Origin of the sequence: Streptococcus sp. HMSC076C09 (genome assembly GCF_001837905.1) — a bacterium.
GTDB lineage: Bacteria > Bacillota > Bacilli > Lactobacillales > Streptococcaceae > Streptococcus > Streptococcus parasanguinis_I.
In genome coordinates, this window is the sequence record NZ_KV834646.1 from 71,087 (window position 1) to 186,429 (window position 115,343).

Annotated in this window: 106 protein-coding genes and 1 tRNA gene (1 of these 107 cut by a window edge); 83 read left to right on the forward strand and 24 right to left on the reverse strand. The window is 42.4% G+C overall.

Features of this window, described 5'->3' with window-relative positions; all coding sequences use genetic code 11:
• Nucleotides 1–201: 201 nt before the first annotated feature.
• Nucleotides 202–1,047, reverse strand: a complete 846-nt coding sequence (locus HMPREF2704_RS05985) for a peptidylprolyl isomerase (protein ID WP_070845965.1) — start codon at nucleotides 1,045–1,047, stop codon at nucleotides 202–204.
• Between the two features lie 239 nt (nucleotides 1,048–1,286).
• Here HMPREF2704_RS05985 and HMPREF2704_RS05990 point away from each other — a divergent pair, with 239 nt between their 5' ends.
• From HMPREF2704_RS05990 to HMPREF2704_RS06020, 7 genes are all read left to right on the forward strand, one after another.
• Complete coding sequence (locus HMPREF2704_RS05990; protein WP_049522642.1) at nucleotides 1,287–2,051, forward strand: hypothetical protein; 765 nt, start codon at nucleotides 1,287–1,289, stop codon at nucleotides 2,049–2,051.
• A 68-nt stretch (nucleotides 2,052–2,119) separates the two neighbouring features.
• Entirely contained in the window at nucleotides 2,120–2,998 is an 879-nt protein-coding gene (locus HMPREF2704_RS05995; protein WP_049522641.1) for a hypothetical protein, read from the forward strand.
• Nucleotides 2,979–3,854, forward strand: coding sequence for a hypothetical protein (locus HMPREF2704_RS06000; protein ID WP_049522640.1), 876 nt, complete (start codon nucleotides 2,979–2,981; stop codon nucleotides 3,852–3,854). The genes HMPREF2704_RS05995 and HMPREF2704_RS06000 overlap by 20 nt, the downstream gene beginning before the upstream one ends.
• The gene (locus tag HMPREF2704_RS06005; protein WP_070845967.1) at nucleotides 3,847–4,350 is read left to right on the forward strand and encodes a hypothetical protein; all 504 of its coding nucleotides are present in this window, start codon (nucleotides 3,847–3,849) and stop codon (nucleotides 4,348–4,350) included. The genes HMPREF2704_RS06000 and HMPREF2704_RS06005 overlap by 8 nt, the downstream gene beginning before the upstream one ends.
• Before the next feature lie 152 nt (nucleotides 4,351–4,502).
• Nucleotides 4,503–6,863 carry a DNA translocase FtsK gene (locus tag HMPREF2704_RS06010; RefSeq protein WP_070845969.1) on the forward strand — a complete coding sequence of 787 codons (2,361 nt, stop codon included), beginning with the start codon at nucleotides 4,503–4,505 and terminating at the stop codon, nucleotides 6,861–6,863.
• Between the two features lie 66 nt (nucleotides 6,864–6,929).
• The gene (locus tag HMPREF2704_RS06015) at nucleotides 6,930–7,316 is read left to right on the forward strand and encodes an SMU1112c/YaeR family gloxylase I-like metalloprotein (protein ID WP_049522638.1); all 387 of its coding nucleotides are present in this window, start codon (nucleotides 6,930–6,932) and stop codon (nucleotides 7,314–7,316) included.
• An 8-nt stretch (nucleotides 7,317–7,324) separates the two neighbouring features.
• Entirely contained in the window at nucleotides 7,325–9,643 is a 2,319-nt protein-coding gene (locus HMPREF2704_RS06020; protein ID WP_049522637.1) for an HAD-IC family P-type ATPase, read from the forward strand.
• 186 nt (nucleotides 9,644–9,829) lie between these two features.
• Here the strand turns inward: HMPREF2704_RS06020 and HMPREF2704_RS06025 are convergent, their stop codons facing one another.
• Nucleotides 9,830–10,174, reverse strand: coding sequence for a DUF3397 family protein (locus HMPREF2704_RS06025; protein WP_024056054.1), 345 nt, complete (start codon nucleotides 10,172–10,174; stop codon nucleotides 9,830–9,832).
• Nucleotides 10,175–10,334: 160 nt separating this feature from the next.
• Between HMPREF2704_RS06025 and rplK the strand changes: the two genes are divergently transcribed.
• The 7 genes from rplK to HMPREF2704_RS06060 all read left to right on the forward strand — a co-directional run bounded on the left by rplK (nucleotide 10,335) and on the right by HMPREF2704_RS06060 (nucleotide 15,277).
• Nucleotides 10,335–10,760: a 50S ribosomal protein L11 gene (rplK, locus tag HMPREF2704_RS06030; protein ID WP_003005369.1), complete on the forward strand. Its 426-nt coding sequence runs from the start codon at nucleotides 10,335–10,337 to the stop codon at nucleotides 10,758–10,760.
• Between the two features lie 97 nt (nucleotides 10,761–10,857).
• The gene (rplA, locus tag HMPREF2704_RS06035; RefSeq protein ID WP_003005355.1) at nucleotides 10,858–11,547 is read left to right on the forward strand and encodes a 50S ribosomal protein L1; all 690 of its coding nucleotides are present in this window, start codon (nucleotides 10,858–10,860) and stop codon (nucleotides 11,545–11,547) included.
• A gap of 163 nt (nucleotides 11,548–11,710) precedes the next feature.
• Nucleotides 11,711–12,442 carry a UMP kinase gene (pyrH, locus tag HMPREF2704_RS06040; protein WP_003005706.1) on the forward strand — a complete coding sequence of 244 codons (732 nt, stop codon included), beginning with the start codon at nucleotides 11,711–11,713 and terminating at the stop codon, nucleotides 12,440–12,442.
• A 19-nt stretch (nucleotides 12,443–12,461) separates the two neighbouring features.
• Nucleotides 12,462–13,019, forward strand: a complete 558-nt coding sequence (gene frr / locus HMPREF2704_RS06045; protein WP_003005165.1) for a ribosome recycling factor — start codon at nucleotides 12,462–12,464, stop codon at nucleotides 13,017–13,019.
• 99 nt (nucleotides 13,020–13,118) lie between these two features.
• Entirely contained in the window at nucleotides 13,119–13,973 is an 855-nt protein-coding gene (cvfB, locus tag HMPREF2704_RS06050; RefSeq protein WP_003005366.1) for an RNA-binding virulence regulatory protein CvfB, read from the forward strand.
• Nucleotides 13,974–13,983: 10 nt separating this feature from the next.
• Entirely contained in the window at nucleotides 13,984–14,199 is a 216-nt protein-coding gene (locus HMPREF2704_RS06055) for a YozE family protein (protein WP_070845971.1), read from the forward strand.
• Between the two features lie 79 nt (nucleotides 14,200–14,278).
• Nucleotides 14,279–15,277: a PhoH family protein gene (locus HMPREF2704_RS06060; RefSeq protein ID WP_049496004.1), complete on the forward strand. Its 999-nt coding sequence runs from the start codon at nucleotides 14,279–14,281 to the stop codon at nucleotides 15,275–15,277.
• Nucleotides 15,278–15,558: 281 nt separating this feature from the next.
• On the opposite strand, the gene ald is transcribed toward HMPREF2704_RS06060, so the two are convergent.
• Nucleotides 15,559–16,671: an alanine dehydrogenase gene (gene ald, locus HMPREF2704_RS06065; protein ID WP_041826407.1), complete on the reverse strand. Its 1,113-nt coding sequence runs from the start codon at nucleotides 16,669–16,671 to the stop codon at nucleotides 15,559–15,561.
• Nucleotides 16,672–16,871: 200 nt separating this feature from the next.
• On the opposite strand from ald, the gene HMPREF2704_RS06070 reads away from it, so the two are divergent.
• The 15 genes from HMPREF2704_RS06070 (at nucleotide 16,872) to tehB (ending at nucleotide 30,316) form a co-directional block, all read left to right on the forward strand.
• On the forward strand, nucleotides 16,872–17,441 hold the full coding sequence (locus tag HMPREF2704_RS06070) for a GNAT family N-acetyltransferase (RefSeq protein ID WP_070845973.1): 570 nt from the start codon (nucleotides 16,872–16,874) through the stop codon (nucleotides 17,439–17,441).
• A 50-nt stretch (nucleotides 17,442–17,491) separates the two neighbouring features.
• Nucleotides 17,492–17,564: transfer RNA gene (locus HMPREF2704_RS06075), tRNA-Thr, on the forward strand.
• 392 nt (nucleotides 17,565–17,956) lie between these two features.
• The gene (tetA(46), locus tag HMPREF2704_RS06080; RefSeq protein WP_070845975.1) at nucleotides 17,957–19,681 is read left to right on the forward strand and encodes a tetracycline efflux ABC transporter Tet(46) subunit A; all 1,725 of its coding nucleotides are present in this window, start codon (nucleotides 17,957–17,959) and stop codon (nucleotides 19,679–19,681) included.
• 1 nt (nucleotide 19,682) lies between these two features.
• The gene (tetB(46), locus tag HMPREF2704_RS06085) at nucleotides 19,683–21,419 is read left to right on the forward strand and encodes a tetracycline efflux ABC transporter Tet(46) subunit B (RefSeq protein ID WP_070845977.1); all 1,737 of its coding nucleotides are present in this window, start codon (nucleotides 19,683–19,685) and stop codon (nucleotides 21,417–21,419) included.
• A gap of 96 nt (nucleotides 21,420–21,515) precedes the next feature.
• Complete coding sequence (ybeY, locus tag HMPREF2704_RS06090) at nucleotides 21,516–22,013, forward strand: rRNA maturation RNase YbeY (protein ID WP_003005431.1); 498 nt, start codon at nucleotides 21,516–21,518, stop codon at nucleotides 22,011–22,013.
• Nucleotides 21,994–22,392: a diacylglycerol kinase family protein gene (locus HMPREF2704_RS06095; protein WP_003008202.1), complete on the forward strand. Its 399-nt coding sequence runs from the start codon at nucleotides 21,994–21,996 to the stop codon at nucleotides 22,390–22,392. Before ybeY ends, HMPREF2704_RS06095 begins: the two co-directional genes overlap by 20 nt.
• Before the next feature lie 29 nt (nucleotides 22,393–22,421).
• Nucleotides 22,422–23,321 (forward strand): GTPase Era, encoded by a 900-nt coding sequence (gene era, locus HMPREF2704_RS06100; RefSeq protein ID WP_003004993.1) that lies wholly within the window; start codon nucleotides 22,422–22,424, stop codon nucleotides 23,319–23,321.
• 45 nt (nucleotides 23,322–23,366) lie between these two features.
• The gene (mutM, locus tag HMPREF2704_RS06105; RefSeq protein ID WP_070845979.1) at nucleotides 23,367–24,191 is read left to right on the forward strand and encodes a DNA-formamidopyrimidine glycosylase; all 825 of its coding nucleotides are present in this window, start codon (nucleotides 23,367–23,369) and stop codon (nucleotides 24,189–24,191) included.
• A complete protein-coding gene (coaE, locus tag HMPREF2704_RS06110; RefSeq protein ID WP_070845981.1) occupies nucleotides 24,192–24,788 on the forward strand; it encodes a dephospho-CoA kinase in 597 nt (198 codons plus the stop codon).
• A gap of 16 nt (nucleotides 24,789–24,804) precedes the next feature.
• Nucleotides 24,805–26,004 (forward strand): multidrug efflux MFS transporter, encoded by a 1,200-nt coding sequence (locus HMPREF2704_RS06115; RefSeq protein ID WP_305367076.1) that lies wholly within the window; start codon nucleotides 24,805–24,807, stop codon nucleotides 26,002–26,004.
• Nucleotides 25,994–26,143: a 50S ribosomal protein L33 gene (rpmG, locus tag HMPREF2704_RS10850; protein WP_003005699.1), complete on the forward strand. Its 150-nt coding sequence runs from the start codon at nucleotides 25,994–25,996 to the stop codon at nucleotides 26,141–26,143. Before HMPREF2704_RS06115 ends, rpmG begins: the two co-directional genes overlap by 11 nt.
• Nucleotides 26,144–26,184: 41 nt before the next feature.
• Nucleotides 26,185–26,418, forward strand: coding sequence for a preprotein translocase subunit SecG (gene secG / locus HMPREF2704_RS06120; RefSeq protein ID WP_003008189.1), 234 nt, complete (start codon nucleotides 26,185–26,187; stop codon nucleotides 26,416–26,418).
• Nucleotides 26,419–26,516: 98 nt separating this feature from the next.
• Complete coding sequence (gene rnr, locus HMPREF2704_RS06125) at nucleotides 26,517–28,877, forward strand: ribonuclease R (RefSeq protein WP_070845984.1); 2,361 nt, start codon at nucleotides 26,517–26,519, stop codon at nucleotides 28,875–28,877.
• Nucleotides 28,840–29,307 carry an SsrA-binding protein SmpB gene (smpB, locus tag HMPREF2704_RS06130; RefSeq protein ID WP_003005443.1) on the forward strand — a complete coding sequence of 156 codons (468 nt, stop codon included), beginning with the start codon at nucleotides 28,840–28,842 and terminating at the stop codon, nucleotides 29,305–29,307. Before rnr ends, smpB begins: the two co-directional genes overlap by 38 nt.
• Before the next feature lie 130 nt (nucleotides 29,308–29,437).
• Nucleotides 29,438–30,316: an SAM-dependent methyltransferase TehB gene (tehB, locus tag HMPREF2704_RS06135; RefSeq protein ID WP_070845986.1), complete on the forward strand. Its 879-nt coding sequence runs from the start codon at nucleotides 29,438–29,440 to the stop codon at nucleotides 30,314–30,316.
• A 421-nt stretch (nucleotides 30,317–30,737) separates the two neighbouring features.
• Here the strand turns inward: tehB and HMPREF2704_RS06140 are convergent, their stop codons facing one another.
• Both HMPREF2704_RS06140 and HMPREF2704_RS06145 read right to left on the reverse strand, forming a co-directional pair.
• Nucleotides 30,738–31,280, reverse strand: a complete 543-nt coding sequence (locus HMPREF2704_RS06140) for a TetR/AcrR family transcriptional regulator (protein ID WP_070845988.1) — start codon at nucleotides 31,278–31,280, stop codon at nucleotides 30,738–30,740.
• A 493-nt stretch (nucleotides 31,281–31,773) separates the two neighbouring features.
• Nucleotides 31,774–33,120, reverse strand: a complete 1,347-nt coding sequence (locus tag HMPREF2704_RS06145; RefSeq protein WP_003013089.1) for an Nramp family divalent metal transporter — start codon at nucleotides 33,118–33,120, stop codon at nucleotides 31,774–31,776.
• A gap of 208 nt (nucleotides 33,121–33,328) precedes the next feature.
• Here HMPREF2704_RS06145 and HMPREF2704_RS06150 point away from each other — a divergent pair, with 208 nt between their 5' ends.
• On the forward strand, nucleotides 33,329–34,171 hold the full coding sequence (locus tag HMPREF2704_RS06150) for a metallophosphoesterase family protein (protein ID WP_049474334.1): 843 nt from the start codon (nucleotides 33,329–33,331) through the stop codon (nucleotides 34,169–34,171).
• 111 nt (nucleotides 34,172–34,282) lie between these two features.
• Nucleotides 34,283–34,732 (forward strand): Rrf2 family transcriptional regulator, encoded by a 450-nt coding sequence (locus tag HMPREF2704_RS06155; RefSeq protein WP_045759708.1) that lies wholly within the window; start codon nucleotides 34,283–34,285, stop codon nucleotides 34,730–34,732.
• A 239-nt stretch (nucleotides 34,733–34,971) separates the two neighbouring features.
• Here the strand turns inward: HMPREF2704_RS06155 and HMPREF2704_RS06160 are convergent, their stop codons facing one another.
• Nucleotides 34,972–36,054, reverse strand: coding sequence for a M24 family metallopeptidase (locus tag HMPREF2704_RS06160; RefSeq protein ID WP_049483716.1), 1,083 nt, complete (start codon nucleotides 36,052–36,054; stop codon nucleotides 34,972–34,974).
• A gap of 160 nt (nucleotides 36,055–36,214) precedes the next feature.
• Here HMPREF2704_RS06160 and ccpA point away from each other — a divergent pair, with 160 nt between their 5' ends.
• The 4 genes from ccpA (at nucleotide 36,215) to thrS (ending at nucleotide 41,980) form a co-directional block, all read left to right on the forward strand.
• Nucleotides 36,215–37,219, forward strand: coding sequence for a catabolite control protein A (ccpA, locus tag HMPREF2704_RS06165; RefSeq protein ID WP_070845990.1), 1,005 nt, complete (start codon nucleotides 36,215–36,217; stop codon nucleotides 37,217–37,219).
• A 141-nt stretch (nucleotides 37,220–37,360) separates the two neighbouring features.
• Nucleotides 37,361–38,359 carry an LTA glycolipid anchor biosynthesis glycosyltransferase, IagA/BgsA family gene (locus HMPREF2704_RS06170; protein ID WP_003008161.1) on the forward strand — a complete coding sequence of 333 codons (999 nt, stop codon included), beginning with the start codon at nucleotides 37,361–37,363 and terminating at the stop codon, nucleotides 38,357–38,359.
• A gap of 1 nt (nucleotide 38,360) precedes the next feature.
• A complete protein-coding gene (locus HMPREF2704_RS06175) occupies nucleotides 38,361–39,683 on the forward strand; it encodes a glycosyltransferase family 4 protein (RefSeq protein ID WP_049485662.1) in 1,323 nt (440 codons plus the stop codon).
• A 353-nt stretch (nucleotides 39,684–40,036) separates the two neighbouring features.
• Nucleotides 40,037–41,980 (forward strand): threonine--tRNA ligase, encoded by a 1,944-nt coding sequence (gene thrS / locus HMPREF2704_RS06180; RefSeq protein WP_070845992.1) that lies wholly within the window; start codon nucleotides 40,037–40,039, stop codon nucleotides 41,978–41,980.
• A gap of 210 nt (nucleotides 41,981–42,190) precedes the next feature.
• Here the strand turns inward: thrS and HMPREF2704_RS06185 are convergent, their stop codons facing one another.
• A complete protein-coding gene (locus tag HMPREF2704_RS06185) occupies nucleotides 42,191–43,240 on the reverse strand; it encodes a DUF389 domain-containing protein (RefSeq protein ID WP_070845994.1) in 1,050 nt (349 codons plus the stop codon).
• Between the two features lie 884 nt (nucleotides 43,241–44,124).
• Between HMPREF2704_RS06185 and yycF the strand changes: the two genes are divergently transcribed.
• The 12 genes from yycF (at nucleotide 44,125) to ftsY (ending at nucleotide 57,431) form a co-directional block, all read left to right on the forward strand.
• Entirely contained in the window at nucleotides 44,125–44,826 is a 702-nt protein-coding gene (yycF, locus tag HMPREF2704_RS06190) for a response regulator YycF (RefSeq protein ID WP_003008151.1), read from the forward strand.
• A complete protein-coding gene (gene vicK, locus HMPREF2704_RS06195) occupies nucleotides 44,819–46,171 on the forward strand; it encodes a cell wall metabolism sensor histidine kinase VicK (protein WP_049475138.1) in 1,353 nt (450 codons plus the stop codon). The genes yycF and vicK overlap by 8 nt, the downstream gene beginning before the upstream one ends.
• Before the next feature lie 7 nt (nucleotides 46,172–46,178).
• Nucleotides 46,179–46,988 (forward strand): MBL fold metallo-hydrolase, encoded by an 810-nt coding sequence (locus tag HMPREF2704_RS06200; protein WP_049475139.1) that lies wholly within the window; start codon nucleotides 46,179–46,181, stop codon nucleotides 46,986–46,988.
• A gap of 132 nt (nucleotides 46,989–47,120) precedes the next feature.
• On the forward strand, nucleotides 47,121–47,657 hold the full coding sequence (locus HMPREF2704_RS06205) for a hypothetical protein (RefSeq protein ID WP_049475140.1): 537 nt from the start codon (nucleotides 47,121–47,123) through the stop codon (nucleotides 47,655–47,657).
• A 203-nt stretch (nucleotides 47,658–47,860) separates the two neighbouring features.
• The gene (locus HMPREF2704_RS06210; protein ID WP_256318017.1) at nucleotides 47,861–48,910 is read left to right on the forward strand and encodes a hypothetical protein; all 1,050 of its coding nucleotides are present in this window, start codon (nucleotides 47,861–47,863) and stop codon (nucleotides 48,908–48,910) included.
• On the forward strand, nucleotides 48,911–49,450 hold the full coding sequence (locus HMPREF2704_RS06215; RefSeq protein ID WP_049475141.1) for a hypothetical protein: 540 nt from the start codon (nucleotides 48,911–48,913) through the stop codon (nucleotides 49,448–49,450).
• Nucleotides 49,451–49,524: 74 nt separating this feature from the next.
• Nucleotides 49,525–49,911 (forward strand): YbaN family protein, encoded by a 387-nt coding sequence (locus tag HMPREF2704_RS06220; protein WP_049475142.1) that lies wholly within the window; start codon nucleotides 49,525–49,527, stop codon nucleotides 49,909–49,911.
• 99 nt (nucleotides 49,912–50,010) lie between these two features.
• Entirely contained in the window at nucleotides 50,011–50,712 is a 702-nt protein-coding gene (gene rnc, locus HMPREF2704_RS06225) for a ribonuclease III (RefSeq protein ID WP_049475143.1), read from the forward strand.
• Nucleotides 50,703–54,239, forward strand: a complete 3,537-nt coding sequence (smc, locus tag HMPREF2704_RS06230; RefSeq protein ID WP_070845996.1) for a chromosome segregation protein SMC — start codon at nucleotides 50,703–50,705, stop codon at nucleotides 54,237–54,239. Before rnc ends, smc begins: the two co-directional genes overlap by 10 nt.
• Entirely contained in the window at nucleotides 54,229–55,035 is an 807-nt protein-coding gene (locus HMPREF2704_RS06235) for a Cof-type HAD-IIB family hydrolase (RefSeq protein WP_070845998.1), read from the forward strand. Before smc ends, HMPREF2704_RS06235 begins: the two co-directional genes overlap by 11 nt.
• A complete protein-coding gene (locus tag HMPREF2704_RS06240; protein ID WP_070846000.1) occupies nucleotides 55,032–55,853 on the forward strand; it encodes a Cof-type HAD-IIB family hydrolase in 822 nt (273 codons plus the stop codon). Before HMPREF2704_RS06235 ends, HMPREF2704_RS06240 begins: the two co-directional genes overlap by 4 nt.
• Nucleotides 55,854–57,431: a signal recognition particle-docking protein FtsY gene (gene ftsY, locus HMPREF2704_RS06245; RefSeq protein WP_070846002.1), complete on the forward strand. Its 1,578-nt coding sequence runs from the start codon at nucleotides 55,854–55,856 to the stop codon at nucleotides 57,429–57,431.
• A gap of 89 nt (nucleotides 57,432–57,520) precedes the next feature.
• Here the strand turns inward: ftsY and zwf are convergent, their stop codons facing one another.
• From zwf to HMPREF2704_RS11405, 4 genes are all read right to left on the reverse strand, one after another.
• Complete coding sequence (gene zwf, locus HMPREF2704_RS06250) at nucleotides 57,521–58,987, reverse strand: glucose-6-phosphate dehydrogenase (protein WP_070846004.1); 1,467 nt, start codon at nucleotides 58,985–58,987, stop codon at nucleotides 57,521–57,523.
• A 193-nt stretch (nucleotides 58,988–59,180) separates the two neighbouring features.
• Complete coding sequence (locus tag HMPREF2704_RS06255) at nucleotides 59,181–59,996, reverse strand: TIGR03943 family putative permease subunit (protein ID WP_070466311.1); 816 nt, start codon at nucleotides 59,994–59,996, stop codon at nucleotides 59,181–59,183.
• Nucleotides 59,993–60,898 (reverse strand): permease, encoded by a 906-nt coding sequence (locus HMPREF2704_RS06260; protein WP_070846006.1) that lies wholly within the window; start codon nucleotides 60,896–60,898, stop codon nucleotides 59,993–59,995. The genes HMPREF2704_RS06255 and HMPREF2704_RS06260 overlap by 4 nt, the downstream gene beginning before the upstream one ends.
• Nucleotides 60,898–61,047 carry an SPJ_0845 family protein gene (locus HMPREF2704_RS11405; RefSeq protein ID WP_173018898.1) on the reverse strand — a complete coding sequence of 50 codons (150 nt, stop codon included), beginning with the start codon at nucleotides 61,045–61,047 and terminating at the stop codon, nucleotides 60,898–60,900. Before HMPREF2704_RS11405 ends, HMPREF2704_RS06260 begins: the two co-directional genes overlap by 1 nt.
• Nucleotides 61,048–61,194: 147 nt before the next feature.
• On the opposite strand from HMPREF2704_RS11405, the gene HMPREF2704_RS06265 reads away from it, so the two are divergent.
• The 7 genes from HMPREF2704_RS06265 to HMPREF2704_RS06305 all read left to right on the forward strand — a co-directional run bounded on the left by HMPREF2704_RS06265 (nucleotide 61,195) and on the right by HMPREF2704_RS06305 (nucleotide 67,280).
• Complete coding sequence (locus HMPREF2704_RS06265) at nucleotides 61,195–63,351, forward strand: Tex family protein (protein WP_371106651.1); 2,157 nt, start codon at nucleotides 61,195–61,197, stop codon at nucleotides 63,349–63,351.
• A complete protein-coding gene (locus HMPREF2704_RS06270) occupies nucleotides 63,338–63,793 on the forward strand; it encodes a SprT family protein (RefSeq protein WP_070846010.1) in 456 nt (151 codons plus the stop codon). The genes HMPREF2704_RS06265 and HMPREF2704_RS06270 overlap by 14 nt, the downstream gene beginning before the upstream one ends.
• Nucleotides 63,794–63,867: 74 nt before the next feature.
• Entirely contained in the window at nucleotides 63,868–64,149 is a 282-nt protein-coding gene (locus HMPREF2704_RS06275; protein ID WP_070466307.1) for a PspC domain-containing protein, read from the forward strand.
• A gap of 559 nt (nucleotides 64,150–64,708) precedes the next feature.
• Nucleotides 64,709–65,641, forward strand: a complete 933-nt coding sequence (gene hprK / locus HMPREF2704_RS06290; RefSeq protein WP_049497393.1) for an HPr(Ser) kinase/phosphatase — start codon at nucleotides 64,709–64,711, stop codon at nucleotides 65,639–65,641.
• Nucleotides 65,638–66,420: a prolipoprotein diacylglyceryl transferase gene (gene lgt, locus HMPREF2704_RS06295; protein ID WP_070506652.1), complete on the forward strand. Its 783-nt coding sequence runs from the start codon at nucleotides 65,638–65,640 to the stop codon at nucleotides 66,418–66,420. The genes hprK and lgt overlap by 4 nt, the downstream gene beginning before the upstream one ends.
• Before the next feature lie 3 nt (nucleotides 66,421–66,423).
• Nucleotides 66,424–66,807 (forward strand): DUF948 domain-containing protein, encoded by a 384-nt coding sequence (locus HMPREF2704_RS06300; RefSeq protein WP_003008109.1) that lies wholly within the window; start codon nucleotides 66,424–66,426, stop codon nucleotides 66,805–66,807.
• 14 nt (nucleotides 66,808–66,821) lie between these two features.
• On the forward strand, nucleotides 66,822–67,280 hold the full coding sequence (locus HMPREF2704_RS06305; protein WP_070846012.1) for a YtxH domain-containing protein: 459 nt from the start codon (nucleotides 66,822–66,824) through the stop codon (nucleotides 67,278–67,280).
• Between the two features lie 130 nt (nucleotides 67,281–67,410).
• On the opposite strand, the gene HMPREF2704_RS06310 is transcribed toward HMPREF2704_RS06305, so the two are convergent.
• Nucleotides 67,411–67,704 (reverse strand): DUF3270 family protein, encoded by a 294-nt coding sequence (locus tag HMPREF2704_RS06310; RefSeq protein WP_003015629.1) that lies wholly within the window; start codon nucleotides 67,702–67,704, stop codon nucleotides 67,411–67,413.
• A gap of 129 nt (nucleotides 67,705–67,833) precedes the next feature.
• On the opposite strand from HMPREF2704_RS06310, the gene HMPREF2704_RS06315 reads away from it, so the two are divergent.
• Nucleotides 67,834–68,763 (forward strand): peptidase U32 family protein, encoded by a 930-nt coding sequence (locus tag HMPREF2704_RS06315; RefSeq protein WP_045759685.1) that lies wholly within the window; start codon nucleotides 67,834–67,836, stop codon nucleotides 68,761–68,763.
• A 95-nt stretch (nucleotides 68,764–68,858) separates the two neighbouring features.
• Nucleotides 68,859–70,145 carry a peptidase U32 family protein gene (locus HMPREF2704_RS06320; RefSeq protein ID WP_003002878.1) on the forward strand — a complete coding sequence of 429 codons (1,287 nt, stop codon included), beginning with the start codon at nucleotides 68,859–68,861 and terminating at the stop codon, nucleotides 70,143–70,145.
• A gap of 15 nt (nucleotides 70,146–70,160) precedes the next feature.
• On the opposite strand, the gene HMPREF2704_RS06325 is transcribed toward HMPREF2704_RS06320, so the two are convergent.
• A complete protein-coding gene (locus HMPREF2704_RS06325) occupies nucleotides 70,161–70,493 on the reverse strand; it encodes a hypothetical protein (protein WP_070588806.1) in 333 nt (110 codons plus the stop codon).
• Nucleotides 70,494–70,583: 90 nt separating this feature from the next.
• Between HMPREF2704_RS06325 and HMPREF2704_RS06330 the strand changes: the two genes are divergently transcribed.
• The 3 genes from HMPREF2704_RS06330 (at nucleotide 70,584) to HMPREF2704_RS06340 (ending at nucleotide 72,844) form a co-directional block, all read left to right on the forward strand.
• Nucleotides 70,584–70,796: a YdbC family protein gene (locus tag HMPREF2704_RS06330; protein WP_049515359.1), complete on the forward strand. Its 213-nt coding sequence runs from the start codon at nucleotides 70,584–70,586 to the stop codon at nucleotides 70,794–70,796.
• A 161-nt stretch (nucleotides 70,797–70,957) separates the two neighbouring features.
• Complete coding sequence (locus HMPREF2704_RS06335) at nucleotides 70,958–72,100, forward strand: 5-methyltetrahydropteroyltriglutamate--homocysteine S-methyltransferase (RefSeq protein ID WP_070846014.1); 1,143 nt, start codon at nucleotides 70,958–70,960, stop codon at nucleotides 72,098–72,100.
• A 12-nt stretch (nucleotides 72,101–72,112) separates the two neighbouring features.
• On the forward strand, nucleotides 72,113–72,844 hold the full coding sequence (locus tag HMPREF2704_RS06340; protein WP_003008090.1) for a cyclase family protein: 732 nt from the start codon (nucleotides 72,113–72,115) through the stop codon (nucleotides 72,842–72,844).
• A gap of 193 nt (nucleotides 72,845–73,037) precedes the next feature.
• Here the strand turns inward: HMPREF2704_RS06340 and gorA are convergent, their stop codons facing one another.
• Complete coding sequence (gorA, locus tag HMPREF2704_RS06345) at nucleotides 73,038–74,387, reverse strand: glutathione-disulfide reductase (protein ID WP_070466298.1); 1,350 nt, start codon at nucleotides 74,385–74,387, stop codon at nucleotides 73,038–73,040.
• Between the two features lie 179 nt (nucleotides 74,388–74,566).
• Between gorA and HMPREF2704_RS06350 the strand changes: the two genes are divergently transcribed.
• The 4 genes from HMPREF2704_RS06350 (at nucleotide 74,567) to lysS (ending at nucleotide 79,496) form a co-directional block, all read left to right on the forward strand.
• Nucleotides 74,567–75,724, forward strand: a complete 1,158-nt coding sequence (locus tag HMPREF2704_RS06350) for an efflux RND transporter periplasmic adaptor subunit (protein ID WP_070466297.1) — start codon at nucleotides 74,567–74,569, stop codon at nucleotides 75,722–75,724.
• Nucleotides 75,708–76,403 (forward strand): ABC transporter ATP-binding protein, encoded by a 696-nt coding sequence (locus tag HMPREF2704_RS06355; protein ID WP_070466295.1) that lies wholly within the window; start codon nucleotides 75,708–75,710, stop codon nucleotides 76,401–76,403. The genes HMPREF2704_RS06350 and HMPREF2704_RS06355 overlap by 17 nt, the downstream gene beginning before the upstream one ends.
• Entirely contained in the window at nucleotides 76,403–77,746 is a 1,344-nt protein-coding gene (locus HMPREF2704_RS06360) for an ABC transporter permease (protein WP_070846016.1), read from the forward strand. Before HMPREF2704_RS06355 ends, HMPREF2704_RS06360 begins: the two co-directional genes overlap by 1 nt.
• A gap of 259 nt (nucleotides 77,747–78,005) precedes the next feature.
• Complete coding sequence (gene lysS, locus HMPREF2704_RS06365; RefSeq protein WP_070846018.1) at nucleotides 78,006–79,496, forward strand: lysine--tRNA ligase; 1,491 nt, start codon at nucleotides 78,006–78,008, stop codon at nucleotides 79,494–79,496.
• Nucleotides 79,497–79,532: 36 nt separating this feature from the next.
• On the opposite strand, the gene HMPREF2704_RS06370 is transcribed toward lysS, so the two are convergent.
• The 3 genes from HMPREF2704_RS06370 to HMPREF2704_RS06380 all read right to left on the reverse strand — a co-directional run bounded on the left by HMPREF2704_RS06370 (nucleotide 79,533) and on the right by HMPREF2704_RS06380 (nucleotide 81,668).
• Complete coding sequence (locus tag HMPREF2704_RS06370; protein ID WP_031574000.1) at nucleotides 79,533–80,156, reverse strand: histidine phosphatase family protein; 624 nt, start codon at nucleotides 80,154–80,156, stop codon at nucleotides 79,533–79,535.
• Nucleotides 80,157–80,178: 22 nt separating this feature from the next.
• Nucleotides 80,179–80,652: an aminoacyl-tRNA deacylase gene (locus HMPREF2704_RS06375; RefSeq protein ID WP_024055351.1), complete on the reverse strand. Its 474-nt coding sequence runs from the start codon at nucleotides 80,650–80,652 to the stop codon at nucleotides 80,179–80,181.
• 140 nt (nucleotides 80,653–80,792) lie between these two features.
• Nucleotides 80,793–81,668 carry a GH25 family lysozyme gene (locus HMPREF2704_RS06380; protein WP_049472442.1) on the reverse strand — a complete coding sequence of 292 codons (876 nt, stop codon included), beginning with the start codon at nucleotides 81,666–81,668 and terminating at the stop codon, nucleotides 80,793–80,795.
• Between the two features lie 248 nt (nucleotides 81,669–81,916).
• On the opposite strand from HMPREF2704_RS06380, the gene ftsW reads away from it, so the two are divergent.
• The 4 genes from ftsW (at nucleotide 81,917) to tpiA (ending at nucleotide 88,421) form a co-directional block, all read left to right on the forward strand.
• The gene (ftsW, locus tag HMPREF2704_RS06385) at nucleotides 81,917–83,158 is read left to right on the forward strand and encodes a cell division peptidoglycan polymerase FtsW (protein ID WP_070466291.1); all 1,242 of its coding nucleotides are present in this window, start codon (nucleotides 81,917–81,919) and stop codon (nucleotides 83,156–83,158) included.
• Nucleotides 83,159–83,196: 38 nt separating this feature from the next.
• Complete coding sequence (ppc, locus tag HMPREF2704_RS06390) at nucleotides 83,197–86,022, forward strand: phosphoenolpyruvate carboxylase (RefSeq protein WP_070466713.1); 2,826 nt, start codon at nucleotides 83,197–83,199, stop codon at nucleotides 86,020–86,022.
• A gap of 279 nt (nucleotides 86,023–86,301) precedes the next feature.
• Nucleotides 86,302–87,498: an elongation factor Tu gene (gene tuf / locus HMPREF2704_RS06395; protein ID WP_003008055.1), complete on the forward strand. Its 1,197-nt coding sequence runs from the start codon at nucleotides 86,302–86,304 to the stop codon at nucleotides 87,496–87,498.
• Nucleotides 87,499–87,662: 164 nt separating this feature from the next.
• The gene (gene tpiA / locus HMPREF2704_RS06400; RefSeq protein ID WP_070466289.1) at nucleotides 87,663–88,421 is read left to right on the forward strand and encodes a triose-phosphate isomerase; all 759 of its coding nucleotides are present in this window, start codon (nucleotides 87,663–87,665) and stop codon (nucleotides 88,419–88,421) included.
• Nucleotides 88,422–88,643: 222 nt separating this feature from the next.
• Here tpiA and HMPREF2704_RS11540 read toward each other — a convergent pair whose 3' ends face one another.
• The 4 genes from HMPREF2704_RS11540 to HMPREF2704_RS06420 are packed head-to-tail and all read right to left on the reverse strand — an operon-like array spanning nucleotide 88,644 to nucleotide 93,207.
• Nucleotides 88,644–89,879 carry an aminoacyltransferase gene (locus HMPREF2704_RS11540; RefSeq protein ID WP_070466287.1) on the reverse strand — a complete coding sequence of 412 codons (1,236 nt, stop codon included), beginning with the start codon at nucleotides 89,877–89,879 and terminating at the stop codon, nucleotides 88,644–88,646.
• Between the two features lie 6 nt (nucleotides 89,880–89,885).
• On the reverse strand, nucleotides 89,886–91,097 hold the full coding sequence (locus tag HMPREF2704_RS11545) for an aminoacyltransferase (RefSeq protein ID WP_031574026.1): 1,212 nt from the start codon (nucleotides 91,095–91,097) through the stop codon (nucleotides 89,886–89,888).
• A gap of 3 nt (nucleotides 91,098–91,100) precedes the next feature.
• Entirely contained in the window at nucleotides 91,101–91,907 is an 807-nt protein-coding gene (gene yidA / locus HMPREF2704_RS06415) for a sugar-phosphatase (RefSeq protein ID WP_049507679.1), read from the reverse strand.
• Complete coding sequence (locus tag HMPREF2704_RS06420; RefSeq protein WP_013903868.1) at nucleotides 91,897–93,207, reverse strand: HD domain-containing protein; 1,311 nt, start codon at nucleotides 93,205–93,207, stop codon at nucleotides 91,897–91,899. Before HMPREF2704_RS06420 ends, yidA begins: the two co-directional genes overlap by 11 nt.
• A 115-nt stretch (nucleotides 93,208–93,322) precedes the next feature.
• Here HMPREF2704_RS06420 and HMPREF2704_RS06425 point away from each other — a divergent pair, with 115 nt between their 5' ends.
• The 3 genes from HMPREF2704_RS06425 (at nucleotide 93,323) to HMPREF2704_RS06435 (ending at nucleotide 97,384) form a co-directional block, all read left to right on the forward strand.
• The gene (locus tag HMPREF2704_RS06425; protein WP_049475354.1) at nucleotides 93,323–93,706 is read left to right on the forward strand and encodes a YwiB family protein; all 384 of its coding nucleotides are present in this window, start codon (nucleotides 93,323–93,325) and stop codon (nucleotides 93,704–93,706) included.
• Between the two features lie 203 nt (nucleotides 93,707–93,909).
• Nucleotides 93,910–96,594 carry a cation-translocating P-type ATPase gene (locus HMPREF2704_RS06430; protein WP_070466285.1) on the forward strand — a complete coding sequence of 895 codons (2,685 nt, stop codon included), beginning with the start codon at nucleotides 93,910–93,912 and terminating at the stop codon, nucleotides 96,592–96,594.
• A 121-nt stretch (nucleotides 96,595–96,715) separates the two neighbouring features.
• On the forward strand, nucleotides 96,716–97,384 hold the full coding sequence (locus HMPREF2704_RS06435; RefSeq protein ID WP_049514648.1) for an MIP/aquaporin family protein: 669 nt from the start codon (nucleotides 96,716–96,718) through the stop codon (nucleotides 97,382–97,384).
• A gap of 28 nt (nucleotides 97,385–97,412) precedes the next feature.
• On the opposite strand, the gene HMPREF2704_RS06440 is transcribed toward HMPREF2704_RS06435, so the two are convergent.
• The gene (locus HMPREF2704_RS06440) at nucleotides 97,413–98,270 is read right to left on the reverse strand and encodes a metallophosphoesterase (protein WP_070846020.1); all 858 of its coding nucleotides are present in this window, start codon (nucleotides 98,268–98,270) and stop codon (nucleotides 97,413–97,415) included.
• 174 nt (nucleotides 98,271–98,444) lie between these two features.
• Between HMPREF2704_RS06440 and prfB the strand changes: the two genes are divergently transcribed.
• The 3 genes from prfB to ftsX all read left to right on the forward strand — a co-directional run bounded on the left by prfB (nucleotide 98,445) and on the right by ftsX (nucleotide 101,196).
• Nucleotides 98,445–99,540, forward strand: a protein-coding gene (gene prfB / locus HMPREF2704_RS06445; protein ID WP_100209015.1) for a peptide chain release factor 2 whose coding sequence is annotated in 2 segments (ribosomal slippage) — nucleotides 98,445–98,516 and nucleotides 98,518–99,540 — 1,095 coding nt in all. Because the reading frame shifts where the segments join, the coding sequence is not laid out codon by codon here.
• A gap of 44 nt (nucleotides 99,541–99,584) precedes the next feature.
• Complete coding sequence (ftsE, locus tag HMPREF2704_RS06450) at nucleotides 99,585–100,277, forward strand: cell division ATP-binding protein FtsE (protein ID WP_003008021.1); 693 nt, start codon at nucleotides 99,585–99,587, stop codon at nucleotides 100,275–100,277.
• The gene (gene ftsX, locus HMPREF2704_RS06455; RefSeq protein ID WP_042759907.1) at nucleotides 100,270–101,196 is read left to right on the forward strand and encodes a permease-like cell division protein FtsX; all 927 of its coding nucleotides are present in this window, start codon (nucleotides 100,270–100,272) and stop codon (nucleotides 101,194–101,196) included. Before ftsE ends, ftsX begins: the two co-directional genes overlap by 8 nt.
• 75 nt (nucleotides 101,197–101,271) lie before the next feature.
• On the opposite strand, the gene HMPREF2704_RS06460 is transcribed toward ftsX, so the two are convergent.
• The gene (locus tag HMPREF2704_RS06460; protein ID WP_070466280.1) at nucleotides 101,272–101,907 is read right to left on the reverse strand and encodes an MBL fold metallo-hydrolase; all 636 of its coding nucleotides are present in this window, start codon (nucleotides 101,905–101,907) and stop codon (nucleotides 101,272–101,274) included.
• A gap of 118 nt (nucleotides 101,908–102,025) precedes the next feature.
• Here HMPREF2704_RS06460 and HMPREF2704_RS06465 point away from each other — a divergent pair, with 118 nt between their 5' ends.
• The 9 genes from HMPREF2704_RS06465 (at nucleotide 102,026) to HMPREF2704_RS06505 (ending at nucleotide 113,681) form a co-directional block, all read left to right on the forward strand.
• Entirely contained in the window at nucleotides 102,026–104,479 is a 2,454-nt protein-coding gene (locus tag HMPREF2704_RS06465; RefSeq protein WP_070466712.1) for a bifunctional DnaQ family exonuclease/ATP-dependent helicase, read from the forward strand.
• A 4-nt stretch (nucleotides 104,480–104,483) separates the two neighbouring features.
• Nucleotides 104,484–105,464, forward strand: a complete 981-nt coding sequence (locus HMPREF2704_RS06470) for a YeiH family protein (RefSeq protein ID WP_070466278.1) — start codon at nucleotides 104,484–104,486, stop codon at nucleotides 105,462–105,464.
• Between the two features lie 33 nt (nucleotides 105,465–105,497).
• A complete protein-coding gene (locus HMPREF2704_RS06475; protein WP_070466276.1) occupies nucleotides 105,498–106,727 on the forward strand; it encodes an FtsW/RodA/SpoVE family cell cycle protein in 1,230 nt (409 codons plus the stop codon).
• A gap of 19 nt (nucleotides 106,728–106,746) precedes the next feature.
• Nucleotides 106,747–107,298, forward strand: a complete 552-nt coding sequence (locus HMPREF2704_RS06480) for a DJ-1 family glyoxalase III (RefSeq protein ID WP_024055774.1) — start codon at nucleotides 106,747–106,749, stop codon at nucleotides 107,296–107,298.
• Between the two features lie 165 nt (nucleotides 107,299–107,463).
• Nucleotides 107,464–108,027 carry an HAD-IA family hydrolase gene (locus tag HMPREF2704_RS06485; protein ID WP_049491087.1) on the forward strand — a complete coding sequence of 188 codons (564 nt, stop codon included), beginning with the start codon at nucleotides 107,464–107,466 and terminating at the stop codon, nucleotides 108,025–108,027.
• 12 nt (nucleotides 108,028–108,039) lie between these two features.
• Nucleotides 108,040–109,989, forward strand: a complete 1,950-nt coding sequence (gene gyrB, locus HMPREF2704_RS06490; protein ID WP_070466275.1) for a DNA topoisomerase (ATP-hydrolyzing) subunit B — start codon at nucleotides 108,040–108,042, stop codon at nucleotides 109,987–109,989.
• 86 nt (nucleotides 109,990–110,075) lie between these two features.
• Complete coding sequence (gene ezrA / locus HMPREF2704_RS06495) at nucleotides 110,076–111,800, forward strand: septation ring formation regulator EzrA (RefSeq protein WP_070466273.1); 1,725 nt, start codon at nucleotides 110,076–110,078, stop codon at nucleotides 111,798–111,800.
• Nucleotides 111,801–111,912: 112 nt separating this feature from the next.
• Entirely contained in the window at nucleotides 111,913–112,581 is a 669-nt protein-coding gene (gene serB, locus HMPREF2704_RS06500; protein ID WP_070466271.1) for a phosphoserine phosphatase SerB, read from the forward strand.
• Nucleotides 112,566–113,681 (forward strand): glycerate kinase, encoded by a 1,116-nt coding sequence (locus HMPREF2704_RS06505; protein ID WP_049475343.1) that lies wholly within the window; start codon nucleotides 112,566–112,568, stop codon nucleotides 113,679–113,681. The genes serB and HMPREF2704_RS06505 overlap by 16 nt, the downstream gene beginning before the upstream one ends.
• Nucleotides 113,682–113,724: 43 nt before the next feature.
• Here HMPREF2704_RS06505 and HMPREF2704_RS06510 read toward each other — a convergent pair whose 3' ends face one another.
• Entirely contained in the window at nucleotides 113,725–114,177 is a 453-nt protein-coding gene (locus HMPREF2704_RS06510; RefSeq protein ID WP_045759659.1) for a DUF1694 domain-containing protein, read from the reverse strand.
• Between the two features lie 211 nt (nucleotides 114,178–114,388).
• Between HMPREF2704_RS06510 and eno the strand changes: the two genes are divergently transcribed.
• On the forward strand, nucleotides 114,389–115,343 hold the 5' portion of the coding sequence (eno, locus tag HMPREF2704_RS06515) for a surface-displayed alpha-enolase (RefSeq protein WP_049475342.1). Its footprint extends 350 nt past the window's final position; the window shows 955 of its 1,305 coding nt (coding positions 1–955); it begins with the start codon at nucleotides 114,389–114,391; its stop codon lies beyond the right edge, outside the window.

A 115,343-nucleotide genomic window follows, 5' to 3' on the forward strand; every position in this document is an offset into this window, starting at 1 on the left:
CTGCGTCTTGCTCGACAATCCAAAAATAATTGAGGGGCTAGGACTTTTGTCCCAGCCTCACTTTTCTCACAGCGGAAAGTTCCAGTAGATGAATGTCTTAAATAATTAGAATTCATTTTTTTTACCAATGAATCTACTAGCTAATTTTATGTAAATTGTTTATCAATATCTTAAAAAGAGAACCTCTCGGTTCTCTTTTCATTATTTCTTGAAATCATAGTCTTTTAAGATTTCAATTTTTTCAATTTTGATATCTGTTTTTGGTTTGTCCTTATCATCAGTTTCGGCAGAGGCGATTTTATCGACCACATCCATGCCATCGATCACTTGGCCAAAGACAGTGTAGTTACCACCATCGAGGGTTGGATTTCCACCATTTTTATAAGCATCGATGATCTTAGCTGGGAAGCGGTCAGTTGGGAGTTTACTTGAAATATCATCCTTATTTTGGTTGATATAGAATTGACTACCATTGGTATTTGGACCAGAATTGGCCATGGCAAGGGCTCCACGAAGGTTGTAAAGGTATGGAGAATACTCATTTTCAAAACCAGTACCTGAATCTTTGGATTTGTCTTTGCCCTTCCAGATGGATTCGCCACCAGTACCATCTCCCTTAGGATCCCCAGTTTGGATCATAAAGTTGTTAATAACACGGTGGAAAAGCAAGCCATTGTAGTAGCCTTCTTTTGCGTGGGTCAAGAAGTTTTCAACTGCAAGGGGCGCATATTTAGGGAAGAGCTTCACAGTGATGTCGCCTTCAGTTGTTGTGATTTTAACTTCTGCTTCGTCTTCAGCCACTTCATTTGAGAGCTGTGGAAAAACTGCATTTTCATTGGTCATGGCATCGTTAAAATCTTTGCGCAGTTGTTCTAGTTTCTTTTGTTCTTCTTCAATTTTCTTTTGATCTTTTTCACTAGAGCTAGAAGTTGCTGTCTGCTCTGTCTTTTCTTTGCTTGAACTTGAAGAGTTAGCATCAGTCTTATTAGACGAACAAGCTGTCAAAGCCAAGCCGGAAAATAATAGTAGTGCGATTAATTTTTTCATATTCTTCCTTTCCAACATAGTTGTCTTTCTCTATTGTACCTTAATTTTGCGATACTTTCAAATCTGGACGGGATTCTCTATTTTCTGAAGTTGTTTCAAGATTGATAACATTTGATAAATCACTAATTAAGAAGGAAGTTGCATATAGATAGATAATTCGGTATGATGGAAGATAAGTTGATTTGGTGGAAAATGAACGAATTCCCTCAAAAACCGTATCATGAATAGGAGGCTACAAATTGGATTATAAAACTCTACGCAAAAACTATAGACTCTATATTAGATCTGCAGGCTTGTTAGCAATGCTTCTGATCTTTTGCATTGGATTAGTGGTCAGGGATAATCTTCTTCAGACTGCTGGCGTTTTATTGGTTATTGCATGCTTGATTTTATTCATCCAATTGCTCAAGAAAAGCTACACCAACAAGTGCAACACCTTGCTCCATGTAGACTTAGATTTAGCTTTTTGGCAGCAATACCTTCAGTTGAACAAGAATGTGAAAAAAGCTATTTCACAGATAGATATTAAGCTGACATCGGTTGCCTATTCTTTTATGATGGGAGATTTCGATACTGTCATAAAAGAAGCTAGGGAAGCACTTAGTCAGACGGATTATCCGCAGAAATATAAAAACTTTTTTGAAAGTTATCTCATGCGATCAACTGTCCTGACAGATCCTGATTTGTCTAGAGGAGAACTGGAGGGTCGGTTGAATGAATTGACTATCACAGACCCGACACTGGCTGAGAAAACAAGAAAGGTCTGTCTTGCCCTTTATGATTTAACCATTGCGCATCAAAGCAATGACTATTTCGAAGATTTAAGCAATGATTTCAAGTACCAGCAGTTGGAAATTATCTACTACCAAGCCTTGAATGCCACTCTTAAAGGTGATCAGCACAGAGCCAATGATCTCTTTCACAAGTTAGTTTCAGAAGATGAATCACTTTATATTGTTCGAAAGGCTAAACAATACTTGAAGGATGAAGGCAATCATCTGTAAATTCTCCAATCGAAATAGAGATTAAATGAAAGAACCTGAAAAACATAAGGAGTTGTTGGAAGATAAAAATGAAGAAATCAATCTTTAATGCCAATTTTTATGAGAGCCGTCGTTTGCGTCATGATGGCTTTATCGATTATATGGTCAAGGACACAAATAGTCGAAAAATCTACACAAAGCCATTTAGTATTGCGAGAAAACTATTCTCATTTATGGGGATTTTGTTCCTGTTTGGACTATCAGCAATAACCGATTCAAATATTGCCCATCCACAGAATGGCATGACTGTGAAAACTTGGGGCATCAATTTTTTGCCATTCTGGTTATTTTTCTTGTGCGGTTTTTTGTGGTATGCCATAAGTAAAGTCAATTGTAGAAAACAATACATTGCAAAAGTTCCATATGTTAGCATTCTAAATGGAAACTTGTATATAATATGGATGATATTGTTTGTTAATTTATTCTTTATTAGTGGTTTTGGGAGAACTTTAACCATTCCTGGTTTACTTGTAATTTATTCTCTAATTGGAATCATTGATGGGATGATTATTCGAAAAAGAATATCTTCAATTCGAACTCGATTATATGAAAAACAAACTGATAATGGTTCTCAATCTAAACAAATTCAATTAGTTACAGGATTTGCTGGAGGAATTGTTGCAATTTGGATGGTTTTAAAATTCTTTTTTCCACAAATCGGAGAAGTTAGAACCGATATTATAGGTGTAGTATCAGTGATTGGTATGATATTTCTAATGAATGTGATATTTTTGGGTATGTATTTTATATTACTTTTGCCCCATTCACTATATGGTTACTATCGAAATAAATATTCAGAAGAATATCGAGAGTTCGAAGGAAAATCACTGGAAGAGTGGTATGGTAAGAAGTACCTGAAAAAACACAAGGAGTTGTTGGAAGATAAGAATGAAGAAATCGATCTTTAAAGCCAGTTTTGAAGAAAGTCTCAATCTCGAAGACGATGGGTTTGTAAAGTTACAGCAAGAGCAACATGATAAGACAGCGAAATTTTTTAAGAATGGGCATGCTTCTCTTTGGTTTCGAATTCGAAGTTTTATTTTATCCCTTATTTTTCCTGTCGGTTTTAACTTCTTTCTGTTGATTGTATCAATGGAATTTCATGAAAGCAAGACGTTAACTCTTCCAATAGCTAAGCATGAATCCTTAACAGTAAATGTATTTTTAATCTTGGTTCTCATTTGGCTTTCTTTCGTTGTGATTGGAAAGTGGGTGAAACGAGCTTACCTGTTACCATATCGCTATCAGTTTCACGTTTTTACATTTTTGGTTTGGTTCATATTGGAAATAGATCTAGTTGTTTTTGACATTTTATTGGCCAATCTATCCACTGCAGAAATCATTGCCATTTATGGAATCATGATGATAGCAACTTACATGCTGTTTACAATTGCGTTAGCAGGATTAAGAAAACTTATGTATGCAGAGGCTTCGGAAGATACTTTCCTTAATAAGATCGCAAAAATGATTTCTCTTTATGGGATGGCTATTTTAGGAATAGGGATCATTATCAAGCATATTTTGGGAATCTTTTCATTAGATGTTTCAACTTCCATCAAGGCATTTGGCTTTTTATTGCTGTGGATCTTTTGTAATATAGTAGTGCTTGCTGTCAGTGCTTTTATAGGCTTACCATACTTCCTTCAAGCATATTACAAATGGAAATTTCCTGAAGAATACCGTGAATGGGAAGGCAAGTCTGTAGAAGAATGGTATGGGAAACAATACCTGAAAAAACACAAGGAGTTATTGGAGAATGAATAAGAATTTTAACCAGATGTCATTTGATGAATTGAAATGCTACCGTAGGGAAGGTCTATGGAGATCTTTGGGCTTATTACTGGTCATTACTTTAGTGATTACGGGAATGGTCTTGATGGAAGTGAACCATGTTTCTCCGTCCAATCAGAATCGTTTTCGGGTGATTGGGTTGACAACGGTCATTACGCTCTTTGGCTACCTGAAGCCTCTGATGGCGGTAAATCGTGTCATGCGAGACCATCCGGATTGGATTAAGAAATCAGGTTTCGGAGCAAAAATTCCCTTGCCTATGGCTTGGCATGTCAAAAGACTTTGCGTCCTTGGAGCGAGTCTACTGGTGATTGGAGTAGGATTTACCTCACTATATAAACCACAAGTCCAACAAACAAATGTACAAGATCAAATCGATATCATTCAAATGGATCATGACTTGGAAAGAGAGCAAAAATTCAACCAAGTTCTAGATACCATCACACCGGAGGATAAAAAATCTGAGTAAGAACCATTTTGGAATTTGAACATCATTGAATATCGTTCTAAACAGCTCTAAAGAACAGTACCCAATCGGTGCTGTTTTTTTACTTTATTTTGAAAAATTGAGGAAATGATTTTACTAGAGAACTGGCTTGGAAATGTGATATAATAAAGGTTATGGCAAACAATAATCAATCAAAAAAAACACGGTCGACGAGACGACTGTCCAAAGCAGAATTAGAAAGAAAAAAAGCGATTCATCGCATGATTGCGACCATTCTGATTAGTCTGGTTTTAGTTTTTGCGACCTTGAAATTGGGAGCAGTAGGTGTCTTGGCCTACAACTTGATCCGACTGTTTGTTGGGAGTTTGGCTTACTTGGCTATTTTAGCGACCTTTTTCTACCTCTATGCCTTTAAATGGCTGGACAAACACGAAGGGGTGATTTCAGGATTCCTAAGCTTCTTTGCTGGGCTTCTCTTGATGTTTCAGGCCTTCTTTGTATCCTCCCTTCATTTAGACAATAATGGGATCAAGGTCACCTTTTCAAGAATCATGGCAGACTTGATTCATCTGCGAGTGGAGAGCTTTGCCGGTGGTGGTATGATAGGTGCCCTTCTTTATGCTCCTATTTCCTTCCTCTTTTCAAATATTGGCTCTTATTTTATCGGCCTTCTCTTTATTGGATTGGGGATTCTCTTGATGAGTCCTTACTCCATCTATGATTTGTTTGAAAAGGGCTCGGAAGCCTTCCATTCTTCTATGGAAAAACGTAAAGAGCGTCGCGAGCAGAAATTCCTTGAAAAGGAAGCGAGAGCTGCTGAGGAAGCCGCGGCAGCTGAAAGAGAGCAAGAAGAAGCAAGTGCAGTTCTTCCAACTCCCCTTTCAATGGAAGGGCATCCTGTAGACCCTGAAACGGGAGAGGTGTTGGCGGAGGAGCCGTTCACAGAGTCCTTCCCAGAAGCCGAAATTGTCGCACCAACCACACCAGAGATCTACCTGCCAGATGAAGAATGGCCTGAAGAGCCTGAAGCATACGAAGAGTTTCCGGAAGCCGAAGAATTCGAGGACGATGGGGAAGAAGTTCAAGTAGATTTCACACCTAAGGAACTCCTTCAGTACAAGCTTCCAACGATTGATCTCTTCGCACCTGACAAGCCGAAAAATCAATCCAAAGAGAAAAACATCGTTCGTCAGAATATCCGCATTTTGGAAGAGACCTTTGCAAGCTTCAATATCAAGGCGACAGTGGAGCGGGCGGAAATCGGTCCTTCTGTTACCAAGTATGAGGTTAAGCCAGCTGTCGGTGTGCGGGTCAACCGCATCTCTAACCTAGCAGATGATTTGGCCTTGGCCCTAGCTGCCAAGGATGTGCGGATTGAAGCACCGATTCCAGGGAAGTCTCTGGTCGGGATTGAAGTGCCCAACTCAGAGATAGCGACCGTTTCCTTCCGTGAATTGTGGGAGCAGTCCAAAACAGATCCGGCTAAACTCCTTGAGATTCCTCTTGGGAAGGCTGTAGATGGCTCGGCTCGGACCTTTGATTTGGCCCGGATGCCCCACCTTTTGGTCGCGGGGTCTACCGGATCTGGTAAGTCAGTAGCGGTCAATGGGATTATTTCGAGTATCTTGATGAAGGCTCGTCCGGACGAAGTCAAGTTTATGATGGTCGATCCAAAGATGGTGGAGCTTTCTGTCTACAATGATATTCCTCACCTTTTGATTCCAGTGGTGACCAATCCACGCAAGGCTAGTCGGGCCCTGCAGAAGGTCGTTGATGAGATGGAAAATCGTTATGAACTCTTCTCGAAAGTGGGCGCTCGGAATATTGCTGGCTTTAATGCCAAGGTTGCGGAGTACAATGCCCAGTCTGAGATGAAGCAAGTGCCCCTTCCATTGATCGTGGTCATTGTCGATGAGTTGGCAGACTTGATGATGGTCGCAAGTAAAGAAGTGGAAGATGCCATTATTCGTCTTGGACAAAAGGCGCGTGCAGCAGGGATCCACATGATCCTTGCGACCCAACGGCCATCGGTTGACGTTATCTCAGGTTTGATCAAGGCCAATGTGCCTTCCCGTGTCGCTTTTGCGGTATCATCTGGGACCGACTCACGGACCATCTTGGATGAAAATGGAGCAGAGAAATTGCTCGGTCGCGGAGACATGCTCTTTAAACCGATTGATGAAAATCATCCGATTCGTCTACAGGGATCCTTTATCTCAGATGACGATGTCGAGCGGATTGTCAACTTTGTCAAAGAGCAGGCAGAAGCTGATTATGATGATGCCTTTGATCCAGGAGAAGTATCGGAGTCAGACTTTGATGGAGGTATGGGTGGCTCAGACGAGGGTGATCCTCTCTTTGAAGAGGCCAAAGCACTCGTCATCGAGACCCAAAAAGCCAGTGCTTCGATGATCCAGCGCCGCTTATCGGTTGGTTTTAACCGGGCGACTCGCCTCATGGAAGAGTTGGAAGCAGCGGGTGTGATTGGACCAGCTGAAGGGACCAAGCCTCGAAAAGTATTGCAACAATCATAAGGATAGGGAAAAAGGGCATATGCCCCACTCCCTTTTCTTTTTATAGAAAATAGAAAGTAGGACCAGATGAAGTTAGACACGATTCATCATATTGCCATCATTGGACGGGATCGCGACGCTATGTTGCATTTTTATGTGGACCAGTTGGGCTTTGCGATTGTCAGTGAGTATGACCGTCCCGAACGCGGAGATATCTTGATCAATCTCCGTCAGGGGCAGCTGACTTTAGAACTCTTTATCAAACCGACAGCCCCAGAACGGCCTAAGCTCCCCTTGCCCGAGCATGCGGGACTGCGTCATCTGGCCTTTCAAGTGGATGATGTAGAGGCCTATCTAGCTAGATTGGATCAGCTAGGTATTGAGAATACAGGCCTTCGCTATGATGATTTTGATGGCAAGAAGATGGCATTTTTCTTTGATCCAGAAGGATTGCCCTTGGAAATACATGAGTGAGGAAAGCAATGGTTAGATTAGAAGGACTCAGTCAGGAAGAAGTAGCCAAAAAGATCCAAGAGGGCAAGCAAAATAGGGTCACGATTAAGACAGAAAAAAGTATTGGGCAGATCATTCGAGACAATGTCTTTACTTACTTTAATCTGATTTTCCTGGTCTTAGCGGTCTTGCTGGTAGCAGTGAAGTCTTGGAACAATCTCTTGTTTGTCCCGGTCGTCGTGGTCAACTCCTTGGTAGGAATTGTGCAGGAAGTCCGCTCTCGACGGATCTTGCGTCAGATGCAATTTCTGCATATGAGTGAGGCGATCGTTCTTCGCGAAGGAAAAGAAGTCGCTCTACCGATCGATCAGCTGGTAGAGGGCGATCTGGTTCGTTTTCAAGCTGGAGATCAGATCTATGCGGATGGGGTCTTGCTGGAGGGCGAGCTAAAAGTCGATGAGTCGCAATTGACAGGTGAAGCCGATGAGGTCAAAAAAGGAGCGCAAGATGCGCTCATGTCAGGTAGCTTTGTGATTGCTGGTCAAGGACTGGCACGATTGGATAAAGTTGGGAACGACTCCTACATCAACCAATTGAGCCTGGAAGCCAAGCAGGTCAAGTCTCATGAGGAGTCCGATATGGTCCATGCGGTCAATCGCATTGTGGGGATCATTGGTCTCCTTATCATTCCGCTAGGTTCGCTCCTTTTTCTTCGCAGCTATATCAGCCTAGGCGATAGTCTCAAGCTCAGTGTGACTTCAACAGTCGGGGCCTTGATCGGGATGATTCCAGAAGGCTTGTATCTCTTGATGACCTTGGCACTGGCTCTGGGTGCTGTCAGATTAGCCAAGGAAAAGGTCCTGCTCAATAGCATGAAGGGGATTGAGACCTTATCGCGCGTGGATATCCTTTGTGTCGATAAGACAGGGACCATTACAGAGCCGGGTATGGAAGTAACAGAGATTCGTCCAGTTAAAGACGCTCAAGACTTGGAAGCTCTAGCTCAGTATGTAGAAGCTAGTATGGATCAAAACGATACCATGGATGCCATCCGTAAATTCCACAAGACACAAGTCAGCCAGCCTTGGGAGGCTCTCGACATTCAGCCCTTTACGTCTAAGAAAAAGTATGGGGCCATTGCCTTTGAATCTGGGATCTATGTATTGGGGGCTCCAGAATTTGTCTTACGAGAGGGCTTCTCTGAGCTTGAACAAGAGATAGCTCCTGCTACTCAGGCAGGGAATCGGGTCTTGGCCTTTGGGAAATATAAGGGAGAACACCTGGGAGAGACTTTAGAGGCTCCTGTAGACTTGGTAGCCTGGATTATTCTCTCCAATCCTTTGAGAAAAAATGCCAAAGAAACCTTCGCCTACTTCAAACAACAAGGAGTGACCATTAAGGTCATTTCAGGGGACAACCCAGCTACAGTTTCTGCCATCGCGCAAAAAGCAGGCATTAAAGGAGCAGAAGATCTAATCGATGCCAGAACCTTGCTGACGGAAGAAGACTTGCACCAAGCGGCGAGCCAGTATACAGTCTTTGGTCGAGTGACACCAGAGCAAAAGAAAAGCCTTGTAGAAGGCTTGCAGGCAAAGGGGCATAAAGTCGCCATGACTGGAGATGGCGTCAACGATATTCTGGCCCTCAAAACAGCGGATTGTAGTATTGCGATGGAATCTGGAAATGATGCGACCAAAAAGATGGCGCAAGTGGTTTTACTGGATTCCGACTTTGGAAAGATGCCGTCCATCGTGGCAGAAGGTCGGCGGGTGGTCAATAATATTCAACGATCAGCCAGTCTCTTTTTGATCAAGAATATCTTTTCCATTTTGTTGGCCATCTCAGTGACGCTTTTAGCCTTTACCTATCCCATTATGCCGTCACAGATGTCTTTGATCAGTGGTTTTACGATTGGGATTCCAGGATTCTTTCTAGCGCTTGAGCCCAATAGCGAGCGCATCAAAGGGCGCTTTATCGAAACGGTCTTTAAAAATGCGCTACCTGCTGCCTTGACGGATTTTATACTGATCTTTAGTTTGGTATTGCTCTCTTCAACATTTGGCATGAGGTCGGAAGAACTCTCAAGTGCAGCCATCTGCTTGATGGCCTTCGTTGGCTTTACCATTATCTATCAAGAATCCCAGCCTCTCAATCACTACAAGAGACTGGTTCTTCTAGGAAATATCCTAGCCTTCCTGGTTTCAAGTAGTATCTTAGGGAGATTCTTTAACATGAGCCCCTTGAGGCTTCAAACGCTGCTTATCTGCGCTATCATGGCAGTTCTTGCTCTCTTCTTGATTCAAGTATTCAAGAAACTAGTGGGCTGGTTCTTTCATCGAAAGAAATAAAAAAGAGAGTGGGACAGAAATCGGTAATTCGTTAGAATTCGATTTCGTCGTCCCACCTCCGCACAGTTGAGTAGGGCTGTAAAAGCTGATGAAATCAGCGTAGTAGAGCCCACTCAACCACTGCGTCTTGCTCGACAATCCAAAGAAAATTGAGAGGCTAGGATTTTTGTCCCAGCCTCTTTGCCATTAGATAAACAAACTAGCGGTTAAGATCAGATAGAGCAAGAAGGTAACTAGAAATCCAGCGCGCCAGAAGTATTTGATAAATTTCGGATAATAAAAACACTTTTTCTTTTTTAAGAAATAAATCGTTAGCCCCAAGGCCAAAAGCGAAAGGCTCAAGGCTAGCAGTGGTAAGAGGCTGTGGTAAAAGGCACTGTCTGAGATCAGGTAGTATTCCAAGGCAAATAAAGGAAAGGCAATATCGGTAGATCGCCATCCTCTTTTTTGGAGTTTAAAGAGGTGAACAATGATGCCACTCAGAATCAGCGTTAAAAAAATAAATAATACAGAAGCAACTTTGATTAACATAGCTTCATTCTATCATAAAACGAAAAAAAAGTTTACTATATTTTAATTTTTTCTTGCAAAAAAAGAGAAATCGTGTATAATAGAAAGGTATGCACAAAGCATACTTGTGGGAGGTAAAAATCTGTAATTACCGCCAAAACCACAAAGGAGGATTTAAGAAATGGCTAAAAAAGTCGAAAAACTTGTAAAATTGCAAATCCCTGCTGGTAAAGCTACTCCAGCTCCACCGGTTGGTCCAGCGCTTGGTCAAGCAGGTATCAACATCATGGGATTCACTAAAGAGTTTAACGCTCGTACAGCTGATCAAGCTGGTATGATCATCCCAGTTGTTATCACTGTTTATGAAGACAAATCATTCGATTTCGTTACAAAAACACCACCAGCTGCTGTTCTTTTGAAAAAAGCTGCAGGTGTTGAAAAAGGTTCAGGTACACCAAACAAAACGAAAGTTGCAACTGTAACTCGTGCACAAGTACAACAAATCGCTGAAACTAAGATGCCAGATTTGAACGCTGCAAACATTGAGTCTGCAATGCGTATGATCGAAGGTACTGCTCGTTCTATGGGATTCACTGTTACTGACTAATTGTAACAATCCTATTTGCCCGCAATACACTTGATCAAATGACGAGTGACGTGGGAGATGAAAATCGATATGACCACATTACAAGGAGAAAGATAAAATGGCTAAAAAAAGCAAACAACTTCGTGCTGCTCTTGAAAAAATCGACAGCACAAAAGTCTACAGCGTAGAAGAAGCTGTAGCTCTTGCAAAAGAAACTAACTTTGCAAAATTTGACGCAACTGTAGAAGTTGCATACAACTTGAACATCGACGTGAAAAAAGCTGACCAACAAATCCGTGGTGCAATGGTATTGCCAAACGGAACTGGTAAAACAGCTCGCGTACTTGTATTTGCACGTGGTGCAAAAGCTGAAGAAGCAAAAGCTGCTGGTGCAGACTTCGTAGGTGAAGATGACCTTGTTGCGAAAATCAACGATGGTTGGTTGGACTTCGACGTTGTTATCGCTACACCTGATATGATGGCTCTTGTTGGACGTCTTGGACGTGTCCTTGGACCACGTAACTTGATGCCAAACCCTAAAACTGGTACAGTAACAATGGATGTTGCGAAAGCAGTTGAAGAGTCTAAAGGTGGTAAAATCACTTACCGTGCTGATAAAGCAGGTATCGTTCAAGCGATCATCGGTAAAGTTTCATTCGATGATACTAAATTGGTTGAAAACTTTAAAGCTTTCAACGACACAATCCAAAAAGCAAAACCAGCTACAGCTAAAGGTACTTACGTAACTAGCTTGACTTTGACTACAACTCAAGGTCCTGGTATCAAAGTGGATGTTAACTCACTTTAATTGAAATGAAAAGCTGCCTTCGGGTAGCTTTTTTTGTACGCCATTTTTATTTGCTACAGTTGGTAAAACTAATCGGATGGAAAAAAGAAAATTTTGATGGATATGACTATATAAAAAACGTAATTTATGGTAAAATAATACAGATCAAAAAAGGAGAGAGAAAATGGTAGAACCTAAGTATAAACGTATCTTAATCAAGCTATCTGGTGAGGCTCTTGCTGGCGAACGTGGTGTCGGAATCGATATCAAAACTGTCCAAAATATGGCTCAAGAAATCAAGGAAGTTCACGAACTTGGAATTGAAATTGCCTTGGTGATTGGAGGGGGAAACCTTTGGCGCGGAGAACCTGCTGCAGAAGCAGGGATGGATCGTGTCCAAGCAGACTACACAGGGATGCTTGGGACTGTCATGAACGCCCTTGTGATGGCTGATTCGCTTCAACAAGTTGGCGTGGATACCCGTGTTCAAACTGCGATTGCTATGCAACAAGTTGCAGAACCATATATCCGTGGTCGTGCCCTTCGTCACCTTGAAAAAGATCGGATCGTGATCTTTGGTGCAGGGATCGGTTCTCCTTACTTCTCAACAGATACGACCGCAGCCCTTCGTGCAGCTGAGATTGAAGCAGATGCCATTCTCATGGCCAAAAATGGGGTCGATGGTGTTTATAATGCCGATCCGAAAAAAGATGCTTCAGCTGTGAAATTTGAGGAATTGACTCACCGCGATGTGATCAACAAAGGTCTTCGCATCATGGACTCAACAGCCTCTACTCTCTCCATGGACAACGACATTGACTTGGTTGTCTTTAATATGAATGAACCAGGCAATATCAAACGCGTTGTCTTTGGTGAAAATATCGGTACAACCGTATCGAATAACGTAGAAAAATAATAGAAAATAGAGGAAGATTATGGCAAACCCAATCGTAGAAAAAGCAAAAGAAAGAATGACCCAGTCTCACCAAAGTTTGGGACGTGAATTTGGTAGCATCCGTGCTGGACGTGCAAACGCAAGTCTTTTGGATCGTATTTTCGTAGAATACTACGGAGTAGAGACTCCTTTGAACCAATTGGCATCTATCACGATTCCAGAAGCACGTGTCTTGTTGATCACACCATTTGATAAATCATCTTTGAAAGACATCGAGCACAGCATCAATGCTTCTGACCTTGGTATCACTCCAGCCAACGATGGATCTGTTATCCGCTTGGTTATCCCAGCTTTGACAGAAGAAACTCGTCGCGACTTGGCAAAAGAAGTGAAAAAAGTGGGTGAAAATGCTAAAGTAGCGATCCGTAACATCCGTCGTGATGCTATGGATGAAGCGAAGAAACAAGAAAAAGCAAAAGAAATCACAGAAGATGAATTGAAAGGTCTTGAAAAAGAGATTCAAAAAGTTACGGATGACGCTGTTAAGCATGTGGATGAAATGACAGCGCACAAAGAAAAAGAATTGATGGAAGTTTAATCCATCCCAACCATTACAGGAAAGAAAGACTCAGTTGGCACTGCTGGCTGGGTTTTATTTCCATTATTCTTGTGAAGAGGCAAGAGGAAAGAAGGAAACATGAATACGAATCTAGCAAGCTACATCATGGGAATGGTCATCGATGAAAATGATCACTTCTATTTTGTTCAAAAAGATGGCCAGACCTACGCGCTTGATAAAGCAGAAGGCCCCCATCAAGTCGGAGAAAGTGTCAAGGGCTTTGCCTATACGGATATGAAGCAAAAGCTCCGACTCACGACACTTGAAGTCACAGCAACTCAAGAAAGCTTTGGCTGGGGAACGGTCACGGAAGTGCGCAAGGATTTGGGAGTCTTCGTGGATACAGGGCTTCCAGATAAGCAGATTGTTGTCTCACTAGATATCCTACCGGAGATCAAAGATCTATGGCCTAAAAAGGGCGATCGTCTCTATATTCGATTAGAAGTTGATAAGAAAGATCGGATTTGGGGGATCTTAGCCTACCAGGAAGATTTCCAGCGTTTGGCTCGTCCAGCCTACAACAATATGCAAAACCAAAACTGGCCAGCCATTGTCTACCGCTTGAAATTGTCTGGAACCTTTGTTTACCTTCCAGAGAATAATATGCTGGGCTTTATCCACCCAAGTGAGCGATATGCAGAACCACGTTTGGGAGAGGTCTTAAATGCCCGCGTCATTGGATTTCGTGAAGTGGATCGGACCTTGAACCTATCTTTGAAGCCACGTTCCTTTGAAATGTTGGAAAACGATGCCCAAATGATTTTGACCTATTTGGAAGCCAATGGAGGCTTTATGACCTTGAATGATAAGTCGTCTCCAGAAGAAATCAAAGCAACTTTTGGGATTTCAAAAGGTCAGTTCAAAAAGGCTTTGGGTGGTTTGATGAAGGCCAAAAAAATCAAGCAAGACCAGTTTGGAACAGAGTTAATCTAAGAGGAGGCTTATGCGAAAATCATTTTATACTTGGCTGATGACGGAGCGCAATCCTAAAAGCAATGCTCCTAAGGCCATTCTAGCAGATCTTGCATTTCACGAGTCTGCTTCTCCCAAGCATACAGATGACTTCGATGAGGTCAGTCGCTATCTAGAAGAGCATGCCAGCTTTTCCTTTAATCTTGGCGATTTTGATGCGATTTGGGAAGAATACCAAGCCCACTAGAGAAGGATAGGTCGAGGATGGTTTTTTCTCGGCCTCTTTGTTATAATAATAGAAAAACACAGGTAGAGAGGTTCTTTATTTGCAAGAACATTCAGTTGAAATTACATTAACGCATCCAGACGATCTCTTTCATTTGTTTGGATCTAACGAACGCCATCTCCGTTTGATGGAGCAAGAATTTGGGGTGACTATTCATGCCCGGACAGAAATCGTCCAAATCATTGGGGAAGAAGAAACCTGCGAGCAGGTTCGTCAAGTCATCCAGGCTCTTTTGGTCCTCGTCAACCGTGGCATGACCATTGGGACGCCGGATGTGGTGACCGCCATTACCATGGTGAGAAATGGTGAATTGGATAAGTTCATCGCTCTCTATGAAGAAGAGATTATCAAGGACAGTTACGGCAAGCCCATTCGGGTTAAAACGCTTGGACAAAAGATCTATGTGGATAGTGTCAAGAACCATGATGTCACTTTTGGGATTGGACCAGCGGGAACTGGGAAAACCTTCCTAGCAGTGACTTTGGCCGTGACCGCCCTCAAGCGTGGTCAGGTCAAGCGGATCATTTTGACGCGTCCTGCTGTAGAAGCTGGAGAGAGCCTTGGTTTCCTACCAGGGGATCTTAAAGAAAAAGTAGACCCTTATCTACGACCGGTCTATGATGCTCTTTACCAGATTTTAGGGAAAGACCAAACAACTCGGATGATGGAGCGGGAGATTATCGAGATTGCGCCTTTGGCTTATATGCGGGGACGGACCTTGGACGATGCCTTTGTCATCCTCGATGAAGCGCAAAATACCACCATCATGCAGATGAAGATGTTTTTGACCCGTCTTGGTTTTAACTCTAAGATGATTGTCAATGGAGATACTAGCCAGATTGACCTTCCGCGAAATGTTAAATCCGGCTTGATTGATGCTCAGGAGAAATTGAAGAACATTTCTCAAATTGACTTTGTGCATTTCTCTGCCAAGGATGTCGTTCGTCATCCAGTAGTAGCAGAGATTATCCGGGCCTACGAGCCAATCCCAAATCCAGTGCTCAAAGAAAAACCGGATGTGGAAGAAGAAGCAGAATAAAAAGGCAAAGATCTTCGGATCTTTGCCTTAAATTGACGATAAAATCATCTCCTGGCCTTTCCTTAGGTGAGAACGGAGGTTAGGTGAAATTATCCAGTGGATGATTTCAGCAATCCAAGAAGTTCCATGACTAATAATTGAGCCTAAGGTCTCAATTATTCCGAGTGCTCGAAACTAAATTGTTTCAAGCACTTTTCTCACGGCGGAAAGTCTCTAAAGATGATTTAAAAAACTCAAAATAACTTGTTTTTTCGATGGTAATTCTTTAAATATATGATAGTTTAAACCAATTCATCAATTGGTGTGAAGTCACGCTCTAAACCAGTAGCAACGGGTTGGCTAGTGATGTGACCTTGGTAAGTGGTGACCCCTTGGCGCAGGCCTTCGTCGAGGGAAATTGCCTTGTGGAAGCCATTGTCAGCTAGGGATTCGACATAAGGAAGTGTAACATTGGTAAGGGCGATAGTAGAGGTACGAGCGACAGCCCCTGGGATATTGGCAACGGCATAGTGGAGTACGCCATGTTTTTCGTAAACTGGCTCCGTATGCGTTGTGACACGGTCTGCTGTTTCGATAACACCACCTTGATCAACGGCCACATCGACGATAACTGAACCGGGACGCATTTGTTTAACCATATCGTCTGTCACTAATTTAGGAGCTTTAGCACCAGGAATCAAGACAGCACCGATGACAACATCGGCATCACGGACGCTGGCTTCAATGTTAAATGGATTGGACATAAGGGTTTGGATTTGGTGACCAAAGACATCTTCCAGAACTGCCAAACGCTTAGCACTGATATCTAAGATGGTCACTTGGGCACCAAGTCCAAGGGCGATACGAGCCGCGTGGGTTCCAACGACCCCGCCACCGATGATGGTGACTTTTCCTTTGGGAACACCTGGCACCCCACCTAGGAGGACTCCTGATCCACCTTCTTGTTTGGTCAGGAAGTGAGCACCGATTTGCACGGCCATCCGTCCAGCAACCTCACTCATTGGCACCAAGAGAGGCAATTGTCCATCAAGGTCACGCACCGTTTCGTAGGCCACCCCAGTTGTTTTAGCTGCGACCATAGCATCTGCTAATTCAGGTGCGGCAGCCATATGCAAGTAGGTGAAGAGCAAGAGGTCTTCGCGAAGGAAGCCATATTCTTCAGCGAGGGGTTCTTTGACTTTGACCACCATCTCAGCTGCCCAAGCTTCTGCAGCAGTTGCAACGATGGTTGCCCCTTGCTTCGTGTAATCTTCATCCGCAAAGCCAGAACCAAGTCCAGCATTTGTTTCTACCAAAACGTGATGACCTTTCTTCACCAAGCTTTGTACACCTGCAGGTGTCAAACCGACCCGATTTTCGTTGTTTTTAATTTCTTTAGGAATTCCAATGAGCATTTTTGCCTCCTTGCTCAGATTTAGGTGTAAAAAGGCCATTGGTGTGAGATTGCTCTCTTGACTCAATGACCTTTTCACTCCTTATCTGATTGTTTTGATTGATTTTATTGTATAGAAAAGTGGGTTAAAAAGCAAGAAAAATTTGAGCTTGCCTTCCTTTAGGTTATTTGCTAAACTAATCCCTAAAGAAGGAGTGTCAAATGGAAAATTTATATGTGAAGTTAGCGGCTTATCGTGAAGTGGAGACAGAGCGTTTGCACTTGCGTCCGGTCACTCTTGAAGACGCACCGGCTATGTTTGAGTATGCTTCTGATGAGACAGTTACGCGCTATACCTTTGCAACCAATCAAAGTCTAGAAGAGACGCGTAATAATATTGCCCTCTTTTACCTAGCGAGCCCACTTGGAAGATGGGGGATCGAGCTCAAAGAAAATGGAAAATTTATCGGGACGATTGATTTACTGGATTTGGATCTTTGTCTGAAGAAGGGGAGTATCGGCTATGTTCTGAATAAAGACTATTGGAACCAAGGTCTTGCGACAGAGGCTACTAAGGCAGTCATTGCCTTGGCTTTTGAACAGTTAGGGATGAACAAGCTCATTGCTGTTCATGATCAGGACAACCCAGCTTCTGGACGGGTGATGGCCAAATCAGGGATGCGGTTTTCTCACGAAGAACCCTATGCGATGCTAGACCTGCATGAAGAAGGACGAATGGTGACGAGAGTTCATTATGTCCTCACGAAGGAAGAATATTTGGCAGAAAAATGAGTCAGGATATTGACAAAAGACCTATCTCCATGATATAGTAGATAGGTACTGCTGGTTTAGCTCAGTCGGTAGAGCGCATCCATGGTAAGGATGAGGTCGCCGGTTCAATCCCGGCAACTAGCATAGCAGAAGAGAGAAGCTTAGAGAGGATCTAGGCTTCTTTTTTTGCGAGTCCATCTTCAAAAGTCCGCTTTTTTCAACAATTTTCAAAAAAACGTTGACAAGCAAGGAAATACGTGGTAAAGTTAGAACAACAAAGAGAAAGGAGAAAACCATCATGAACAAAGTAGATGTTTTGATGACACAATTGAATACACACCTTCTCCAATCTCAGTTGAGTTCGATGTAAACTATAAATGGAACCCAAGATGGAGGAGTTTGTCTTGGGTTTTTTGTATGCATTTTTACCTGCCTTAACTGAATTGGTGATAGGCATCAGAAGGCCCAAGTGTGGACTGAGACTGCTCTCAGCTCCTTGCTTGGGTTTTTCTGTGCCATTTTGAAAAGGAGAATATATGATCAGAGCTATTTGGGAGTATATCAGGGAGCGCAAGTGGCGATATGTGAAGATCGCTATGGTCCTGATTCTTTATGATTACACCTTATTGATCCCGACGCAAGTCATCCAGCGTTTAGTGGATCATTTGAGTCAGCAGACGCTGACACAGTCCAATTTTGTATGGGATATGGTCCTCTTGGTAGGATCAGCCATCCTCAATTACCTGACGGCTTTTTATTGGCAGTTGCGACTTTTTCAGTCGTCAGTCCATTTCAAGGCGACCCTTCAGGGACAAGCGTTTCGTAAGTTAGTAGCTATGCGGCGTCCCTTTTTTGAGAAATTCCGTTCAGGAGATCTCTTGACGCGCTTTACGACAGATGTGGATGGGATGGCCGATATGGCTGGTTACGGGATGATGGTGCTCCTGTTTGGCGGTGGCTTGTTTGCCTTTATTATTCCGACCATGTTTTTCATTTCTTGGCAATTAACCTTGATTTCCTTTATTCCCATGATCTTCCTCGTCGTCTCTACCTATTTTTTGAGTAGAAAGCAGGAGGAGTATGTTGAGCAAAACCGGGAAGCGGTCGCTCAGTTGAATGATGAAGTCTTGGAGTCCATCGAAGGAATTCGGGTCATGCGGGCCTATAGTAGACGGGACCAGCAGGTCAAACAGTTTCAGAAAAAAACGGCCAGTCTATCCAAAACGGGGGATAAAATTGCCTCTATCCAGTATTCTTTTGGACCTTTAGCCCTGTTGTTTATTGGATTCTCGACGGTCTTGCTCCTACTATTTGGAGGCCAGTCCCTGGCAAGCGGGCAGTTGAGCCTTGGTAAGTTATTGGCTTTACAGCTGTATTTGGTCTTTTTAATTGAGCCTATGTGGATGATGGCGGACCTGATCTTGGTCTACCAGACAGGTCAAATGTCCTATAAAAAATTAAAAGAAGTGATTGATGAGACAGATGATCTGGAGCCAGATGGTCCTCACTACTTAGAGCAGATTGATTTGGTGCAGTTTAAGGACTATTCTTTCAGCTATCCTGGTGCTGAGCGAAAGAGCCTGTCAGGCATTGATTGGACCATTCAGAAAGGACAGACGGTTGGAATTGTTGGTCGTACCGGTGCAGGAAAGACTACCCTGGTTCGACAATTCTTGCGGCAGTACCCAGTTGGTGAGGGAGAATTCTTGGTCAACCAGCAACCGATCGTGGATTACAACCGACACTCCATCGAAGAAAAAATTGGCTATGTTTCCCAAGAACATATTTTATTCTCCAAGTCTATCCGTGAGAATATAGCGCTTGGTAAAAAAGGAGCCAGCCAAGAAGACTTGGTGGAAGCAGTAGCCCAAGCTGCTTTTGCGGATGATCTCGAACGGATGTCTCAGGGAATGGACACCCTGATCGGTGAGAAAGGGGTCTCTGTATCAGGTGGTCAAAAACAACGGATCTCCCTGGCGCGTGCATTCTTAAGAGATGCTGAGCTCTTGCTGTTAGATGATTCCCTTTCGGCAGTAGATGCTAAGACTGAACAGGCCATTATTGACACGATTCAAAAGGAACGAAAAGACAAGACGACCATCATTGTTTCTCATCGCTTGTCTGCTGTTCATCAGGCGGATTGGATCATCGTCTTGGATCAAGGTCGTATTGTAGAAGAAGGTAGGGCTAGTGATTTATTAGCTCAAGAGGGCTGGTATTATGAACAATACCAACGGCAACAAAAACAGGAAGGAGAATAAGATGAAAGTATTGAAACGATTATTATCGAGGATCACGCTTTATCCAACTGTCTTTCTTGCTGGCTTTATTTGCCTCTTACTAGCCACCATTTTTTCTGAATTGTCACCCTTTCTTCTCCAAAAGATGATCGATGGGCCTTTGACCGCACTGACCCACGGTGGCGGACAAGGGGACTTGCTTCAGATGGGAAGATTCTATCTCTTGGTCTTGAGCCTGGGGCAGCTGATTAGCTACATGGGCAATCGGATCTTACTGCATGGAAGTAATCAAGTAACCGCTAGTCTGAGAGACCAAGCCTTTCAAGTCATGCAAGGACTGCCTATTTCTTATTTTGATGATAAGCCGGCTGGGAAGATCGCGACAAGAATTGTCAATGATACAGAGACCTTGCGGACCCAGTTTTATAACTCTTGTATGATTTTAGTCATCTATTTGGTACGCTTTCTCTTTATTCTAGGGATTCTCTTTTACCTGAGTCCTATGATGGGACTTCTCTTGTGTTTGGTCTTTCCGATTTTCTACGGGATCCAGTATCTCTACAAGGTCATGACGGATCAGCCTATGAAGGATTTCTTTGATGCGCGAAGCGAGGTCAATACCCAGGTCAATGAACTCTTGCATGGTGCCAGTATGATTCAACTATATCATCAAGAGCCTGGTGTGGTGGAGGAGTTTGAAGCTACTACTCAGAAAATGTTAGGAGCCAATGATCGAATCCTCTTAGCCGATTCCATTGCTTCTTGGACCTTGACGGAATTGCTCAAGTTTTTAGTGATTGCGGGCATTTTGACCATTGCTGGGATTTCTTTCCTAGAGGGCAATATTGGTGTGACGGCTGGTTTCTTATTTATCAATATTAACTATGTGATTAATCTATTTGATCTCATGGCCAATCTCAGTCGTCAATTCCCAAATATTCGGCGATCCTTAGAAACGGGGAGCCGCGTCCTTGCTTTCTTGGACCAACCCTTAGAAGATGATGGTGCATCGGAACTGAAGATAGAAAAGGCTCAAGTCGTGTTTGACGACGTTCAATTTGCCTATGAAGAAGGTAAGCCAGTTCTGCGTGATATTGCCTTTCAGGCTAGTCCAGGGCAAACCATCGCTCTTGTGGGTCATACTGGATCGGGTAAGTCTTCGATTATGAACCTGCTCTATCGTTTTTATGATCCTCAAGTAGGAGTGATTTTGATCGATGGTCAAGATATTCGCCAAGTCTCTCGCGAGAGCCTACGAAGCCACATGGGGATTGTTCTGCAGGATCCTTATCTATTTACAGGGACCATTGCTAGTAATGTGGCCATGAGTCAGGATCACATTGATCGGGATGCGGTCCAAGATGCCTTGAAAAAAGTCGGGGCTTGGCCCTTTGTAGAGCGCCTTGAAAAGGGAATCGACCATCCAGTCGTAGAAAAAGGATCCGCCTTTTCAAGTGGCGAACGCCAATTGATTTCCTTTGCGCGAACGCTCTATATGAATCCGCAAATTCTGATTTTGGATGAGGCAACTTCTCACATTGATACGGAAACAGAAGAAATCATCCAGAAGGCTATGGCAGTCCTGCAAAAGGGCCGGACCACCTTTATCATTGCCCATCGCTTGTCCACTATTCAAGATGCGGATCAGATCTTAGTCTTATCCGAAGGACGCATTGTGGAGCGTGGTAGACACGAGGAACTGGTTGCACAAGGCGGGATCTATGCCCAGATGAATGCCATTCAGCAAACAGTGGTGTAAGATTGTCCTGTAAAGAAAAAGTTTGAAAACCAGCCTGTATCTAGTATATAGGCTGGTTTTATGCTATAATGAAGTGATAATAGTGAGGTGATCCAGATGTATATTGAAATGGTAGATGAGACTGGTCAAGTCTCTGACGAAATCTTAAAACAAACGCAAGAAATTTTAGAATTTGCTGCTCAAAAAATTGGGAAAGAAGACAAGGAAATGGCTGTGACTTTTGTAACCAATGAACGCAGTCATGAACTAAATCTTGAATACCGTGATACGGATCGTCCGACGGATGTCATCAGTTTAGAATACAAGCCAGAGATGGAGATTTCTTTTGACGAGGAAGACCTTGCAGAAAATCCAGAATTGGCAGAGATGATGGCGGAATTCGATACCTATATTGGGGAGCTCTTTATTTCAATTGACAAGGCGCGTGAGCAAGCCGAAGAATATGGCCACAGCTTTGAGCGCGAAATGGGATTTTTAGCAGTGCATGGTTTTCTTCACATCAATGGCTATGATCACTATACGCCGGAAGAAGAAAAGGAAATGTTTGGCTTACAGGAAGAGATTTTGACAGCCTATGGACTCACAAGACAATAAGCGAAAATGGAAAAATCGAGACTTCACTTCAAGCCTGGAGTTTGCGATAACAGGAATTTTCACTGCAATCAAAGAAGAGCGCAATATGCGCAAGCATGCCTTATCAGCCCTTGTAGCAATTCTTGCTGGTTTGGTATTTAGGATTTCTGCGACAGAATGGCTCTTTTTATTGCTCAGCATCACCTTGGTGATTGCGTTTGAAATTATGAATTCAGCCATTGAAAATGTGGTGGATTTAGCTAGTAACTACCATTTCTCCATGTTGGCAAAGAATGCCAAAGACATGGCAGCTGGAGCAGTCCTCGTCGTTTCAGGCTTTGCATTACTAACAGGACTGGTGATTTTTGTGCCCAAATTCTGGGCCTTGGTATTTGGATAAGAGGGAGACTTCCCTCGTGAAAGGATAATATGACATTTAAATCAGGTTTTGTAGCCATTTTAGGACGTCCCAATGTTGGGAAGTCAACGTTTTTGAACCACGTCATGGGGCAAAAAATTGCCATCATGAGTGACAAGGCGCAGACAACGCGCAATAAGATTATGGGGATTTATACGACGGATAAGGAACAGATCGTCTTTATCGATACCCCAGGGATTCACAAACCCAAGACAGCCCTTGGAGACTTCATGGTGGAGTCGGCCTATAGCACTCTTCGAGAAGTGGATACCGTTCTCTTTATGGTCCCAGCAGATGAACCGCGTGGGAAGGGCGATGACATGATTATCGAACGCCTCAAGGCTGCTAAGGTGCCGGTTATTCTTGTGGTCAATAAGATCGACAAGGTGCACCCTGACCAACTTTTGGCGCAAATCGATGACTTCCGTAGTCAGATGGATTTCAAGGAAATCGTGCCGATTTCAGCCCTCCAAGGAAACAATGTTTCGCGTTTGATTGATATTTTGAGCGAAAACTTAGAAGAAGGTTTCCAATATTTCCCTGCTGACCAAATTACTGACCACCCAGAGCGTTTCTTGGTCTCTGAAATGATCCGTGAAAAGGTCTTGCACTTGACGCGGGAAGAAATTCCCCACTCTGTTGCCGTGGTCGTGGATTCCATGAAGCGGGATGAAGAAACCGATAAGGTTCATATCCGTGCAACCATCATGGTCGAGCGCGATAGCCAAAAAGGGATTGTCATCGGAAAAGGTGGCGCCATGCTCAAGAAGATCGGGACCCTTGCGCGTAAGGATATCGAGCTCATGCTAGGGGACAAGGTCTTCCTAGAAACCTGGGTGAAAGTCAAGAAAAATTGGCGGGATAAGAAATTGGATCTTGCCGATTTCGGATACAACGAAAAAGAATATTAAGAAGAGGTGGGCAGAAGCCTGCTTCTTGTTTTTGAAAGGAGTTCTATGCCTGAATTACCAGAAGTAGAGACGGTTCGACGCGGTCTTGAGAAATTAATTCTTGGAAAAACCATTCAGTCAGTGGAAGTAAGGTATCCTAAGATGATTCAGACGGATCTAGATGCTTTTTGTCAAGATCTTCCAGGTCAAGAAATTCGGGCCATGGGGCGCCGTGGGAAATACCTTTTATTTTATCTGACGGATCTGGTCCTCATCTCGCATTTGCGGATGGAAGGCAAGTATTTCTTTTATCCAGACGAGGTTCCTCTTCGCAAGCATGCCCATGTCTTCTTTCATTTCACAGATGGTGGTACTCTGGTCTATGAAGATGTCCGCAAGTTTGGGACCATGGAAGTCCTAGTACCTGAGCTTGACGACAGCTATTTTTTGGCGAAAAAAATTGGTCCAGAGCCGACGGAAGCGGATTTTAAAGAACCAGCCTTCCAAGCAGCTCTTAAAAAATCAAAGAAACCCATTAAATCAGCTCTTTTAGACCAAAAATTAGTGGCCGGTCTGGGCAATATCTATGTGGATGAGGTCCTTTATCGAGCCAAGGTTCATCCAGCTCGTTTGGGTCAAAGCTTGACTGCTAGAGAAGCCAAAGCCGTTCGCAAAGAAACGATTGCTGTGCTTGCTCAAGCTGTTGAAAAGGGTGGCTCCACCATTCGCTCCTACAGCAATGCTTTTGGAGAAGACGGCACCATGCAGGAAGAACACCAGGTCTATGGAAAAACAGGCCAGCCGTGTTTGCGCTGCGGGACGCCGATTGAGAAAATTCAGCTGGGGGGACGTGGAACCCATTTTTGCCCTCACTGCCAAAAGGAGAACTAGATGGCGAGAATCATTGGATTAACAGGAGGGATTGCTTCAGGAAAGTCCACTGTCACCTCCTATTTGAGAGAAAAAGGCTATCCGGTTATTGATGCTGATCGAGTGGTCCATGACTTGCAAGCACCAGGAGGAGCCCTCTACCGTGTCTTAGTAGATCATTTTGGGAGAGAGATCCTTACCAAAGAAGGAGAGCTGGACCGCGTCGCTTTGGGTCAGCGGATCTTTTCAAATCCTAGTGAAAGAAACTGGTCCAATCGCGTCCAAGGCAGGCTTATTCGTGAGGCTCTAGCTGAGGTAAGAGATAGACAAGCTGCACAATCCGGTCTCTTTTTTATGGATATTCCTCTCTTAATCGAGCAAGGCTATGAAGAGTGGTTTGAATCTGTCTGGTTGGTAGCTGTGTCAAAAGAAACCCAGCTCAAGCGCCTGATGGAACGCAACCACTTATCGGAACTGCAGGCCCAAGAACGCATCGCGTCTCAAATGACGCTAGATGAAAAAAGAGCCCATGCAGATCTGGTTCTAGACAATAATGGCGATCTAACGGCCCTCTATGCCCAATTAGATGTAGCCCTACAACAATTAGAAAGAAGATGATTTTATCACAAGAGAAATCAATTGGCGTAAAAATCTATATATTGCCTGGATCGGGTGCTTTTTCATCGGAGCCAGCCTTTCTTTAGTCGTTCCTTTTATGGCCCTCTTTGTGGAAGAGTTGGGTGTTACGGGCAAGGCTGTTCCCTTTTATGCTGGCATAGCCGTTGCGAGTTCTTCTGTAACCTCTGCGATCATGTCTCCCATCTGGGGGAGCCTAGCCGACCGCTATGGTCGAAAACCCATGATGCTTAGAGCTTCCATTGCCATGACGCTGACCATGGGAGGCATTGCCTTTGTCCCATCCGTCTTTTGGCTCTTGGTCCTACGCTTGCTCAATGGGGTCTTTTCAGGCTTTGTCCCCAATAGTACAGCCCTGATTGCCAGTCAAGTTCCCAAGGACCAATCTGGCTATGCCCTAGGGACCTTGTCGACCGGTGTCGTGGCTGGAACCTTGATGGGTCCTTTGATTGGGGGACTCATTGCCGAAAATCTAGGAATGCGCAATGTCTTTCTCTTGGTCGGCTTCTTCTTATTTTTGGTTTCCCTCTTAACCTTCTGGGGCATTGAGGAAGACTATGAGCCCCTTCCAAAAGAAGAACAAAAATCCAGTTGGCAGTTGCTCAAATCTATTCAGCAGAAGGATATTCTCTTGGGCCTCTTTTTGACCAGCATGACCATTCAAATGATCGCTCAATCTATTTCTCCGATCCTGCCTCTTTATGTGCGAGCTTTGGGACAAAGAGATAACCTGATCTTTGTATCGGGGATGATTGTTTCAGCTATGGGAGTCTCTAGTATGCTCTTTTCAGGTTGGATGGGAAAACTCGGAGACCGAATCGGGAATCACCGGCTCTTATTAATCGCCCTTCTTTATAGTGGCTGTCTCTATATCCTTTGTGCCCAAGCGCAATCACCCCTTCAATTAGGGATTTTACGCTTCCTCTTTGGGATCGGGACAGGAGCCCTACTACCAGGAGTTTCTGCATTATTGAATCGTTTAACCCCTCCTGAAGGGATTTCTCGGATCTTTAGCTACAACCAGCTCTTTTATTACTTAGGTGGTGTATTAGGGCCAATGATGGGATCGAGTATTTTCATGCATTTTGGCTATCATTGGGTATTTTACGGTACAGCCCTTTTGGCCTTTACCGATTTGATGTTCCTCTTATTCTTATTTAGAAAGTATTTGAAAGTGAGAGACGTACGTGCGAATTAAAGTTCAATTGACCTGCACCAGCTGTGGGAGTCAGAATTATTTGACCAGTAAAAATACCAAAACCCATCCTGAAAAGATCGAGGTCTTGAAGTATTGTCCCAAGGAAAGAAAAGTAACCTTACATATTGAATCAAAATGATTTTCATGGTATAATAGTGAGGATTTTAAGGAGTTTTGAATATGAGCGGAGCATTAACAACTATTTTACTAGTATTATCAGTATTGATTATTATCGCAATTTTTATGCAACCAACAAAAAACCAATCGAGCAACGTCTTTGACGCAAGCTCAAATGACTTGTTTGAACGTTCAAAAGCGCGCGGGTTTGAAGCCGTGATGCAGCGTTTAACAGCTATTATGATCTTCTTTTGGTTATTGATCGCGATGATCTTAATGGTACTTTCTAGTAGATAAGATAGGCTCAGACAATGTCTTTGCCTATTTTTATTTTGCAAAACGATGATTATAAAATTAGATAGAAAAAAGGAGGCTGGATAACCAGCAAAAAATTAATGAAAACAGATATAAAAGAATATTTACAAGAGCATGACAAAGCCCAGATCAATGATCTGGCAGCAGCTCTAGGAAAAGAAGGATCTAAGGATTTTCGTGACTTGGTCAAAACCATCTCTCTGATGGAACGCCGTCATGAGTTGAAATTCGAGGATGATGGCTCTCTTCGTTTGGCTCAAAAGAAGGCCCCAGCCATTACCCTCAAGGGGCTCTTTCATGCCCATAAAAATGGCTTTGGCTTTGTCAGTTTAGAAGGCGAAGAAGAGGACCTCTTTGTTGGTCGAAATGATGTCAACCACGCCATCGATGGGGATACTGTTGAGATCGTCATTACCAAGGTAGCAGACCGAAACAAAGGAACGGCAGCAGAAGCTAAGATTATTGATGTCTTGGATCATAGCGTCAAAACGGTTGTTGGACAAATTGTTCTGGATGAGGAAAAGCCCAAATATGCCGGCTACATTCGTTCGAAAAATCAAAAAATCAGCCAGCTGATCTATGTGAAGAAGCCAGCCATCCAATTGGAAGGGACCGAAATCCTCAAAGTCGAAATTGATCAATACCCGAGCCGCAAACACAATTATTTTGTGGCGACTGTGCGGGATGTGGTCGGTCATGTGACAGATCCAGGAATCGATGTCTTGGAAGTGTTAGAATCCATGGACATTGTCTCAGAATTTCCAGAAGAAGTGCTGAAAGAGGCTGAGCAGGTTCCAGATGCACCGTCTGCAAAGGATTTAGAGGGGCGGTTGGATCTGCGAGAGGAGATTACCTTTACGATCGACGGAGCGGATGCCAAAGACTTGGACGATGCGGTCCATATCAAGCCGCTCAAGAACGGCAATTTTGAGCTGGGGGTTCACATCGCAGATGTCTCTTATTACGTTACAGAAGGCTCAGCACTTGATAAGGAAGCTCTAAATCGTGCAACTTCTGTCTATGTGACTGACCGAGTAGTACCCATGTTACCAGAGCGTCTCTCTAATGGGATCTGTTCTTTAAATCCAAATGTGGACCGCTTGACCCAGTCTGCCATCATGGAGATTGATCCTCATGGCAAGGTAGTCAAGCACACCATTACCCAAACAGTGATCAATACGACCTTCCGAATGACCTATAGTGACGTCAATGATATCTTAGCAGGCGACGAAGAAAAGGCTCAAGAGTTTAAGAAAATTGTCCCAAGTATTCATCAAATGGCCACCCTGCATGGTATTCTAGAAAGCATGCGGATTCGCCGAGGAGCCCTCAATTTTGATACCAATGAGGCTAAAATCCTAGTCAATAAAGAAGGAAAACCAGTTGATATCGTCCTCCGTCAAAGAGGAATTGCGGAGCGGATGATTGAGTCCTTTATGTTGATTGCCAATGAAACGGTGGCGGAGCACTTTACGCGACTGAAACTGCCGTTCATCTACCGGATCCATGAAGATCCAAAGGCAGAAAAAGTACAGAAGTTTATCGATTATGCTTCCAGCTTTGGGATCCAAATCTACGGAACGGCTAGTGAGATGAGTCAAGAAGCCCTACAAGAAATTATGCGCAAGGTCGAAGGAGAACCCTATGCAGACGTTCTCTCAATGATGTTGTTGCGCTCGATGCAACAGGCCCGCTACTCAGAGCACAACCATGGCCACTATGGGCTTGCTGCTGAGTTTTATACCCACTTTACCAGTCCCATCCGTCGGTATCCGGACCTGATGGTTCATCGAATGGTGCGCGAATATGGAAAATCCCAAGAAGTGGCTGAACACTTTGAACAAGTCCTTCCAGACATTGCCAGCCAATCCTCTAGTCGGGAACGCCGGGCTATTGATGCCGAGCGCGAAGTAGAAGCCATGAAGAAGGCTGAATACATGGAAGACTATGTTGGTGAAGAATACGATGCCGTGGTTTCCAGTGTGGTAAAATTTGGCCTCTTTGTGGAGTTGCCCAATACGGTTGAAGGTTTGATCCATATTACTAATCTTCCTGAATTCTACCATTTTAACGAACGGGATCTAACCCTTCGCGGAGAAAAATCAGGAGTGACCTTCCGTGTCGGTCAGCAAATCCGGATCAAGGTAGAAAGAGCCGACAAGATGACAGGAGAGATTGATTTCTCTTATATTCCAAGTGAATGGGATGTCGTCGAAAAAGGTCTCAAGTCTAAAGGACGTGACCGAGATGGCAATCGTAGAGATCGCAGACGCAAGGACAAAAAAGTTTCTAAGGGATCAACCGCTAGAAAAGATGACAAGCGGAAAGATTCTTCCTCTAAATCCAAAAAGAAAAAAGGGAAGAAACCATTTTACAAGGAAGTAGCAAAGAAAGGAGCCAAACATGGCAAAGGGCGAAGGAAAGGTAGTCGCGCAAAATAAAAAGGCGAGACATGACTACACCATCGTGGATACGATTGAAGCAGGGATGGTGCTGACGGGGACAGAGATCAAAAGTGTCCGTGCGGCACGCATTAACTTGAAAGATGGCTTTGCACAAGTAAAAAATGGCGAAGTTTGGCTTAGCAATGTCCACATTGCCCCTTATGAGGAAGGCAATATCTGGAACCAAGATCCAGACCGTCGTCGCAAGCTCCTTCTTCATAAAAAGCAAATCCAAAAGCTGGACCAAGACACCAAAGGGACCGGAATGACCTTGGTGCCTTTGAAGGTCTATCTCAAGGACGGCTATGCCAAATTGCTTTTGGGGCTCGCTAAAGGGAAACATGATTATGACAAGCGTGAATCCATCAAGCGTCGGGAACAAAACCGGGACATCGCACGGGTCATGAAACAATACAATACACGTTAAAGAAAAAGACAGTTTTGAAACTTGTTTCAGATCTGTCTTTTTTCTTGGAGATGGGCTCTCCTTTTTCCAACTTGTAAAAAGGGGCTTTTTTCTGTATGATAAGGGTAGTGAAAGAAAAAGGAGAAGCAGCATGACACAAAAATTGATCGCCTACAAACGCATGCCTATCTGGACTAAGGATAGCATGCCAGAAGCTCTTCAAAGAAAGCACAATACCAAGGTAGGAACCTGGGGGAAGATTACAGTTTTAAAAGGTCAGTTACGATTTATTGAATTGACCGAAGAGGGGGAAGAAATCGCGAGCCACCTATTTGAAGCAGGAGCAGAGAACCCCATGGCTGAGCCCCAGGCCTGGCACCGTGTGGAAGTAGCGACGGACGATGTGGAGTGGTACTTGGAATTTTACTGTGAGCCAAAAGACTATTTCCCCAAAAAATACAATACCAATCCTGTCCATTCAGAAGTGCTAGAAGCAGTGGGAATTGTCCCAGCTGGAAAGGCGCTGGATCTAGGATGCGGGCAAGGTCGAAACGCCCTCTTTTTGGCCCAACATGGCTTTGACGTAACAGCGGTGGATCAAAATGAACTGGCTCTTGAGATCTTACAAAGTATTGTCGCTGAGGAAGATCTAGAGATGCCAGTGGGACTCTATGATATCAATGCTGCAGCTCTTACCCAAAACTATGACTTCATCATATCGACTGTGGTCCTCATGTTTTTAGAGGCTGATCGGATTCCAGCGATTATCCGCAATATGCAAGAGCATACCAATCCAGGTGGTTACAATCTCATTGTCTGTGCCATGGATACGGAAGATTATCCTTGCCAGATGCCCTTCTCGTTCACCTTTAAAGAAGGAGAATTGGCGGAGTATTACAAGGATTGGGAATTGGTCAAGTACAATGAAAATCCAGGCCATCTCCATCGTCGAGATGAAAATGGCCATCGGATTCAACTTCGATTTGCAACCATGTTGGCAAAGAAAAATAAAGAAAAAGCAGGATGTTAAGATCCTGCCTTCAGATTGAAGACAAAGTCATATAAAAAACCTTCCTTAGGTGAGTACGGACGTTAGGTGAAATTATCCAGTGGATGATTTCAGCAATCCAAGAAGTTCCAAGACTTAGTTTTGAGCCTAGGGTCTCAAAACTCCCGAGTGCCTGAAATGTTATTGTTTCAGGCACTTTTCTCACAGCGGAAAGTTTCGGTATTTTCTTGAATCGATTTAAAAATTGGAACTCATTTTTATTTTTTTTTGCAAAATCGCTTAACTTATTTTACTTTAAAGTAATTTGTCTACATTCTAAAAGTAGGATGTTAGGATCCTGCCTTTTTGCTTTCTACAAACAAGTTGGACAAGGTGATCTGAATGTTGTTTATTTGCCAAAAAGAAAAACCTTCTCCATAAAGGTAGGAGAAGGTTGGGGAATTTAGTTCCAGTTAGCAAAGTCGCAGACGCTGAGAATGATCGTCCCGATTTCGATTGGCTCTTCCTTGGCACCGGATTCTAACCAGGTCACAATTACAGATTCAATCGTAGCGATGAAAATTTCTAGCCCATACTTGTATGGAACTTGAAAGTCTGAAATGATGTGTTCTTTCGCATGGGGAGTATCGTCTAGTGCATGGAGGGTAAAACTTCTTACCAATTTACGGAAGTCCGAGCAGCAGGATTGGGACAACGCATAAATAAAATCATAATTCTCTTTAATAGCAGTCAAGACATTGAGAAAGTTCACCTTGACAGGGCTTCCTTCAACGAAGAGGCTATCCAATTCTTGCATCATGTCCATTTTCATTTGCTCAAACATGTCGTATTTATCGACATAGTGCAAGTAGAAGGTCCCGCGGTTAATCCCAGCGGTTTCAGTTAATTGTCGAATAGTGATGCTTTCAAAAGGTTGTTGCAAGAGGAGTTTTGAGAGCGCATTTCGTAAGTCTGACTTGGTTGTTGTTTGTCTTTGGCGTACCATATGTTCCTTTCTGTAGTTGTATAAATTTATTCTTATTTATTTGACGTTAAAATAATTTATAGGTTAAATAATTTCACGACACTAACAAAGAGCATTATACTCCAAAAGAATAAATTAGACAACAATTCTCATTTTTGTACAGATAACGAAAAATGTACAAAAATTTTAAAAGTTTATGAGTGACGGGCACTGACAAGATTTTGTGAAAATCTCACAATAATTAGTGATTTAAAATAATTCCCTCCTAAAAAAATGGTCAGGAAATTTTTAGGAAATGGAGGAGCAAGATGGAAAAGGGAGTGTAATAAACCAAAAGAGGCTGGGACAAAAGTCCTAGCCTCTCAATTATTTTTGGATTGTCGAGCAAGACGCAGTGGTTGAGTGGGCTCTACTACGCTGATTTCATCAGCTTATACAGCCCTACTCAACTGTGCGGAGGTGGGACGACGAAATCGAATTCTAACGAATTACCGATTTCTGTCCCACTCTCTCTTTATTTGATAAAAGTCGTCACGATCAAATTGAAATTTAAGATAGTTAAGACAATCGCAACGAGATAGCCTAAGAAAGTATTCCATTTCGCATTAACATGTTCTCCCATGATTTCCTTGTTGGAGGTGAAATAAACCAGAGGGAAGATGGAGAATGGAAGAGCCGCTGATAGGAAGACTTGAGAGTAGACTAGAAGGTCGTCGAGGACATGTTCCTGATCTCCAAATAAGATCGCAACGATGATGACAGGAAGAAGGGCAATGATCCGAGTCATGAGACGAACGACCCATTGTGGCAGGCGGAATCTCAAGAAACCTTCCATAACGATTTGACCGGTTAGGGTCCCAGTAATGGTTGAATTTTGACCACTAGCTAACAAAGCGATGGCAAAGAGAGTGGACAAGAAAGGACTTGCGATGGCACCAGCAATATGGTTATCCTTGAGGGCATTGTACATGCTAGAGAAAGCACCAATCTTATCTCCGTGCCCGAAGAAGAGGGCCGCTCCAAGAATCAAGAGGAGGGAGTTGACGACGAAAGCCAAACTCAATTCAATATTTGAATCCCAGGTCATAAAGCGCACTGCCCGTTTGATATCTGCTGGATCCTTATAATCAACTTTTCGCGTTTGCGAAATGGAAGAGTGGAGGTAGAGGTTGTGGGGCATTACCGTTGCCCCGATGATTCCAAGTGCCAAGGTCAAGGCTTCATTTCCTTTTGGAAGCCCAATTCCCAGTACTTCTTTTTGAGGCAGGAATCCAGCAAAGATTCCCCCGATATCTGGTTTCGATAGGAAAACCAGATAGCCGAAAATTGCAAGGATCGTGAGGATCAAGGTTGAAACGATGGCCTCGATCTTTCGAAATCCTAGATGCATGAGCCCCAATAAGAGGAAGACATCAAAGATGGTGATCAGAATGGAAAAAAGCAAGGGCCAGCCAAAAAGAAGGTGGAGGGCAATCCCTGATCCGATGACTTCTGCTAAATCTGTCGCCATCAGGGCAAGCTCGATCACAATCCAAAGGGTATAGCGAAGCCATTTTGGCAAGTGATGGGCGGTTGTTTGGGCCAGGTCCTTACGATGGACAATTCCTAGTTTACCAGCCATTTGTTGCAACTGCATGGCGATTAAAGAGGAGAGAAGAACCACTGATAAGAGTAGGTAACGGTATTGGGCCCCTCCGACGACACTAGTAATCCAGTTTCCCGGATCCATATAGCCGACAGCTACTAGACTTCCTGGTCCTGAAAAGAGCAGGAGGGTCTTCCAAAAAGGGATGCCTTTTGGTACGTCAATAGATTGGTTGATTTCTTGAAGTGATTTCCTTTCAAACTGTTGTAAACTCATGATGAGCCTTCTTTCTAAGAATAAATCAATTTGTCTCCATTATAGCATAAAATATATAATAGTTCATGATAATGAGAGGTTTCTTGCCCTTTTTAGTGAAAAATCATTTGAAAATCAAATAAATAGAAAAAAAGGAACTTCCTATAAATAGTTGTTTCAGGCTGAAAGATTTTTGAGGCTTTGTTATAATGGAGAGAAGGAGAAGATCATGACTAAAATTGCTTTACTTTCAGATATTCATGGAAATACGACAGCTTTGGAAGCTGTCCTTGAGGATAGTCGAAAAGCCAAGGTGGATGAATATTGGCTCTTGGGTGATAGTTTGATGCCTGGAACAGGCAGACGCGCCCTTTTGGAGCTGTTAGAGGAGCTTCCTATTACGGTGAAAGTCCTTGGAAACTGGGAAGATAGTCTTTGGCGCGCCATGAGGGGGATGTTGGATGAGACTAGATCAAGCCATCGCTACCTTATGCGCCAGTGTCAATATATTCTTGAAGAAATCACGCCTCAGGAAATTGAAGCCATGCAGGAAATGCCCATGCAGGTCCATAGAGAAATCGCCGGTTTAAAGATCGGCATTACCCACCACTTACCCGATAAGAATTGGGGTCGGGAATTGATCCACATTGGTGAGCAGAAGGATTTTGATCGCTTGGTGACAAATCCGTCTTGTGATATTGCAGTCTACGGACACATTCACCAGCAGTTTTTTCGCTACGGGACAGGAGGAGAACTGATCATCAATCCTGGGTCGATCGGTCAACCTTTCTTTTTGGAAAAGAATCTTCGCAAGGATCTTCGGGCCATGTATGCCATTCTTGAATTTGATCAAATGGGGCTAAAAGATATCGATTTTAGACGGGTGGATTATGATGTGCAAAAAGAACTCCAACTTGCTAAAGACCTCCATCTTCCTTATTATCAAGTGTATTATGAAAGTTTGGTCAATGGCATTCATCATACCCACGATCATGAGCTACTTCATGAGATTGAGCAGAGAGAAGGTCATGATCGAGAAATCGATGCTTGGTTAGAGGACTTTTTTCAATAGTGTAACTGTTGACATTACAACAAAAACTAGTATAATAAGGGTAGTAAGAGTCGTCTGTTGACAATCGTCCAATGGATGTCACTTTTAGAACAGGCAGAAAGGAGAAAAGACATGCAAATTTCGAGTCGGTTTACCATTGGAACCCATGTACTAGTGATGATTGCCCTAAAAGGGGACTGTACCAAGGTGACCAGTGATATGATTGCTGAGAGTGTTGGGGTGAACCCGGTCATTATTCGAAAGACCTTGTCTCAGTTAAAGAAAGCGGGATTGATCCATGTAGCGCGTGGGACAGGAGGAGCTGAACTCGCTAAAGCAGCAGATGAGATCAGTCTGCTGGATATCTATCAAGCGGTCGAATGCTTAGGTTCGACAGGCCAATTATTTGGTTTCCATGAAAACCCCAATCCAAATTGCCCAATAGGTCACAATATCCATCATGTCTTAGATGGGAAGCTCGAAGACATTCAGACTGCTATGGAAAAAGAGATGGCTCAAACCAGCCTAAAAGAAGTCGTAGAAGACGCGCAGAAAAGAATGGACCTCGAATCGGTTTCATAAGAAAAAAGAGAGTGGGACAGAAATCGGTCATTCGTTAGAATTCGATTTCGTCGTCCCACCTCCGCACAGTTGAGTAGGCTGTAAAAGCTGATGAAATCAGCGTAGTAGAGCCTACTCAACCACTGCGTCTTGTTCGACAATCCAAAAAAAATTAAGAGGCTAGGACTTTTGTCCCAGCCTCATTTTTTATATTTATTGACGAAACATTCTGTTTGCTGCGACTTGGATCTACAAAAGGATTAGTCAAAGTAAAGCAAGTCTTTGCTGGTTTCTGTAAAGAGTCCAAAGCCGTCTTTTGTGACATAGCCGCAGTCTTCGATACGGACTCCGACTTTACCTGGGATATAGATCCCAGGTTCGACTGAGAAGCACATGCCTTCTTCAAGCACCAGGTCATTTCCTTCCATAATAGAAGGGAATTCATGCACATCCATACCGATACCGTGTCCAAGGCGGTGGTTGAAGTATTCACCATAGCCAGCTTTTTCGATGACGCTCCGTGCAGCACGGTCAACGTCATGTGCGGTTACACCAGGTTTGATCATATCGATGGCTGCTTGTTGAGCTTCTAACGTCAAGTGGTAGATTTCTTTTTTGAAATCATCCGGTTTTCCAACCGCGACGGTACGGGTCATATCTGATGCATAACCATTGACCATACAGCCAAGGTCAAAGAGCAAGAGAGCATTGTTTTCGACTTTATTGCTTCCAGGAATTCCGTGTGGGTTAGCTGCATTATTCCCCGTCAAGACCATAGTTTCAAAGCTCATTTCATAGCCCAAGCGTTTGATGCCAAAGTCGATTTCTGCCACGATATCAGTTTCCGTTTTATCCAGTGAGATGGCGTCAAAACCCATATTGACAGCCTTATCTGCGTATTGACCGGCCACCAACATCTTTTGGATCTCATCAGCAGATTTGATCAAGCGCATGCGGTTAATCCGTGGTGTTAAGTTAGTAAATTCCGCTTTTTCAAAGACAGTGCGCAATCCATTGTACTTGGTCAGAATCAAGTTATCATATTCAAGTGCAACAGTTTTGGCATCTGGTTTAGCGATAGCCCCTTTAATCTTTTCCCAAGGGTTTTCAGAATCTACATAGCCAACTACTTGGAAATCGACAACTGCAGTCGCCCGTTCCACTTCAAGTGCAGGAACGAAGAGAAGGGGTTCGTGGTCTGTATAGACGAACAAGAAGAGTTGGCGTTCGTGGGGATCACTGTAAAATCCAGTCAGGTAATTGATCGTGACAGGATCAGATACAACAGCGACGTCTGTTTTTTCAGTTTCAAGAAATTCGACGATTTGATCTAATTTAGACATAATGCTACCTTCTTTCTATGGATCTATTTTGTCAAATTTTCCCCAAAAAAGCAAGAGTTTACAAAATTTTACCAAAATACTTGAAAGTGTTTACAATCCATGATAAAATAGGATTAATTAGAGAGTGAAAACGAAATTTTCAATAATGAAAGGAAATCTTATGAATACAGACGATACAGTAACGATTTATGATGTCGCCCGTGAAGCAGGGGTTTCAATGGCAACCGTTAGTCGTGTAGTGAATGGAAATAAGAACGTTAAAGAAAATACACGTAAAAAAGTTTTGGAAGTGATCGAACGCTTGGATTACCGTCCAAATGCTGTTGCGCGTGGTCTTGCTAGCAAGAAAACCACAACAGTCGGTGTTGTGATTCCAAACATCACGAATAGCTATTTCTCTACATTGGCTAAGGGGATCGATGACATTGCGGAAATGTACAAGTACAACATCGTCCTTGCAAATAGCGATGAAGACGATGACAAAGAAGTTTCAGTAGTAAACAACCTCTTTTCAAAACAAGTGGATGGAATCATTTTCATGGGCTATCACTTGACAGAAAAGATTCGCTCAGAGTTTTCACGCTCTCGGACGCCAGTCGTCCTTGCTGGGACAGTCGATGTAGAACACCAATTACCAAGTGTCAATATCGACTACAAGCAAGCGACTGTTGATGCTGTTGCACAATTGGCAAAACACAATAAGAAAATTGCTTTTGTAAGTGGCCCATTGGTGGATGATATCAATGGAAAAATCCGTTTGGCTGGCTATAAAGAAGCTTTGAAAACGAAAAAATTGAGCTACAGCGAAGGACTTGTCTTTGAATCGAAATACCGTTATGATGAAGGTTACAACTTGGCAGAACGCATCATTGCGTCAAAAGCAACAGCTGCTTTTGTGACAGGTGATGAATTGGCTGCAGGTCTCTTGAATGGCTTGTCTGATCACGGTATCAAAGTACCAGAAGACTTTGAAATCATTACTAGTGATGATTCACAAGTAACACGTTACACGCGTCCAAATCTATCAACGATTGGCCAACCCTTGTATGACCTTGGTGCGATTAGTATGCGTATGTTGACCAAGATCATGCACAAAGAAGAGTTGGAAGAACGCGAAGTGTCGTTGTCTCATACGATCAACCAACGTGGAACGACGAAAAAATAAGGATTAGTAGACTAGAGTCTCGACTTGGGAAGACGTGTTTACTAGTCTGAGAGGTTAGAACAAAACTGTTCTAGCCTCTTTTTTATACTAGAAACAGGTAGAGACTTGCTGGGCACTCTTTATTTCGGTATAATAGAAGGTATGAAAGTTTTACTGTATTTAGAAGGAAAATCCGTATTACAAAAATCAGGAATTGGTCGAGCCTTGCAGCACCAAATGCATGCGCTGGATTTGGCTGGGATTCCGTATACGACAGATATTTTAGGGGATTATGATGTGGTGCATATCAATACCTATGGCCCACGGAGTTTCCTTTTGCTCCATGCAGCAAAGCGTCGTGGAAAGAAAGTCATCATGCATGGCCATTCAACCCGTGAGGATTTTGAAAATTCCTTTATCGGGTCTAACTTTTTTGCGCCCTTGTTTGGGAAGTATTTGGCTCACATGTACCAAAAGGCAGACTATGTGATCACGCCATCTGAGTATTCTAAACACTTGATTCAGTCTTATGGGGTGACTACACCGATTATCGCGGTCTCCAATGGAATTGATTTGGAAAAATACAAGAAGGATCCGAAAAAAGAAGAGGTCTTCCGCAAGCATTTTAATATCCAAGAAGGCCAAAAGGTTGTCATCTGTGCAGGGCTTTATTTTAAACGCAAAGGGATTGAAGATTTCGTAGAAGTGGCCCGTCGCATGCCGGATGTGCGCTTTATTTGGCTAGGTTCTATCAACAAATGGATCATTCCGCGTAAGATTCGTCGTATCGTGGAAAAGGATCATCCGAGTAATGTGGAATTCCCTGGCTACTTCAAGGGAGCGGTCTTCCAAGGGGCTATGACAGGTTCAGATGCTTTCTTCTTCCCATCTTATGAGGAAACAGAAGGAATCGTTGTTTTGGAAGCCTTGGCCAGTCATCAGCACACGGTCTTGCGGGATATTCCAGTATACAATGGCTGGATTGACGAGACGTCTTCTGAATTGTGCCATAATGTAGACGAATTTGTGGATTCCTTGAACAAGGTCTTGAACGGACAAGTAGACAAGCGGGAGGCTGGTTACAAGGTCGCCGAAAGTCGTTCGATCGACTTAGTGGCTTATCAATTGGTCGAAGCCTATCAAACAGTTTTGGAGATGTAAGATGCGTGTAGGATTATTTACAGATACCTATTTCCCGCAAGTTTCGGGAGTGGCGACCAGCATTCGGACGCTCAAAACAGAATTAGAAAAATTGGGTCACACGGTCTTTATCTTTACGACAACGGATAAAGATGTCAACCGCTATGAAGATTGGCAGATCATTCGGATTCCAAGTGTGCCTTTCTTCGCCTTTAAGGACCGCCGCGTTGCTTATCGTGGCTTCTCAAAGGCGCTTGCCATTGCCAAGCAATACCAGCTGGATATTATCCATACCCAGACTGAGTTTTCACTGGGCCTTTTGGGAGTGTGGATTGGACGCGAGTTGCGGATTCCAGTCATTCATACCTACCATACCCAGTATGAGGACTATGTCCGCTATATTGCAAGAGGCATGGTCATTCGCCCAAGTATGGTCAAATACATTGTCAGAAGTTATATGAATGATCTGGATGGCGTGATCTGTCCAAGTGAGATCGTCTATGACTTACTTCAAAAGTACAAGGTCAAGGCAGAAAAACGTATTATTCCGACAGGGATTGATTTGGCTAAGTTTGACCGGCCGGAAATCACTCCGACAGAGACAGCTGCTCTTCGTGAAAAATATGAAGTCGCAGAAGATGAAACGCTCTTATTGAGCCTGTCGCGGGTTTCTTATGAAAAGAATATTCAGGCTGTTATTGCGGCTCTTCCTGATGTCCTCAAGGTCAATCCAAAAGTTAAGTTGATCGTTGCTGGAGATGGTCCTTATTTGGATGATTTGAAAAAACAAGCGGCGAAACTGGGGATTTCAGATGCGGTTGTCTTTACAGGGATGATCCCACCAAATGAGACAGCTCTTTACTATAAGGCGGCTGACTTCTTTATTTCAGCTTCAACGAGTGAGACGCAAGGGTTGACCTATTTAGAGAGTATTGCAAGTGGTACTCCGATTATCGCTCATGGCAATCCTTATCTCGATCATGTGATTGATGACCCTATGTTTGGAAAGCTCTTTTATGAGGAGAGCGATCTGGCACAAGCGATTCTTGAAGCGATTGACGAGATGCCTGCAATTGATGAGACCAAGTGGGCAGAAAAGATTGATGATATTTCTGCAGCAACCTTTGGCCGTCGGGTCTACGAATTTTACCTGGATAAAATCATCTCTAAAGACTTTTCAAATGATTTGAATCCTGAGCAAAGCCGGGTTAAGCGGATGTCTAAGACCATTGTGAAAATCCCGACCAAGGTGATTGCTCTTCCGGTCAATGGATCTGTGAAGATGATGAAGGCTTCGGTCAAACAAGTGAAGAAAATCCGTAAAATCACGCATTTCTTTGATTGAAAATGAAATTTTTTCTTGCAAAATTTTTCAATCGTGCTATAATAACTGACAGAGACATATCAAATCTAGGAAATCTGATAGAGAGCGCGTGGGGCTGGAAATCGCGTAGAGGATAGGTTTGGGACTACTCGTGATTCTTTTATGCAAACATAAAACGGTGGCTACGTTAGAGCCAATCAGAGGTGTCCCTCTTTTTTGAGGAACATAAATGAAGGTGGAACCACGTTGCGACGTCCTTTCGAGGAGGTCGCTTTTTTGATTTCTTAATGAAGAAATCTAAAGAAGAGATGATTCCAATGTTCAAAGACACCTCCCACCCATTTAGCTACTAAAAACTTTATAAGGAGAAAATCATGATTCAAATTACTTTCCCAGATGGCGCTGTTCGTGAATTCGAATCTGGCGTTACTACTTTTGAAATTGCCCAATCAATCAGCAATTCCTTAGCAAAAAAAGCTCTTGCTGGTAAATTCAACGGCAAATTGATTGACACAACTCGTGCTATCACTGAAGACGGAAGCATTGAAATCGTGACACCTGATCACGAAGATGCTCTTCCAATCTTGCGTCACTCAGCGGCTCACTTGTTCGCTCAAGCAGCTCGTCGCCTCTTCCCAGATATCCACTTGGGTGTCGGTCCAGCCATCGAAGATGGTTTCTACTACGATACAGACAACCAAGCTGGTCAAATCTCTAACGAAGACCTTCCTCGTATCGAAGAAGAAATGAAGAAAATCGTTAAAGAAAACTTCCCATCTATTCGTGAAGAAGTGACTAAAGATGAAGCGCGTGAAATCTTCAAAAATGATCCATACAAATTGGAATTGATCGAAGAACACTCTGAAGACGAAGGTGGTTTGACGATCTACCGTCAAGGTGAATACGTGGATCTCTGCCGTGGCCCACACGTTCCATCAACAGGCCGCATCCAAATCTTCCACCTTTTGAATGTGGCAGGTGCTTACTGGCGTGGAAATAGCGATAACGCTATGATGCAACGGATTTACGGTACCGCTTGGTTCGACAAGAAAGATTTGAAGAACTACCTTCAAATGCGTGAAGAAGCTAAAGAGCGTGACCACCGTAAACTTGGGAAAGAGCTGGATTTGTTCATGATTTCTCAAGAAGTTGGTCAAGGTCTTCCATTTTGGTTGCCAAATGGTGCGACCATCCGTCGTGAGTTGGAACGCTATATCGTTGATAAAGAAGTCGCAGCAGGCTACCAACACGTCTACACTCCACCAATTGCTTCTGTAGAACTTTATAAGACTTCAGGTCACTGGGATCACTACCGTGAAGACATGTTCCCACCAATGGATATGGGGGATGGAGAAGAGTTTGTTCTTCGTCCAATGAACTGTCCTCACCATATCGAAGTTTACAAACACCATGTGCACTCTTACCGCGAATTGCCAATCCGTATCGCTGAAATCGGTATGATGCACCGTTATGAAAAATCTGGTGCCCTTACAGGACTTCAACGTGTGCGTGAAATGTCTCTGAATGATGGTCATACCTTTGTGGCTCCAGAACAAATCGAGGAAGAATTCAAGAAGATCCTTCAATTGATCATCGATGTGTATGAAGATTTTAACTTGACAGATTATCGTTTCCGCTTGTCTTACCGTGATCCTGAAGACAAACACAAATACTTTGACAACGATGAAATGTGGGAAAATGCTCAACGTATGTTGAAAGCAGCCGTTGATGATATGGGTGTTGAGTACTATGAAGCTGAAGGGGAAGCAGCCTTCTACGGACCAAAATTGGATATCCAAGTGAAAACAGCTCTTGGTAAAGAAGAAACTCTTTCAACGATCCAACTGGACTTCTTGCTTCCAGAACGCTTTGATCTTCATTACATTGGAGCAGACGGGGAAGAACACCGTCCAGTTATGATCCACCGTGGGGTTATTTCAACTATGGAACGCTTTACTGCGATCTTGATTGAAAACTACAAGGGAGCTTTCCCAACCTGGCTTGCGCCACACCAAGTAACCCTCATCCCAGTATCGAACGAAAAACACGTGGACTACGCTTGGGAAGTAGCTAAGAAACTTCGTGACCGTGGTGTCCGTGCTGATGTAGATGAACGCAATGAGAAAATGCAGTTCAAGATTCGTGCTTCTCAAACTCAAAAAATTCCTTACCAATTAATCGTTGGGGACAAGGAAATGGAAGAGCAGGCTGTAAACGTTCGCCGTTATGGTCAAAAAGAAACAGAAACCATGCCGGTAGATGCATTTGTAAAATTGATTCTTGCAGATATTGCAAATAAATCTCGTGTTGAGAAATAAAACGATCACAGTCTGATAAATATTTTTAGTAAGAAAAAGCAACAACTATTTCAGTTGTTGCTTTTTCTATTTTGTTTAACCTGAGCTAGTAGTGATCGGTCAAACCACTACAAATAGTATCCCCATCAACAATCCTTTCTATCCATGAACTTTTGGATATAGGATATCCTCCCAAGATTTGCTTCCATGAGTTAGATAAGTTGACTATCCTCAATCCTTGTCTGCTTCATTTTCTTTTACGAGATCGTTTTGTGAATCTTTTTCAGAGAGTTTTTGATCGATATACTTGTCAATGTTTTCGTAAAATTCCTTGGTCGTCTCACTATCTAATTTTGTCGAATTATGGACTTGATTGACTTTCAATTGAACAGATTGAATACCGTAAGAGTCTTGTTTTTGGCGAATGGTTTCTAATTCTTCTTCTGAAATCGGATCTCCAACAACTGTCAAGACCAATTCATTGCTACTTGACTTGTAGACTTGATTAATGATCGTATGATTAGAGAACTCTTTGCCTACAAACTGTTTAATCCCTTCTTTTCGTGCTTGATCCATCGTCAGAGTGACTGCTGAATAGCTGGCTGGAAGAACCAATAATACAATCAAGGATATCAGCCCAATTCTCATTTTAATGTTTAGCTCTTTAAATGAACTTAAAGGAGATTTTCTCATCATAATTCTTGTTCCAACAATATTGATTAGCATGATAAAGACACAGTTGATCAAGAAAAGATAGAGAGCCCCAAATAAAAATCGTACATTTCCATTAGTTAAACCATAGCCTGCAGTGCAGATAGGTGGCATCAGAGCTGTTGCAATGGCTACTCCTGGCACGATATTGTTTGCTTCTTTTTTTCTTGAACCAATGACACCTGCTATCCCACCCGCAATAGCAATGAGAACATCCCAAATGGTTGGAGAGGTTCGTGCAATCAATTCGCTACTTGCATAAGATAAGGGAGAAATCCAGAAATATAGAGTCGAGACAAGCAAACTGACCAATACTTGAGTAAATAAAACCCCTAGAGATTGCTTGATTAAACGCGTATCAAAAATAGCTAAACCAAACCCCAGTCCAATAATCGGTGTCATAAGAGGGGAAATCAGCATGGCTCCAATAATGACAGCTGTTGAATTCATATTTAGACCTATAGAGGCAATAAAAATCGAACACATCAAAATCACTGTATCTCTTAATCGAACATGAAGGTCATCATATAGTTTCTCGCGGAATTCACGTGTTGAATAGTTTCCGGACATTGGTTACTCCTTTTATTTCATATAATCTTGTTTCTGCATGGATGATGGTAGAGAGACGTATGTCCAATTTGACATATTCTTAATTTTCATTTGTAATTCTTTTGAACATTATCTTTTAAATATCTATCAATCCATCCTTGATATTATATCAAAAAATTTACAGTCTTTCTCTGAAGAAATCAATTAATTTAAAAGATAGAGAAAGGAAGAAATTTTAGATTCCTTATTCAAAGAAGAAAGATCGGTATCTCCTCTGAAAGTAGATACCGTTTTAATGTTTAAACATGATGAGTTTGTAGCAGAAATCCTAGCTGATGTCGCCAACAAATCACGTGTTGAGAAATAATGAAAAAATAAAAAGATTGAGGATAAAACAATCTAAAAAACCTTCCTTAGGTGAGTAAGAACGTCAGCGAACTTCTATGAAGTTCCAAAACTCCCGAGTGAGAGTGGGACAGAAATCGGTAATTCGTTAGAATTCGATTTCGTCGTCCCACCTCCGCACAGTTGAGTAGGGCTGTAAAAGCTGATGAAATCAGCGTAGTAGAGCCCACTCAACCACTGCGTCTTGCTCGACAATCCAAAGAAAATTAAGAGGCTATGATTTCTGTCCCACTCTCATTTTTCTCACGACGGAAAGTTTTTAATAAATGATTCATTCATTCTAGCAAGTAGGAAATTAACTTTTTTTAGAATCACTCAAGTGATTTTATCTTTTACCTATCATTCGTTTTTTCTGAGACTGAGATTTTAACTTCTCGGCCTTTTTTACCCTTTCTTATTGGAAAGTCCAGCAATTGAGGCTCCACATTTCTTCATAAGTTTGATATAATAAGAAGATAGAGATTGATTAGGAAAAGAAGCATTAGAAACAGGTATGTAAGATGAAAAAAATATTAGTAGTTGATGATGAAAAACCAATTTCAGATATTATAAAATTTAACATGGCAAAAGAGGGTTATGAAGTCTTAACAGCCTTTGATGGTCGGGAAGCTTTAGAGGTCTTTGCGGCTGAAAATCCGGATATTATTATTCTAGATTTGATGTTGCCAGAGATTGATGGCTTGGAAGTAGCGCGGACGATTCGTAAGACTAGCAATGTGCCGATCATTGTCCTATCTGCTAAGGATACGGAATTTGATAAGGTCATCGGGCTTGAAATCGGGGCGGATGACTATGTAACCAAACCCTTCTCGAATCGGGAATTGCAAGCGCGTGTGAAAGCCTTGTTGCGTCGTTCTGAGTTTGCGGCTGATCCTCAGCTTGAAAATGAGGCCGATACGGAAATTGTCATTGGTGATCTTCACATTCTTCCAGATGCCTTCTTGGTTCAAAAAGGCAACAAAGAATTGGACTTGACCCATCGCGAATTTGAATTGCTCTATCACCTTGCGACCCATGTCGGTCAAGTGATGACTCGTGAGCACCTTCTTGAGACGGTGTGGGGCTATGATTACTTTGGTGATGTTCGGACAGTAGACGTGACGGTTCGTCGGTTGCGTGAAAAAATCGAGGACACACCGGGACGTCCAGAATATATCTTGACCCGCCGTGGTGTCGGATATTATATGAGAAACAATGATTGATCAACTAAAACAATTTGTCATGTCGTCGAACTTTGTCTTTGTTCTGATTACGGTTGGGTTTATCATTGTGGTAGCCTTGCTTCTCCTAGAAAACCGTAGGGACAATATCAAGCTCCGACAACTAAACGCCAAAATTAAAGATCTGATTGCTGGGGATTACTCTGAAGTGGTCGACATGCAAGGAAGCCCAGAGCTGACCGATATGACCAACAGTATCAATGATCTATCTGAGGTCATTCGTCTGACGCATGAAAACCTAGAGCAGGAAACCAAGCGGCTGACTAGTATTCTAGCCTATATGACAGATGGAGTGCTTGCGACCAACAGACGGGGTCAGATCATCATGGTCAATGAAATGGCAGCCAAGCAATTGAATGTCAATCCGGACGAGGTTCTCAATACCAGTATTTTAGATTTGCTTTCGCTTGGAGACGACTATGATCTGCGAAGCTTGATTACTGAAGTACCAGAGTTAACCATCGATTCCCAGGATGAAAATGGGGAGTACTTAAGCCTTCGTGTGCGCTTTGCCTTGATTCGTCGCGAATCAGGTTTTATCTCTGGTCTGGTAGCTGTCTTGCACGATACGACAGAGCAGGACAAGGAAGAACGGGAACGTCGCCTCTTTGTCTCCAATGTGAGTCATGAACTGCGAACACCTTTGACCAGTGTGAAATCCTATCTGGAAGCTCTAGATGATGGCGCTTTGTCAGAGCCAGTGGCACCAGATTTTGTCAAGGTTTCACTGAATGAAACCAACCGCATGATGCGTATGGTCACAGATCTTTTGAGCTTGTCACGAATCGATAATGAAACTAGTCAGTTGGACATCGAGTTGACCAACTTTACGGCCTTTATTACCTTTATTTTAAACCGGTTTGATAAGATCAAGAGTCAATCGCAAGAAGATACCAAGAAGTATGAACTGATCCGTGAATATCCAATCACCCCGATTTGGGTTGAAATTGATACGGATAAAATGACCCAGGTAATCGACAATATCTTGAACAATGCCATCAAATACTCACCCGATGGTGGGAAAATCAAGGTAGGGATGAAAACAACAGATGCCCAGTTGATTATCTCTATCTCAGATGAGGGCTTGGGAATTCCCAAGAAAGACTTGCCACGCATTTTTGATCGCTTTTACCGAGTGGATAAGGCGCGTAGCCGGGCCCAAGGTGGGACTGGTCTGGGCTTAGCCATTGCTAAGGAGATCATTAAGCAGCACAAAGGCTTTATTTGGGCCAAGAGTGAATATGGTAAGGGATCTACCTTTACCATTGTCTTGCCGTACGACAAAGATGCGATTAAAGACGACTGGGATACAGAAGAGGAAGAATAAGGAGTCAATGACAGAAGAGGGATTTAAGTACAGTATTTTAGCTTCAGGTTCTAGTGGAAATTCTTTCTACCTTGAGACACCAAAGAAAAAACTGCTCATTGATGCAGGTCTATCAGGGAAAAAGATTACAGGACTATTGGCTGAAATTGATCGCAAACCAGAAGATTTAGATGCCATTCTGATTACGCACGAACACTCAGACCATATTCATGGTGTGGGTGTTTTAGCGCGGAAATATGGGATGGATCTATATGCTAATGAAGCCACTTGGAAGGCTATGGAAGGCACCAAGTATCTAGGAAAGGTCGATGATGCTCAAAAGCATATCTTTGAAATGGGCAAGACCAAGACTTTCGGAGATATTGATATTGAGAGCTTTGGCGTTAGTCACGATGCTGCAGCCCCTCAATTTTATCGCTTGATGAAGGATGGGAAGAGCTTTGTCATGCTGACGGATACGGGCTATGTGAGCGATCGCTTAGCAGGAATCGTCGCGGATGCGGATGGCTATCTAATTGAGTCCAACCATGATGTAGAAATTCTTCGAGCAGGTTCGTATGCTTGGCGTTTGAAGCAACGGATCTTATCTGATCTGGGCCACCTTTCTAATGAAGATGGTGCAGATGCCATGATCCGGACCTTGGGAAATCGCACCAAGAAGATTTATCTGGGGCATTTGTCAAAAGAGAACAATATCAAAGAATTGGCCCATATGACCATGGAGAACCAACTGGCTCGAGCAGATCTAGCTGTCGGTCATGATTTTGAGGTGCTGGATACATCACCAGACACTGCAACTCCATTGACGAAGATATAAGATAGAAAACCACCTGCGGGTGGTTTTTTATATGTCTATTTGAGGAAATCTATATCTAGTAATGAATTTGCTCTTTAGCCAAAATTCGTGTATGATAGGAGTACTTTATCTCAAGAATAAATTAATGGAGAAATGTTAATTGTGAAAACATATATCGGTTATTTGGATTCGAAATGGATTTATTTTGATGAAGAAAACGAAGTATTTCAATATAATGATCAAAAAAATACTTCCAATTGGATAATGGTTGCTGCTCCACTTGCAGTCTTTCTTTTAAAAGGAATTGCAAGTGTCTTAAATTCAGCCTTTGGGGGATTACCGTATACGATCAATTTCGGTATCGCAATGATTGGAACTCTGATAGTTTTCGGAATGTTGATGATAGCGAAGGCGAGAAAAAAAGATCTGAGAACTGGTTGGAAAACAGTTATTTTGAAGGAAAAAGAGCGCAAAACACTTAGAGCAAAGGTGCTTGCAATTTTTATTATGAAGATTCTTTTTGTTTTTTTAGGGATTTTTTTCTTGGTTACTTTTATCAGAGAAACTGATTTTTTGTGTCTGATGATCTACCTTCTTGCTTTTGCTTGTGTGATGCATTTTCATCGGGAAATTAAGACCAGAAAGATTCTTAAACTATTGAAGCGTCAAACGGGATCATCCGGACAATAATTCCATCAAAATATGTAATACTGCAATAGACTGAAAACATTGCATCTTTGCTAAGTGATTTAATGGTAGATAATATGGGTCAAGAAATTTTGGGTGGTCAATGATTTATAAAATCCTTTGATTAATTGACATGTAAAGAATAGTATGGAACCAATCGGAATGGTAGTTAGATATTATTCAATCACTAGAAAGGAAAAATAGAAATGAAAAAGTTGATGAGATCCAAATTAGTCCAAGTTTTATTTCTTGTAATTGCTATCACAGGAGGTGTTCTTGCATATAGCGCTTATCGTAAGCATAAACTGACTCAGTTTGTCATGTGGAGCCCGAGAGCAAAAATTATTGATTATGAATTTATTGCTAATCATAAAGCGGTAGCAATTAGCTGGGATAACGAAGCTGAATTAAAGGAAGCGAAAGAGGCTAAGAAATATGATCCTCGTATTGACATCAGAAATAATAGAGTTGAGATGCATGGTGAACGTTTTATTATTCGGCAGAGTTACAAATTGAAGTCGGCAGCATATAAGTACTGGTTAAGTGAAAAGGATAAAGTTCCTTATTTAAAGAGTAATATCCCTGAAAAAGGAGAATACTGGTTATTAGATGTTTACGATACAAAAGACAATACGATTAAACAAAAAACTTATGATGTGTTTAAGATGGTGAGGGAATATAATAAAAATTATGTTCCAATTAATGTTGCGGATTCCCCAAAATTGTTACAATCTGAAGAAGGAAAAACTTATTTGCCTATAAAGATGGCAGTGAATAGTAAATCAAACTCAAAAACTTTTATTGGTATCATAGATATAGAAACGGGGAAAATTATTTCTAAAACATCATCTGGAAAAACAGGTAAGGACTTTTATGATGTAAATCAAAAAGCATGGCAAAATAAAGAAGGTCTTGAGGATTTACTCAATAAATATGACAGACTTTCAAACCAACATTTTAATTTTGTATGGTCAGCGTTTTGGTTTACTAAAAAAGTTCAAACAGATTCTTTAGCAAGCAAGTATCCAAAAGTATATGATATATTGAGTAAAGATTCGCTATCTGAATTGTATTTCCTTGGAAAAGAAGACGTTCGTTTTAAAATCTCTTTTTTGAAATTGGTTGTTCCCAAAGATACCAATATCTTTAAGAACCTAACTATTCCTTCAACTAGTTCGAAAGATGGAAAAGAACATATCTTTCAAAGTGAAGAAGAGTTTTTAGAGTACTACCAATCAAATTTGGGGGAGAAATAAATGTCAACTAAAATGCTACTGTTTTGGCTCTCAACTCTAGTTATCTTTTTAGCCTTAGTTTTTTTGAGTGGTACTTATTTTTATCTTTATTTCCGTGATAAAAAGATGGTTCGGCTTGCTACATCATCCATCAAAGGAACTATTGTGGGCTATAATCGCTTTAGAGGGGGAAATCCTCCGATTGTGGAATACAAGGTAAATGGCGTTGCTTATAAAAAATCCTTTCGTTATTTCTTCATTAGGACGGTTTCAACCCCATGGGGACCTAAACAGGCATCCTACTTTCACACAAGAGAAGAGATGCTAGCCAATTCGATTACCTTTTATCGAAATTCATTTGTTTCTTTTAATACAGCTCTTCAGACCCAATTTCCACTATGTTCTTCGATGACGGTTTGGTATGATCCTGAAAAACCAAGTAGAGCTTACGTGGAGCGTTATTGCGGTGTGAATCGCTATTATAAATGGGCTGGAATCCTTTATGGGATCTTGCTCCTTCTAGTCTATGCTGTTGTGTTAGTAGCTTTTTCTAAAAATTGAGAAAGGATTAGTAAAAGTTAGTAAGTCAACTATGAAATGGCTTTTAACAAAAAAATCATACAAAGGAGAAGTAAATGCGCCTTGTTTATCTTACGATTGGTTTTGTGTCTTTGGGATTAGGAATTATTGGGATTCCTTTACCGATTTTACCGACGACCCCATTTTTACTGCTGTCTATGGCCTGCTTTGCTAAAAGTTCCAAACGCTTTGAAAAGTGGCTCTACCAAACCAAGCTTTATCAAACCTATGTAGCGGATTACCGAGAGACCAAATCGATTGCCAAAGAACGGAAGAAATGGATCCTTCTTCAGATCTACATTCTGATGGGGATTTCGATCTATCTGGCTCCGATTATTTGGGTGAAGCTTGCTTTAGGTGCTTTGACGATTTTTATCACCTATTATCTCTTAAAAGTGATTCCCAATAAGTCCGAAAATCAAACAGAAGAAGATCCTGATTAAAATTGGAGAATTCAGGCCCTAGAACTAGGAAAAGAAGTGCGTTCGTGCTTCTTTTTTGGTATACTTAAGAGTATGAATTTATTAGAAAGTAGGCTTCCCATGGAGAAATTACAAGCCCTGTTATCGGAACGGTTTCAGATCGTTTTTTCAGATAGCAGTTTATTAGATACAGCTTTTACGCACACCTCTTATGCCAATGAGCACCGCCTCTTAAAAATTTCACATAACGAACGTTTGGAATTTTTAGGAGACGCTGTTCTTCAATTAGTTATTTCCGAATATTTGTATAAGGAACACCCAAACAGACCGGAGGGAGATTTGTCCAAATTCCGTTCTATGATTGTCCGTGAAGAAAGTCTGGCTGGTTTTTCTCGAGATTGCCACTTTGACCATTTCATCAAACTGGGCAAGGGCGAAGAAAAATCTGGTGGTCGGGACCGCGATACGATTCTTGGCGATTTATTTGAAGCTTTTTTAGGTGCTCTTTTACTGGATCAAGGAGTGGAAGCAGTCAAACGCTTCATCTACCAGGTCATGATTCCAAAGGTTGAAACGGGTCAATTTTCTCAAGTCATTGACTACAAGACCCGCCTGCAAGAACTGTTACAGGTTCACGGAGATGTGGAGATCCAATACCAAGTGGTTAGCGAGTCCGGTCCAGCTCATGCGAAAGAGTTTGAAGTAGAAGTATTCGTGAACGGTCAAACGATGGGACATGGTCATGGTCGTTCCAAGAAGTTAGCGGAGCAGGAAGCAGCCCGCAATGCAGTTGAAACGAGGAATGATGGGCCATGTATCTAAAAGAGATTGAAATCCAAGGCTTTAAATCCTTTGCGGATAAGACAAAAGTCGTATTTGACAAAGGGGTCACTGCCGTTGTAGGGCCTAATGGATCTGGAAAATCAAATATCACGGAGAGCTTGCGCTGGGCCCTGGGGGAATCTAGTGTCAAGAGTTTACGTGGGGGCAAGATGCCCGATGTCATTTTTGCAGGGACAGAATCGCGAAAACCGCTGAATTATGCCTGTGTCACAGTTGTCTTAGATAACCAAGATGGTTTTATCCAACAGGCAGGGAAAGAAATTCGTGTCGAACGGCATATTTATCGTTCAGGAGACAGCGAGTACAAGATCGACGGCAAGAAAGTACGTCTCAGAGATGTGCATGATCTGTTCATGGATACGGGATTGGGACGTGATTCCTTCTCTATTATCTCCCAAGGACGGGTAGAGGAGATCTTCAACTCCAAACCGGAAGAACGCCGGGCTATCTTTGAAGAAGCTGCTGGTGTCTTGAAATTTAAGACGCGGCGTAAGGAAACCGAGACCAAACTCAACCAAACCCAGGAGAATTTGGACCGTCTGGAGGATATCCTCTATGAATTAGAAGGACAAATCCAACCTCTTGAAAAGCAAGCGACTGTCGCTCGCCGTTTCTTGGAATTAGACCAAGAACGGCAGGTTCTCTTGCTGGATGTTTTAGTTGCTCAAGTCGATTTGACAAAGGACCTTTATGAAAAGGCTGATCAAGAAGAAAAGGCCATTCAAGAACAGTTGGCTTCTTATTACCAACGTCGTCAGGTCTTAGAAGAAGATAATGTACGTATCAAGAAAGCCCGCCATCAGTTGGATGAGAGTTTAGCTGAGGACCAGGCCAGCTTACTTGAGGTCACTCGTTTGATCAGTGATTTGGAAAAGCAAATCGAAGTAGCTAAGTTGCAATCGAGTCAAGCAGCCCATAGTCGTAGGGAAAATCTTGAGCGTCTGGATGCTATTTTGGCCCGTCTGGAAGAAGCGAAAAATGAGCTGGCTCAAAAACAAGAGACGCTAGCTGTGCTTCAACAAAGACTGACAGAGAACCGTCAGCAACAAGAAGAGTTGGAAAAAGAATTAGCCAACTACGAAGAAGATCCGGAACAAGTCATTGAGCATCTACGAGAGCAGTATGTCGCGCTTTTGCAGATGGAGGCTGAAAAATCGAATGAGCGAACAGCCATTGAGAGTCGGATCCAAGCACTCCTGCAAGAATCTAGCCATCGTCAAGAGGATTTGACCAAGGCACAAACAAACTTTGAAACTGCCAAGGAAAAAGAAGTCCGACAATTGGAAGAATTGGATCAGGCACAAGCGACGGTCAAAGGTTTACTAGTAGAATATCAAGAGCAATTGGTAAAAGTGGAGCAGGCCAAAGCTGCCTACCAAGAGGCTCAAGCTGCCATGTTTGACTTGATGGATGAGAGCAAAAACAAACGGGCGCGGATCAATAGCTTGGAAGCCATTCAGAAGAACCATAGTAACTTCTATGCAGGCGTCAAGAGCGTCTTACAAGAAGCAGAACGTCTAGGAGGCATCTGTGGGGCTGTTAGTGAGAATTTGAGCTTCTCAAAAGACTACCAGACAGCGCTTGAAATTGCTCTGGGAGCTAGCAGCCAACAGATCATTGTCGAGGATGAAAAGGCTGCAACGCGAGCGATCGATTTCTTGAAACGCAATCGCTTGGGACGGGCAACTTTCCTTCCACTAACGACCATCAAAGCTCGTCAACTATCCCCTCGGAATCTGGAATTGATTCAAGCCAGTGCAGGATTTTTAGGAATTGCGAGTGACTTAGTGACCTATGAGCATCGTTTTGAACAGATTTTCCAAAACCTGCTTGGCGTAACGGCCATCTTTGATACGACGGAGCATGCGCGTGAGGCGGCCCGTAAAGTCAACTATCAAGTTCGGATGGTGACCTTGGATGGTACTGAATTGCGGACCGGAGGATCATATGCCGGTGGTGCCAACCGTTCCCAAAATACGGTCTTTGTCAAACCAGAATTAGATAGTTTGAAACAGGAAATGCAAGCTCTGGATGCTCGTTTGAGAGAAGCTGAGCAGGAGGTAGAGACCAAGGACAATCTGCTCAAGCAGGCGCAAGAATACCTGGCTTCCATTCAAAGCCAAGGTGAGCAAGCGCGCCTGGAGCAACAGAGGGCCCAATTGGCTTACCAACAAAGCCAAGAACAACTGCAAGAAATTCAGGAACTCTTGGAAGCTTTGAAGTCAGAATTGGCAACAGATGCGACCCAAACTCTCCAAGAAGAGCTGGAGTCCCTTACTGAGCAATTGGCAGAAATTGAGCTTCATAAAGAAAACTTGAACCGCGACATTGAAACCATGAAGTCGGACAAAGATGTTCTGCAACAAAAGGTACAAAACCTGCAAGAGCAATTGGCAGAATTGCGACTCCAACAGACGGAATATAAGAGCCAACAAAGCTACGAACAAACAGATGCTCGTCGCTTGGAAGAAACGATCTCTCAGTTGGAAGTAGAAGAGCATCAGTTGCAATTACTGATTGAACAAGGCGATGCCCAAGTTCAGACAGTGGATGTGGAGCAGCTAGCCAATCAATTGGCACAGGCGCAAGCCAAGAAGACAGATTTGGAACAAGGAGTCATTCGGAAACGTTTTGAGCTGGATGATTTGGAAGGCCAGGCCGAAGATGTGGCAGAACAGATGGAACAAGCGCGCAAGAAAAACGAAGAGTGGATTCGTCAACAAGCCAAGGCTGAAGCGACACGTGAAAAGCATGCAGACCACTTGAACAAGCTCTTAACACAAATTATCGATGAATTCATGCAAAGCTTTGACCAAGCCAAAGAACAGGCCAAACCTGTTGAAAATCTTGCGGCAGCTGAAGACCAGCTCAAGAGCATCGAAAAAGACATTAAGGCACTTGGTCCAGTCAATGTGGATGCGATTGAGCAATACGATGAAGTGAAGGGACGCTTTGATTTCCTTTCTAGCCAGCGGGAGGATGTCTTGGCTGCGAAAAACATGCTTCTGTCGACCATCAACGACATGAATGACGAAGTCAAGGAACGCTTTAAATCAACCTTTGAAGCCATTCGTGAATCCTTTAAAGTCACTTTCCGTCAAATGTTTGGTGGGGGTTCTGCTGATTTGATTCTGACAGAGCAGGATCTTCTGACAGCTGGGGTTGAGATTTCTGTGCAGCCACCTGGTAAAAAGATCCAATCCTTAAACCTCATGAGTGGTGGAGAAAAAGCCTTGTCAGCCTTGGCTCTCTTGTTCTCGATCATTCGTGTCAAGACCATTCCATTTGTCATTCTGGATGAGGTAGAGGCTGCCCTGGATGAGGCCAATGTCAAGCGTTTTGGAGACTACCTCAACCGCTTTGATAAGGAAAGCCAATTTATTGTCGTGACGCACCGGAAGGGAACCATGTCAGCTGCAGATTCCATCTATGGAGTGACCATGCAGGAATCTGGGGTTTCTAAAATCGTCTCAGTAAAATTGAAAGACTTAGAAAATGAAGAATAATGATATCAAATTAATCGCTACGGACATGGATGGAACCTTTTTAAATGACCAACATCAGTACGATCAAGACCTTTTACGCAAAGTGTTAGCAAGCTGCAAAGAAAAAGGCATCTATTTTGCTGCTGCAAGTGGCCGTGCCCTCCTTTCTCTCAAATCTCTCTTTAAAGGATTTGAGGACCAGATGATTTTCATTGCTGAAAATGGTAGTGTGGTAGAATTTCATGGAGAAGATCTCTACGAAGCGACCATGTCTAAAGACTTTTATTTGGGTGTTTTTGAGGTTTTGAAATCCTCTCCTTATGCAGACCCGAATAAACTGCTTTTGACTGGGAAAAAAGGGAGCTATGTATTAGAAACAGTAGATCCCGACTATCTGGCCTTGAGTCAGCACTACAATGAAAACATTCAAAAAGTGCAAAACCTAGCAGATATTCAGGATGAAATCTTCAAATTGACCACCAACTTTGATGCAGCTCTAGTACTTGAAGGTGAGCAATGGGTCACTGAGAACATCCCCGGTGTCAAAGCGATGACGACAGGTTTTGAATCGATTGATATTGTCCTCGATTATGTCGATAAGGGAGTGGCCATTACCGCCTTAGCGGATAAACTAGGGATCTCGATGGATCAGGTGATGGCTTTCGGGGATAACTTAAATGACCTCCATATGATGCAAGTCGTGGGTCATCCTGTAGCGCCAGAAAATGCACGTCCTGAAATCTTAGCGATTGCTGAAAAAGTCATCGGCCACCATGCGACTGGTTCTGTCCTACGCTACATGGAGGAAATTGTATGAGTCAGATTTCCTTGATTGCGCTGGATTTAGATGGGACCCTTCTCAATTCAGAAAAAAAGATCTCCCCTCGCAATAGAGCAGCCCTCGCTGCTGCACAGGCCCAAGGTGTCAAGGTGGTTCTAACCACTGGTCGGCCCCTGAAAGCCATGGATTTTCTTTTGGAAGAATTGGGAACAGAAAGCCTCAAAGAAGAGTATACGATTACCTTCAATGGTGGCTTAGTGCAGCGAAATAATGGAGAGATTCTCTCAAAGGTTGTCTTGGCACCAGAAGATGTCGCAACCATTCATGATGAAACAGCCCGTCTAGGCCTTCCGCTGGATGCTATCAGTGAGGGAACGGTTTATGAGATTCATGCAGATCGAAAGTCTCTCTATTCCCTTTACAATCCCTACCTGAACTTTATTGAAACTGATTTTAAAGACCTGCCATCCACGATTTCCTACAACAAGTGTGTGACAGCAGTCGATCAAGACTTTTTAGATGCAGCGATCAAGCAGATCAAGCCGGACTTATTTCAAGACTATGAAATTTTTAAATCTCGGGAAATGTTGCTGGAATGGTGCCCTAAAAATGTTCACAAGGCGACAGGTTTAGAGGCACTGGCAGCTATTTTGGGCCTTAAGGCAGATCAAGTCATGGCCTGTGGAGATGAAGCCAATGACCTGTCTATGATCCAGTGGGCTGGACTAGGGGTTGCCATGGGCAATGCGATTCCAGCAGTGAAGGAAGTTGCAGCGCTTGTGGCCCCTGTGACCAATGACCAAGATGCTGTCGCATGGGCGATTGAAAATTATGTGCTAAAGGAGAGTGAATAAATGGGATTATTTGATCGTTTATTTGGAAAAAAAGAAGAAACTGAAAAAGTGCTTCCGTCTTCGGAAGAAGTGACGGAAAGTACTGAGGTTGAAGAAACTGTCAAAGAGGAGCCGGCGGCTACCTTAAATGACAAGGAAGAGCAAAAAATCGCTGATATGGAGGCTTATTACCAAGAGCTCAAAGCGCGAATTGCAGCCACTCATCAACCTATTTCAACCGTTGCTCAAGAAGAGCCGGCAGAGGAACCTCTTGTTGAAGAAATAGTGACTTCAGAGACTCATGAAGACCAAGCAGCAGGAGAGGAGTCTCCGGTTGTCTTTGAATCCGCTCAAACAGAAACAAGTTCTGAAGAAGTTTCACCTGTAGCTGATGAAACGGAAACTGAGCCTCTTAAAGAAGCAGATGAGATTGATGTTATAAAACTGGAAGAAGAGTCACCATCACCGGACGCTGAGCCAGTAGAAGTGAGCACGACAGAAGAGAATATTCCAGAACCGGAAGCATCAGAAGCGATCGCTGAAGTAGAGGAAACTTCAGAAGTAGCGGAAGCCGAGTCTAGCTTTCCTGAAGGACAAGCTGCATCAGCTATGGAGGAAAGAACTGTTGAAGAGGCAGAGGGGCCAATTCAAGATGAGGTCGCACCTCAGCAAGAAACCATCCAGGAAAAATATGATCGTAGCTTGAAAAAGACACGGACTGGATTTGGCGCACGCCTCAATGCCTTCTTTGCAAACTTCCGTTCAGTCGATGAAGAATTCTTTGAAGAATTGGAAGAACTCTTGATCATGAGTGACGTTGGGGTTCAAGTGGCCTCTAATTTAACCGAAGAGTTGCGCTATGAAGCACGCTTGGAAAATGCCAAAAAACCAGATGCTCTCAAGCGCGTGATTATCGAAAAATTGGTAGACTTGTATGAAAAGGATGGCCAATTTAATGAAGCCATTCGTTTTCAAGATGGCCTCACGGTTATGCTCTTTGTCGGGGTCAATGGGGTTGGTAAAACAACCTCTATCGGGAAGTTAGCCCACCGATACAAACAAGAAGGCAAGAAAGTCATGTTGGTTGCAGCAGATACCTTCCGTGCAGGAGCAGTGGCTCAACTGGCAGAATGGGGGCGCCGAGTAGATGTTCCAGTTGTAACAGGTCCTGAAAAATCAGATCCTGCTAGTGTTGTCTTCGATGGAATGGAACGCGCGATGGCTGAAAATATCGATGTTCTGATGATTGATACGGCTGGTCGTCTGCAAAACAAGGACAACCTTATGGCGGAGCTTGAAAAAATCGGCCGGATTATCAAGCGGGTGGTACCTGATGCTCCGCACGAAACCTTGCTTGCGCTCGATGCTTCGACAGGTCAAAATGCCTTGGTGCAAGCCAAAGAGTTTTCAAAAATTACGCCTGTGACAGGGATTGTATTAACAAAGATTGATGGAACGGCTCGAGGTGGGGTTGTTCTTGCGATCCGTGAAGAATTGGACATCCCGGTGAAGTTGATTGGATTTGGAGAAAAGATCGATGACATCGGACCATTCCATTCAGAAAACTTCATGAGAGGTCTCTTGGAAGGCTTGATTTAAAGTCGAATAAAAAAGACAAATTGTTGGAAGGACAATTTGTCTTTTTTGTTTCCTTGCGCTATCAAAAAACCACCCGAAGGTGGCTTACTTTAATTCTTAGGTTCAGGTTTCCAAACCCACTCTGCTCCGTAGTCTGCAAGGAGATCATCGGATGCAGTTGGTCCCATGGATCCTGACTTGTACTCATAGAGCGGTGCTCCATTTTCAGCCCATAGTTTTTCGATCCGGTCAATCAATTGCCATGAAGCGCGGACTTCGTGCCAGTGGCTGTAATTGGTTGAGTCATTGTTTAACACGTCGAAAATTAATTTTTCATACGGCTCTGGGGATGCTCCAGTTGCGGTCGCATCTGTCTCGTAGTCAAAGGAAATCGGTGCGATACTGAACTTTTCACCGACCTCTTTTCCGTTGATACTCAATGAGAAACCTTCATTTGGTTGGATATAAATGGTCAAGACATTTGGTTGCAAGCTATGTCCAAAGATGGAATCGGTTTGCTTGAAGACCACATTGACCATGGTTCCTTTTTGCGTCAAGCGTTTTCCGGTACGGAAGAAGAAAGGCACACCGCGGAAGCGATCGCTATCAACAAAGAACGTACCAGAAGCATAGGTCTCCGTAGTAGATTCAGGGTCGACATTGGGCTCACTGCGATAAGAGATATCTTTTTTCCCTTCGATCGTACCTGAATGGTATTGACCACGGATAAAGAATTTCTTCAATTCGTCATCTGTTGGATTGTGCAATTGCTCAAATACTTTTACTTTTTCAGCCCGAATCGCATCCTTGGTAAAGGTAGCTGGTTTATCCATGGCAAGCAAAGACAAAAGCTGAAGGGTATGGTTTTGCACCATATCACGAAGGGCCCCCGAGTGATCATAGTAGCCACCGCGTTCTTCAACTCCTAAGCGTTCAGCAAAGGTAATTTGGATATTGTCAATAAAATTTCGGTTCCAGAGATTATCAAAAATAAGATTTCCAAAACGAATGGCAAAGATATTTTGGATCATTTCTTTTCCAAGGTAATGGTCGATCCGGAAGATTTGTTCTTCATCAAAGGTTTCTTCCAATTCCTTGTTGAGCTGACTAGCCGTTTCTAGGTCAGTACCGAAAGGTTTTTCAACGATCAAGCGCTCAAAGCCTTGCCCATCCACAATGCCTTCTGATTTGAGGTGTTTGGCAATGGTTCCAAAAAATTGAGGAGCCATGGACAAGAAGAAGACCTTGTTGTGTTCCGTTTGGTATTTCTCATCCAAGCTGTTTTGTAATTCGCGCAGAGCGATGTAATGTTCGGTATCATTGACATCGTGGCTTTGGTAGTAGAAATGGCTAGCGAATTCTTGAGCTTGTTGAGGGCTATCGGCCAGATCTGTGATGGATTCTACCACGACTGATTCAAAGTATTCCTTGCTCCATGGTCTGCGGGCTGTTCCGATAACTGCAAAGTGTTCAGATAGATTTCCTGATTTATAGAGTCTAAAAAGGGATGGATAGAGTTTGCGCTTAGCTAAATCTCCACTGGCCCCGAAAATGGTTACAATAACTTTTGAAGACATTTAAGTACCTATTTCCTATTTTATTAACCATATTTTACCATAAAATCTACAAGATTTCTTTGATGGAATCGTTGTTCCGAATATTTTCCGCTTGGATTAGAGGATTTGAGAGGAAAGCATAGAAAAAGCTAGAACCAATGTGGATTCTAGCTTGAACAGTTATAAGATGTTTGGATCTACAACGGAAGCTCCATCAGAATACGCGGTAGACATATGGATTGGCCGGTTTCGTAATGGTCTGGCAATCGCTAATGTGGAGGACAGGCAAGCTTTGCTTGAGTTGCTTGTGGTATTCAATGGACAAGGTTCCTTTCGCATGGATCCAGGTATTGTTTTCGAAATGCTGGGGAGCACCGGTTGTTAAGAGACCGTAGACGCCGGAATCTGCGATACAGTGAATGATCCCAAAGCGAAAGATAAATTGGCTGTCCTTGTTATTGGGATCATTGTAAACAAAGCCGGTCAGCTCGATCGTCTTTCCTGCAAATTGGTCAGGATAATCATAAAGTACTTCCATGACTTCCATGTAATTCTCAGTGGTCACCTGGATCACTTTTTTATCAACATATTTCTTTGCCGCCTGCTTCATTTCTGACTCATAGGCTGACTTGGTAAAATAGCTACTAGTATCTGGTTTGAGATACTGGGTTGTTGTCCCTTCGTCCTGCTGGATTTCCTTGGAAGATCCAGCCGCAACCGGGAAGTGGTAGCCTTTGGCAGAAACTGTTTGGGAATCCAGTGTCACTGTAGGGAAAAATAGCCCGACAAACAAAGGAATACAGAGCAAGAAAATACTCGCCACTTTTGCCCAGAAGCCAGAAAGATGACTGTGGATCTTCATCTGCTTGACCCAGATGATCAGCTGCACAAGAGCTAAAACAAAGGACAAGAACATGGAAATATAAGCCAAGTAAGAATAGTGTAAGTTGATGTATTGATTGAGCTTACCAGATAATTGCAGGTACATGGTGAGCTCAAAATAGCCAGCTAATATCAAGAAACGAATCATAGCACCACCCCCACAAACCAAGCATAAAGGAGCACAACTCCACTAACAATTCCGATAAATTGCCAGATAAAACGGGTCTTGAGATAATTTTTCATCATGAGGAGATTTTTGACATCAAGCATAGGCCCAATCACCAAAAAGGCAAGAACCGGCGCTACTCCAAAACTCGTCAGAAGAGAGGATCCAACAAAGGCGTCCGCCTCGCTACAAAGTGAGAGGAGAAAGGACAAGAGCATGAGAAGGAGAATAGCAATAACTGGTGTCGCGCTGATCGAAGTGAGGATCCGTGTTGGGACATAGACTTGGACGAGGCTGGCAAAGAGGCAACCAAATACCAGGTAACGTCCCGTATCAAAGAATTCATCAATGGCTTGTACCAAGACTTGGAAGAGCTTTTGACCTTTGCTCAAGTCCCTAAAATCATGTTCATGTACAGCCTTACGATGTTCTTTTTGGATCGAATCTGTCTGAATAAAACCAAGAAAGATCCCTAGCACCGTTGCGACCAATAAGGAACCAAGGGCGCGGTAGAGGGCCATCTTGACAGAATTCCCAAAGGCTGAGTAGGTCGCAAAGAGAACGATAGGATTGATGACCGGTGCTGTCACCAAAAAGGGAACAGCAGTATAACTTGGAACTTTCTTTTCTAGAAAGCGATTGATAATGGGAACAATCCCACATTCACAGGAAGGAAAGATAAAGCCGATAAAGGTCCCAAAGAAGATCCGCCCAAATTTATTCTTGGGAAGAAAGCGGTAGACCCTCTCGGGGGTGATATAGACCTCAATAATCCCTGAAATGATACTTCCGATTAGGACAAACGGTAGGGCCTCGATAATAATCGAGAGAAAAATAGCCCCAGCCTGCAAGACGCTAGAGGGAAGGTGTTGAAAGAATGTCATTACTTAGCCTTCTTTGCTTCTTTAGTGGTAGCAGTTTCTGCCTTCTTTTTTTCTTCGGGGAATTCGACTGTTTTTTCTACATCTGGAAAACTTGCAAAGTTTTCAAACATTTTATCAAGATCATCTGTTTTTGAGAATTTAATAGCCATTGTTGGGCCTCCTTTTTATTTTCTTTCATTATAACAAAAAGGAAAGAGCAAGGGGGAAATGGAGCATAAAAGGAAAGAACCATAGGGTCAAAATTATTCTCTGAAAAATCCCTGAAACAGAGACCAGAACAGGCGCTCTCACCCTTGATGGCAGCAAAATATGCTATAATAGAGGCTATGGATAAATATGAAAAAATAGCCCAAAAATTGGGTGTTAGCTTAAAACAAATCGATACCGTATTGAGTCTGACCGCAGAAGGCTCAACTATTCCTTTCATTGCCCGCTATCGAAAAGATATGACGGGAAATTTAGATGAAGTAGCGATCAAGGCCATTATTGACCGGGACAAATCGTTAACGGCTCTGACTGAACGAAAGGAAACTGTCCTTGCTAAGATTGAGGAACAAGGCAAACTGACAGAGGCGCTCAAGCAGGCTATTGAGGCTGCTGAAAAATTAGCGGATGTCGAAGAGCTTTATCTCCCATATAAGGAAAAACGGCGGACCAAGGCGACGATTGCCCGAGAAGCAGGACTTTTCCCCTTGGCACGCCTCATTTTGCAAAATAGTCCAGACTTGGAAGCAGAGGCTCAGAAATTTACCTGTGAGGCCTTCCCAACTGAAACAGCGGCTTTAGCTGGTGCAGTGGATATTCTGGTAGAAGCTATTTCAGAGGATACCCAATTACGGGCCCTCACTTATCAAGAAATTCATGGGCATTCCCTCATGACGTCAACCTTGAAGGATGAAAGCTTAGATCCTAAGAGAACATTTGAAATCTACTATGATTTTTCTGAGAAGATTAAGAATATGCAAGGCTACCGGACTCTAGCTCTCAATCGTGGGGAAAAATTGGGCGTTCTTAAAGTAGGATTCGAGCACCATTTGGATCGGATCATTCGTATTTTTGAGGCTCGTTTTAAAACTAAAAATGCCTATGTCGATGAAGTTATTCAACAAGCGGTTAAGAAAAAAATCGTTCCTGCGATTGAACGTCGGATTCGGACAGAGTTGACGGAGGTGGCAGAAGACGGAGCCATTCAATTGTTCTCTGAGAATCTACGGAATCTATTGCTCATTCCTCCATTAAAAGGGCGCGTGGTCCTTGGATTTGACCCAGCCTTTCGGACCGGTGCTAAACTAGCCGTTGTCGATGAGACAGGAAAGATGCTTGCCACCCAGGTCATCTATCCAGTTGCTCCTGCAAAACCAGCTCAGATCGAGCAGGCTAAAAAGGATCTATCCTCCTTGATCAAAGAGTTCGGAATAGAAATTATTGCGATTGGAAATGGAACCGCCAGCCGTGAAAGTGAGGCCTTTGTCGCAGAGGTGCTTCATGACCATCCAGGAGTTCGCTATGTTATTGTCAATGAAAGCGGAGCCTCTGTCTATTCAGCTAGTGAGTTGGCCCGTCATGAGTTCCCAGAGCTAACCGTTGAAAAACGCTCGGCCATCTCCATTGCCCGTCGCTTGCAAGATCCGCTAGCAGAATTGGTGAAAATCGATGCCAAATCCATCGGTGTCGGTCAATACCAACACGATGTCAATCAGAAAAAACTGACAGAAAGCTTGGATTTCGTGGTAGATACTGTCGTCAACCAAGTTGGGGTCAATATCAATACGGCTAGTCCCTCTCTCTTAGCCCATGTAGCAGGACTCAATAAAACCATCTCTGAAAATATTGTGAAATACCGGGAAGAAGAAGGAATGATTCTTTCACGAGCACAGATTAAAAAAGTCCCTCGTCTCGGCGCCAAGGCTTTCGAGCAAGCGGCTGGATTCTTACGCATTCCTGAAAGTAAAAATATCTTGGATAATACCGGCGTTCACCCTGAAAGTTACAAGGAAGTTGAAAAACTTTTTCAACTTCTTGAAATTACCGACCTCGATGCATCAGCTAAGGAAAAATTAAAAGCTGTGAACATAAAGGAGATGTCTACTCAGCTGGATCTGGGACCAGAAACCCTGAAAGATATCATTGCGGATCTTCTAAAACCAGGTCGCGATTTGCGGGATTCCTTTGATGCACCCGTGCTCCGTCAGGATGTCTTGGATATTAAAGACCTGCATATTGGCCAAAAATTAGAAGGGGTTGTGCGCAATGTGGTTGACTTTGGAGCCTTTGTCGATATTGGCATTCACGAAGATGGCTTGATTCATATCTCCCATATGAGTAAGCAGTTTATTAAGCATCCAAGCCAGGTCGTCTCAGTAGGTGATTTGGTAACCGTTTGGGTGAAGAAGATTGATGTGGAACGCGAAAAAGTCAATCTCAGTTTGGTAGCTCCGAATGAATCTGACTGAGTATGTACGCCAAGTATCCCTAGAAGATTTTGGGAGAGAATTCCGTCATCGAGCAGAGTGGAATTCACGTCTTCAAACCACTGGAGGTCGTTTCTTTCCCAAGGATCGACACCTTGATTTCAATCCGAAAATATACCAAGTTTTCGGGGTAGAGGTCTTTCGCAAAATCGTACGCCACGAGCTCTGCCATTACCATCTTTACGATCAAGGTAAAGGCTATCGCCACAAAGATCTAGACTTTAAACAACTCCTCCAGCAAGTGGACGGTCTTCGTTTCACACCTCCTCTACCAGATAGAACTGGGCGAGTCAAGCGGATCTATCTCTATCAATGTCCCCATTGTGGCCAAGAGTATAGACGAAAGCGAAAAATCGATCTGAAGAAATATGCCTGCGGTCGCTGTCGCAGTCGCCTGCAATTTCTTGAAATGAGACAAGTGTAAGAATCAGTCTTTAGGCGGATCTCTTTCCAGTTCGACTCTGCTAAAATAGGTCTAACTAGAAAGAGGAAAATCAAATGACATCATCATTTTACAAATTAAAACGACATCGCCTGGTTTCAGGTGTGCTAGCTGGCTTAGCTGATAAATTTGGTCTGAGTGTAACTCTCCTACGCTTCTTGTTTATTCTTTTTACGGTTTCTCATGCCTTTATCGGTGTGATTATCTATTTACTGTTAGATACGACCTTGCCTTATAAGGACGAGGAGGAGCAGAAAATGTTTGACTATGGCCCTCGACCTCGTCGAAGAAAAGAGGCCGAACCCATCCATGATCAGAATGATAGTCCATTTTTCTAAAAGGAGATTTGAGTGAAGCAGAAGTTCTATTCCCTTGCTTTTATTCTATATCTCTTCTTCAGTTTTATAGGACAGTTTTTCATTTTAAATCGTTTTTTTGGTGAAGGAGTTGGAACAGTTTTGATCGGAATGCTCCTTTTTCCACTGGGCATTTGGAATAGTCTCTTCTACCTCTTGTTTCTGCCAACAGAAATGGCTAGAAAGCCACAAATTTATCGGTTTTCGATTTTATTTCTGCCGGTTTTGTATCTGGTTTTCTCCTTGTTGGGGGGAGGACCTGCCGTCTTTATGCTCGGATTGATCGCATTCCCTTCAAATGCGGTGGTCTATGCGGTCTCTACCGGAATCAAATCCATGATTACAGATTACTTGCATGGTGAAGGCTAGATCATTCTTCATATGTTCCCATCATTTCCTAGAGGTTGGAGACCTTTGTCTTCGCCTCTTTTTGCTTGCCTTAAAAAGGAGTTGAAAATGGATCTTTCAAATGACACTTCAGGCTCTCGTCTGAAGAGAAAATCTGCTATAATAGAGAGAGAATTTGAAAAGGGAGAATGATATGGCAGTTACTGTTCGCGATATACAGGAAAAGCTTCGTCTATCGGTTGTTTATGGGGATGATAAACTCCTAAGCAAGGAAATTACGACTGCGGACATTTCACGTCCAGGTCTTGAAATGACGGGCTATTTCGACTATTACACACCTGAGCGGATTCAGCTTGTAGGAATGAAAGAATGGTCCTACTTGGTGAAGATGAGCTCTCACAACCGTCATCAGGTCCTGCGCAAGATGTTCCAGCCAGAGACACCTGTCATCATTGTTGCGCGGAATTTAGAAATTCCAGAAGAAATGTTGCGAGCTGCTGAAGAGAAGCAACTAGCCATTTTGAAGAGCAATGTTGCAACCAGTCGTTTATCTGGAGAGCTTTCTAGCTATTTGGATAGTCGGCTAGCAGAACGTACGAGTGTACACGGTGTTCTGATGGATATTTATGGGATGGGTGTCTTGATCCAAGGAGATAGCGGAATCGGAAAAAGCGAGACAGGTCTGGAACTTGTCAAGCGGGGGCACCGCCTCGTAGCAGATGACCGAGTCGATATCTATGCGAGAGATGAGATGACTCTTTGGGGAGAGCCAGCTGAAATCCTACGCCACTTACTAGAGATCCGTGGTGTAGGGATTATCGATGTCATGAGTCTCTACGGAGCCAGTGCTGTCAAGGATTCTTCACAAGTCCAAATCGCTGTTTACTTGGAAAATTATGCTAAGGATCAGGTCTATGATCGTCTTGGTAATAATGCAGAAGAGTTGGAAATCGGTGGCGTGACCATTCCTCGGATTCGCATCCCTGTGAAGACTGGTCGGAACATTTCGGTCGTGATCGAAGCAGCAGCTATGAATGTTCGGGCTAAAGAAATGGGCTATGATGCCACCAAAACCTTTGAAGAACGTTTGTCCCAGTTGATTAGTCAAAATGAGGTGAAGGAATGAATCCAGTAGCCCTTCAATTAGGTCCGATCAGTATTCGTTGGTACGCAATTTGTATTGTCTCTGGCTTGATTCTAGCCGTTTATCTTTCTATGAAAGAAGCGCCCCGTAAGAAAATTAATCCAGATGATATCATTGATTTCATTTTGATTGCCTTTCCGCTTGCGATTGTGGGGGCCAGACTCTATTACGTTATTTTCGAATGGGGTTACTATAGCCAGCACCTGGGTGAGATATTCGCTATCTGGAACGGAGGAATCGCGATTTATGGTGGCCTCTTGACAGGTGCCCTTGTCCTCTATCTATTCTCTCGTAGACGCTTGATTGAGCCAATTGATTTCTTAGATATTGCGGCCCCAAGCGTCATGATTGCACAGAGTATTGGTCGCTGGGGAAACTTCTTTAACCAGGAAGCTTATGGAACTGCTGTTAAAAGTCTCAACTACCTACCCTCTTTTATTAGAGATCAAATGTATATAGACGGCAGTTATCGTCAGCCAACGTTCTTATATGAATCCATTTGGAATCTGCTAGGATTTCTTTTGATCTTGATTCTTCGTAGGAAGCCACAATTTTTGAGGCAAGGTGAGATCACAGCCTTTTACCTTATCTGGTATGGTTTTGGTCGGATGATCATCGAAGGAATGCGGACGGATAGCTTGATGTTTGCGGGCTTACGTGTTTCCCAGTGGTTGTCGATGATCCTGATTCTCGTTGGATTCGCCATCATCATCTACCAACGTCGCAAAAAAGCCCCTTATTATGTAGAAACAAAGGAGTAATATATGTTTATTGAAATTGCATACGGCCTCTTAGGCCTTGCCTTAGTAGCGCTTGTCATTTATATGATTTTTTTCCTCTCAAAGATTGGAAAAGTTGTAGATGAGACGCAAAAAACGATCCAAGTTTTGACATCAGATGTCAATGTCACCTTGCATCAGACCAATGATCTATTGGCAAAAGTCAATGTTTTAACGGATGATTTGAATCAAAAAGTTGCAACGATTGACCCACTCTTTACAGCCGTGGCGGATCTTTCAGAGTCTGTTTCAGATTTGAATGATCAAGCCCGTCAATTGAGTGTCAAAGCGGTGTCAGCTGGTGAAAAAACAGTGAAAGCCTCTATCGGATTAAAAGCGATTAAGATGGCTTCAAAATTATTTAAATAGAATCGAGGAAGAATATGGGACGTTTATCTAGTTTATTAATTGGTGTGATTTCAGGTGCTTCAGCAGCCTACTATTTATCAACAGAGCAAGGAAAGAAAGTCACTAAAAAAGTGGTGCGCTTCGTAAAAGATTATCAAGAAGATCCTCAAGAAGTACATGAATCGGTGAAACAAACTGCTAAGGATGTTTCAAAACAAGCAGCAGAAGTGATCCAACAAACCAAAGAAAAAGTTGGTTCTGGAGAAATTACGACAGGAACTGTTTTGGAATCTGTCAAAGAAAAGACGCAAGATGTGGTTGAAAAATCTCAAGAAGTCTATCACTCATTTAAGGATAAACTTCAAAAAGAAAATCTAAGGGGCAATGACTTGGTTCAATCCATTCGCAAACAAACAGAATCAGAAGACATCGTGTTAGAGTTGGATGAAAAAGATTCTGAAGAAGCAGCTGAAGAAGAAACAAAAGAAGTATAAAAAAATGAGGCTCACTGAGCCTCATTTTTTTTGGAAGGTAAGATGGAAATTGGCAGTTAAGTTTTGTCTTCCAACTGTTATTTCAATTAATAAAATTCGAGTAAATAAAAAAATCAGGCAAACCTGATTTTTATTTTTTTCGTTTATTGTAGTAAATTCGGAACCCTTGAATACTAGCAAAGCTAGAACCAATCGCTAAAGCAAACGCAAAGAAGGTATTCATTTTCGTTGCTAAAAAGACAAAACTAAATACAACCGTCAACACACAGAAAATAGCAATATTTAAAAAATATAGCAATTCACTTAATTGAGGTGCGGGTTCAACTTCAGGAGCATAGTCCTGAATAGGGGTTTCTTGGGTTTGTTTGGTTAATTCGATATAATCGAATTCTTCATCATAGTGTCTTAAATTTCTTACGGGCATTTTCTCTCTCCTAACAGTACTCTATTATTCTATCATGAATTCAGGTATATAAATGTTACAAAAATGTTACAAATTTTACAAAATGAATAAATTTTTCTAGAATATCGGAATTTTTGTTATAATGGTTCTATGAAAAATATTATTATTACAGCAACAGCAGAGAGTGTTGAGCAAGCGCAAGCCCTGATTGATGCAGGGGTTGACCGAATCTATGTCGGTGAAAAAGATTACGGATTACGATTGCCTCAAACTTTAAGCTATGACGAAATAAATCGAATTGCCCAACTGGTCCATGCTGCTGGCAAAGAATTGACAGTAGCTGTAAATGCACTCATGCACCAATCGATGATGGATTCAATCAAGCCTTTCCTAGATTTTCTAAAGGAAATTCAGGCTGATTATATTACTGTCGGAGATGCGGGCGTTTTTTATGTCTTGAAACGAGATGGCTATCCATTCAAAACCATCTACGATGCCTCAACCATGGTCACTTCTAGCCGCCAGATCAACTTCTGGGGAAAACAAGCAGGAGCTTCTGAAGCTGTTTTGGCTCGTGAGATTCCATCTGCCGAATTATTCGTAATGGCTGAGAATCTTCAGATTCCAGCAGAAGTCTTGGTCTATGGTGCTAGCATTATCCACCATTCGAAACGACCTCTTCTTCAGAATTATTACAACTTTATCAAGACAGAAGAATCTGTGACCAAAGATCGCGATCTGTTCTTAGCAGAACCAGGAGATCCCAATTCTCATTATTCAGTCTACGAGGACAAACATGGAACCCATATCTTCTCAAACAATGACTTGAATATGATGACCAAATTGTCTGAGTTGGTAGAACATGGCTTTGATCATTGGAAACTCGATGGTGTCTACTGTCCGGGTGAAAACTTTGTCAAGATTACAGAGTACTTTGTCAAGGCCCGTGATTTGATTCAAAAAGGAACATTTACACAGGATCAAGCCTATCTGTTTGATGAAGAAATTCGCAAATTGCATCCAGCTAATCGTGGTTTGGATACTGGTTTCTATGATTATGAACCAGATCGTGTAAAATAAAAAAAAAACTAGGGCTTCTTCGTTTGTGAGTTTTCCTTTTTCAGGGAACGAAGAGGCTATTCATTATATCGACAATCTTGTAAATTGGAGAAAACATGACAAATACAAAAAAACGTCCAGAGGTCTTGGTACCTGCTGGAACATTAGAAAAATTAAAAGTTGCCGTTAATTATGGGGCAGACGCTGTGTTCGTTGGTGGACAGGCCTATGGTTTGCGTAGCCGTGCCGGAAACTTCACCATGGATGAGCTTCGTGAAGGTATCGAATATGCTCATGCACGTGGCGTAGATGTACACGTCGCTTCGAACATGGTAACCCATGAGGGAAATGAACAAGGGGCTGGTGAGTGGTTCCGTGAATTGCGGGATATGGGCCTTGATGCCGTGATCGTCTCAGACCCGGCCTTGATTGAAATCTGTGCAACCTATGCACCTGGACTCAATATTCACTTGTCTACGCAAGCTTCTGCAACCAATGTGGAGACCTTTCATTTCTGGAAAGAATATGGCTTGACCCGTGTCGTCTTGGCCCGTGAGGTATCCATGGAAGAGTTGGCAGAGATCCGTAAGCGTACCGATCTTGAGATCGAAGCCTTCGTTCATGGAGCCATGTGTATTTCCTATTCCGGTCGTTGTACCCTTTCTAACCACATGTCTGACCGGGATGCCAACCGTGGTGGTTGTTCTCAATCTTGTCGTTGGAAATACGATCTCTACGATATGCCATTTGGTCAAGAACGCAAGAGTATCAAGGGGCAAGTCCCAGAAGAATACTCTATGTCAGCCGTGGACATGTGTATGATCGAAAATATTCCAGACATGATTGATAATGGGGTTGATAGTTTGAAGATCGAAGGCCGGATGAAATCTGTCCATTACGTATCAACAGTAGCCAACTGTTACAAGGCAGCTTGTGATGCCTATATGGAAAGTCCAGAAGCCTTTTATGCCATCAAGGATGATTTGATCAATGAATTGTGGAAGGTTGCTCAACGTGAATTAGCAACTGGATTCTACTACCAAACACCGACTGAAAATGAACAACTGTTTGGGGCACGTCGTAAGATTCCTCAATACAAATTTGTAGGAGAAGTGGTGGACTTTGATCCATCTACCATGACTGCGACGATTCGCCAACGGAATGTCATCAATGAAGGCGACCAAGTGGAATTCTACGGACCAGGCTTCCGTCATTTTGAATGCCAGATCCAAGACTTGCATGATAAGGATGGAGTGAAGATTGATCGCGCACCAAATCCGATGGAACTTCTCACGATCACTGTCCCACAAGAAGTCAAGCCAGGAGATATGATTCGTTCTTGCCAGGAAGGTTTAATCAATCTCTACTCAAAAGATGGGGCAAGTAAAACCGTTCGAGTGTAACAAAAAAAGAGAGGGTTAAACCTCTCCTTTTTGTTGGGCGATGCGAATGTTATTGGGGACCAAACTGATTTTCTGGATTTCAGAAATCCGAATAATCGTGGACATACTCTTTTTAAAATTTTTCACGATCAGTTGTCGGCGTTCTTGGTCATACTTGACAATATCGCCTGTAAAACTCTTGTTTGAAAAAATAACATGTACCCCTTGTTTTTTTCGCAATGCTTGTTGAATGATGTCAATAATTCTCTCATCTTCTAATGGGGCAGGGGTATTGACTTTTCCATTGAAAAATTCATTTGCTCGGTCTTTAACGATCTCGAGAAATTTTTTCATAGCTAAATTCTCCATAACTTGATACAATATATTATAGATAATTTCAACGATTTTGTAAATGATTTACGAATATTAGAGATGAGAAGGCAAGAAAGGAGTCGTGAAATGACAGAATTTTCATTCCAAATCGAAGAACATTTACTGGTCTTGTCAGAAAATGACAAGGGTTGGACCAAAGAATTGAACCGTGTGAGTTTTAATGGTGCTCCTGCTAAGTATGATATCCGGACCTGGAGTCCCGACCATACAAAGATGGGAAAAGGCATTACACTCACGAACGAAGAGTTTCAAGTCATGCTCGATGCATTTAAAAATTAAGAAAAAGGGTCCTTCAAGGACTTCTTTTTTTGTTATAGTCTAAGGCTATATAGATATCAAAGATATTAGATTATCCCAAACCCTTGTTTGTCAGGTGTTGGACTGCTATAATGGTTGCATTGATGAATTAATGTAAAACTTATAGGAAAGAGGGAATCATATTGACACATACACATGCACCTTATCGCGTAGACCATGTTGGTTCATTTCTTCGTCCAGCAGCTTTGGTTCAAGCTCGTGAAGATTTCGCAGCTGGAAAAATCAGTCAGGCTGACTTAACAAAAGTAGAAGATCAGGCGATTCGTGACCTCGTTGAAAAAGAAATTGCCGCTGGTCTGAAGTCAGTAACTGATGGAGAATTCCGCCGAGCTTATTGGCATTTGGATTTCTTCTGGGGCTTTGGGGGCATTGACCATGTCCAAGCTGCTCAAGGTTATCAATTCCATGATGAAACAACCAAGGCGGACTCAGCACTTGTCGTTGGAAAAATCACAGGAGCCAATCATCCATTTGTAGAGCATTACAAGTTCTTGCGGGATCTTGTGGCAGATGTAGATGGTGTAGAGGCTAAATATACCATTCCAGCTCCTGCGCAATTCTATTTTGAATTGATCCGTGATGCAGAACATGTAGAACAATTGAATACCATCTATCCTGATTTTGCGGCTGTTCGTTTAGACATCAAGCAAGCCTATCTTCAAGTGATTCAAGATTTGTATGATGCAGGTCTTCGGACTCTTCAAGTAGATGATTGTACTTGGGGTGTCTTGGTAGATGATAATTTCTTGACGGCTTGGGGAGCAGCTCAAGGCAAGTCAAAAGATGAGGTTCGCCGAGAACTCGCTGATCTCTTCTTGACCTTTAACAACGATGTCTACCAACATGTTCCAGCTGGTTTGACCGTCAATACGCACGTTTGTCGTGGGAACTTCCATTCTACTTGGGCTTCATCAGGTGGCTATGCGCCGATTGCCAAAGAACTCCTTGGAGAAGAAGCAGTCAATGCTTACTTCCTAGAGTTTGATACTGATCGGGCTGGTGGTTTTGAACCACTTGCAGAAGTAACTCCTGGAAAAGGTGTGGTATTAGGCCTCTTGACATCTAAGAGTGGTCAATTGGAGAACAAGGACGAAGTGATTGCTCGTATTAAAGAAGCAAGTCAGTATGTACCTTTGGAAAATCTTTACCTGTCTACTCAGTGTGGCTTTGCTTCGACAGAAGAAGGAAACATTTTGACAGAAGAAGACCAATGGAAAAAAATAGGTTTGATTAAGGAAATTGTCGCTGAAGTTTGGGGCGAATAAGGAGGAAGAAACATGTCAGATTTACTAAGTATTTATAAAGAATTGCAAGCTAAAAAATGGGTGGACTTGAGTCACCAAATCAATGCGGAAAGTCCACACTTCCCAGCCCTTCCTGCTTTGCAACAAGAAGATCTTTTCACATTAAAAGATGGTTTCCATGTTCAAAAATTTACAGTGGTTGGTCAATACGGAACGCATATTGATGCACCGATTCACTTTGTAGAAGGGGGTCGTTGGTTGGATGAGATTGACCTCAAAGATCTCCTCTTGCCACTTTATGTTATCGACAAGTCTAAAGAAGTTGCTGCCAATCCAAACTTTATCTTGAGCAAACAAGATATCTTAGACTTTGAGGCAGAGCATGGACAAATTGCTGAGGGTGCTTTTGTTGCCTTCCGTAGTGATTGGTCAAAACGTTGGCCAGATCAAGATGCTATGCGCAATCTTGATGAAAATGGTGTTCAACAAAGTCCAGGATGGAGCCGTGAAGCCTTGGAATTCTTGATTCATGAACGCCATGTTAAGGCTGTGGGTCATGAAACCTTTGATACCGATGCAGGTATTCCAGCAGCAGAGCATGGCTTGGTCAATGAATACTACCTCTTGGAACAAAATATCTACCAAGTTGAAGTCTTGAACCAATTGGACCAAGTTCCAGCTGTAGGTTCTTTGATTTCGATTGCTTTCCCTCACTGGGACAAGGCAACTGGTTCACCTGTCCGTGCCATTGCCATCTTACCATAAACAAAGAAAAAGAGGCTGGGACAAAAGTCCTAGCCTCTCAATTATTTTTGGATTGTCGAGCAAGACGCAGTGGTTGAGTGGGCTCTACTACGCTGATTTCATCAGCTTTTACAGCCCTACTCAACTGTGCGGAGGTGGGACGACGAAATCGAATTCTAACGAATTACCGATTTCTGTCCCACTCTCTTATTTTTTATCTCATTGTCACAAATTCTTCGGATCCGGTTGGGTGAATGGCGACAGTTGCATCGAAATCGGCTTTTGTCGCTCCCATCTTGATAGCAACTGCAAATCCTTGGATCATTTCATCGACTCCGTAGCCAAGACCATGAAGGCCAACGACCTTTTCTTCGGGACCGGCAGTGATGAGTTTAAATTTTGCTTGCTGGCGGTGTTGGGTTACAGCAGTGTACATGGAAGCAAATTGAGAAGTATAGACTTTGATATTCTCTTTACCATAAGTTTGCTGGGCTTCTTCCTCCGTTAGGCCAACGGTTCCGATAGCCGGGTGAGAAAAGACAACAGTCGGGATGTTTGTATAATCTATTTTGGCATTGACTTTTCCATTGAATAGTCGTTCAGAAAGAGTGCGTCCAGCTTTTATAGCGACAGGAGTTAATTCTTTTTCTCCTGTGACATCCCCAAGAGCATAGATTCCTGGAATAACTGTATTCTGGTATTCATCCACTGCAATGAATCCTTTTTCATTTAAGGTGACGCCTGCAGCTTCTAGATTGAGATCCTGGACATTTGGTTTTCGTCCTGTTGCCCAGATAACATGATCTGCCACGTGGCTGGTCATATCTTCAAAATAAATCTTCACACGACCATCTTCTAATTTTTCAAGCTTCATGGGAACCTTGTGTTTGTGAAGCGGAAGGTTTTGTTTTTCCATTTCTTCCATTAAGCCATCGACAATGTAGGAATCAAACTTTCTTAATGGACGATCACCGCGAACGAAGAGATCGGTTTGAACACCAAGGGCATGGAGCACACCGGCTAGTTCCACTGCGATGTAGCCAGCTCCAATAATGGCAACAGATGTAGGAAGTTCTTCCCAAGCAAAGACATCATCAGAAGTTTCGCCAAATTCAGCTCCAGGAACAGAAGGAATAAAGGGATGGGCACCGGTCGCAATTACGATATGCTTGGCCTTAATGGTTTCTCCATTTACCTCAACCGTATGAGCATCCACAAAACGGGCACGTCCTTCAATTCGTTCAACCCCATTGCGTTTGAAACTGCCATCATAGGAATTACGGGAACGGTCAATATAGGCTTCACGATTTTTTCTTAAGGTTGCAAAATCAAATTTTGTCTGTTCAGAAGTAAATCCATAGTCTGGTCCATAATCGCGAATTGCTTCTGCAATTTGTGCACCATACCACATAATCTTTTTAGGCACACATCCTCTGTTGACACAGGTGCCACCCAATTGTTTTTCTTCAATGACAGCAGCGCGCGCTCCGTACTCTCCAGCCCGGTTCATCGTAGCGATTCCTCCACTACCTCCACCGATTGAAATAATATCAAATTCTTTCATGTTTTCCTCCTAAATGGGACTTCAGTTTGATTGTAATATTAACTGTTACAAAAGTCAAGGGTTTAGCATGTTACCAAGCATTTAAATTTCATGTTGCCGTGTCAATTTTAGATAGAAAAGTAAGGAAATATGGTATACTATGGTATAGAATAAAACGCTTTCTTTGATGGAGAAAAACGATGAAGAAATTGAAAAAATGGCAACTATTTGCAGCTGCAGGTGCAGCTATTGCGGTGATTGGAACAGGAAGTGTGATGGTGTTTTCGCACCCAAGTACTCCTGATCAAGCAATCACGAAAGAAACTCCAATGGTGCAAACGGTCAAGGATGGATCGATCGCTTCTTCGGTCTTGTTAACTGGGAAAGTCACTGCCAACCAGGAACAGTATGTCTATTTTGATGGAACCAAAGGGGATTTGCAGTCGATTTTGGTCAATGTAGGAGATCAAGTAACAGCCGGTCAGCCGATTGTTCAGTATAGCAGTACAGAGGCCCAAACCGCTTATGATGCAGCCGTTCGTGCTGTCAATAAGGCAGATCGTCAGTTAAATGATTTACTGACAAATGGTGTGACCATTGATACGACAGGAGATGAAGAAGCAGATGCCAAATCAGCTTCGCAGACCCAACGAACAGTCGATTCTCAAGCTAGCGATTTACGAGATGCTAAGTCAGATGCGGTCGATAATATGAACAAGGCTAAGGCTCTTCTGGATGCGACAACAGTTAGGAGTAATACAGATGGTACCGTGGTCGAAGTCAATAAAGATGTTTCAAAATCGACTACAGGGACCAACCAAACTTTGGTTCACATTGTGAGCAACGGAAATTTACAAGTCAAAGGGGAATTGTCTGAATACAATTTGGCCAATATCTCTGAAGGTCAGGAAGTGGTCCTCACTTCCAAGGTATATCCGGATAAAACCTGGACAGGAAAGATTTCTTATGTAGCCAACTATCCGACCGACGCGGGTCAAACAGGTGCCAATGCAGCAGGTGGAACACAAGGAAGCGGTGGAGCCAAGTACCCATTTACAGTGGATATTACCAGTGAGATTGGAGAACTCAAACAAGGCTTTTCTGTCAATATTGAAGTCAAAAGTTCTACTCAACATCCCCTTGTTCCCGTGACAAGTGTCATGGCTGATGGGGATACGAGTTATGTATGGACGGTCGAAAATGGCAAGGCTAAGAAAGTAAAAGTGACGCTTGGTAACGCCGATGCTGAAAACCAGGAAATCTTGTCAGGCTTGAAGAAAGATGCTCAAGTTATTGTGAATCCTAATGAGAAACTGGAAGATGGAAAAGAGATCGGAAAATATGACAAAATTGATTGAACTAAAAGGAATCAATAAAACCTATAAAAATGGGGATCAGGAACTTCGTGTCTTAAAAGACATCGATTTAGAAGTCGAAGAGGGAGAATTTGTGGCCATTATGGGTCCATCTGGCTCAGGAAAATCGACCTTGATGAACGTCATTGGCTTGTTGGATCGCCCGACCAGTGGAGAGTATTTTCTAGAAGGTCAGGAGGTTGGAAATCTCAGTGAGAAAAAATTAGCACGTGTTCGTAATGAACAGATCGGTTTTGTCTTTCAACAATTCTTTCTTCTCTCTAAACTCAATGCCTTTCAAAATGTAGAACTGCCTCTCATTTATGCGGGGGTTCATCCTGCTAAACGGAAGGAATTAGCTGAGCAGTACCTTGAAAAGGTAGAGCTCCATTCTCGCATGCACCATTTGCCTTCAGAGCTCTCAGGGGGTCAAAAACAGCGGGTTGCGATTGCTCGAGCCCTTGTCAATCAGCCAGCCATCGTCTTAGCAGATGAGCCGACTGGAGCCCTAGATACCAAGACGGGGGAGCAAATAATGGACTTGTTAACCAAGCTAAACCAAGAAGGAAAAACCATTATCATGGTTACGCACGAGCCAGAAATTGCAGCCTTTGCGCATCGTCGCATTGTCATTCGTGATGGAGTGATCTCCTCAGATAGCAGGCTGGAAAGGGGGACCTAATGCAAAATTGGAAATTTGCAATCAGCTCGATTATGAGCCATAAATTACGGTCTTTCTTGACCATGGTGGGGATCATTATAGGAGTTGCCTCTGTTGTTGTCATCATGGCACTGGGAGATGGTATGAAGGCTGGTGTCACCAAGACCTTCACCAAAGACCAAGAGTATGTACAAATCTCTTATTCTCCGAACAAGAGTGGCTATGTGACAGGAATCAATATTGGCCCTTCTGATGATACTGGAGAAGGAGAAGGCGGAGGCGAAAGTGGCCCTGCAGCTGAAGACCGAGGGATGGCTGCTCCATCGGATATCGATGGGGAAAACGCTGAAGATGTTGATGGTCAAGTCCAAGAAGCACCACCAGTTGTGCAAGAATCTTGGGTTAAGGAATTAACCAAGATTCAAGGCATCGATGGTTACTATGTTAGCAATACCTCCAATGCAACCATTGCTTTTCAAAAGAAAAAAGCAGACGGTGTGAACATCCAAGGGGTAAATGAAACCTATTTTTCTGTCAAAAAGGTTGAGCTCTTATCTGGGCGAAAATTAACTCCTTCAGACTATAGTAATTTCTCCCGGGTGGTGCTCCTTGATGAAGGATTGGCCCAACAATTATTTGGAACGGAGAATCCACTGAATCAGGTGGTCTCTGTTGGAGACAACAATTATCGCGTCGTTGGTATTTTCAAGGATCCAAATGCCGGGACAGCCCTCTATGGAGCTTCTTCAGGTGGAAGTGCCTTGATGGCCAATACCCAGCTGGCTTCTGAATTTGGAACAGACGAGATTCAGAACATTGTCGTTCACGTTCCAAATGTGAAAGAAATCAAATCTGTTGGGATCGAAGCTGCTCAAAAGCTAACGGAGCTTTCAGGTGTTCGACAAGGAGAATTCCAAATCTTTAATTTGGATAGCATCCTAGAGGAAACCAATAAAGTAGTAGGAATTATGACGACAGTGATTGGTGCCATTGCTGGGATTTCCCTCTTAGTTGGTGGCATTGGAGTCATGAATATCATGTTGGTTTCTGTTACTGAGCGGACGAGAGAAATTGGTCTTCGCAAGGCTTTGGGAGCAACTCGGGGTAAGATTCTGGTTCAATTTTTGATTGAGTCGATGGTCTTAACCATCATTGGTGGACTGATTGGACTTGGCCTTGCTTATGGTGTGAATAGCTTGATTACTACACTCGCAGCAGCTTCCCTAGAAGGACCACCGATTATTTCCTTAAATGTCGCCATCGGCAGTATTATTTTCTCTGCTTTTGTAGGCATCATCTTTGGAATTTTACCAGCGAATAAGGCTTCTAAGTTAAACCCGATCGAAGCACTGCGTTATGAATAAAAAAATAGGAGCGGGTCAGGATGAATGGTTTAAGATTCTCCACGCTCCTTTTTGATGCTGTTTTGGAATAGCTTGTCGAAACCTTGTCTTATACAGGTCAAACTATTTGGACAGTCAACGACGGTCTTCCGATGTTTTTGAGTATTCATTCAAGAAGCTGCATTTTTTCTTCCATCTTATTTTTGTTTAATTGGTAAATATTAGTGAATTTCTGGCCTAAATATGATAGAATAGGGGAGAATAACTTAGGAGGTTCCAAATGACTACTGAACATATGGAAGAATTGAATGACCAGCAGATTGTCCGTCGTGAGAAAATGGCGGCCCTTCGTGAACAAGGAATCGATCCATTTGGGAAACGATTCGAACGCACTGCAAATTCAGGTCAATTAAAAGAAAAATATTCAGAATTAGATAAAGAACAACTCCACGAATTGAACGAAACAGCAATTATTGCCGGTCGTCTCGTAACCAAACGTGGAAAAGGAAAGGTTGGCTTTGCCCACCTTCAAGACCGTGAAGGTCAAATTCAGATCTACGTTCGTAAGGACGCTGTTGGAGAAGAAAACTACGAAATCTTCAAAAAAGCAGACCTTGGTGATTTCCTTGGTGTTGAAGGGGAAATCATGCGCACAGACATGGGTGAACTTTCGATTAAAGCAACTTATATCACTCACTTGTCAAAAGCCCTTCGTCCTTTGCCTGAAAAATTCCACGGACTTTCAGACGTTGAAACCATCTATCGTAAACGTTATTTGGATTTGATTTCAAACCGTGAAAGCTTCGAACGCTTTGTAACCCGTTCAAAAATCATCTCTGAAATCCGTCGTTATTTAGATGGTCAAGGATTCCTTGAAGTGGAAACACCAGTGCTTCACAATGAAGCTGGGGGTGCGGCTGCCAAACCATTTATCACTCATCACAATGCACAAAACATTGACATGGTGCTTCGTATCGCGACTGAGCTCCACTTGAAACGTTTGATTGTTGGTGGGATGGAACGCGTTTATGAAATCGGACGGATCTTCCGTAACGAAGGAATGGATGCTACTCACAACCCTGAATTTACTTCGATCGAAGTCTACCAAGCTTACGCTGACTTCCACGATATCATGGACTTAACAGAAGGCATTATCCAACATGCTGCGAAAGCGGTCCATGGTGATGGTCCAATTGACTATCAAGGAACAGAAATCAAAATCAACGAACCATTCAAACGGGTTCACATGGTTGATGCGATTAAAGAAATCACAGGTGTTGACTTCTGGAAAGACATGACCTTTGAAGAAGCTGTAGCACTTGCAAACGAAAAACATGTACCAGTTGAAAAACACTACACAGAAGTGGGACAAATTATCAATGCCTTCTTCGAAGAATTCGTTGAAGAAACCTTAACACAACCAACTTTTGTTTACGGTCACCCAGTAGCAGTGTCCCCATTGGCTAAGAAAAATCCAGAAGATCCACGCTTCACTGACCGTTTCGAACTCTTCATCATGACCAAAGAGTATGCGAATGCCTTCACCGAATTGAATGATCCGATCGATCAATTGCAACGTTTTGAAGCACAAGCGCGTGCCAAAGAATTGGGAGATGACGAAGCTACAGGCATTGACTATGACTATGTTGAAGCCCTTGAATATGGTATGCCACCAACAGGTGGACTTGGAATTGGTATTGACCGTCTCGTTATGTTGTTGACAAATGTAACAACAATTCGTGACGTCCTTCTCTTCCCAACTATGAAATAAGCTAAAAGAAAACACTGATCGCAAGATCAGTGTTTTTTAGTCTTCCATATAAGAGGTGTCGTTCCAAGTGTCTAAGTGATAGTGCTCAAAATCATCTGTTGTCAGAATCGTCACGCTGGCATTATCTAGTCCGCCATTTTTGCGAAGTTCTCCTGTGTCATAACCAAGCAAGGTTCGAATAGAAGCTGTCAAATTAGCCCCATGTCCAACGATGAGAACGGTATCGAGCTCTTTTCCTTTCAGGCTTTTTACAAAATCACAGGTACGTTTGGTCGTTTCATAGACAGATTCTGCATCAAAGATTTCATTTTGAAAGCGGGCTAGGTTATGGCGAAAGGCATCCATTTGTTGGGGATAGATAGCTGAAATAGTAGAAATTTTAGCTCCTTCCAATTTTCCCAAATTCCATTCACGAAGAGCAGGCGTTGCTTGCAATTCTAGAGGTGTTTCCAATTGATCGAGGAGGATCTGTGCGGTATGGACTGTTCGTGGTAGATCACTTGCAAAGGCTGCATCAAAAGGAACAGTAGCCAGGTGCTTTCCTAATTTTTCAAGCTGATGAATAGAGGCTGGTAACAGCGGAGAATCGCCATTTGATCCCTGAAAACGTCCTTCTTCATTCCATTCTGTCCGTCCGTGTCGAATAAAATATAGTTTCACAATCTTGTCTCCTTCTCTGTCATTATTCTAAAATATCTGCAAAAGTCGCTTGTACGAAGTCTGCTAGAAGTTGTGGTTTGATTTGAATACTATGGCCGATTTCCCCAGCAGATACGATCATGGTTTCTAACTGAAGGGCTGATTCATCGATAAAGATTGGGAAAGAATGCTTTTGACGAATGCCCACCGGATTATTGGCCCCATGAATATAACCAGTTGTTTTTTCGAGATCCTTTTGAGGAATCATAGCCACTTTCTTATTGCCCGATAATTTGGCCAATTTTTTCTCTGAAAGATGCTCCGTGATAGGAATGATCCCAATCACAGGCCCTGTTTTATCTCCTTTGAGAGCTAGGGTTTTGAAAATAGTAGAGCGATCAATCCCTTCTGGTAAGATCCCTTCTAAAGCGTTGATTTGTAAGCCTACGTGCTCAATTTTTGCTTTAGTCAAGATCTGCTCGACTAAGGTTTTTTTCACTTTATTTTTTTTTGCCATGGCTTTCTCCTTTTCTCTTTTTCTCTACAAAATCAGATTTCATTAGACCATTATAACATATAATAGCGACGATATTGTCTTCTCCTTAAAAATAGAAAACAGCAGAAAAAGTGAAAACCACTTGATCTGCTGTTTTAAGGCTATGAGGAAGAGCCATCTTTTTGTACCTTGAAAAGTTTCCGATAAATCGCTTCTTGGTCTTGCGTCGGAGCAATTTGGTTGAGATCCAAGTAGTGTGAGAATCCATTTAATTGCCCTTGAGAGGTATATTGATGCAAGTCGTATTCCGTGTTGGTATCTGGCGCGGCATTATAGTAGCCATCATCAAATCCATAAGTAGGAATCCAAAGAGCCGTAAATTTATCAGTGGAGATACTATGTTCTTCCATGAAGTAGGTTCCGATATAGAGTCCAATATTTTTTGCACCCAAAGCTTGTAGTTTTGCTCGGAAAGCTTCAACGCCTGCATTCATATCCTTCATGGTTTTTTCCTCAACGTCTAACCAATAGTAGGTCGGTTTGTAAGGAGAAGCAGCCTTGTAAAATTCCTCTGCTTCTTTTTCCATTTCTTTTTTATCCTTAGCAGCGACATAAGCATAGACTGCGACAGGGATATTTCGTTTTTGGAATTCTTGGATATGGGTTTTAAAAGATTTATCCAGACCATTTAAGTAGGTTGCTGCATTTTCCTTTTTAGCTTGAGCCCCACTATGGACACGAACGATCACACCTCCCACATTTTGGGAGAGGACATCGTAATCAATTTCACTAGGCAATTGCCAGCCTGAGATATCAATGATCGGGCGGCCAACCAGTTCTGGATTGATGTCTTCTTCTTTTTTAGAAGAAGAGCTTGCAGTAGTTGTTTTTCGAGGTGTATTGGAGTTCGGAATGGTTTTAGTTGTTTCTTGTCGCTCTCTGGCTTGAAGATCGGCAATCGTTCGTGAAAGAACGAGAAAAGAAATGATACCGATAAAAAAGACTAAGAGAACAACGGGTTTTATCCTTTTTCTCATACAGAAACATTTTACCGTAAAAAAAACGAAAAGGCAAAACTTAATGCTTAAAAGATGCTGATTTCAGCTATTATTTTCAAAAAAAAGGAATCTTTTCATCGAAAAAGGATAAAAATATATGAAAATAAGAAGAATGATCAGAATATTTCTTGAAAATAGGGAAGAAGCCGAATCTTTTCTGGCCTTTCCTTGGTTTTGCTTCTTAAAAATGATATAATGAAGGTTGAACATTAGGAATATGGTGAATTATGAAAATTGAAAAAAGACATCTTTTAAATTATTCCATCCTCATTCCCTATTTGATTTTATCCATCATTGGCTTGATTGTTGTCTATTCGACAACAAGTGCCTTGGCAATTCAAAGTGGAGTGAGTTCGATTCGGATGGTCCGGACACAGGGGCTCTTTTTTATCCTAAGTCTCCTAACCATCGCCTTGATTTATAAATTTAGCTTAAAGTTTCTTCGAAATAAAAAAGTGCTGGCTTTTGTCATTTTTATTGAAGTGATTTTGTTGATTCTGTCTAGGTTTATCACAGATACCGTCAATGGAGCTCACGGTTGGTTGACGATTCCTGGAGGGTTTAGTATCCAGCCGGCAGAATACCTCAAGGTGATCTTAGTCTGGTATCTAGCCTTGATCTTTTCTAAACGACAAGACGAGATACGCGATTATGATTATCAAGCCTTGACCCATAATGAATGGATTCCAAGGAATTTAAACGATTGGCGTTGGCTGACCTTGATTCTGATTGGAATCGTTGTGATTATGCCGGACTTGGGAAATGCGACGATCTTGGCCTTAACGGTCTTGATCATGATTACGGCTAGTGGAGTGGGCTACCGTTGGTTTACCTCTTTACTTGGTTTAGTTGTTGGAGTATCGTCCATTGTCCTTGGTTCAATATGGATCATCGGTGTGGACCGTGTCGCTAAAATTCCAGTCTTTGGTTATGTAGCCAAACGTTTTAGTGCCTTCTTTAATCCCTTCAATGACTTGTCTGGCGCAGGTCACCAATTAGCTAATTCCTACTATGCCATGAGCAACGGTGGTTGGTTTGGCTTGGGACTTGGAAATTCCATTGAAAAACAAGGTTACTTACCAGAAGCGCACACAGATTTTGTGTTTGCGATTGTGATTGAAGAATTAGGTTTTGTTGGAGCTAGCTTGATCCTTGCTCTCCTATTCTTCTTAATCCTTCGGATCATTTTAGTCGGTATTCGAGCAAAGAATCCTTTTAATTCAATGATGGCCATTGGGATCGGTGGGATGATCTTAGTGCAAACCTTCATTAACATCGGAGGAATTTCTGGTTTGATTCCGTCTACAGGAGTGACCTTCCCCTTCTTATCCCAAGGGGGAAATAGTTTATGGGTCTTATCCGTAGCGATTGCTTTCGTTTTGAATATCGACGCTAGTGAAAAACGGGCCAAGATGGAACAAGAAGGCATGGTTTTTGAAGAAAAAGGTAAAATCAAACCTTATTATTAAAAGGGAATTGTTGAATGGCTATTCAAAAAGGAGAAAAAATGGTCTTACAAAAATTAGAGAACTTCACAAATAAAGATATTATCAAAGAAGAAGCCGAAATCTTAACCAATTTATTAGATGATATTACGAAAAATTTGGTTCGTCCGGAAACCTTTGATAAAATTAGGCAGTTGAAGGATCTATCAAAAACACAGAACTATCGTGAGTTAAATCAAATAGTGGAACAATTGACAAATGAAGAAATGACAGTGATTTCACGTTATTTTGCCATTTTACCACTCTTGATTAACATCTCAGAAGATGTCGATTTGGCCTATGAAATCAATCATTTGAATAACGTGGATGGTGATTACCTCGGAAAACTTTCTTCAACCATTAAAGAAGTTGCGAAGAATGAAGATGCCCAAGAAATTCTTGAAAATCTCAACATTGTACCGGTTTTAACAGCCCATCCAACTCAAGTGCAAAGAAAGACTATGCTGGATCTGACCAATCATATCCATGCTCTTCTTCGTCAACACCGGGATGTTAAAGCGGGATTGATTAATGAAAACAAGTGGTATAATAACCTTCGTTGTAATATTGAAATCATGATGCAAACGGATATGATTCGTGACAAAAAATTGAAGGTGACAAATGAGATCACCAATGTCATGGAATATTACAATAGCTCCTTTTTACAAGCTGTTCCAAACCTTATGCTGGAATACAAACGCTTGGCAAAAGAGCATGGATTAGAACTCGAACAACCACGTCCGATTACAATGGGAATGTGGATTGGGGGAGACCGGGACGGAAATCCTTTTGTAACTGCTGAGACCTTGAAACGTTCAGCAACCATTCAAAGTGAAGTCATTTTGAACTATTACATCGAAAAGATCTCTAAATTATACCGTCATTTCTCACTTTCAACGAGTCTTTCTAAAACAAGTGAAGCAGTAGCTGAAATGGCAGCCCTATCAAGTGATACATCTGTCTTTCGTGAAAAAGAACCATACCGTCGTGCTTTCCACTATATCCAGTCAAAATTGATCCAAACCTTGGTCAACTTAAAAGAATGGACGATGGTTGGGGAAACTAGAGAAGATCGTTATGCTGTCGAGAGGTTATTAGGAGCAAACGCTCATCAACAAGGGCCAGTTTCTGATTATATCGGCAATCGTATCTCTGGAGCTTTAAAGAAAATTTCTGAGAAAGATGCTCCAGCTTATGCCTCTGCTCAAGAATTCAAAGAAGACCTTGAAAAGATCAAAGATTCCTTGTTAGAAAACAAATCAGAGTATTTAATTTCTGGTGAGTTAGCAGAACTTCTAGAAGCCATCGATGTTTTCGGATTCTATCTGGCCTCTATTGATATGCGCCAGGATTCTAGTGTGCATGAAGCCTGTGTAGCAGAATTATTGAAATCAGCAGGGATTAATGACCATTATTCTGATTTATCAGAGGATGAAAAGTGTCAGGTTCTCTTGAAAGAACTCTTAGAAGACCCACGGATTTTATCAGCCACCCATGCTGAAAAATCTGAACTGCTTGAAAAAGAACTAGCAATTTTCCAAACGGCCCGTGAATTGAAGGATCGTTTAGGAGAAGAAGTCATTCGTCAAAACATCATTTCTCATGCAACAAGTGTGTCAGATATGTTGGAATTGGCTGTGATGTTGAAAGAAGTGGGCTTAGTTGATACTGAAAAAGCTCGCGTGCAAATCGTACCTTTGTTTGAAACAATCGAAGATTTGGATCATTCAGAAGAAACTATGAGAAGCTACTTGTCTCTTCCAATTGCCAAACGTTGGATTGCTTCTAAGAACAACTATCAAGAAATTATGTTAGGTTACTCGGATTCTAACAAGGATGGTGGCTACTTGTCTTCTTGTTGGACCCTCTTTAAAGCCCAACAACAATTGACCGCTATCGGAGATGAGTTTGGAGTGAAGATTACCTTCTTCCATGGACGTGGTGGTACCGTTGGACGTGGTGGAGGTCCAACCTATGAAGCCATCACGTCTCAACCGTTGAAATCTATTAATGACCGTATCCGCTTAACGGAGCAAGGGGAAGTGATCGGCAATAAATACGGGAACAAAGATGCCGCCTACTACAACCTTGAGATGCTTGTTTCTGCAACTATTAACCGCATGATTTCAGAACAAAAGAGTCCATTTTCTATGTTTGATCGTTTCGGGGAAGTCATGGATAAAGTCGTGAATCGCAGTTACGATATCTATCGTGATTTGGTCTTTGGAAATGAGCACTTCTATGATTACTTCTTTGAATCAAGTCCGATCAAAGCTATTTCTAGCTTTAATATTGGTTCACGTCCTGCTGCTCGTAAGACCATTACAGAAATCGGTGGTTTGCGTGCTATCCCATGGGTCTTCTCATGGTCACAAAGTCGGGTGATGTTCCCTGGTTGGTACGGAGTAGGTTCTAGCTTTAAGGAATTTATCGATGAGGATCCTGAGAATATCGAAACCCTTCGATACATGTATAAAAACTGGCCTTTCTTCCAATCTCTCTTGTCAAATGTGGACATGGTCTTATCCAAAGCCAACATGGATATTGCCTTTGAGTACGCTCAATTGTGTGAAGAAGAAGAAGTTCGCAATATCTATCAGATTATCTTACATGAATGGCAATTGACCAAGGACATCATCTTGATGATTGAGGAACAAGACGAGTTGCTCGCGGAGAACCCTTATCTGAAAGAAAGTTTGGACTATCGGATGCCGTACTTTAACGTCTTGAACTATATTCAGTTAGAACTGATTCGACGTCAACGGACCGGCCAATTACCAGCCGATCAAGACAAGCTAATCCATATTACGATCAATGGAGTGGCTACAGGATTACGTAATTCAGGTTAAAAAAATCGGAACGACTGTTCCGATTTTTTTATTCCCTGAACCCAAAGGAGCAAAAGGTACAGAAAGGCTTAAATAGCAGATTTTAAATGAGAATTTTCAAAGCTAGATCAGGATCTTTCAGCAAGCTGATAAAATAAAAGAAAAGAAGAGGAATAATTAAGAAAATATAGGTAAAAGGCTTGCAATTTTATCTAAAATTCGATAGAATAGTAAGGAAAGTTAGACTGTATTGCCTACTGTCTATCTATAAAATATATTTTATTGGAGGCTTTTACTCAAATGGCAAAAGAAAAATACGATCGTAGTAAACCGCACGTTAACATCGGTACAATCGGACACGTTGACCACGGTAAAACTACCCTAACTGCAGCAATCACAACTGTTTTGGCACGTCGCTTGCCTTCATCAGTTAACCAACCTAAAGACTATGCGTCTATCGATGCTGCTCCAGAAGAACGCGAACGCGGTATCACCATCAACACTGCACACGTTGAGTACGAAACTGCTAAACGTCACTACGCTCACATCGACGCTCCAGGACACGCGGACTACGTTAAAAACATGATCACTGGTGCCGCTCAAATGGACGGAGCTATCCTTGTAGTAGCTTCAACTGACGGGCCAATGCCACAAACACGTGAACACATCCTTCTTTCACGTCAGGTTGGTGTTAAACACTTGATCGTCTTCATGAACAAAGTTGACTTGGTTGACGATGAAGAATTGCTTGAATTGGTTGAAATGGAAATCCGTGACCTTCTTTCAGAATACGATTTCCCAGGTGATGACCTTCCAGTTATCCAAGGTTCAGCTCTTAAAGCTCTTGAAGGTGACTCTAAATATGAAGACATCATCATGGAATTGATGGATACTGTTGATGAGTACATCCCAGAACCAGAACGCGATACTGACAAACCATTGCTTCTTCCAGTCGAAGACGTATTCTCAATCACTGGACGTGGTACAGTTGCTTCAGGACGTATCGACCGTGGTGTTGTTCGTGTCAACGACGAAATCGAAATCGTTGGTATCAAAGACGAAATCCAAAAAGCAGTTGTTACTGGTGTTGAAATGTTCCGTAAACAACTTGACGAAGGTCTTGCAGGGGATAACGTTGGTGTGCTTCTTCGTGGTATCCAACGTGATGAAATCGAACGTGGACAAGTTATCGCTAAACCAGGTTCAATCAACCCACACACTAAATTCAAAGGTGAAGTTTACATCCTTACTAAAGAAGAAGGTGGACGTCATACTCCATTCTTCAACAACTACCGTCCACAGTTCTACTTCCGTACAACTGACGTAACTGGATCTATCGAACTTCCAGCTGGAACTGAAATGGTAATGCCTGGTGATAACGTGACTATCGACGTTGAGTTGATCCACCCAATCGCCGTTGAACAAGGTACTACATTCTCAATCCGTGAAGGTGGACGTACTGTTGGTTCAGGTATGGTTACTGAAATCGAAGCTTAATTCGATCTAGTTCCCAGATTAACAATTATATAGACAGACAGAAAACCCCGTGAAGACGGGGTTTTTATTTTGGTAAAAAGTAAAATGAGCTTGTGCAACCTTTCATTATGACGAAAATTATGGTAAAATAGATAGTATAAAATTAGAAAAAAGAGGTATGTGAAATGTCACGTAAACCATTTATCGCTGGTAACTGGAAAATGAACAAAAATCCAGAAGAAGCAAAAGCATTCGTTGAAGCTGTAGCATCAAAACTTCCTTCAGCTGACCTTGTTGAAGCTGGTATTGCAGCTCCTGCAGTTGACTTGACAACTGTTCTTGCTGCTGCTAAAGGTTCAAACCTTAAAGTTGCTGCCCAAAACACTTACTTTGAAAATGCTGGTGCCTTCACTGGTGAAACTAGCCCACAAGTTTTGAAAGAAATCGGTACTGACTACGTTGTTATCGGTCACTCAGAACGTCGTGACTACTTCCATGAAACTGATGAAGATATCAACAAAAAAGCAAAAGCAATCTTTGCGAACGGTATGCTTCCAATCATCTGTTGTGGTGAAAGCCTTGAAACTTACGAAGCTGGTAAAGCAGCAGAATTCGTAGGAGCTCAAGTTTCAGCTGCTCTTGCAGGATTGAATGCAGAACAAGTCGCTTCAACAGTTATCGCATACGAACCAATCTGGGCGATCGGTACTGGTAAATCAGCTTCACAAGACGACGCACAAAAAATGTGTAAAGTTGTTCGTGACGTTGTAGCTGCTGACTTTGGTCAAGAAGTGGCTGACAAAGTACGTGTTCAATACGGTGGTTCAGTGAAACCTGAAAACGTTGCTGAATACATGGCTTGTCCAGACGTTGACGGAGCTCTTGTGGGTGGTGCATCACTTGATCCAGAAAGCTTCTTGGCATTGCTTGACTTCGTTAAATAATGACATCTAAAAGGCGAGAGGTTTCTCGCCTTTTTTATAGTAGAAAAAGGCTGGGCAAAAACTGTCCAGCCTTTGATGTTTGATAGGAGTAAGTGTAAGACGCAGTGGTTGATTGGCATCTTTGTTCGCCTTTTAAGCTCCAAAGATGACCTAATCAACTGTGCGGGGGTGGGAAGACGAACTCTTTTTAACTTGTCGGAGTTCTTTCCCACTCCCTTTGAGTTAGGAACGTCCTAATAGTTTCTTAATGAGAGAAATCAGTTTGTATTTCAGAGGACTTGGGTAATAACGGAAGGTCCCCATCTTACGGACGATGTAACCATTGAAGTTTTGTTTGAAACGAAGAACACCGTCTGACCCGTCAAAGATTCCTTGAATACCTAGGAAGTTATATCTTGGGATGCCACGTTTGATGGTTTCAAGCATCATATATTCCTGGAGAACAGCAGGAGCATAGAACTTATTAAATTCTGTATAAGAGCCACTGAATAAATAGGTGGATTCTTGTGGCATATAGACGAAGAGGCTACCTGCAAGAATGACGTCTTGATCTCCATATTTTTCAATATATTCTTTTGCTTCCTGTTTTCTCACCTCAAAGGTATCAAACTGGCTAGAGAATTCACGAAGTTGATTTTGTTTTTTCTCTGAATTGGGGTTGACTTCAAGATCCTTCTGTAATTTCTCAATCTTCTGTGCTAGTTTTCCTTGGTCTTTTTCAAGATTCGTGTAGTAATGGTGGAAGTTCAGTGTTGCGATCATGAAATCTGCATTGTCGCCAAAACTGTCATAGAAAGTTTGGTAATAATCCAAGGTCTTATCCTGATAGTCGCGACGGTCACTGGTAGAGGAAGTAATATCCTTAAAGAGTTGCAGTTCATCTCGGTTTAATCGTTTCAGTTCAATACCGAAAGATTTGGCTTTCTTGACAAGTGGCTTTCCTTTTTTACTGAAGCTCTTGAGAAGATTTTTTTCGGTGATACCCTCCATATCTTTCACATAATGCCAATCACCTTCTCCACCTGGATAACCTGTTGTTAAACCATCATGCTGATAGCCCAATTTTTTTAGGGTATCCATAAAATGGGTTTGCTCTTCACTGGTTGGATTGCCGTCACTGTCAAAGGTTTGATAGGTATCATAGGGCTTGATAACGAGTTCAATAGCCCCATTTTCTTTCGCATAGTCTTTTAAGGCTGCATAGAAGGGTTCTAGCATAGATTCCTCTTGGTAAAGGGGGCCAGAATTGATTTCCATATGGAGACCACCTGTCATAGGAAGACTGTACAAGATTGCTGCCACTTGGACTTGATCTTCTTGCTTCCAAGCGATAAATTGGACGGTATTTCCTCGCTTTTTAAGCAGATCTGCCATTTCAGCAGACTGGATAAAAGAGCGATGGGAGACAGTATTTGCAAATGAGGTAAATTCTTCTTTTGAAATTGTCGTAAGAGTCATGTAACTTTATTTACTCCTTAATTTTTTCCGGATCTTGTAGACTTTGTTTACAAGTGGATAGAGTGGACTGGTTGGGAGGTTGAATTCCCCAACAAATTCTTCAATGACAGGATTAAATTTAGATTTAAAATGATAGAGACCACCATCGAGTGAATTTTCAATGCCCCCCATATTTTGCCAAGAAGCACCACGGTCGAAAGCGTGTTGGGCAGTTTCATACCAGGTGAGGATAGCAGGTTGGTAACGGCGGAATTCTTCATCCATCCCTGCATAAACATTTTCAGACGTCCCACCGAATTCAAGGGTTAAGGTCCCAGATAAAGGAACGATCTGTCTACCTGCTTGGAGATGCTGTTCAAGAAATTGCAGTTCTTCCTCTATCCGCTCTTTTTCTTTTTGGTTATTCTCAACCTTGCCAGGCTTTGTTTTTTCTGTGAATTTTTCAGCCTCTGCCTTGTTTTTTTCAAGATCTTTTGTAAGGGAGGTTTTCCGTTTCTCGAGATCTAGCGTAGACAAGGTAATGTAGGATTGTCCTTGGTAGGTTGTGAGCAGTTTTTCGTAGTAGTCTTTTCCACGTAAATGAATGCTTTTACGAGCCTCAGTCTTTTTCATGAGAGAAGCAAAGTCCTCTAACAATTCGGTTCCGCCAAATTGGACTTGGATTCCTTTGTTTCGAGCAGTTCGGATGGCTTGTCGAGTAGATTTTGAAAGATCTTGCTCGGTGAAAAACTCTTTGTGGATATTTGCTTGAAAGCGTGGTTGGATATTTTCTGCCATATCACTGGTTCGGCCAGTCCATTCAACCCCTTCTTTAGTTAAGGTGTCGATCATCGCTTGCACAGTAGGAGCTTCCGTCTTTTCTTGTCCAATCAAGTGTTTACTCAAGAAAAGACTTGGATCAAATTTCACAAACAAGGCCTTGTATTGTTTGGCTATCTTTTTAAGGGACTGGATCACAAATGAAACCAGCTCTTTGTTTTGGTAATCCATGATTGGACCTCGAGGAATGTAGAGCATGGAAAAGCCAAGTGGCAGGGGTTGAATCAAGATGCTAGCAACAGCGACTAATTGGTCTTCTTGATAAAAACCAACCCGTTCATTTCCCCAATTATCTTTGATTTTTGCCCATGAGCTGCTTTGTAAGAGATTAGTTTGGTCACTCTGAATAACAAAGTCATCATGCTCACTAGCAGAAATTCCTAGCTGGTAATGGTACATTTCTTATAATACCCACTTTCTAATGGCGTATGCAACGCCAGATTCATCATTTGATTTGGTAATAGTTGTAGCAATTTTTTTAAGAGCTGGATTGCCATTCTCCATAACGACGGCATGTCCCACGACTTCTAGCATGGAACGGTCATTTTCCTCATCTCCGATGGCCATGGTTTCTTCTTGCTGAATTCCAAGTCGTTCAGCTAGATGAAGAACAGCTGATCCCTTATTGGTTGTTTTCCCTAGAATTTCTAAATAAAAAGGGGCTGATTTGACCATAGTGAAGCGATCCTTGAATTCTTTAGGGATTTTTGCAATCGCAGCATCTAGAATATCTGGTTCATCGATATACATGGCCTTGACAAATTCTTTCTCACGAACTTCTTCAGGCGTCCGGTAATAAAGGGGCATATTGACCAGTTGAGATTCATGAATGGTGTAGCGTCCGATATCGCGATTGCTGGTATAGATGCCGTCTTTAGTAATAGCATGAGAGTGGATTTGGAGTTTGTTAGCAAGAGACTCGATATCGAGATAGTCCTCATAATGTAAAAGGTCTTTGATGAGTTCTTTTCCAGTAGCAGTTTCTTGCACCAGACCGCCATTAAAGGTAATGACATAGTCTCCAGGATCCATCAAATGGAGTTCTTTTAAAAGTTTTGAGACCCCTGCGATAGGACGACCGGTTGTGATCACGATTTTAACGCCTGCGGCTTTAGCATCTTGAATGGCTTCAAATACGGAAGGTGTGATCTCTTTTTTTGAATTGAGGAGTGTACCATCGATATCGATCGCAACTAATTTAATGGACATCCGTCTCTCCTGTAAAATAATCATTGGTAATGTAAGAAGTGAATTCTTCTACTTGCTTACTGAAAAGTCCATTAACCTCCAGCATTTCTTTTGGAAAATAGAAGCGGTTGTCCCCATAGCGAGTTCCTGCTAAAGCAGCGACGAGTGGAGACAACTGAGATAATTCAGCGAGACTCCCATCTTTTCGGATCATCTCGATCTGGGTCCGCGGTTTTTCAAGCTCTGGTCGATAAATATCGTAGGGCAGATCGAAATTTTGATGAATAGCGGTGTAGTAGGTTGGATTAAACCCAACCTCTTTAATCAGTTTTTCAAGGATTGCTAAGTCTTTTCGTTTATCTTCTGTAAATAGAATCGATTTAAAGACTTTCCGATTAATATATCGCTGAGCAAGATCAGACAAGATGGTATCCGGACTATCCATCCAGACTTGGAAATAGGTATTCATCACACCGTCATCTAGATTTAGGTAGTCTTGAATGGTGACCTCTTCTTCAAAAAATGGAATCAAGCGAGGTGAAGTCAGTTGAAAATACTCTTTCTGATCTGGATAAATGGTTCTAGCTCGTTTGAGAAGATTTTGAAGGAGGACTTCCATGGCACGAGTAGCCGGGTGGAAGTAGACCTGCATATACATTTGGTAACGGCTGACCACGTAATCCTCGACAGCGTGCATGCCATTTTGTTGGAAGGCAATGCCATTTTCAATCGGTCGAATGACGCGCAAAATACGGGTCAAGTCAAATTTTCCATAGGAAGCACCCGTAAAATAGGCATCCCGCAGTAAATAATCCATTCGGTCCACATCAATCTGACTAGAAATTAATTGCACCACTTGTTTATTGGGATAGGTATGATCAATGACGCTGGCTACACGATTTGGGAAATCAGGAGCCACTTGCAAGAGGATCTGATTGACCTCCGTCTCTGGGCTGGTGATGATCAGCTGGGTCATTTTTTCATGATCGGTTCCAAAGAGTCCTTCGAAGGTATGAGAATAAGCACCATGTCCAATGTCATGAAGAAGAGCGGCTGTCATGGTCAGTAAGTTTTCATCAGAATTCCATTGCTCTGCATACTTCTCCTCAAAAATGGATAGAATGCGTCTTGAAATTTCATAGGCGCCAAGACAGTGAGAAAAACGACTATGCTCCCCACCGTGGAAGGTAAAACCAGATGTCCCCAGTTGTTTGATGCGGCGTAGTCGTTGAAATTCTTTACTATTAATTAATTGATAAATGATGGGATGATCCACATGAACGTAATCATGCACGGGATCGCGAAAGACTTTTTCATTCATGGGTCTATTATAGCAAAAAAAAGCCTATTTTGCGATATAGAGGCTAATAGGGGCAGTCAAAATGCGTAAAATTTGATAGAATAGTAAGGCAAGAAAAGAAGAGAAGGAGACAAAGATGCAGATTCGCATTCAAAATACCATTCGATTTGGAGAAGAAATGGAAATCGTTGATCAGTACTATCAAGGTGAATGGAAGGAAAAAGCAGGTTTTCAGTATCTCTTGTATACCAATGAAGAAGATGAAAAGGTTGCTTTGAAATTTTCCAATGACGAATTGGTCATGACACGTTTCTCAAGTCCTAAATCCATCATGCGTTTCTACAAAAATGAAGATGGTGGGGCAATCATCCCAACTCCGATGGGCATTCAGCAGTTTTTGATTACAACAGATTTCTTTCAATTAGAAGCAGGTCATTTGCAAGTCTCTTATCGCTTGTTAACTCTCGATGGAGAACAGGAATTTGCTAATTATCAATTACTAGTGGAATGGGAAGAATAGACCTCATTAAATTATTAGAGATCCCGCTTGCTTTATTCTATAAAAATGGTATAATAAAACCACTCAAGGGAGTAGCTGGCGGTTTTCCGCGATAGTGTCGTCATTACGAATTATTTCCGGCACTATATTAAACAGCGAGACTTGTTTTTTTAAAAAACAGGTCTCTTTTTTTGTAAAAAGAGGCCAAAAAGGAGGAGACTGTTTTGTCAAAAGAACAAAATAAAGATTTGTTTTACACGCAATCTTCTGAGGAAGTCCTAAAGAACTTGGACTCATCTGTCGAAGGTTTGTCAACCGCCCAGGCTCAAGAACGCTTAGCGAATTATGGTCGTAATGAGTTGGAAGAGGGTGAAAAACGTAGCCTACTAGCTAAATTCCTTGATCAATTTAAGGATTTGATGATTATCATCTTGCTTGTGGCAGCGGCACTTTCTGTGATTACAGAAGGAATGGACGGTCTAACGGATGCCATGATCATCTTGGCCGTTGTTGTCTTGAATGCTGCCTTTGGGGTTTACCAAGAAGGGCAAGCAGAAGCAGCCATTGAAGCTCTGAAAAATATGTCTAGCCCCATGGCTCGTGTTCGTCGTGATGGCCATGTTATTGAGATTGACTCAAAAGAATTGGTACCCGGAGATATCGTCTTGCTTGAAGCGGGAGATGTCGTGCCTGCAGATATGCGTTTGTTTGAAGCAGCTTCTCTTAAAATTGAAGAAGCAGCTCTTACAGGGGAGTCTGTGCCAGTTGAAAAAGATGTGACAGGACTTGTTGAAGCAGATGCTGGTATTGGGGACCGCGTTAATATGGGTTACCAAAACTCAAATGTAACTTATGGTCGTGGTATTGGTGTCGTAACAAACACTGGTATGTATACAGAAGTTGGTAAGATTGCAGATATGTTGGCTAATGCCGATGAGACTGAAACACCATTGAAGCAAAGCTTGGAACAATTATCTAAAGCCTTGACTTACTTAATTGTTGTGATTGCGGTCATTACTTTCTTAGTTGGTGTCTTCGTTCGTGGGGAACATCCATTGGAAGGCTTGATGGTAGCTGTTGCCCTTGCGGTTGCGGCGATTCCAGAAGGACTTCCTGCCATTGTAACCATCGTTCTTTCTTTGGGAACAACAACCCTTGCCAAACGCAATTCGATTGTTCGTAAATTGCCAGCCGTTGAAACACTTGGTTCAACAGAAATCATCGCATCTGATAAAACAGGTACTTTGACCATGAACCAAATGACGGTTGAAAAAGTCTATACCAACGGTCAATTACAAAGTGCAGCAACTGAGATAGCTGCTAGCAACAATACCCTTCGTATCATGAACTTTGCCAATGATACCAAAGTGGACCCATCTGGCAAGTTGATTGGGGACCCAACAGAAACTGCCTTGGTGCAGTTTGGCTTAGATCACAACTTTGATGTTCGTGAAGTCTTGAAGGATGAGCCACGTGTAGCTGAATTGCCATTTGACTCAGACCGTAAGCTTATGTCTACCATCCATAAAGAAGAAAACGGTTCTTACTTTATCGCTGTGAAGGGTGCGCCTGACCAATTGCTCAAACGTGTGACGCGTATTGAAGTCAATGGGGAAGTTCGTCCTATCACGGATGAAGATAAGAAAGCTATCCTTGCTACCAACAAAGACTTGGCTAAACAAGCCCTTCGTGTCTTGATGATGGCTTATAAGACAAGCAAGGAAATTCCAACTTTGGAGTCTGAAATTGTTGAGTCTGACCTGATCTTCTCTGGTTTGGTCGGTATGATTGACCCTGAGCGTCCAGAAGCTGCAGAAGCTGTCCGTGTCGCTAAGGAAGCGGGTATCCGTCCGATCATGATCACTGGTGACCACCAAGATACAGCAGAAGCTATTGCCAAACGTCTGGGAATCATCGATCCAAATGATACCGAAGACCATGTCTTCACAGGGGCTGAGTTGAATGAACTCTCTGACGAAGAATTCCAAAAAGTCTTCAAGCAATATTCTGTCTATGCGCGTGTATCACCTGAACACAAGGTTCGGATCGTGAAAGCTTGGCAAAATGAAGGCAAAGTTGTTGCCATGACAGGGGATGGGGTCAACGATGCACCATCACTTAAGACAGCTGATATCGGTATCGGTATGGGGATTACAGGTACAGAAGTTTCTAAGGGAGCTTCAGACATGGTCCTTGCAGATGATAACTTTGCAACCATTATCGTAGCGGTAGAAGAAGGACGGAAGGTCTTCTCAAATATCCAAAAATCTATCCAATACCTCTTGTCTGCCAATATGGCTGAGGTCTTCACCATCTTCTTTGCAACCCTCTTTGGTTGGGATGTATTGCAACCAGTGCATCTTCTCTGGATCAACTTGGTAACCGATACGCTTCCAGCCATCGCTCTTGGTGTGGAACCAGCTGAGCCAGGTGTCATGAGCCACAAACCTCGTGGACGTAAATCTAACTTCTTTGACGGTGGGGTCTTCGGAGCTATTCTTTATCAAGGTATCTTCCAAACCATGCTGGTTCTTGGTGTTTATGGCTGGGCTTTGCTCTCTCCAGAACATGCGACTCGTGCCGAAATCCATGCAGACGCTTTGACCATGGCATTTGCAACTCTTGGTTTGATCCAATTGCTCCATGCCTTTAACGTTAAATCGGTTTACCAATCGATCTTTAAAGTGGGACTCTTCAAGAACAAGAGCTTTAACTGGTCGATTCCAGTTGCCTTTGTTCTCTTGATGGCGACCATCATTGTCCCTGGATTTAACAAACTCTTCCATGTCTCTCATTTGAGTTTGACACAATGGTTAGCAGTTATGATTGGTTCGCTCTTGATTGTTGTTCTCGTTGAGATTGTTAAAGCCGTTCAACGTGCACTTGGAAAAGATAAAAACGCCATTTAAACATAAAAAAAGTCATCTTTGGATGGCTTTTTTTGCGGGCAAAATAGACTGGGCATATTTCTTGAGGTACGTGTGGATTTTTGATAAACTAGTCAACAGTTTGAAGAAAGGAAACTTAGTTATGAAAAAGTTTTTTGCTGAAGTAATCGGCACATTTATGCTTGTCTTTATCGGGACTGGCGCAGTTGTTTTTGGAAATGGGACAGAAGGTCTGGGACATTTAGGAATTGCCTTGGCATTCGGTTTATCCATTGTTGCAGCAGCTTACTCAATTGGGACTGTTTCTGGTGCCCACTTGAACCCGGCTGTTTCGATTGCCATGTTTGTGAACAAACGCTTGTCTTCAAAGGACTTGGTTAATTATATTGCAGCGCAAGTAGTGGGTGCGGTTCTCGCGTCTGCAACAGTTCTCTTCCTCTTGTCAAATTCAGGTATGTCAACAGCTAGTCTTGGTGAAAATGCCTTGGCTAAAGGAGTGACTCCATTTGGCGGTTTCTTGTTTGAAGTGATTGCGTCCTTTATCTTTATCTTAGTCATCATGACAGTGACATCAGCTAGCAAAGGTAATGGGAAGATCGCTGGTCTTGTGATCGGTTTGAGCTTGACTTTGATTATTCTTGTTGGTTTGAACATTACAGGACTTTCTGTTAACCCAGCTCGTAGCTTGGCGCCTGCCCTCTTTGTTGGTGGTGCGGCTCTTCAACAAATTTGGATCTTTATCTTGGCTCCAATTGTCGGTGGTGTTCTGGCTGCAATCGTTGCAAAAAATCTCTTGGATACAGAAGAGTAAAAAATTGGTTCCGAAGGAACCAATTTTTTTATAGTTTAAGGATCGTCATGGCTTGAGAAAATTCATGAGCGAGCTGTTTTTTCTTGTATGCTTTAAATTCGGGGAGGTCTTTGATTCTGCGATAGCGTTTGTAGGGATCGTATCGTTTTGGAAAATCATATTCAGGAAAAGCTTCGAAAAATTGCTTGCAGAGCTCCCATTCTCGGACATAGCCTAAAGGTCTGGCATGATAGGTGATGGTGTCAATCGTTGTTGCTGGCATTCGGTGATGGCTATGACCAAAAATCACTTCTCTGACAGGATATTGTCTAAACAGTTCATGAAAGGCTTGGCTCCCTAGAAAAGCATTAAAGCGTTCAAAATAAGGGTGGCGCAGGAGAAACTGACTATGAGGAACAAAGTGCATAGCGATGATCAAGGGTTGATCCACTTGCATGAGTTCTGTTTCGAGCTCTTGCAACAGACGTTGGGTAATGGCTGGATCAGATCCCCTTCGTTGGAGACGTCTGTCAAACCAAAACAGATTCTTGGTTTGGAGATGTTTTTGGGGAGAGATAGTAGGAACAAAGCTGTAGTCATACCAGCCCGAAAAGGCAAGGAGTGTATGCTTTGAAAAAGGAATCTTTTGAAATTCAAAAGGTCTCATGGCTTCTTCTGATAGGCCCAGCATATCATGATTTCCCAAGCTAAAGGTCACTGGAAGATGACAATGAAGTTGGTCTAAAAATTTCTGTGAGGTCTTTTCAAAGCCGTTGGCAATATCTCCTGCAATATGGAGATGTTGAATTTTTTTGTCCTTGAAAAGAGTGATCAGGGTCTCTAATTCTTCTTTACCGAAGTTGTTCGAATCAATATGTAAATCGGACATAAAAGCTACTATTGTCATGCTACCAGTCTAGCATAAGAGGATCTTTTTTTCTAACAATTAGGTTACAAATGAATGGAAAAATGTTGAAAATTAGCTGGCTTGGCAGTAGTCAACCAGCAGATCCAATATTGGAAGGTGGGCAAATAGTGAAGGTTATGATATAATAGACTAGATACATAGAAAGAGGTACTTATGGACATTTCAGAAATTCGTCAAAAAATTGACGCAAATCGTGAAAAATTAGCTTCTTTCAGGGGGTCTCTTTGACTTAGAGGCATTGGAAGAAGAAATTGCCATTTTAGAAAATAAAATGACAGAACCTGATTTTTGGGATGATAATATTGCTGCGCAAAAGACATCTCAAGAATTAAATGAACTCAAGCAGACCTATGAAAATTTCCATCAAATGGTGGATCTCTTTGATGAGTCAGAAATCTTACTGGACTTTTTGGCAGAAGACGATTCGGTCAAGGAAGAATTGATCGAGAAGTTGGAGGAGCTGGATAAACGTATGACCAGCTATGAGATGACCTTGCTATTGTCTGAACCCTATGACAATAATAATGCCATCCTAGAAATCCACCCAGGTTCAGGAGGAACAGAAGCTCAGGACTGGGGCGACATGCTTCTTCGGATGTATACTCGTTTTGGAAATGCCCACGGCTTTAAAGTTGAAGTCTTGGACTATCAGGCTGGAGATGAGGCTGGAATCAAGTCTGTGACCCTATCCTTTGAAGGGCCACATGCATACGGTCTTCTGAAATCTGAAATGGGCGTTCACCGTTTGGTTCGGATCTCTCCATTTGACTCCGCTAAACGTCGTCATACCTCCTTTACATCTGTTGAGGTCATGCCCGAATTAGACGATACCATCGAAGTCGAAGTTCGTGATGATGATATCAAGATGGACACCTTCCGCTCTGGTGGAGCTGGTGGACAAAACGTCAACAAGGTCTCTACAGGGGTGCGCTTGACCCACATTCCGACAGGGATTGTAGTGGCGTCCACCGTGGATCGGACCCAATACGGGAACCGTGATCGTGCGATGAAGATGTTGCAAGCTAAACTCTACCAATTAGAGCAAGAGAAAAAAGCAGCAGAAGTGGATTCTCTAAAAGGGGATAAAAAAGAAATCACCTGGGGAAGTCAAATCCGCTCCTATGTTTTTACCCCTTATACCATGGTTAAGGACCACCGGACCAACTACGAAGTAGCGCAGGTGGACAAGGTGATGGATGGAGATATCGATGGCTTTATCGATGCCTACCTTAAATGGCGTCTCCAATAACCTCGAGGGAATCAACCAGAAAAGAATGAGAGGAATTTCATTACATGTCAATGATTGAAATGAAAGATGTTGTCAAAAAGTATGACAACGGGACGACGGCCCTTCGCGGGGTCTCTGTCCAAATTGAACCAGGAGAATTTGCCTACATCGTAGGACCTTCTGGTGCAGGGAAGTCGACCTTTATTCGACTTTTATACCGTGAAGTCAAACACGATAAAGGAAGTTTGAAAGTAGCTGATTTTGATTTGGATAAAATCAAAAAACGCGATATTCCTATGTTGCGACGCAATGTGGGAGTGGTCTTCCAAGATTATAAATTGCTTCCAAAGAAAACCGTTTATGAAAATATTGCCTACGCAATGCAAGTTATCGGTGAGCGCCGTCGCAATATTAAAAAGCGTGTTATGGAAGTTTTGGATCTTGTCGGATTGAAACACAAGGTCCGCTCATTCCCGAATGAATTGTCCGGTGGGGAGCAACAACGGATTGCGATTGCTCGTGCGATCGTCAACAATCCGAAAGTCTTGATTGCGGATGAGCCAACGGGGAACTTGGACCCAGATAATTCATGGGAAATCATGAATCTTTTGGAGCGGATTAATCTGCAAGGGACCACAGTATTGATGGCGACCCACAATAGCCAGATTGTAAATACTTTACGTCACCGTGTCATCGCGATTGAAAATGGTCGTGTAGTGCGTGATGAAGCGGAAGGAGAGTACGGATACGATGATTAGAAGATTTTTCCGACACTTAATCGAATCGCTTAAAAGCTTGAAACGAAATGGTTGGATGACGATTGCAGCGGTCAGCTCGGTTATGATTACCCTTAGCTTGGTTGCTATTTTCGCCTCAGTTATTGCCAATACCATCAAGCTTTCAGATGATATTCAAAACAGTGTGCGGGTTGTAGTATACATGCGCAAGGATATTCAAGATCAGAGCGAGCAGATTGAAAAAGACGGTCAAACCGTGACCAATGAAAACTACCATAAGGTCTACGATGCTCTGACAGCCATGAAGCATGTTGACAAGGTTGATTTTTCTAGCAAGGAAGAGCAGTATGATAAACTGATCAAAACGGCTGGGAACAACTGGAAGATTTTTGATGGAGATGCCAATCCTCTCTATGATGCTTATTATGTAGAGACAACAGCTCCTAAATATGTAAAGCAAGTTTCGGCTGATGCCAAAAAAATTGAAGGGGTCTCTGAAGTTAAAGATGGTGGGGTCGATACCCAACGCTTGTTCGCTCTTGGAACCTTCATCCGAAACTGGGGCTTGATTGGTGTAGCTTTATTGATCTTCATCGCAGTCTTCTTGATTTCAAATACCATTCGGATTACCATCATTTCACGTAGTCGTGAGATTAAGATTATGCGACTGGTAGGAGCAAAAAATGGCTATATTCGTGCACCATTCCTTTTAGAAGGTGCTTGGATCGGTCTTTTGGGAGCCTTGGTTCCTTCAGCTTTAGTCTTCTACGTTTATAATGTTGTCTATACATCTATGAACAATAATTTGGCAGATCAAAACTTGTATCTCTATAGTCCTCATCTCTTGGTACCGATCATGGTCGGTGGCCTCTTTGGATTAGGAATTTTGATTGGAGCGATTGGTTCTTCAATCTCCATGAGACGTTTTCTTAAGATATAATAAAAAAGCAAGTTCGCACTTGCTTTTTTTGTTTACTTTGATGAGGACAGGAAGGATGATAAGGACTCTTTAGGATTATCTAAAGAAGGGATTGAACATCTTCTCGTGACCAATAGAAGTTTCAGGGCCATGACCGGGATAGACAGTGTAGGAAGATGGAAGGGTAAAGAGCTCTTCTCTGATACTGCTAAGTAACTGTGTCGCGTTCCCTGTCGGAAGATCGGTCCGTCCGATAGTTTCGCGAAAAAGGGCATCACCGGATAGAACCAGGTGATCCTCAGGAAAGACGATAGAGACTCCTCCTGCAGAGTGGCCTGGTGTCTCCAGAACATAAAAGTGGAAATCAGCTATTTGGTAATCAGAGCGAATGTCATAAAGGAAGTCGGCCTCCTTGCATACAACATCTTCTAAATCCGCATGACGATCCAAACCAGATAAATTATCGACAGGAGAAGACAACCAACTGGCTTCTGCTGGATGGACATAAACAGGTGGGAAATGATAGGTCTGACGAACCTTTTCAAGACTCATAATGTGATCATAATGCGTATGGGTTAAAAGAATTGCTACGATTGGTTTTCCGATGCGATCTATTTGTTTTTGAATAGTCGCCCAGTCGCTCCCTGGATCGACAAGAATGAGGGAGTGATCATTTTCAAGGTAGTAGGTGTTTTCATAAGCTATAGGATTAACAGTACGATAGATTTTCATAAGGACTCCTTTCTAGAATAGTGTATCAAATTGTAAGGAAAATAACAGGATTGAAGTCAGCCTGAAAGGAGAAAAAAATCTGCAGAGCTTGCTCAAACGTGATATAATTTTAAGTATTATGACAAGACAGAAACGGAAATATGCCATTGTGGATCTGGAAGCGACCAGTGCTGGAAGCAATGCTAAGATCATTCAGGTTGGGATTGTCATCATCGAAGATGGGAGGATTATGCAATCCTATGAGACGGATGTGAATCCCCATGAACGATTGGATGAGCATATCAAACAATTGACTGGCCTGACAGATGCTCGCTTGAAAAAAGCACCAGAGTTTGCACAAGTGGCAAAAGAAATTTTTGAATTAATAGAAGATGCCGTCTTTGTGGCCCATAATGTCAAATTTGATGCGAATTTATTAGCAGAAGCCCTCTTTTGGGAAGGATTTGAGCTAACGACTCCTCGGATTGATACGGTTGAATTGTCTCAAATTTTCTATCCGACTTTAGAACGCTACAATTTAGGAGCGCTTGCAGCTGAACTGGAAATTGAGTTGCACCATGCTCACTCCGCTTTAGCGGATGCTATGGCAACAGCCCAGCTGCTGTTGAAATTGAGAGAGAAAATTGCGAGCTTACCAAGAGGATTGATCGAAAAACTTCTTTCGATGGCAGATTGTTTGATTTATGAATCGCGACTCTTAATAGAAGATGCGCTTAAAGACAGTAGCCTTTTTTTACCAGCTCATTTAGTAGAAGTTCATGGTCTCTATCTGCGCAAGCCACAGCAGTTCTTAGAAAGTCACTATTTGTCTGAACAGTTTGAACTCAATATGCAGTTGTTGGGAATGGAAGCTTATCCGGAGCAGAGAGAATTTGTTGCCTATATCGAGGACAGTTTGCACCAGCCGCTTCCAAGTTTTATCGAGGCGCCAACGGGAATTGGGAAGACCTACGCTTATCTGTTAACGCTTTTGGCGAAAACCTCCAAGCGCATTCTTGTGAGTGTTCCAACTAAAATTCTTCAGGATCAAATTATGAAGAAAGAAGGAAAGACCATCCAGGATCTTTTCCAAATTCCCTTTCATAGCCTTAAAAGTCCCAAGGATTATATCCAACTCGATAAATTTTATGAGACCTTACAGATTGAGTCAGATAATGGGATGATTCGACGCTTTAAAATGCAACTGTTGGTTTGGCTGACCATGACTGAATCAGGAGAGTTCAGTGAAATTGGCCAACTCTATCGTCATCTTCATTTTGTAGCTGACATTTGCCACGATGGTCAATTGTCGAAACGTTCACTGTTTTATCAGGAAGATTTTTGGCGTCTTGGTCAGGAAAAAGTGAAAACTAGCCGTGTGATTTTGACCAATCATGCTTATCTGCTAACCCGTCTAGAAGATGATAAGAGTCTACTTCAAGAGTCTGTTCTGGTCGTGGATGAAGCGCAAAAACTCTTCTTTGCTTTAGAGCAATTTTCACAGAGAGAAGAAACCTTGCAATCTCTTCTTTTAAACTTGCAACACGCTATTGAAGAGGAAAAAGATCTTCTACAACGACGTTTGCTGGAGAGTATTCAATTTGAGTTAAATGCCTGCTCCAAAGAAGTCGTGCAAGGAAAAACGGCAGTCTTATCAGATCAAACGGTGGCAAAAATTCGGCAGGATGTATCGGAATTGAAAACCGAATCTCTAGAGAATCTAAAGGAATTGTTTGATGAGCGCTACCAAACCTTTTGGATAGACAAAGAAGTGGTTGAAAGCCACCAGATTCTTCGTCTCCATGGAGGAGTGGAGGACTTACTATCCTTTAAGGAATTTGTACCTGAAGAAGTGACCGTGCTCTTTGTATCAGCGACGATTGCTATCAGTAAAAAAGTGCATTTACCTGCTCTTTTAGGATATCAAAAGCAGCAAATCTATCGGGTACCGATAACAGTCAAACAACACCAGGAATTGCTGGTGCCGATTGATTTTCCAGATGTTGTTTCTTTATCTTCAGTGGAATACGCAGGGGAGATTTGTCAGCTCGTCGGTGAACTCCTTCCTTTACGAAAGCCAATTTTTCTTTTGTTTACTTCAAAAGAATTGTTACTGGAGACGTCAAACGCATTGAAGTTTCCTCACTTGGCCCAGTATCGAAATGGGGATGCAGCCAATATTAAGCGACGATTTGACCGAGGAGAAAGCTCCATTTTATTGGGAACAGGAAGCTTCTGGGAGGGAGTCGATTTCTCCCAACAAAAAGAAGTGATTCAAATCATCACGCGCCTTCCTTTTGACAATCCTAAAGATTATATGGTTCAAAAGCTGAATACAAAACTCAGAGAACAGGGGAAAAATCCCTTTTACGACTATAGTCTTCCAGTCGCGATTTTAAGGCTCAAACAGGCTATTGGGAGAACCAGCCGTTTTCAAGATCAGGAATCTTTGGTGCTTTTATTAGATCAGCGGGTGGTAACCAAGCGATATGGAAAACAAATTTTGGATGGTTTGCAACAAGTGTTGCCCCTTCACACGACAGTGAGAGAGCGGCTTGTTGAGCAAGCAGCTGACTTTTTTGAAAGGAATTGAGAAAATGAAAAATAAAGGATTTGGACTTGCAATTGCATTTGTACTGGCACTTTGTGCTATGTTGTTGGGAACTTTCTTTCCCATTATTGGCTCCAGTGTTTTTGCCTTAATTTTAGGAATTGTCCTTAATGAATTTGTGGATTTGCCGGAGAATTCACGACCAGGCTTGAACTGGTCCGGTAAGAAATTGTTGCAGTATTCGATTATCTTCATGGGATTTAGCTTGCCCATTGCGACAGTTGCCTCTACAGGTTTGTCTTCTTTAAAGATTAGTCTGCCAACGATAACCGTTGCCTTTCTTGCAGCTATTATTTTTGGGAGAGTCTTCCACCTGAAATCTCATCTACGGACCTTAATTGGGTTTGGTACAGCTATTTGTGGTGGATCTGCTATTGCAGCAGCAGCGCCGATCATTGAAGCAGACGAAGAGGAAATTGCCCTATCTATGTCAACTATTTTCTTCTTCAACATTTTGGCTGTCTTTATCTTTCCAGTATTAGGGCATTTATGGCATATGTCTAATTTCCAATTTGGCCTCTGGTCAGGAACAGCCATTAACGATACGTCATCTGTTGTAGCAGCAGCATTTTCTTACAGTAAAGCAGCGGGGCAAATGGCTACAATTGTTAAGTTAACACGCGCCCTGATGATTGTACCAGTTTGTTTGGGCTTGATCGGTTTAAAATGGTATCGGAGTAAACAACAAGGAAGAAACAAAGGAATGTTAAAGAAAATTATTCCTTGGTTTATTATCTGGTTTATTGTGGCTTCCATTCTTTCTTCTATTGGCCTGGTACCTAAAGTGGTCCTACCTTACCTAAATGACCTTTCTCACCTCTTTATGGCCATGGCCTTGGTTGGAATCGGAAGCAAGGTTTCTTGGAAACAGTTCCGTGCAGCAGGAGCAGCCCCTCTTTTAGTAGGGTTGATTGCTTGGTTTTGTGTAGCAGGATCTAGCTTGGTTCTACAAATGTTGTTCTATTAATTGATTTGATGATTCTCACAGAAAGGAACGTGAATGAAGAAACATCATTTTTGGACGATTCACCTGGATTATTCCATCATTGGGATTGTCTTCACCCTTCTTATGATTGGGATCTTATCTGTTTATGTAGCAGTTTCTCACGACTATCCCCAAATGGTGTGGTCTTTTTTAGGGCAGCAATTGGCCTGGATTGGTGTGGGATGCGTCATTTGCCTGATTGTGACGATTTTTAGCACGAAATTTCTTTGGAAAATCACTCCCTTTCTTTACCTGCTTGGCCTAGCCTTGATGGTTCTTCCCCTTGTGTTTTATAATCCCAACTTGGTAGCTTCAACAGGAGCTAAAAACTGGGTGGCTTATGGGAACATCACCTTATTTCAGCCCTCAGAATTTATGAAGATCCCCTTCATCCTGATGCTGTCACGCTCTATTGTCCGATTTTTGCAAAGAAATAAGGGGCGTGAGCGATTATTACGACAAGATTGGTTTTTGATTCTAGAGTTGACCATCTATACGATTCCGGTCTTTGCCTTATTGGCTCTCCAACAGGACTTGGGAACGGCCTTAGTATTCTTGGCCATTTTTGCGGGCTTAGTGCTCGTTTCAGGAGTTTCCTGGAAAATTATCTTGCCGGTCATCTTGCTTCTGGCAGGTGGGTTAGCAGGCTTTCTCTTCCTCTTTCTTTCAGAAGGGGGGCGAGCTTTTCTGCACCAGCAAGTAGGGATGCCAACCTATCAGATGAACCGTATTTTAGCCTGGTTAAATCCTTTTGACTATGCACAAACCACCACCTACCAGCAGGCGCAAGGACAGCTAGCTATTGCTAGTGGTGGTCTCTTTGGGCAAGGCTTTAATGTCTCCAATTTATTGGTTCCCGTACGGGAAAGCGATATGATTTTTACGGTCGTCGCAGAAGACTTTGGCTTTGTTGGAGCTCTGGTGCTGTTGATTTTATATGTGACCCTGATTTACCGCATTTTAAAAATTACCCTCCAGTCCAATAACCAATTTTATACCTATATTTCCATCGGATTTATCATGATGCTGGTCTTTCATATTTTTGAAAATGTCGGAGCAGTAACGGGTCTTCTCCCTTTGACGGGGATTCCCCTCCCCTTTATCTCACAAGGTGGATCGTCTATTATTAGTAATCTGATTGGTATTGGTCTGGTCCTCTCAATATATAATCATAGTAGCAAAAAGAAAGAGCCAGAAGAAGGGCCTCCAATCCGTAAAAAAGTAGTCCTTAAAAAGGCGCAATAGATAGAAAGAAGGAATGAAAATGAAAAAAGTAGCAACGATTTTAGCAAACGGTTTTGAAGAAATTGAAGCCTTGACCATTGTCGATGTTTTGAGACGCGCTGGGATCGACTGTGACCTTATTGGCATGGAAGAAACGGTCACAGGTTCTCACCAGATCACAGTGGAAGTCGATCGCCTCTGGAATGGGGACCTGTCAGATTATGATGGAATCTTTTTACCAGGTGGGATGCCAGGAGCTGCAAATTTGCGTGATAATCCGGAATTGATTGCAGCTCTTCAAGAAGAAAGTAGGAAGGGAAAAATCATTTCTGCGATTTGTGCAGCACCAATTGTCTTGGCGCGTGCCGGCCTCTTAAAAGATAAACACTATACGTGTTACGATGGTTTTGAAGAAGAGATTCAAGATGGACACTATCAGAAAGAAACAGTAGTGAAAGACGGGAATCTCTTGACCAGTCGTGGTCCTTCAACGGCACTTGCCTTAGCCTACGCCTTGGTAGAGCAATTTGGAGGAGATGCCCAAAGCCTTCGTCAAGGAATGCTCTATCAAGATGTCTTTGGAGATGCTTAACAAAGCTCTTTTGGACACCATATTTTCTGGTGAAAGATCACATTCTATGTCGGAAAATGACTTCTCTTTGATTTAAAATGAAATGACCGTAAAAAATGGCTAAAATCCCCCCTAAATGAGGGTTTTTAGCTTATTTTTTTGTCCATTTGTGGTATAATATTGACTATGAATTATCATGATTTTATATGGGATCTTGGTGGGACGCTATTGGATAATTACGAAACGTCCACAAATGCCTTTGTAGCGACATTGAAGGACTTTCACATCCAAGCTGATCATGATTCTGTTTATGCAGCATTAAAAATCTCAACACAGGATGCAATTCAAACCTTTGCCCCTCATATTTCCAATTTTCGTACGGAATACAAGAAAAAAGAAGCCTTGGGCTTGCAAGAGCCGGTCTTATTTGAGGGAGCAAAAAAGTTACTAGAAGAGATCCAAGCACATGGAGGACGCCATTTTTTGGTATCTCATCGGGATCGCCAAGTTTTGACCCTTATTGAACAGACAGGTATTGCACCCTACTTTACGGAGATTGTAACAGCAGACGAGGGCTTTCCTCGAAAACCAGACCCAGCCTCTATGCTTTATTTGAAAGAAAAATATGGCATTCAAGACGGTCTGGTCATCGGAGATCGTCCGATCGATATAGAAGCTGGGAAGGCTGCAGGGCTTTCGACCTATTTATTTGATTCCATGCCACGCTTACACCAGTTTATATTTGAATAGAAAAGGGAAATTATGACAGAGGATAAACAGCAAGAAAATCAAGCACAAGAATATGATGCCAGTCAGATTCAGGTCTTGGAAGGACTAGAAGCCGTTCGGATGCGTCCGGGAATGTATATTGGTTCTACCTCAAAAGAAGGTCTTCATCACCTGGTCTGGGAAATCGTAGATAACTCGATTGACGAAGCCTTAGCTGGTTTTGCTAGCCATATTGAAGTTTTCATTGAAGCAGATAATTCTATCACGGTTGTCGATGATGGTCGTGGGATCCCAGTGGATATCCAAGAAAAGACAGGTCGACCTGCCGTTGAAACTGTCTTTACCGTGCTTCACGCCGGAGGAAAATTCGGCGGAGGTGGCTACAAGGTTTCTGGTGGTCTTCACGGGGTAGGATCTTCCGTAGTAAATGCCCTCTCCACATCCCTCGATGTTCGTGTCTATAAAAATGGCAGTATCCATTACCAAGAATATCGACGCGGACATGTTGTAGATGATTTAAAGATCATTGGAGAAACAGACCGCACAGGAACAACCGTCCACTTTATTCCAGACCCAGAAATCTTCACGGAAACCACCGAGTATGATTTTGAAAAATTAAATAAACGAATTCAAGAACTAGCCTTTTTGAATCGTGGCTTGCGTATTTCTTTGACGGATAAGCGAGAAGGCCTAGAGCAAGAAAAGCATTACCACTACGAAGGTGGGATCTCAAGTTACGTCGAATACATCAATGAAAACAAAGATGTCATCTTTGAAAAACCAATCTACACAGATGGTGAAATGGATGATATTACAGTTGAAGTAGCTATGCAATATACCACAGGCTACCATGAGACGGTCATGAGTTTTGCGAATAACATTCATACCCATGAAGGTGGAACGCATGAACAGGGCTTCCGTACAGCTCTCACTCGTGTGATCAATGATTACGCTAAGAAGAATAAACTCTTAAAAGAAAACGAAGACAATCTAACTGGGGAAGATGTTCGAGAAGGCTTAACAGCAGTGATCTCGGTTAAACATCCAAATCCACAGTTTGAAGGACAAACCAAGACCAAACTTGGAAATTCAGAAGTTGTTAAGATTACCAATCGACTCTTTAGTGATGCCTTTTCTGATTTCCTTTTGGAAAATCCGCAAATTGCTAAGAAAATCGTCGAAAAAGGGATTTTAGCAGCGAAAGCTCGCGTAGCTGCTAAGCGAGCGCGTGAGGTGACCCGTAAGAAATCAGGGCTTGAGATTTCCAACCTACCTGGTAAATTGGCAGATTGTTCTTCAAATAATCCACAAGAAACAGAACTCTTTATCGTCGAAGGGGATTCAGCCGGAGGATCTGCAAAATCTGGTCGAAATCGGGAATTCCAAGCGATTTTACCAATCCGTGGTAAGATCTTGAACGTTGAAAAAGCAAGTATGGACAAAATTCTAGCCAATGAAGAGATCCGTAGTTTATTTACTGCTATGGGAACTGGATTTGGTGCCGAATTTGATGTTACAAAAGCGCGTTATCAAAAATTAGTCATCATGACCGATGCCGATGTCGATGGCGCTCATATCCGAACCCTTCTATTGACTTTGATCTATCGCTATATGAAACCAGTCTTGGAAGCGGGATATGTTTACATTGCGCAACCACCAATCTATGGGGTCAAAGTCGGTAGTGAAATCAAAGAATATATCCAACCTGGTGCCAACCAAGAAGCCGAATTAGCTGCAGCTTTGGAACGTTATTCAGAAGGTCGCTCAAAACCAACCATCCAACGCTATAAAGGTCTTGGAGAAATGGATGATCACCAATTATGGGAAACAACCATGAATCCAGAACACCGCTTGATGGCACGAGTATCAGTAGACGATGCTGCGGAAGCAGATAAGATCTTTGATATGTTGATGGGGGACCGTGTGGAACCACGTCGTGAATTTATCGAAGAAAACGCTGAATATAGTACACTCGATGTATAAAATTCACCGAACGCTTCCCATTAATGGATATTTTATGGTATAATTACTAGGATTACGTTCAAGTAATACGATGAAGGAGTTTTTATATGTCTAGTGGACTAATTGTTCTCATCTTTATTGTCGCCCTTATCTTGATTGTAGGATATGTGGTTGCAGTCATATTGAGAAAACGAAATGAAGCCTTACTGGCAGCACTGGAAGAACGAAAAGAAAAGTTATACAACCTTCCGGTCAACGATGAAGTAGAGGCCGTAAAAAACATGCATTTGATTGGTCAAAGTCAAATTGCATTTCGTGAATGGAATCAAAAATGGGTAGATTTATCCTTAAATTCATTTGCTGATATTGAAAACAATCTGTTTGAAGCGGAAGGCTATAATAATTCTTTCCGTTTCATGAAGGCTAAACAAGCCATTGACAATATCGAAAGTCAGATCCAGTTGATCGACGAAGATATCAAAGCGATTCGCCAAGCCCTTTCAGATCTTGAAGAGCAAGAACAAAAAAATAGCGGACGCGTGGTTCATGCCTTAGATATGTTTGAAGAACTTCAAAAAGAAGTCACTTCAGATCCAGATCGTTATGGCAGTGCGCTTCCTGAAATTGAAAAGCAAATTGGAAATATTCAATCTGAGTTTTCACAATTTGTCACCTTGAATTCTTCAGGTGACCCTGTTGAAGCAGCTGAAATCCTTGATACAGCTGAGAATCATATTGTGGCCTTAAAACAAATTGTTGAGCGAGTGCCAGAAATTGTCACCGCTCTTCAGTCAAAACTTCCAGACCAATTAGAGGATTTGGAAAGTGGCTACCGCAAGCTTTTGGAATCTGGCTACCACTTCACTGAAACAGATATTGAATCTCGTTTCCAACAGTTGCATGCTTCCTTGAAGAACAATATGGCAAATGTATCCGCGCTTGAATTGGACAATGCTATTTACGAAAATGAGCAAATTCAAGAGGAAATCGATGCATTGTATCACATCTTTACTCGTGAAATCGAATCACAAAAAGTCGTGAAGAAGTTAGTGAAACAACTGCCTGGCTATTTGAAACACGCAAAAGATAACAATAGCAACCTTGCAGCAGAAGTGGAACGCCTTAGTAAAACATTCGTCTTGAATGAAAGCTTCAGCCAACAGTTAAAAGAGTTGGAAGCTGAGCTATCTTCACAAGAAAATGTGGTAGAAGATGCCTTGAAAGATTCATCTGAAACACAAAAGGCCTATTCTATTGTAGAAGAAGAATTAGAAGCTATTGAAGCTCGCTTGAAAGAAATCGAAGATGAGCAAATTGGCTTAAGTGATTCCCTTTCAAAAATTGAAAAAGACGATGCCAATGCTCGCCAAAAAGTTAATATCTATGCCAACCGTTTGCATGCCATTAAACGCTATATGGACAAACGAAACTTGCCAGGAATCCCTCAAGAATTCTTGGAATTATTCTTCACAGCAAGCAACAATACAGAGGCTTTGATGGATGAGTTGGAAGGGGATAAAATCAACATCGAATCAACCAATCGTTTGTTAGATATTTTGACCAATGATATGAATGAATTGGAAGAAGCGACTTATCGAATTGTACAAAATGCTACTTTAACGGAGCAGTTGTTGCAATATTCAAATCGCTATCGTTCATTTGATGATCATGTTCAAGCTGCCTTTGATGAGTCCCTTTATATTTTCGAAAGAGAATATGACTATGCGGCTTCCTTCAAAGTCATCTCAGATGCTTTGGAGATGGTAGAAGCTGGAGTGACCGATCGCTTTGTTACTTCGTATGAAAAAACTCGGGAGCAAATTCGCTTCTAATAACAAAAAAACGACTTTTTAGGAGGTCGTTTTTTTATCTTCAAATGATCATTGAAACTTGAAATTTAAACCCTATTTTTGTATAGTAAGGGAGAAATAAGAAAGGAAAGCGATGAAAGAAGTAACCGGTCTCCTCGTTATGGATGTAGATGGAACTTTGATCCAACAAGAAGGAATTGATTTACTAGCTCAAGAAGCTGGCGTGGGACAAAAAGTAGCAGAGATTACGGCACAAGCAATGAATGGAGAGTTGGATTTTAAAGCATCTTTACAGGCGCGTGTCGCTTTATTGAAGGGATTAGAGGCCTCTATTTTTCCGAAAATTGTAGAGCAGATGGACGTCACACCGGGAGCTAAGACCTTAATCACGGAACTTCATCAAAGAGGTTACAAGGTTGGCCTTGTTTCAGGGGGATTTCATGAAGTCATCGACCCCATCGCGAGGTCTTTAGGAATTGATCTGGTCCGCGCCAACCGTTTGCAGGCTTCTGATGGTTGTTTGACAGGTAAAGTCCTCGGTGGGATAATCACACCTGAAAGGAAAAAAGAGTCCCTCCTGACATGGGCGAAAGAAAATCATGTCCCACGAAGTCAGACGATTGCGATGGGAGATGGTGCCAATGATCTTCCGATGATTGAAACAGCCGGTATCGGGATTGCCTTTATGGCCAAGCCAATCGTCGCTGAGCGAGCCCTATATCGTATTGAGAAGAGGGATTTAAGCCTTGTTCTTGAAATTTTAGACCAGCATAGAAAGGAAACAGCATGCATATCCTACTAGCCCCGGATTCATTTAAAGAATCCTTATCTGCCAAACAAGTAGCAGAAGCCTTGAAAAAAGGATTTCAAGAGGCTCTACCAGATGCAACTTTTGACCTCCTTCCTATTGGGGATGGTGGCGAAGGAACCATGGAAACCCTAGCTGGTGTTCTAGATGTAACTGAGTACCAAACGCAAGTAACCGGACCATTTGGACAGCCTGTTTCAATGTCTTACTACCAAAAAGATGAGATGGCATTTTTTGAGATGGCCTCTCTTGTTGGCTTAGGCTCTATCCCAGCTGAAAAACGCAATCCACTAGAACTAGAGACACGAGGAATTGGTGAACTGATTTTGCAATTGGTTGACCAAGGGGTTAAAACGATCTGTGTGGGAATTGGTGGTTCAGCGACCAATGATGGTGGGATTGGGATGGCAGCCGGACTAGGGGTAGCCTTCTATGATGACCAAGGTCATCTGCTTCGTCCTGTAGGTGCTTCGATCGGTCGTGTGGATAGAATAGATACCAGTGCGGTTCCAAATGCTTTACAAGACATCGAGCTCCTGGTCTTAACGGATGTCACCAATCCTCTCTGTGGCAGTCAAGGAGCAACCTATATCTTTGGCGGGCAAAAGGGTTTGAATCCCCTTCTGTTTCCAGCTGTCGACCAGGCTATGCAGGATTTTTACCAGCTAGCAGATGCCCGAATTTTATCCATGGCTGGCGCCGGAGCTGGAGGTGGCATGGCAGCTGGCTTGGTCGCATTTGCGGGTGGTCAGGTTTCCTCGGGAATTGAGAAAAGTTTGGATCTAATCGACTTCGATCGTAAGGTTCAAAAAGCGGATCTGGTCGTCGTGGGAGAAGGTAGGATGGACCTCCAATCTCTGTCTGGAAAAGCTCCTGTCGGGGTAGCCAAACGAACACCAGATAAGATCCCAGTGCTTGCTATTTGTGGGGCCTTAGCAGAGGATTTGCCAGCTTTCCCAAGTCATCATATTGAGGCTGCCTTCTCTATTGTACCAGGTCCTTGTGAGGTGGCAGATGCACTTACTCATGCTGAAAAAAATCTGATTTCCTGTGCTCGAAATATTGGTAACCTCTTAAAAATGAAAGCAAACTAAAGAACCAATTGAAAAGGAAATTCCTTTTCAATTGGTTCTTTCTTTAGCCAAAGAGGCGTTTCCAAAATGATTTTTTTTCAGGTGCTGTGCTCTCTTCCTTCTTTTCAAACAAATTTGGATACTGGAGGCTGATATCGGTTGGAGAAATTCCAGATGGATGATCAGTATGGATGATGAGACCAAAGGGAGAGTGGCGACAGTCATCTGAAACAATGCTTGCCACAAGACCAAGATCCTTTGTTTTTTTCAAATATTGAAGTTGGCTGCTTTCATCCAAGGCAGGCGAAATCTTGACCAATACAGGTTCAAAGCGTTCTGAAATGTTCGTAAGAATTGAAGAATAGTGCTCCAAATAGAGATTGTCCCTTGCCTCCTCCAAGGTACATGATGCAATCACACGCTCCTCATATGTCTCCAAAAATCGACGCTGTTCATCAGGATTGAACCGAGTAGGACCAGCAGCTTTTTCTAAAATCGTTTTATTAATATCTGTCATAAGTTTAGTATAGCATAAAGCGTAGCAGAAGAGTAGAGGAATGCTAAAAAATTAAATAAGGAAGGGAAATGGAAGAAAATAAGGCAGTGGAACCGTTTTCTTGTTAAAAACTTCTCAATTTTCGTAGATTTCCTTGTTTTTTCTTGAAAAAATAGCCTAATTACGATATGATAGAGGAGTAAAAAATATAACTCAATAAGGAGAGTAAGAAATGTCAATTATTACTGATGTTTACGCTCGCGAAGTCCTAGACTCACGCGGTAACCCAACACTTGAAGTAGAAGTTTATACTGAATCAGGTGCTTTCGGACGTGGTATGGTTCCATCAGGAGCTTCTACTGGTGAACACGAAGCTGTAGAACTTCGCGACGGTGACAAATCTCGTTACGGTGGTCTTGGAACTCAAAAAGCTGTTGACAATGTAAACAACATCATTGCTGAAGCAATCATCGGCTACGATGTTCGTGACCAACAAGCTATTGACCGTGCAATGATCGCTCTTGACGGTACTCCTAACAAAGGTAAATTGGGAGCAAACGCAATCCTTGGTGTGTCTATCGCTGTAGCTCGTGCTGCTGCTGACTACCTTGAAATCCCACTTTACAGCTACCTTGGTGGATTCAACACTAAAGTTCTTCCAACTCCAATGATGAACATCATCAATGGTGGATCTCACTCAGATGCTCCAATCGCTTTCCAAGAATTCATGATCGTACCTGCTGGTGCACCTACATTCAAAGAAGCTCTTCGTTGGGGTGCTGAAATCTTCCACGCACTTAAGAAAATCCTTAAAGGTCGTGGTCTTGAAACAGCCGTTGGTGACGAAGGTGGATTTGCTCCTCGTTTTGACGGAACTGAAGATGGTGTAGAAACTATCATCGCTGCTATCGAAGCTGCTGGTTATGTTCCAGGTAAAGACGTATTTATCGGATTTGACTGTGCATCATCAGAATTCTACGATAAAGAACGCAAAGTTTACGATTACACTAAATTCGAAGGTGAAGGAGCTGCTGTCCGCACTGCTGCTGAACAAATCGACTACCTTGAAGAATTGGTAAACAAATACCCAATCATCACTATCGAAGATGGTATGGATGAAAACGACTGGGACGGTTGGAAAGCTCTTACTGAACGTCTTGGTGGTAAAGTTCAATTGGTTGGTGACG

Excerpts from the sequence above, each read along its gene's own strand:
- HMPREF2704_RS05985 (WP_070845965.1), bottom strand. The coding sequence starts at position 1,047 with ATGAAAAAATTAATCGCACTACTATTATTTTCCGGCTTGGCTTTGACA.
- HMPREF2704_RS05995 (WP_049522641.1), top strand. The coding sequence starts at position 2,120 with ATGAAGAAATCAATCTTTAATGCCAATTTTTATGAGAGCCGTCGTTTG.
- HMPREF2704_RS06000 (WP_049522640.1), top strand. The coding sequence starts at position 2,979 with ATGAAGAAATCGATCTTTAAAGCCAGTTTTGAAGAAAGTCTCAATCTC.
- HMPREF2704_RS06005 (WP_070845967.1), top strand. The coding sequence starts at position 3,847 with ATGAATAAGAATTTTAACCAGATGTCATTTGATGAATTGAAATGCTAC.
- HMPREF2704_RS06010 (WP_070845969.1), top strand. The coding sequence starts at position 4,503 with ATGGCAAACAATAATCAATCAAAAAAAACACGGTCGACGAGACGACTG.
- HMPREF2704_RS06015 (WP_049522638.1), top strand. The coding sequence starts at position 6,930 with ATGAAGTTAGACACGATTCATCATATTGCCATCATTGGACGGGATCGC.
- HMPREF2704_RS06020 (WP_049522637.1), top strand. The coding sequence starts at position 7,325 with ATGGTTAGATTAGAAGGACTCAGTCAGGAAGAAGTAGCCAAAAAGATC.
- HMPREF2704_RS06025 (WP_024056054.1), bottom strand. The coding sequence starts at position 10,174 with ATGTTAATCAAAGTTGCTTCTGTATTATTTATTTTTTTAACGCTGATT.
- rplK (WP_003005369.1), top strand. The coding sequence starts at position 10,335 with ATGGCTAAAAAAGTCGAAAAACTTGTAAAATTGCAAATCCCTGCTGGT.
- rplA (WP_003005355.1), top strand. The coding sequence starts at position 10,858 with ATGGCTAAAAAAAGCAAACAACTTCGTGCTGCTCTTGAAAAAATCGAC.
- pyrH (WP_003005706.1), top strand. The coding sequence starts at position 11,711 with ATGGTAGAACCTAAGTATAAACGTATCTTAATCAAGCTATCTGGTGAG.
- frr (WP_003005165.1), top strand. The coding sequence starts at position 12,462 with ATGGCAAACCCAATCGTAGAAAAAGCAAAAGAAAGAATGACCCAGTCT.
- cvfB (WP_003005366.1), top strand. The coding sequence starts at position 13,119 with ATGAATACGAATCTAGCAAGCTACATCATGGGAATGGTCATCGATGAA.
- HMPREF2704_RS06055 (WP_070845971.1), top strand. The coding sequence starts at position 13,984 with ATGCGAAAATCATTTTATACTTGGCTGATGACGGAGCGCAATCCTAAA.
- ald (WP_041826407.1), bottom strand. The coding sequence starts at position 16,671 with ATGCTCATTGGAATTCCTAAAGAAATTAAAAACAACGAAAATCGGGTC.
- HMPREF2704_RS06070 (WP_070845973.1), top strand. The coding sequence starts at position 16,872 with ATGGAAAATTTATATGTGAAGTTAGCGGCTTATCGTGAAGTGGAGACA.
- ybeY (WP_003005431.1), top strand. The coding sequence starts at position 21,516 with ATGTATATTGAAATGGTAGATGAGACTGGTCAAGTCTCTGACGAAATC.
- HMPREF2704_RS06095 (WP_003008202.1), top strand. The coding sequence starts at position 21,994 with ATGGACTCACAAGACAATAAGCGAAAATGGAAAAATCGAGACTTCACT.
- era (WP_003004993.1), top strand. The coding sequence starts at position 22,422 with ATGACATTTAAATCAGGTTTTGTAGCCATTTTAGGACGTCCCAATGTT.
- mutM (WP_070845979.1), top strand. The coding sequence starts at position 23,367 with ATGCCTGAATTACCAGAAGTAGAGACGGTTCGACGCGGTCTTGAGAAA.
- coaE (WP_070845981.1), top strand. The coding sequence starts at position 24,192 with ATGGCGAGAATCATTGGATTAACAGGAGGGATTGCTTCAGGAAAGTCC.
- secG (WP_003008189.1), top strand. The coding sequence starts at position 26,185 with ATGAGCGGAGCATTAACAACTATTTTACTAGTATTATCAGTATTGATT.
- rnr (WP_070845984.1), top strand. The coding sequence starts at position 26,517 with ATGAAAACAGATATAAAAGAATATTTACAAGAGCATGACAAAGCCCAG.
- smpB (WP_003005443.1), top strand. The coding sequence starts at position 28,840 with ATGGCAAAGGGCGAAGGAAAGGTAGTCGCGCAAAATAAAAAGGCGAGA.
- tehB (WP_070845986.1), top strand. The coding sequence starts at position 29,438 with ATGACACAAAAATTGATCGCCTACAAACGCATGCCTATCTGGACTAAG.
- HMPREF2704_RS06140 (WP_070845988.1), bottom strand. The coding sequence starts at position 31,280 with ATGGTACGCCAAAGACAAACAACAACCAAGTCAGACTTACGAAATGCG.
- HMPREF2704_RS06145 (WP_003013089.1), bottom strand. The coding sequence starts at position 33,120 with ATGAGTTTACAACAGTTTGAAAGGAAATCACTTCAAGAAATCAACCAA.
- HMPREF2704_RS06150 (WP_049474334.1), top strand. The coding sequence starts at position 33,329 with ATGACTAAAATTGCTTTACTTTCAGATATTCATGGAAATACGACAGCT.
- HMPREF2704_RS06155 (WP_045759708.1), top strand. The coding sequence starts at position 34,283 with ATGCAAATTTCGAGTCGGTTTACCATTGGAACCCATGTACTAGTGATG.
- HMPREF2704_RS06160 (WP_049483716.1), bottom strand. The coding sequence starts at position 36,054 with ATGTCTAAATTAGATCAAATCGTCGAATTTCTTGAAACTGAAAAAACA.
- ccpA (WP_070845990.1), top strand. The coding sequence starts at position 36,215 with ATGAATACAGACGATACAGTAACGATTTATGATGTCGCCCGTGAAGCA.
- HMPREF2704_RS06170 (WP_003008161.1), top strand. The coding sequence starts at position 37,361 with ATGAAAGTTTTACTGTATTTAGAAGGAAAATCCGTATTACAAAAATCA.
- HMPREF2704_RS06175 (WP_049485662.1), top strand. The coding sequence starts at position 38,361 with ATGCGTGTAGGATTATTTACAGATACCTATTTCCCGCAAGTTTCGGGA.
- thrS (WP_070845992.1), top strand. The coding sequence starts at position 40,037 with ATGATTCAAATTACTTTCCCAGATGGCGCTGTTCGTGAATTCGAATCT.
- HMPREF2704_RS06185 (WP_070845994.1), bottom strand. The coding sequence starts at position 43,240 with ATGTCCGGAAACTATTCAACACGTGAATTCCGCGAGAAACTATATGAT.
- yycF (WP_003008151.1), top strand. The coding sequence starts at position 44,125 with ATGAAAAAAATATTAGTAGTTGATGATGAAAAACCAATTTCAGATATT.
- vicK (WP_049475138.1), top strand. The coding sequence starts at position 44,819 with ATGATTGATCAACTAAAACAATTTGTCATGTCGTCGAACTTTGTCTTT.
- HMPREF2704_RS06200 (WP_049475139.1), top strand. The coding sequence starts at position 46,179 with ATGACAGAAGAGGGATTTAAGTACAGTATTTTAGCTTCAGGTTCTAGT.
- HMPREF2704_RS06205 (WP_049475140.1), top strand. The coding sequence starts at position 47,121 with ATGTTAATTGTGAAAACATATATCGGTTATTTGGATTCGAAATGGATT.
- HMPREF2704_RS06210 (WP_256318017.1), top strand. The coding sequence starts at position 47,861 with ATGAAAAAGTTGATGAGATCCAAATTAGTCCAAGTTTTATTTCTTGTA.
- HMPREF2704_RS06215 (WP_049475141.1), top strand. The coding sequence starts at position 48,911 with ATGTCAACTAAAATGCTACTGTTTTGGCTCTCAACTCTAGTTATCTTT.
- HMPREF2704_RS06220 (WP_049475142.1), top strand. The coding sequence starts at position 49,525 with ATGCGCCTTGTTTATCTTACGATTGGTTTTGTGTCTTTGGGATTAGGA.
- rnc (WP_049475143.1), top strand. The coding sequence starts at position 50,011 with ATGGAGAAATTACAAGCCCTGTTATCGGAACGGTTTCAGATCGTTTTT.
- smc (WP_070845996.1), top strand. The coding sequence starts at position 50,703 with ATGTATCTAAAAGAGATTGAAATCCAAGGCTTTAAATCCTTTGCGGAT.
- HMPREF2704_RS06235 (WP_070845998.1), top strand. The coding sequence starts at position 54,229 with ATGAAGAATAATGATATCAAATTAATCGCTACGGACATGGATGGAACC.
- HMPREF2704_RS06240 (WP_070846000.1), top strand. The coding sequence starts at position 55,032 with ATGAGTCAGATTTCCTTGATTGCGCTGGATTTAGATGGGACCCTTCTC.
- ftsY (WP_070846002.1), top strand. The coding sequence starts at position 55,854 with ATGGGATTATTTGATCGTTTATTTGGAAAAAAAGAAGAAACTGAAAAA.
- zwf (WP_070846004.1), bottom strand. The coding sequence starts at position 58,987 with ATGTCTTCAAAAGTTATTGTAACCATTTTCGGGGCCAGTGGAGATTTA.
- HMPREF2704_RS06255 (WP_070466311.1), bottom strand. The coding sequence starts at position 59,996 with ATGATTCGTTTCTTGATATTAGCTGGCTATTTTGAGCTCACCATGTAC.
- HMPREF2704_RS06260 (WP_070846006.1), bottom strand. The coding sequence starts at position 60,898 with ATGACATTCTTTCAACACCTTCCCTCTAGCGTCTTGCAGGCTGGGGCT.
- HMPREF2704_RS11405 (WP_173018898.1), bottom strand. The coding sequence starts at position 61,047 with ATGGCTATTAAATTCTCAAAAACAGATGATCTTGATAAAATGTTTGAA.
- HMPREF2704_RS06265 (WP_371106651.1), top strand. The coding sequence starts at position 61,195 with ATGGCAGCAAAATATGCTATAATAGAGGCTATGGATAAATATGAAAAA.
- HMPREF2704_RS06270 (WP_070846010.1), top strand. The coding sequence starts at position 63,338 with ATGAATCTGACTGAGTATGTACGCCAAGTATCCCTAGAAGATTTTGGG.
- HMPREF2704_RS06275 (WP_070466307.1), top strand. The coding sequence starts at position 63,868 with ATGACATCATCATTTTACAAATTAAAACGACATCGCCTGGTTTCAGGT.
- hprK (WP_049497393.1), top strand. The coding sequence starts at position 64,709 with ATGGCAGTTACTGTTCGCGATATACAGGAAAAGCTTCGTCTATCGGTT.
- lgt (WP_070506652.1), top strand. The coding sequence starts at position 65,638 with ATGAATCCAGTAGCCCTTCAATTAGGTCCGATCAGTATTCGTTGGTAC.
- HMPREF2704_RS06300 (WP_003008109.1), top strand. The coding sequence starts at position 66,424 with ATGTTTATTGAAATTGCATACGGCCTCTTAGGCCTTGCCTTAGTAGCG.
- HMPREF2704_RS06305 (WP_070846012.1), top strand. The coding sequence starts at position 66,822 with ATGGGACGTTTATCTAGTTTATTAATTGGTGTGATTTCAGGTGCTTCA.
- HMPREF2704_RS06310 (WP_003015629.1), bottom strand. The coding sequence starts at position 67,704 with ATGCCCGTAAGAAATTTAAGACACTATGATGAAGAATTCGATTATATC.
- HMPREF2704_RS06315 (WP_045759685.1), top strand. The coding sequence starts at position 67,834 with ATGAAAAATATTATTATTACAGCAACAGCAGAGAGTGTTGAGCAAGCG.
- HMPREF2704_RS06320 (WP_003002878.1), top strand. The coding sequence starts at position 68,859 with ATGACAAATACAAAAAAACGTCCAGAGGTCTTGGTACCTGCTGGAACA.
- HMPREF2704_RS06325 (WP_070588806.1), bottom strand. The coding sequence starts at position 70,493 with ATGGAGAATTTAGCTATGAAAAAATTTCTCGAGATCGTTAAAGACCGA.
- HMPREF2704_RS06330 (WP_049515359.1), top strand. The coding sequence starts at position 70,584 with ATGACAGAATTTTCATTCCAAATCGAAGAACATTTACTGGTCTTGTCA.
- HMPREF2704_RS06340 (WP_003008090.1), top strand. The coding sequence starts at position 72,113 with ATGTCAGATTTACTAAGTATTTATAAAGAATTGCAAGCTAAAAAATGG.
- gorA (WP_070466298.1), bottom strand. The coding sequence starts at position 74,387 with ATGAAAGAATTTGATATTATTTCAATCGGTGGAGGTAGTGGAGGAATC.
- HMPREF2704_RS06350 (WP_070466297.1), top strand. The coding sequence starts at position 74,567 with ATGAAGAAATTGAAAAAATGGCAACTATTTGCAGCTGCAGGTGCAGCT.
- HMPREF2704_RS06355 (WP_070466295.1), top strand. The coding sequence starts at position 75,708 with ATGACAAAATTGATTGAACTAAAAGGAATCAATAAAACCTATAAAAAT.
- HMPREF2704_RS06360 (WP_070846016.1), top strand. The coding sequence starts at position 76,403 with ATGCAAAATTGGAAATTTGCAATCAGCTCGATTATGAGCCATAAATTA.
- lysS (WP_070846018.1), top strand. The coding sequence starts at position 78,006 with ATGACTACTGAACATATGGAAGAATTGAATGACCAGCAGATTGTCCGT.
- HMPREF2704_RS06375 (WP_024055351.1), bottom strand. The coding sequence starts at position 80,652 with ATGGCAAAAAAAAATAAAGTGAAAAAAACCTTAGTCGAGCAGATCTTG.
- HMPREF2704_RS06380 (WP_049472442.1), bottom strand. The coding sequence starts at position 81,668 with ATGAGAAAAAGGATAAAACCCGTTGTTCTCTTAGTCTTTTTTATCGGT.
- ftsW (WP_070466291.1), top strand. The coding sequence starts at position 81,917 with ATGAAAATTGAAAAAAGACATCTTTTAAATTATTCCATCCTCATTCCC.
- ppc (WP_070466713.1), top strand. The coding sequence starts at position 83,197 with ATGGTCTTACAAAAATTAGAGAACTTCACAAATAAAGATATTATCAAA.
- tuf (WP_003008055.1), top strand. The coding sequence starts at position 86,302 with ATGGCAAAAGAAAAATACGATCGTAGTAAACCGCACGTTAACATCGGT.
- tpiA (WP_070466289.1), top strand. The coding sequence starts at position 87,663 with ATGTCACGTAAACCATTTATCGCTGGTAACTGGAAAATGAACAAAAAT.
- HMPREF2704_RS11540 (WP_070466287.1), bottom strand. The coding sequence starts at position 89,879 with ATGACTCTTACGACAATTTCAAAAGAAGAATTTACCTCATTTGCAAAT.
- HMPREF2704_RS11545 (WP_031574026.1), bottom strand. The coding sequence starts at position 91,097 with ATGTACCATTACCAGCTAGGAATTTCTGCTAGTGAGCATGATGACTTT.
- yidA (WP_049507679.1), bottom strand. The coding sequence starts at position 91,907 with ATGTCCATTAAATTAGTTGCGATCGATATCGATGGTACACTCCTCAAT.
- HMPREF2704_RS06420 (WP_013903868.1), bottom strand. The coding sequence starts at position 93,207 with ATGAATGAAAAAGTCTTTCGCGATCCCGTGCATGATTACGTTCATGTG.
- HMPREF2704_RS06425 (WP_049475354.1), top strand. The coding sequence starts at position 93,323 with ATGCAGATTCGCATTCAAAATACCATTCGATTTGGAGAAGAAATGGAA.
- HMPREF2704_RS06435 (WP_049514648.1), top strand. The coding sequence starts at position 96,716 with ATGAAAAAGTTTTTTGCTGAAGTAATCGGCACATTTATGCTTGTCTTT.
- HMPREF2704_RS06440 (WP_070846020.1), bottom strand. The coding sequence starts at position 98,270 with ATGACAATAGTAGCTTTTATGTCCGATTTACATATTGATTCGAACAAC.
- ftsE (WP_003008021.1), top strand. The coding sequence starts at position 99,585 with ATGTCAATGATTGAAATGAAAGATGTTGTCAAAAAGTATGACAACGGG.
- ftsX (WP_042759907.1), top strand. The coding sequence starts at position 100,270 with ATGATTAGAAGATTTTTCCGACACTTAATCGAATCGCTTAAAAGCTTG.
- HMPREF2704_RS06460 (WP_070466280.1), bottom strand. The coding sequence starts at position 101,907 with ATGAAAATCTATCGTACTGTTAATCCTATAGCTTATGAAAACACCTAC.
- HMPREF2704_RS06465 (WP_070466712.1), top strand. The coding sequence starts at position 102,026 with ATGACAAGACAGAAACGGAAATATGCCATTGTGGATCTGGAAGCGACC.
- HMPREF2704_RS06470 (WP_070466278.1), top strand. The coding sequence starts at position 104,484 with ATGAAAAATAAAGGATTTGGACTTGCAATTGCATTTGTACTGGCACTT.
- HMPREF2704_RS06475 (WP_070466276.1), top strand. The coding sequence starts at position 105,498 with ATGAAGAAACATCATTTTTGGACGATTCACCTGGATTATTCCATCATT.
- HMPREF2704_RS06480 (WP_024055774.1), top strand. The coding sequence starts at position 106,747 with ATGAAAAAAGTAGCAACGATTTTAGCAAACGGTTTTGAAGAAATTGAA.
- HMPREF2704_RS06485 (WP_049491087.1), top strand. The coding sequence starts at position 107,464 with ATGAATTATCATGATTTTATATGGGATCTTGGTGGGACGCTATTGGAT.
- gyrB (WP_070466275.1), top strand. The coding sequence starts at position 108,040 with ATGACAGAGGATAAACAGCAAGAAAATCAAGCACAAGAATATGATGCC.
- ezrA (WP_070466273.1), top strand. The coding sequence starts at position 110,076 with ATGTCTAGTGGACTAATTGTTCTCATCTTTATTGTCGCCCTTATCTTG.
- serB (WP_070466271.1), top strand. The coding sequence starts at position 111,913 with ATGAAAGAAGTAACCGGTCTCCTCGTTATGGATGTAGATGGAACTTTG.
- HMPREF2704_RS06505 (WP_049475343.1), top strand. The coding sequence starts at position 112,566 with ATGCATATCCTACTAGCCCCGGATTCATTTAAAGAATCCTTATCTGCC.
- HMPREF2704_RS06510 (WP_045759659.1), bottom strand. The coding sequence starts at position 114,177 with ATGACAGATATTAATAAAACGATTTTAGAAAAAGCTGCTGGTCCTACT.